Annotated in this window: 92 protein-coding genes, 2 tRNA genes and 1 riboswitch (1 of these 95 running past the window's edge); of the genes, 45 read left to right on the forward strand and 49 right to left on the reverse strand. The window is 65.2% G+C overall.

Annotated elements, in window-relative coordinates:
* The 7 genes from AC3WG5_RS03575 to AC3WG5_RS03605 all read left to right on the forward strand — a co-directional run.
* On the forward strand, positions 1–372 hold a 372-nt coding region (locus AC3WG5_RS03575; protein ID WP_492567815.1), incomplete at its 5' end, for an ATP-binding cassette domain-containing protein.
* Positions 373–403: 31 nt separating this feature from the next.
* Positions 404–1,375 carry a GlxA family transcriptional regulator gene (locus AC3WG5_RS03580; RefSeq protein ID WP_492567816.1) on the forward strand — a complete coding sequence of 324 codons (972 nt, stop codon included), beginning with the start codon at positions 404–406 and terminating at the stop codon, positions 1,373–1,375.
* A gap of 122 nt (positions 1,376–1,497) precedes the next feature.
* Positions 1,498–2,739, forward strand: a complete 1,242-nt coding sequence (locus tag AC3WG5_RS03585; RefSeq protein ID WP_492567817.1) for an aspartate aminotransferase family protein — start codon at positions 1,498–1,500, stop codon at positions 2,737–2,739.
* 115 nt (positions 2,740–2,854) lie between these two features.
* On the forward strand, positions 2,855–3,898 hold the full coding sequence (locus AC3WG5_RS03590) for an arginine N-succinyltransferase (protein WP_492567818.1): 1,044 nt from the start codon (positions 2,855–2,857) through the stop codon (positions 3,896–3,898).
* Positions 3,895–4,935 carry an arginine N-succinyltransferase gene (gene astA / locus AC3WG5_RS03595; protein WP_492567819.1) on the forward strand — a complete coding sequence of 347 codons (1,041 nt, stop codon included), beginning with the start codon at positions 3,895–3,897 and terminating at the stop codon, positions 4,933–4,935. Before AC3WG5_RS03590 ends, astA begins: the two co-directional genes overlap by 4 nt.
* 57 nt (positions 4,936–4,992) lie before the next feature.
* A complete protein-coding gene (astD, locus tag AC3WG5_RS03600) occupies positions 4,993–6,456 on the forward strand; it encodes a succinylglutamate-semialdehyde dehydrogenase (protein ID WP_492567820.1) in 1,464 nt (487 codons plus the stop codon).
* 374 nt (positions 6,457–6,830) lie between these two features.
* A complete protein-coding gene (locus AC3WG5_RS03605) occupies positions 6,831–7,178 on the forward strand; it encodes a hypothetical protein (protein ID WP_482581723.1) in 348 nt (115 codons plus the stop codon).
* 276 nt (positions 7,179–7,454) lie between these two features.
* On the opposite strand, the gene AC3WG5_RS03610 is transcribed toward AC3WG5_RS03605, so the two are convergent.
* The 3 genes from AC3WG5_RS03610 to AC3WG5_RS03620 all read right to left on the reverse strand — a co-directional run bounded on the left by AC3WG5_RS03610 (position 7,455) and on the right by AC3WG5_RS03620 (position 10,082).
* Positions 7,455–8,009: a PaaI family thioesterase gene (locus AC3WG5_RS03610; protein WP_492567821.1), complete on the reverse strand. Its 555-nt coding sequence runs from the start codon at positions 8,007–8,009 to the stop codon at positions 7,455–7,457.
* 17 nt (positions 8,010–8,026) lie between these two features.
* Complete coding sequence (locus tag AC3WG5_RS03615) at positions 8,027–8,341, reverse strand: hypothetical protein (RefSeq protein ID WP_492567822.1); 315 nt, start codon at positions 8,339–8,341, stop codon at positions 8,027–8,029.
* 250 nt (positions 8,342–8,591) lie between these two features.
* Positions 8,592–10,082: an efflux transporter outer membrane subunit gene (locus AC3WG5_RS03620; protein ID WP_492567823.1), complete on the reverse strand. Its 1,491-nt coding sequence runs from the start codon at positions 10,080–10,082 to the stop codon at positions 8,592–8,594.
* A 94-nt stretch (positions 10,083–10,176) separates the two neighbouring features.
* Between AC3WG5_RS03620 and AC3WG5_RS03625 the strand changes: the two genes are divergently transcribed.
* The 3 genes from AC3WG5_RS03625 to AC3WG5_RS03635 are packed head-to-tail and all read left to right on the forward strand — an operon-like array spanning position 10,177 to position 15,097.
* The gene (locus AC3WG5_RS03625) at positions 10,177–10,794 is read left to right on the forward strand and encodes a TetR/AcrR family transcriptional regulator (RefSeq protein WP_294867946.1); all 618 of its coding nucleotides are present in this window, start codon (positions 10,177–10,179) and stop codon (positions 10,792–10,794) included.
* Between the two features lie 53 nt (positions 10,795–10,847).
* Positions 10,848–11,999, forward strand: coding sequence for an efflux RND transporter periplasmic adaptor subunit (locus tag AC3WG5_RS03630; protein ID WP_492567824.1), 1,152 nt, complete (start codon positions 10,848–10,850; stop codon positions 11,997–11,999).
* On the forward strand, positions 11,996–15,097 hold the full coding sequence (locus AC3WG5_RS03635; RefSeq protein WP_492567825.1) for an efflux RND transporter permease subunit: 3,102 nt from the start codon (positions 11,996–11,998) through the stop codon (positions 15,095–15,097). The genes AC3WG5_RS03630 and AC3WG5_RS03635 overlap by 4 nt, the downstream gene beginning before the upstream one ends.
* Before the next feature lie 152 nt (positions 15,098–15,249).
* Here the strand turns inward: AC3WG5_RS03635 and gcvA are convergent, their stop codons facing one another.
* A complete protein-coding gene (gene gcvA / locus AC3WG5_RS03640) occupies positions 15,250–16,206 on the reverse strand; it encodes a transcriptional regulator GcvA (RefSeq protein WP_008954233.1) in 957 nt (318 codons plus the stop codon).
* Positions 16,207–16,357: 151 nt separating this feature from the next.
* Here gcvA and AC3WG5_RS03645 point away from each other — a divergent pair, with 151 nt between their 5' ends.
* On the forward strand, positions 16,358–17,410 hold the full coding sequence (locus AC3WG5_RS03645) for a DUF1338 domain-containing protein (RefSeq protein WP_482581712.1): 1,053 nt from the start codon (positions 16,358–16,360) through the stop codon (positions 17,408–17,410).
* A gap of 558 nt (positions 17,411–17,968) precedes the next feature.
* Here the strand turns inward: AC3WG5_RS03645 and AC3WG5_RS03650 are convergent.
* From AC3WG5_RS03650 to htpX, 3 genes are all read right to left on the reverse strand, one after another.
* On the reverse strand, positions 17,969–18,283 hold the full coding sequence (locus AC3WG5_RS03650; RefSeq protein WP_008954236.1) for a hypothetical protein: 315 nt from the start codon (positions 18,281–18,283) through the stop codon (positions 17,969–17,971).
* A gap of 136 nt (positions 18,284–18,419) precedes the next feature.
* Complete coding sequence (locus tag AC3WG5_RS03655) at positions 18,420–19,409, reverse strand: TerC family protein (protein WP_492567826.1); 990 nt, start codon at positions 19,407–19,409, stop codon at positions 18,420–18,422.
* 16 nt (positions 19,410–19,425) lie between these two features.
* Positions 19,426–20,313, reverse strand: coding sequence for a protease HtpX (htpX, locus tag AC3WG5_RS03660; RefSeq protein ID WP_008954238.1), 888 nt, complete (start codon positions 20,311–20,313; stop codon positions 19,426–19,428).
* A gap of 105 nt (positions 20,314–20,418) precedes the next feature.
* Between htpX and nhaR the strand changes: the two genes are divergently transcribed.
* Entirely contained in the window at positions 20,419–21,321 is a 903-nt protein-coding gene (nhaR, locus tag AC3WG5_RS03665; protein ID WP_492567827.1) for a transcriptional activator NhaR, read from the forward strand.
* A gap of 52 nt (positions 21,322–21,373) precedes the next feature.
* Here nhaR and AC3WG5_RS03670 read toward each other — a convergent pair whose 3' ends face one another.
* The 5 genes from AC3WG5_RS03670 to AC3WG5_RS03690 all read right to left on the reverse strand — a co-directional run bounded on the left by AC3WG5_RS03670 (position 21,374) and on the right by AC3WG5_RS03690 (position 29,136).
* Entirely contained in the window at positions 21,374–23,995 is a 2,622-nt protein-coding gene (locus tag AC3WG5_RS03670) for a DUF2339 domain-containing protein (RefSeq protein ID WP_492567828.1), read from the reverse strand.
* Positions 23,996–24,004: 9 nt separating this feature from the next.
* On the reverse strand, positions 24,005–25,885 hold the full coding sequence (locus AC3WG5_RS03675) for an MFS transporter (protein ID WP_492567829.1): 1,881 nt from the start codon (positions 25,883–25,885) through the stop codon (positions 24,005–24,007).
* Positions 25,885–26,151 (reverse strand): ArsR/SmtB family transcription factor, encoded by a 267-nt coding sequence (locus AC3WG5_RS03680; RefSeq protein WP_294867552.1) that lies wholly within the window; start codon positions 26,149–26,151, stop codon positions 25,885–25,887. Before AC3WG5_RS03680 ends, AC3WG5_RS03675 begins: the two co-directional genes overlap by 1 nt.
* Before the next feature lie 190 nt (positions 26,152–26,341).
* The gene (locus AC3WG5_RS03685) at positions 26,342–27,091 is read right to left on the reverse strand and encodes a response regulator transcription factor (protein ID WP_492567830.1); all 750 of its coding nucleotides are present in this window, start codon (positions 27,089–27,091) and stop codon (positions 26,342–26,344) included.
* Positions 27,088–29,136, reverse strand: a complete 2,049-nt coding sequence (locus AC3WG5_RS03690; protein WP_492567831.1) for a PAS-domain containing protein — start codon at positions 29,134–29,136, stop codon at positions 27,088–27,090. The genes AC3WG5_RS03685 and AC3WG5_RS03690 overlap by 4 nt, the downstream gene beginning before the upstream one ends.
* A gap of 275 nt (positions 29,137–29,411) precedes the next feature.
* Here AC3WG5_RS03690 and AC3WG5_RS03695 point away from each other — a divergent pair, with 275 nt between their 5' ends.
* The 8 genes from AC3WG5_RS03695 (at position 29,412) to AC3WG5_RS03730 (ending at position 38,861) form a co-directional block, all read left to right on the forward strand.
* Entirely contained in the window at positions 29,412–31,052 is a 1,641-nt protein-coding gene (locus tag AC3WG5_RS03695; protein WP_482581700.1) for an acyl-CoA synthetase, read from the forward strand.
* A 24-nt stretch (positions 31,053–31,076) separates the two neighbouring features.
* Positions 31,077–31,826, forward strand: a complete 750-nt coding sequence (locus AC3WG5_RS03700) for an electron transfer flavoprotein subunit beta/FixA family protein (protein WP_492567832.1) — start codon at positions 31,077–31,079, stop codon at positions 31,824–31,826.
* Positions 31,827–32,759 (forward strand): electron transfer flavoprotein subunit alpha/FixB family protein, encoded by a 933-nt coding sequence (locus tag AC3WG5_RS03705; protein ID WP_492567833.1) that lies wholly within the window; start codon positions 31,827–31,829, stop codon positions 32,757–32,759.
* Positions 32,760–32,855: 96 nt separating this feature from the next.
* On the forward strand, positions 32,856–34,640 hold the full coding sequence (locus AC3WG5_RS03710) for an acyl-CoA dehydrogenase (protein ID WP_492567834.1): 1,785 nt from the start codon (positions 32,856–32,858) through the stop codon (positions 34,638–34,640).
* Between the two features lie 10 nt (positions 34,641–34,650).
* Positions 34,651–36,288, forward strand: coding sequence for an electron transfer flavoprotein-ubiquinone oxidoreductase (locus AC3WG5_RS03715; RefSeq protein ID WP_492567835.1), 1,638 nt, complete (start codon positions 34,651–34,653; stop codon positions 36,286–36,288).
* Between the two features lie 101 nt (positions 36,289–36,389).
* Positions 36,390–37,250 (forward strand): 3-hydroxybutyryl-CoA dehydrogenase, encoded by an 861-nt coding sequence (locus AC3WG5_RS03720; protein WP_492567836.1) that lies wholly within the window; start codon positions 36,390–36,392, stop codon positions 37,248–37,250.
* Positions 37,251–37,327: 77 nt separating this feature from the next.
* A complete protein-coding gene (locus tag AC3WG5_RS03725) occupies positions 37,328–38,116 on the forward strand; it encodes an enoyl-CoA hydratase-related protein (protein ID WP_492567837.1) in 789 nt (262 codons plus the stop codon).
* 112 nt (positions 38,117–38,228) lie between these two features.
* Complete coding sequence (locus tag AC3WG5_RS03730) at positions 38,229–38,861, forward strand: acetate uptake transporter (protein WP_014087260.1); 633 nt, start codon at positions 38,229–38,231, stop codon at positions 38,859–38,861.
* A 142-nt stretch (positions 38,862–39,003) separates the two neighbouring features.
* Here the strand turns inward: AC3WG5_RS03730 and AC3WG5_RS03735 are convergent, their stop codons facing one another.
* The 11 genes from AC3WG5_RS03735 to AC3WG5_RS03785 all read right to left on the reverse strand — a co-directional run bounded on the left by AC3WG5_RS03735 (position 39,004) and on the right by AC3WG5_RS03785 (position 48,791).
* A complete protein-coding gene (locus AC3WG5_RS03735; RefSeq protein ID WP_492567838.1) occupies positions 39,004–39,720 on the reverse strand; it encodes an ABC transporter ATP-binding protein in 717 nt (238 codons plus the stop codon).
* A complete protein-coding gene (locus AC3WG5_RS03740) occupies positions 39,717–40,961 on the reverse strand; it encodes an ABC transporter permease (protein ID WP_014087262.1) in 1,245 nt (414 codons plus the stop codon). The genes AC3WG5_RS03735 and AC3WG5_RS03740 overlap by 4 nt, the downstream gene beginning before the upstream one ends.
* Positions 40,958–42,025 (reverse strand): efflux RND transporter periplasmic adaptor subunit, encoded by a 1,068-nt coding sequence (locus AC3WG5_RS03745; protein ID WP_492567839.1) that lies wholly within the window; start codon positions 42,023–42,025, stop codon positions 40,958–40,960. Before AC3WG5_RS03745 ends, AC3WG5_RS03740 begins: the two co-directional genes overlap by 4 nt.
* Positions 42,026–42,362: 337 nt before the next feature.
* Positions 42,363–42,683 carry a non-heme iron oxygenase ferredoxin subunit gene (locus AC3WG5_RS03750; RefSeq protein WP_492567840.1) on the reverse strand — a complete coding sequence of 107 codons (321 nt, stop codon included), beginning with the start codon at positions 42,681–42,683 and terminating at the stop codon, positions 42,363–42,365.
* Positions 42,683–43,042: an SUF system Fe-S cluster assembly protein gene (locus AC3WG5_RS03755; protein WP_008952585.1), complete on the reverse strand. Its 360-nt coding sequence runs from the start codon at positions 43,040–43,042 to the stop codon at positions 42,683–42,685. The genes AC3WG5_RS03750 and AC3WG5_RS03755 overlap by 1 nt, the downstream gene beginning before the upstream one ends.
* A gap of 5 nt (positions 43,043–43,047) precedes the next feature.
* Entirely contained in the window at positions 43,048–43,497 is a 450-nt protein-coding gene (sufU, locus tag AC3WG5_RS03760; protein WP_492567841.1) for a Fe-S cluster assembly sulfur transfer protein SufU, read from the reverse strand.
* On the reverse strand, positions 43,497–44,759 hold the full coding sequence (locus tag AC3WG5_RS03765; protein WP_492567842.1) for a SufS family cysteine desulfurase: 1,263 nt from the start codon (positions 44,757–44,759) through the stop codon (positions 43,497–43,499). The genes sufU and AC3WG5_RS03765 overlap by 1 nt, the downstream gene beginning before the upstream one ends.
* A complete protein-coding gene (gene sufD, locus AC3WG5_RS03770; protein WP_492567843.1) occupies positions 44,756–46,072 on the reverse strand; it encodes a Fe-S cluster assembly protein SufD in 1,317 nt (438 codons plus the stop codon). Before sufD ends, AC3WG5_RS03765 begins: the two co-directional genes overlap by 4 nt.
* The gene (gene sufC, locus AC3WG5_RS03775; protein ID WP_492567844.1) at positions 46,069–46,836 is read right to left on the reverse strand and encodes a Fe-S cluster assembly ATPase SufC; all 768 of its coding nucleotides are present in this window, start codon (positions 46,834–46,836) and stop codon (positions 46,069–46,071) included. The genes sufD and sufC overlap by 4 nt, the downstream gene beginning before the upstream one ends.
* Before the next feature lie 13 nt (positions 46,837–46,849).
* Entirely contained in the window at positions 46,850–48,298 is a 1,449-nt protein-coding gene (gene sufB / locus AC3WG5_RS03780; RefSeq protein WP_492567845.1) for a Fe-S cluster assembly protein SufB, read from the reverse strand.
* Positions 48,299–48,320: 22 nt separating this feature from the next.
* Complete coding sequence (locus AC3WG5_RS03785) at positions 48,321–48,791, reverse strand: SUF system Fe-S cluster assembly regulator (RefSeq protein WP_492567846.1); 471 nt, start codon at positions 48,789–48,791, stop codon at positions 48,321–48,323.
* A gap of 138 nt (positions 48,792–48,929) precedes the next feature.
* Between AC3WG5_RS03785 and AC3WG5_RS03790 the strand changes: the two genes are divergently transcribed.
* A complete protein-coding gene (locus tag AC3WG5_RS03790) occupies positions 48,930–49,250 on the forward strand; it encodes an antibiotic biosynthesis monooxygenase family protein (RefSeq protein WP_014087271.1) in 321 nt (106 codons plus the stop codon).
* Between the two features lie 107 nt (positions 49,251–49,357).
* On the opposite strand, the gene AC3WG5_RS03795 is transcribed toward AC3WG5_RS03790, so the two are convergent.
* Positions 49,358–50,299: a LysR family transcriptional regulator gene (locus tag AC3WG5_RS03795; protein ID WP_482581672.1), complete on the reverse strand. Its 942-nt coding sequence runs from the start codon at positions 50,297–50,299 to the stop codon at positions 49,358–49,360.
* Positions 50,300–50,464: 165 nt separating this feature from the next.
* Between AC3WG5_RS03795 and AC3WG5_RS03800 the strand changes: the two genes are divergently transcribed.
* From AC3WG5_RS03800 to qhpG, 9 genes are all read left to right on the forward strand, one after another.
* Positions 50,465–50,938: a VCBS domain-containing protein gene (locus AC3WG5_RS03800; RefSeq protein ID WP_492567847.1), complete on the forward strand. Its 474-nt coding sequence runs from the start codon at positions 50,465–50,467 to the stop codon at positions 50,936–50,938.
* 210 nt (positions 50,939–51,148) lie between these two features.
* Complete coding sequence (locus AC3WG5_RS03805; RefSeq protein WP_492567848.1) at positions 51,149–53,209, forward strand: FUSC family protein; 2,061 nt, start codon at positions 51,149–51,151, stop codon at positions 53,207–53,209.
* Entirely contained in the window at positions 53,206–53,415 is a 210-nt protein-coding gene (locus AC3WG5_RS03810) for a DUF1656 domain-containing protein (RefSeq protein WP_008952596.1), read from the forward strand. The genes AC3WG5_RS03805 and AC3WG5_RS03810 overlap by 4 nt, the downstream gene beginning before the upstream one ends.
* Positions 53,412–54,323 (forward strand): efflux RND transporter periplasmic adaptor subunit, encoded by a 912-nt coding sequence (locus tag AC3WG5_RS03815; RefSeq protein ID WP_482581667.1) that lies wholly within the window; start codon positions 53,412–53,414, stop codon positions 54,321–54,323. Before AC3WG5_RS03810 ends, AC3WG5_RS03815 begins: the two co-directional genes overlap by 4 nt.
* Positions 54,320–55,750, forward strand: a complete 1,431-nt coding sequence (locus tag AC3WG5_RS03820) for an efflux transporter outer membrane subunit (protein WP_492567849.1) — start codon at positions 54,320–54,322, stop codon at positions 55,748–55,750. The genes AC3WG5_RS03815 and AC3WG5_RS03820 overlap by 4 nt, the downstream gene beginning before the upstream one ends.
* Before the next feature lie 182 nt (positions 55,751–55,932).
* Positions 55,933–57,843, forward strand: coding sequence for a sigma-54-dependent Fis family transcriptional regulator (locus AC3WG5_RS03825; RefSeq protein ID WP_492567850.1), 1,911 nt, complete (start codon positions 55,933–55,935; stop codon positions 57,841–57,843).
* Positions 57,844–57,906: 63 nt separating this feature from the next.
* Complete coding sequence (locus AC3WG5_RS03830; RefSeq protein ID WP_492567851.1) at positions 57,907–59,640, forward strand: ABC transporter ATP-binding protein; 1,734 nt, start codon at positions 57,907–57,909, stop codon at positions 59,638–59,640.
* Positions 59,630–60,310: a subtilisin-like serine protease QhpE gene (qhpE, locus tag AC3WG5_RS03835; RefSeq protein ID WP_008952602.1), complete on the forward strand. Its 681-nt coding sequence runs from the start codon at positions 59,630–59,632 to the stop codon at positions 60,308–60,310. Before AC3WG5_RS03830 ends, qhpE begins: the two co-directional genes overlap by 11 nt.
* Positions 60,307–61,617 (forward strand): flavin-dependent monooxygenase QhpG, encoded by a 1,311-nt coding sequence (gene qhpG, locus AC3WG5_RS03840; RefSeq protein WP_492567852.1) that lies wholly within the window; start codon positions 60,307–60,309, stop codon positions 61,615–61,617. Before qhpE ends, qhpG begins: the two co-directional genes overlap by 4 nt.
* A gap of 37 nt (positions 61,618–61,654) precedes the next feature.
* Here qhpG and AC3WG5_RS03845 read toward each other — a convergent pair whose 3' ends face one another.
* Positions 61,655–63,148 carry an aldehyde dehydrogenase family protein gene (locus tag AC3WG5_RS03845; RefSeq protein ID WP_492567853.1) on the reverse strand — a complete coding sequence of 498 codons (1,494 nt, stop codon included), beginning with the start codon at positions 63,146–63,148 and terminating at the stop codon, positions 61,655–61,657.
* Between the two features lie 419 nt (positions 63,149–63,567).
* Between AC3WG5_RS03845 and peaA the strand changes: the two genes are divergently transcribed.
* From peaA to AC3WG5_RS03870, 5 genes are all read left to right on the forward strand, one after another.
* Entirely contained in the window at positions 63,568–65,151 is a 1,584-nt protein-coding gene (gene peaA / locus AC3WG5_RS03850; RefSeq protein ID WP_492567854.1) for a quinohemoprotein amine dehydrogenase subunit alpha, read from the forward strand.
* 72 nt (positions 65,152–65,223) lie between these two features.
* Positions 65,224–66,654 carry a quinohemoprotein amine dehydrogenase maturation protein gene (gene peaB, locus AC3WG5_RS03855; protein WP_014087283.1) on the forward strand — a complete coding sequence of 477 codons (1,431 nt, stop codon included), beginning with the start codon at positions 65,224–65,226 and terminating at the stop codon, positions 66,652–66,654.
* Between the two features lies 1 nt (position 66,655).
* Entirely contained in the window at positions 66,656–66,979 is a 324-nt protein-coding gene (gene qhpC / locus AC3WG5_RS03860) for a quinohemoprotein amine dehydrogenase subunit gamma (protein ID WP_014087284.1), read from the forward strand.
* Positions 66,940–68,130, forward strand: a complete 1,191-nt coding sequence (gene peaD, locus AC3WG5_RS03865; RefSeq protein WP_492567855.1) for a quinohemoprotein amine dehydrogenase subunit beta — start codon at positions 66,940–66,942, stop codon at positions 68,128–68,130. Before qhpC ends, peaD begins: the two co-directional genes overlap by 40 nt.
* Positions 68,131–68,394: 264 nt before the next feature.
* Entirely contained in the window at positions 68,395–70,050 is a 1,656-nt protein-coding gene (locus AC3WG5_RS03870) for an acyl-CoA synthetase (RefSeq protein WP_492567856.1), read from the forward strand.
* A gap of 69 nt (positions 70,051–70,119) precedes the next feature.
* Here AC3WG5_RS03870 and AC3WG5_RS03875 read toward each other — a convergent pair whose 3' ends face one another.
* Positions 70,120–71,025, reverse strand: coding sequence for a LysR family transcriptional regulator (locus AC3WG5_RS03875; protein WP_492567857.1), 906 nt, complete (start codon positions 71,023–71,025; stop codon positions 70,120–70,122).
* Between the two features lie 154 nt (positions 71,026–71,179).
* Here AC3WG5_RS03875 and speB point away from each other — a divergent pair, with 154 nt between their 5' ends.
* From speB to betA, 4 genes are all read left to right on the forward strand, one after another.
* Positions 71,180–72,160, forward strand: coding sequence for an agmatinase (gene speB, locus AC3WG5_RS03880; RefSeq protein ID WP_492567858.1), 981 nt, complete (start codon positions 71,180–71,182; stop codon positions 72,158–72,160).
* A gap of 68 nt (positions 72,161–72,228) precedes the next feature.
* Positions 72,229–73,737: an aldehyde dehydrogenase family protein gene (locus AC3WG5_RS03885; protein ID WP_492567859.1), complete on the forward strand. Its 1,509-nt coding sequence runs from the start codon at positions 72,229–72,231 to the stop codon at positions 73,735–73,737.
* Positions 73,738–73,900: 163 nt separating this feature from the next.
* Positions 73,901–75,406: a purine-cytosine permease family protein gene (locus tag AC3WG5_RS03890; RefSeq protein ID WP_294863225.1), complete on the forward strand. Its 1,506-nt coding sequence runs from the start codon at positions 73,901–73,903 to the stop codon at positions 75,404–75,406.
* Between the two features lie 36 nt (positions 75,407–75,442).
* Entirely contained in the window at positions 75,443–77,128 is a 1,686-nt protein-coding gene (gene betA, locus AC3WG5_RS03895; RefSeq protein ID WP_492567860.1) for a choline dehydrogenase, read from the forward strand.
* A 304-nt stretch (positions 77,129–77,432) separates the two neighbouring features.
* Here betA and AC3WG5_RS03900 read toward each other — a convergent pair.
* The 7 genes from AC3WG5_RS03900 to fdnG all read right to left on the reverse strand — a co-directional run bounded on the left by AC3WG5_RS03900 (position 77,433) and on the right by fdnG (position 86,523).
* A tRNA-Sec gene (locus AC3WG5_RS03900) sits at positions 77,433–77,524 on the reverse strand.
* Positions 77,525–77,618: 94 nt separating this feature from the next.
* Complete coding sequence (gene selB, locus AC3WG5_RS03905) at positions 77,619–79,514, reverse strand: selenocysteine-specific translation elongation factor (RefSeq protein ID WP_492567861.1); 1,896 nt, start codon at positions 79,512–79,514, stop codon at positions 77,619–77,621.
* Positions 79,511–80,935 carry an L-seryl-tRNA(Sec) selenium transferase gene (gene selA, locus AC3WG5_RS03910; protein ID WP_492567862.1) on the reverse strand — a complete coding sequence of 475 codons (1,425 nt, stop codon included), beginning with the start codon at positions 80,933–80,935 and terminating at the stop codon, positions 79,511–79,513. The genes selB and selA overlap by 4 nt, the downstream gene beginning before the upstream one ends.
* A gap of 94 nt (positions 80,936–81,029) precedes the next feature.
* Positions 81,030–81,953: a formate dehydrogenase accessory protein FdhE gene (gene fdhE, locus AC3WG5_RS03915; RefSeq protein ID WP_492567863.1), complete on the reverse strand. Its 924-nt coding sequence runs from the start codon at positions 81,951–81,953 to the stop codon at positions 81,030–81,032.
* Positions 81,950–82,588 carry a formate dehydrogenase subunit gamma gene (locus AC3WG5_RS03920; RefSeq protein WP_492567864.1) on the reverse strand — a complete coding sequence of 213 codons (639 nt, stop codon included), beginning with the start codon at positions 82,586–82,588 and terminating at the stop codon, positions 81,950–81,952. The genes fdhE and AC3WG5_RS03920 overlap by 4 nt, the downstream gene beginning before the upstream one ends.
* Positions 82,585–83,460 (reverse strand): formate dehydrogenase subunit beta, encoded by an 876-nt coding sequence (gene fdxH / locus AC3WG5_RS03925; protein ID WP_294863237.1) that lies wholly within the window; start codon positions 83,458–83,460, stop codon positions 82,585–82,587. Before fdxH ends, AC3WG5_RS03920 begins: the two co-directional genes overlap by 4 nt.
* A 9-nt stretch (positions 83,461–83,469) precedes the next feature.
* Positions 83,470–86,523 carry a formate dehydrogenase-N subunit alpha gene (gene fdnG / locus AC3WG5_RS03930; RefSeq protein WP_492567865.1) on the reverse strand — a complete coding sequence of 1,018 codons (3,054 nt, stop codon included), beginning with the start codon at positions 86,521–86,523 and terminating at the stop codon, positions 83,470–83,472.
* A gap of 341 nt (positions 86,524–86,864) precedes the next feature.
* Here fdnG and AC3WG5_RS03935 point away from each other — a divergent pair, with 341 nt between their 5' ends.
* Complete coding sequence (locus AC3WG5_RS03935; protein ID WP_482581631.1) at positions 86,865–87,359, forward strand: NUDIX hydrolase; 495 nt, start codon at positions 86,865–86,867, stop codon at positions 87,357–87,359.
* Positions 87,360–87,370: 11 nt separating this feature from the next.
* Here AC3WG5_RS03935 and AC3WG5_RS03940 read toward each other — a convergent pair whose 3' ends face one another.
* The 4 genes from AC3WG5_RS03940 to AC3WG5_RS03955 form a co-directional block, all read right to left on the reverse strand.
* A complete protein-coding gene (locus AC3WG5_RS03940) occupies positions 87,371–88,924 on the reverse strand; it encodes a DHA2 family efflux MFS transporter permease subunit (protein ID WP_492567866.1) in 1,554 nt (517 codons plus the stop codon).
* A gap of 247 nt (positions 88,925–89,171) precedes the next feature.
* A complete protein-coding gene (locus AC3WG5_RS03945) occupies positions 89,172–89,666 on the reverse strand; it encodes a MarR family transcriptional regulator (RefSeq protein ID WP_008952624.1) in 495 nt (164 codons plus the stop codon).
* A 308-nt stretch (positions 89,667–89,974) separates the two neighbouring features.
* Positions 89,975–90,745, reverse strand: a complete 771-nt coding sequence (locus tag AC3WG5_RS03950) for an ABC transporter substrate-binding protein (protein ID WP_492567867.1) — start codon at positions 90,743–90,745, stop codon at positions 89,975–89,977.
* A 104-nt stretch (positions 90,746–90,849) separates the two neighbouring features.
* On the reverse strand, positions 90,850–92,058 hold the full coding sequence (locus tag AC3WG5_RS03955) for a M20 aminoacylase family protein (protein WP_492567868.1): 1,209 nt from the start codon (positions 92,056–92,058) through the stop codon (positions 90,850–90,852).
* Positions 92,059–92,220: 162 nt separating this feature from the next.
* On the opposite strand from AC3WG5_RS03955, the gene AC3WG5_RS03960 reads away from it, so the two are divergent.
* The gene (locus tag AC3WG5_RS03960) at positions 92,221–93,126 is read left to right on the forward strand and encodes a LysR family transcriptional regulator (RefSeq protein WP_492567869.1); all 906 of its coding nucleotides are present in this window, start codon (positions 92,221–92,223) and stop codon (positions 93,124–93,126) included.
* Between the two features lie 202 nt (positions 93,127–93,328).
* On the opposite strand, the gene AC3WG5_RS03965 is transcribed toward AC3WG5_RS03960, so the two are convergent.
* From AC3WG5_RS03965 to gcvH, 7 genes are all read right to left on the reverse strand, one after another.
* Positions 93,329–96,766: a pyruvate carboxylase gene (locus AC3WG5_RS03965; protein ID WP_492567870.1), complete on the reverse strand. Its 3,438-nt coding sequence runs from the start codon at positions 96,764–96,766 to the stop codon at positions 93,329–93,331.
* An 81-nt stretch (positions 96,767–96,847) separates the two neighbouring features.
* Entirely contained in the window at positions 96,848–97,711 is an 864-nt protein-coding gene (locus AC3WG5_RS03970; RefSeq protein WP_008952629.1) for a methylenetetrahydrofolate reductase, read from the reverse strand.
* A gap of 100 nt (positions 97,712–97,811) precedes the next feature.
* Positions 97,812–98,786, reverse strand: coding sequence for a lipoyl synthase (gene lipA / locus AC3WG5_RS03975; protein WP_492567871.1), 975 nt, complete (start codon positions 98,784–98,786; stop codon positions 97,812–97,814).
* Between the two features lie 3 nt (positions 98,787–98,789).
* Complete coding sequence (gene gcvT / locus AC3WG5_RS03980; protein WP_492567872.1) at positions 98,790–99,914, reverse strand: glycine cleavage system aminomethyltransferase GcvT; 1,125 nt, start codon at positions 99,912–99,914, stop codon at positions 98,790–98,792.
* A 160-nt stretch (positions 99,915–100,074) separates the two neighbouring features.
* The gene (gene glyA / locus AC3WG5_RS03985) at positions 100,075–101,331 is read right to left on the reverse strand and encodes a serine hydroxymethyltransferase (RefSeq protein ID WP_492567873.1); all 1,257 of its coding nucleotides are present in this window, start codon (positions 101,329–101,331) and stop codon (positions 100,075–100,077) included.
* Positions 101,332–101,387: 56 nt separating this feature from the next.
* A complete protein-coding gene (gene gcvP, locus AC3WG5_RS03990; RefSeq protein WP_492567874.1) occupies positions 101,388–104,252 on the reverse strand; it encodes an aminomethyl-transferring glycine dehydrogenase in 2,865 nt (954 codons plus the stop codon).
* Positions 104,253–104,263: 11 nt separating this feature from the next.
* On the reverse strand, positions 104,264–104,638 hold the full coding sequence (gcvH, locus tag AC3WG5_RS03995) for a glycine cleavage system protein GcvH (RefSeq protein WP_492567875.1): 375 nt from the start codon (positions 104,636–104,638) through the stop codon (positions 104,264–104,266).
* 226 nt (positions 104,639–104,864) lie between these two features.
* Positions 104,865–104,951, reverse strand: a riboswitch (glycine riboswitch).
* A gap of 490 nt (positions 104,952–105,441) precedes the next feature.
* Here gcvH and AC3WG5_RS04000 point away from each other — a divergent pair.
* Entirely contained in the window at positions 105,442–105,660 is a 219-nt protein-coding gene (locus AC3WG5_RS04000; RefSeq protein ID WP_492567876.1) for a DUF7230 family protein, read from the forward strand.
* 104 nt (positions 105,661–105,764) lie between these two features.
* Here AC3WG5_RS04000 and AC3WG5_RS04005 read toward each other — a convergent pair whose 3' ends face one another.
* The 5 genes from AC3WG5_RS04005 to AC3WG5_RS04025 all read right to left on the reverse strand — a co-directional run bounded on the left by AC3WG5_RS04005 (position 105,765) and on the right by AC3WG5_RS04025 (position 111,628).
* Complete coding sequence (locus AC3WG5_RS04005) at positions 105,765–106,064, reverse strand: helix-turn-helix domain-containing protein (RefSeq protein WP_008952635.1); 300 nt, start codon at positions 106,062–106,064, stop codon at positions 105,765–105,767.
* 413 nt (positions 106,065–106,477) lie between these two features.
* A complete protein-coding gene (locus AC3WG5_RS04010) occupies positions 106,478–109,855 on the reverse strand; it encodes an EAL domain-containing protein (protein ID WP_492567877.1) in 3,378 nt (1,125 codons plus the stop codon).
* A gap of 331 nt (positions 109,856–110,186) precedes the next feature.
* Positions 110,187–110,858 (reverse strand): SOS response-associated peptidase, encoded by a 672-nt coding sequence (locus AC3WG5_RS04015; RefSeq protein ID WP_492567878.1) that lies wholly within the window; start codon positions 110,856–110,858, stop codon positions 110,187–110,189.
* A gap of 116 nt (positions 110,859–110,974) precedes the next feature.
* Positions 110,975–111,050: transfer RNA gene (locus tag AC3WG5_RS04020), tRNA-Thr, on the reverse strand.
* Positions 111,051–111,103: 53 nt separating this feature from the next.
* Positions 111,104–111,628, reverse strand: a complete 525-nt coding sequence (locus AC3WG5_RS04025; protein ID WP_492567879.1) for a hypothetical protein — start codon at positions 111,626–111,628, stop codon at positions 111,104–111,106.
* 134 nt (positions 111,629–111,762) lie between these two features.
* Here AC3WG5_RS04025 and AC3WG5_RS04030 point away from each other — a divergent pair, with 134 nt between their 5' ends.
* The 3 genes from AC3WG5_RS04030 to gyrA all read left to right on the forward strand — a co-directional run.
* The gene (locus AC3WG5_RS04030; protein WP_492567880.1) at positions 111,763–112,581 is read left to right on the forward strand and encodes a basic amino acid ABC transporter substrate-binding protein; all 819 of its coding nucleotides are present in this window, start codon (positions 111,763–111,765) and stop codon (positions 112,579–112,581) included.
* Between the two features lie 61 nt (positions 112,582–112,642).
* Positions 112,643–113,386, forward strand: coding sequence for an amino acid ABC transporter permease (locus AC3WG5_RS04035; RefSeq protein WP_008952716.1), 744 nt, complete (start codon positions 112,643–112,645; stop codon positions 113,384–113,386).
* 140 nt (positions 113,387–113,526) lie between these two features.
* A protein-coding gene (gyrA, locus tag AC3WG5_RS04040) for a DNA gyrase subunit A (RefSeq protein WP_008952717.1) crosses the window boundary here: on the forward strand, positions 113,527–115,343 show its 5' portion. 769 nt of this gene lie beyond the right edge of the window; 1,817 of the gene's 2,586 nt are visible here — the first part of the coding sequence; it begins with the start codon at positions 113,527–113,529; its stop codon lies beyond the right edge, outside the window.

Consider the following 115,343-nt stretch of genomic DNA (forward strand, 5'->3'; position numbering starts at 1 on the left):
TACCTGGCCAAGGTCGGGCTGCCGGAGAGCGTAGAGGGCAAGTACCCGTCGCACATGTCGGGCGGGCAGCAGCAGCGCGTGGCGATCGCGCGCGCGCTGGCGATGGAGCCGGAGGTGATGCTGTTCGACGAGCCGACCTCGGCGCTCGACCCGGAGCTGGTGGGCGAGGTGCTGAAGGTGATGCAGACGTTGGCCGAAGAGGGCCGCACCATGCTGGTGGTGACGCACGAGATGGGCTTCGCGCGCGAGGTGTCCAACCACGTGATCTTCCTGCACCAGGGCCGGGTGGAGGAGGAAGGGCACCCGCGCGAGGTGCTCAACCAGCCCAAGAGCGAGCGCCTCCAGCAGTTCCTCGCCGGCAGCCTGAAATGACCGCGGCGTCCCTGTTGCGGCAAGCCTGCTGATGGATACGCCACGCCAGTTGGCGGTGCTGCTGCTGCCGCCCTGTTCGATGTTCGGCATCGGCTGCCTGAACGAGCCGTTTGCCCAGGCCAACCGCCTGTCCGGCAAGAAGCTCTACCAGCTCAGTTTTTACACCTGGGACGGCGAGCCGTTGCCGCTCTCCGGCGGCATGGCGTTCCCGGTGGCGGGCGCGCTGCGCGAGGCGGCGCCGTTCGAGCAGCTGTTCGTGCTGAGCGAAGGCGTCGCCTCGTTCGCCGACTCGGGCCTCTTCACCAGCGAACTGGGGCGCCTGGCGCCGCGCCTGACGCTGTTAGGCGGCGTGCACGCCGGCGCCTGGTGGCTGGCCAGTGCCGGCGTGCTGGACGGTTACCGCGCCACCATCCACTGGCAGGACTACCCACGCTTCGCCGACCGCTTTCCCAAGGTAGTGGCGAGCCAGCGCGTGTTCGAACTCGATCGCGACCGCTTCAGCTGCGGCGGCGCGCTGGCCGTGCTGGATGGCGCACTGGCGCTGATCGGGCGCGATCATGGTGCCGAGCTGGTGGAATCCGTCGCCGCGGTGCTGTGCGCCGAACGCGTGCGCGGCAGCGAGGAGAAGCAGCGCGTGCCGCTGCTGGCGCGTGTCGGCGAGCGCCAGCCCAAACTCACCGAGGCGGTGATGCTGATGGAAGCCAATATCGAGGAGCCGCTCACCACCGACGAGATCGCCCAGTTCACCGGGCAATCGCGCCGCCAGCTCGAGCGGATGTTCAAGCAGCACCTCGACGTGCCGCCGTCGCGCTACTACCTGCAACTGCGCCTGGAGCGGGCGCGCGCCATGCTGCGCAACACCGGCAAGTCGGTGGTGCAGATCGGCCTGTTGTGCGGCTTCTCGTCCGGGCCGCACTTTTCCACCGTGTATCGTTCCCATTTCGGCATCGCCCCGCGCGAAGAACGCTTCGCCAATGAGTCGAAACCGGCCGATGCCGAATGAGCCGCCCGGCACGGCGTCCCGGGCTGGTGGAAACCGGAATGGACCTGTCGTTTTTCTGGAAGGTAAATAAAAAAAGCGTCATTAGAATGAATCCCATCTCAACGCCTGCCAAGGAGAACAGAATGACCGCTCAAGTCAACCGCCACACCTTCGATGAAGTCATGGTTCCCAACTACGCCCCGGCCGCCTTCATCCCGGTATCCGGCAAGGGCTCGCGCCTGTGGGACCAGGGCGGTAACGAATACATCGACTTCGCCAGCGGCATCGCCGTGACCAGCCTCGGCCACCTGCACCCGGAACTCACCGCCGTGCTGCACGAGCAGGTCGACCGCCTGTGGCACCTCTCCAATACCTTCACCAACGAGCCGGCGCTGCGCCTGGCGCGCCGCCTGACCGAAACCACCTTCGCCGAGAAGGTGTTCTTCAGCAACTCCGGCGCCGAGGCCAACGAAGCCGCGCTGAAACTGGCGCGCCGTTACGCCTTCGACCACTTCGGCGGCGACAAGACCGGCATCGTGTCGTGCAAGCAGGCCTTCCACGGCCGCACCCTGTTCACCGTGTCGGTCGGCGGCCAGCCCAAGTACACCGAAGGCTTCGCGCCGCTGCCGGGCAACCTGAACCACATCGAATTCAACAACCTGGCCGCCGCCGAAGCCGCGATCAACGACGGCACCTGCGCCGTGATCGTCGAGCCGGTACAGGGCGAGGGCGGCGTGCTGCCGGCCACCCCGGAATACCTGAAGAAGCTGCGCGAGCTGTGCGACAAGCACAACGCGCTGCTGATCTTCGACGAAGTGCAGATCGGCGTCGGCCGCTCCGGTTCGCTGTTCGCCTACCAGGCCTACGGCGTGACCCCGGACATCCTGACCAGCGCCAAGGCACTGGGCAACGGCATGCCGATCGGCGCCATGTTGACCACCAGCAAGATTGCCGCTTCCTTCGTGGTCGGCACCCATGGTTCGACTTACGGCGGCAACCCGCTGGCCTGCACCGTGGCCGACAAGGTGATCGAGATCATCAACACCCCGGAGGTGCTGGACGGCGTCAAGCGCCGCCATCAGCTGCTGGTGGACGGCCTCAAGCGCATCGGCGCCAAGCATCATGCGTTCAAGGATGTACGCGGCATGGGCCTGCTGGTCGGCGCCGAACTGGTCGACGAACTCGCCGGCAAGGCCAAGGACTTCCTCACCGCAGCGGCACGCCACGGCCTGGTACTGTTGGTAGCCGGCCCCAACATCGTGCGCATCGCACCGTCGCTGGTGATCCCGGAAGCGGACCTGGAAGAAGGCCTCAAGCGCCTGGAAGCCGTGACTGCCGAGATCATGGAGAAGGCGAAGGTAGTCAAAGAGGCCCAGCCTGCTTAAGCGCCACAACTCGTAGGATGGGTGAAGGCAAATATGCCGGAACCCATCAGCATCGACCGATGGGTTTCGCGTTGCGCCACCATCCTACGAACAGAAACCATTGGAAGGGACTGACATGCTGTTTGTTCGACCGAGCAAGCTTTCCGATCTGGACCAGATCGAGCGCATGGCGCGATCGGGCGGGCCGGTGCTGCACTCGCTGCCGCCCGACCGCCAGCGCCTGCAACAGCGCGTGAACGACTCGCTCAATTCGCTGCGCAGCGAGGTCGAGTGCCCCGGCGAAGAGAGCTACCTGTTCGTGCTGGAAGACTCCGTCAGCGGCCGGCTCTACGGCACCGCCGGCATCATGGCGATGGCCGGCTTTTCCGAGCCGTTCTACGCCTTCCGTAACGAAGTACTGGTGCACGCCTCGCGCGAGCTCAAGGTGAACCACCGCGTGCACGCGCTGATGATGTCGCACGAGCTGACCGGCCGCACCCGGCTCACCGGCTTCTACTTCGACGAAGCCACGCTCGGCAACGCGCTGCTGGCGCCGCAGCTGTTGTCACGCTCACGCATGCTGTTCATCGCCGAGCACCGCGAACGTTTCAGCAACGAGATATTCTCGGTGCTGCCAGGTGTGGCCGACGAAGAGGGCCGCTCGCCGTTCTGGGATGGCGTCGGCTACAAGTTCTTCCGCCGCGACTTCACCCAGATGGAACTGGCCTCCGGCGGCCGCAGCCGCACCTTCATCGCCGAAATGATGCAGGTCGACCCGCTCTATGTACCGCTGCTGTCGGAAGAGGCGCAGCGCGTGATGGGTGAGCCACACGTCGGCGCGCGCCTCAACTACCGCTGCCACTTGGCCGAAGGCCTGGAGCCGGACAAGTTCGTCGACCTGTTCGACGCCGGCCCGGTGCTGACCGCGCCGCTGGAGGTGTGCCAGTCGGTGCGCCACAGCCGGGTGCACTGCGCGCTGCGCGGCGAGGTGAGTGGCCCGACCGTGCCTTACCTGGTGAGCAATACCCAAACCGGCGATTTCCGCTGCACCGTCGCCGAGCTGCCGGCGCGGCTGGAGAGCGAGATCGTCCTGCCGCAAGAAGTGGCCGACGTGCTGGAGATCGCCGACGGCGACGAAGTGCGTTGCGCGCCGCTGCACGTTGAAGGAGCCCGCCCATGATCGTGATGAGACTGTGCCGACCGGACGATGTCGACGCCCTGGTGGAACTGGCGCACAAGGCCGGCCCCGGCATGACCACGCTGAAGCCCGACCACGCCGTGCAGGCGGCGCGCCTCGACCGCGTGCAGCGCACCGTCGACGGCACCGCGCCGCTGGCGGAGCAGGGCTATCTGTTCGTGCTGGAAGACAGCGACAGCGGCCAGGTGGTGGGCGTGTGCGGCCTCGAGGTCGCGGTCGGCCTCGACCAGCCGTTCTACACCTACCGCATGGACAGTTTCGTGCACGCCAGCCGCGAACTGGGGCTGTGGACCAAGATGGACAAGCTGCACATGTCGCACGGCCTGACGGGCTACTCCGAGCTGTGCACGCTGTTCCTCGACCCGGATTTCCGCGTCAACGGCAACGGCGCGCTGCTGTCCAAGGCGCGCTTCATGTTCCTGGCGCAGTTCCCGGAACGCTTCGCCGAACACATCTGCGCCGAAATGCGCGGCCACTTCGACGAGAACGGCGAATCGCCGTTCTGGAAGGCGCTCGGCACGCACTTCTACCGCATCGACTTCCACGAAGCCGACCACCTGGTGGCGCTCGGCAAGAAGTCCTTCCTCGCCGAACTGATGCCGCGCTACCCGGTATACATCGACTTCCTGCCGCCCGAGGCACAGGAGTGCATCGGCAAGGTCCACAAGGACACCGAGCCGGCGCGCCGCCTGCTGGAGGCCGAAGGCCTGCGCTTGGAGCACCACGTCGACATCTTCGAGGGTGGCCCAGTGCTGGAAGCCCGCGTCGACAGCCTGCGCGTGATGCGCGACAGTCAGCTGTACCGCGTCGAGATCGTGGCCGAACGCGCCGCCGCCGGCGAGCAGCGCTACCTGGTGGCCAACGGCGAACTGGCCGATTTTCGCGTGATTCTGGCTTCGGCCAACCCTGCGGACGGCGTGATCGCCCTGAGTGCCGAGCACGCCCAGGCCCTGCACGTGAAGAGCGGCGACACCGTACGCGCCATGACGCTCTATCCCGCTGCCAAGGCAGCTAGCTGATAACCGATTGCCGCCGGCAGCGCGCCGCTGCCGGCCCACCACATGGAAAGACACGACATGAGCCAACTGTTCATCGACGGTAACTGGACCGCCGGCCACGGCCCGGTCTTTGTTTCGCTCAACCCGGCCACCGGCCTGCCTGTATGGGAAGGCCGCGCCGCGGCAACGGACGACATCGACGCCGCCTTCATCGCCGCGCGCCGCGCCTTCGCCGGCTGGCGCCGCACCGCGCTGGCCGAGCGCCTGGCCTTGGTACGCCGCTTCGCCGAGGTGCTGGGCGAGCACAAGGAAGAGCTGGCCCGCACCATCGGCCTGGAAACCGGCAAGCCGCTGTGGGAATCGCGCCAGGAAGTGGCGGCGATGATCGGCAAGATCGAGATATCGATCCGTTCCTACAACGAGCGTACCGGCGAACACCGCGCCGACCTCGCCGGCGACAGCTCCGTGCTGCGCCATCGCCCGCATGGTGTGGTGGCGGTGTACGGTCCGTACAATTTTCCCGGCCACCTGCCGAACGGCCACATCGTGCCGGCGCTGATCGCCGGCAACACCGTGCTGTTCAAACCGTCCGAGCTGACCCCGCTGGTGGCCGAGCTCACCGTCAAACTGTGGGAAAAAGCCGGCGTGCCGGCCGGCGTGATCAACCTGCTGCAGGGAGAGCGCGACACCGGCATTGCGCTGGCGCAGCACGCCGACCTCGACGGATTGCTCTTCACCGGCAGCTCCGCCACCGGCGTGGCGCTGCACCGCCAGTTCGCCGGCCGTCCCGGCTTCATGCTGGCGCTGGAGATGGGCGGCAACAACCCGCTGCTGGTGGCCGAGTGCGCCGACCTCGACGCCGCCGTGCACCACGCCATCCAGTCCGCCTTCCTCTCCGCCGGCCAGCGCTGCACCTGCGCGCGCCGCATGCTGGTGCCGGTGGGCGAATTCGGTGACCGCTTCGTGGCGCGCCTGGCCGAGGTAGCCGGCAAGCTCACCATCGGCGCCTTCGACGCCGAGCCGCAGCCGTTCATGGGGGCGATGGTGTCGCTCAAGGCCGCGCAGGGCATGCTCGCCGCGCAAGAGCGCCTGATCGCGCTGGGCGCCAAGCCGATCCTGGAAATGCGCCAGCTGGAAGAGGGCAAAGCCTTCGTCACGCCGGCCATCCTCGACGTCACCGCCGTGACCGAGCTGCCGGACGAGGAATACTTCGGCCCGCTCACACAGATCATCCGCTACCGCGACTTCGATCTGGCGCTGGAGATCGCCAACGACACCGAATACGGCCTGTCGGCGGCGCTGCTGGCCGACGATGCCGCTCTGTGGGAACGCTTTAGCCAGGACATCCGCGCCGGCGTGGTGAACTGGAACAAGCCGACCAACGGTGCCTCGTCCGCCGCGCCGTTCGGCGGTGTCGGTAACTCCGGTAACCACCGTCCGGGGGCCTACTACGCCGCCGACTACTGCGCCTACCCGATGGCCTCGGTGGAAGCGCCGGCGCTGGCGCTGCCGAGCCAGCTCGCGCCGGGAATGTCGTTGTAAGCCTCTCGATCAGGCGGCTGCGCCTTGGCATCTTGAGTACTCGCAGGCTGGGCAAAGGCACACCGGCCGGAACCCATCAATAGCGGATGAGGGGTTCCGCATTGCTCCACCCATCCTGCGCCTGCGACGCGGCTCGGCCTGCCATGGCCCGCTCGCTTTCCGGAGGAGCTCCCGATTTTGTCTGTGGAAGTCGTCAGTGTTGGCAGTCCGGTGCACACCGGGCTGCTTTTTTTTGGGCACGTGCCATCCCGCGTACGGGTCGCCCCATGGCGCGCGCTGGCAGTGTCTATAGTGGATGAGGGCGGCCGCAGGGACATGCAGGCCGGGGTTCAAGGCGGCGTGCCGCTGTTTTTCGACAAGGGGGAGGGACTGTCATGCCCAACACGACGGAACCCGGATTACTCCACCTGCTGTATCTCTACTTCATTCCCTATTGGCTGTTCCGTGACGTCTCGCAGGGCGACCACATGCTGCGCGAGCAGAACTATCGCTTCAACCGCCAGCAACGCAAATACCTGCCGGGCTATCTGATCAAGTGGGCGATCCTGTGCGCGCTGTTGTTGGCCAGCCATCACCTGGCCAAGACTCTGGCTGAGGTGGTGCCCGACTGGTACGAGGTCTTCCGCGCCTGGGCGCTGTTTTCCGGCATCAGCTTTTCGGTCGGCTTTGCCCTGATGGCCAACATCGTGGTGCTGTGGGGTTATCTGACCTTTATGCACTGATGGTCTCATGCCGTAGCCGGCGGAGCCTGTGCTGCGGGATGACGCGCACTGGCACGCCAGGTTGCTGCAATGCTGATCAGTCCGTTGCACCCAATGCCACACTTGATTGCCACCGATGCAGATCGACCCTCAAGAGATATCCATGCTTCCGGCTGACGGCCGGCCCCTTCCTGTTGTAGAGGTGACATCCGCATTGCCCGATGCGCCAAGTCGGGAACCCTGATGCTCCGCGATGATCGAGGCCCGAGCCGGGCCGAAGCCTTTCGTGCCGATCTTCTATGAAGCCGGGTCAAAGACCAGGCAAGTAGTGCTCGCGTGGGCGTAGAGCTTGCCGTCAGGTCCGACCAGCCTGCCTTCCGCGGTCGCCACCTGGCGGCCGCCGTGGACCAGCCGGCCTTCCGCGCGAACCAGCGGCACCGCGTCGGTGAGTGCGCGGACGAGGTTGAGCTTCAGTTCCAGGGTGGTGTAGGCCTTGCCCGCCGGCAGCGTGGAATGCACGGCGCATCCCATGGCGGTGTCGAGTATGGTTGCAAACCAGCCGCCGTGCACGGTGCCCATCGGGTTGTAGTAGCTGAAGCCTGGCTCCCCTTGGAATACCGCAAATCCGGGCTCGATGCGAAGCAGGGCGAAGCCGAGCGTCGCAGCCATCGGCGGGGGCGGAATCTCCCCGGCGAGAAGCTCCTGAAATATCTGCAATCCGTTGCGCCCGGCGAGCTGGGCAGGGGAGGCCACGCCGGGAGTCGTCTGGAGGCGGGCGCGCACGGCCGCCTCCTCGGCCCGCCAGCGGGCAAGCGTTTCTTCGGGGTTCATCGCGTCGGTTGGCGCTGTCATGGGGTCGACTCCTCTCCCTAGCTTCCTAGAATCGAGCGGCGCGCGCGCTCGTGCGGGTCGATTTTCGGCGGGGACCCCACCTCGGATGCGGGTCGAGACGCGACGCTGGTCACGGGCGACGGGACGATTCGCTGACGCGCGAGTTCATGCGGATCCGTCGGCGCTTGCGTCTCGGTTGCCGTCGTGGTGGGGATGGCGGCCGAATGCGGTGTCACGTTCAGTATCGACTGCCGCGCCTGCTCGTGAGGGTCCTGCGGGTGGCCGGGATTCGCCAGCGCGGTGTGGGCGGAAATGACGAGGACAATGCCGGACAATGCCAAAAGCGATTTCATGATGAGTCTCCTGTTCGGGTGTAGCAGTAGGCGGGCGGAGCCGTTAGTGCCTGGCACCGCTCGGCCGAGAAATACGTGTGTATCCACATAAAGCGTGAAAAGCGCTGTTAACCATTCGCCATGGGGCATCTCCTGTTAAACAGTCGGCCGTAATTGCCCGTACCCGGCGCCAGCCCGGCCCCCAACCAGTGCCACCGCTCGATGCGCCCATGATGAGCACCCCTGGATTGTTCTGTTGTGGTCATTTTGCTTACCTGCGGGCGCTAGTGGAGAAGTCGCCGGAGAGGTGGTTGCTGCTTGCATGCCGCGCATCCCACCCGCCCCCCAAGGCCCGGAAGGAGGCAATAGCGGCGCGCGCCGCCTCCGTTTGGGCCTGTGCCTTCGCATCGCGCGCCTGCAGCAGCTTGCTGTCGGCATCGAGCACCTCGATCAGGCTGACGACGCCGCCCTGGTAGGCGGCAAGCGAGTTCTCGCGCGCACGGGCGAGCGAGGATTCGCCCCGCGTCAGGATGCCGACCTGGGCCTCGCGTTTGATGAGGGAGGAGAAGGCGTTCTCGACATCCTCGGCGGCCCGCAACACGGCCAGCCGGTAGGCCGCCAGGGCTTCGGCCTCCTGGCCGCGCGCGGCAGCGATCTGCGCGTCGACGCGGCCGAAGTCGAACAGGCGCCAGCGCAGTCCGAGGACGCCCTGGGCCTGGCTGGCGGCCCCGGTGAAGAGGTTGCCGCTCGCGATCGCAGTGGCGCTGCCCAGCAGGGCGGCAAGCGAAAACTTGGGGTAGTACTCCGAGACCGCCACGCCGATGCGCGAATTGGCCGCAGCCAGGCGCCGCTCGGCGGCGATGAGGTCCGGCCTGCGCCGAATCATCTCGGCCGGGGTGCCGGTCTCGGCCAGCCCTGGAACGACCGGGACCGGTGCCACCGGAGCCAGCTCCGTGCGGTAGGTTCCCGGCTGAGCTCCAAGCAGCACGTCCAGTGCGTTCATCGCCGAATCGAGGCCGGCTTCCAGGACGGGAATCTGTGCCTCGGCCTCGGTGAGCGAACCCTCGGCCTGGTTCATCTGGAGTTCGGCGGCAATCCCCTTCTCGTACTGAAGCCTGACCATGGCGAACAACTGACGACGGGTTTCCTCTTGCTGTCTGGCGATCGCGATGCGCGCCTGCAAGCCCCGGATCGTGACGTACACATCCGCCGTCTGCGCGGCCACGGCCAGCCGTGTCGCCACCGCGCCGGCTTCGGATGCCTCGTACGCCGCGCGTGCCTCCTCCCGCCCTCGCCGCAGACCGCCGAACATGTCGATCTCCCAACTCGCACCGAGGTTGGCCTCGTAGGAGCTGCCGCTGCGATCGAAGCCGGGCGTGGCGTTGAGCACCTGCCCCAGCGGGGTCTCGACCGACTGGTAGCCTCGCGCTGCGGTTATACTCACGTTGGCCGCCGGAAGCAGCGCCGCATTGGCGTAGCGCAATGACGCACGCGACTGGGCGACACGTGCCGCCGCTTGCGCGATGTCCAGGTTCTGGTCGAGGGCCAGCGCGACGAAGTGCGTCAGCAGCGGATCGTCGAAGGCGGCCCACCAGATCGTGAGGTCTGCCTTGTGCTGAACCTGCCGGTGATCGACGCCTTCCTGTCCGATGAAGGTGGGCGACAGGGCGATCTCGGGCCGTCTGTAGTCGGGGCCGACGGCGCAGCCCGTCAAGACGCCGACGCTCAGAAGAAGGGCGAGAGAACGGGGATGGGCGAGCATGGGAGTCCTTCGGGGGAGTTGAACTGTTTGTGTGACTATAGTCTAAATTGGTCACTGGTTGTCAAGCTTTAGCATACGAGGTATTGTTTTCCCCATGAATGAAATCGAGTCTTCCGCCCCGCAGACGCGTGGCCCCGCCGACCATAGCGTTCGAGAACAGATCGTGGAGGCGGCCGGAGAACACTTCAGCCACTACGGCTACGAGAAGACCACGGTCTCCGACCTGGCCAAGGCGATCGGCTTTTCCAAGGCCTATATCTACAAGTTCTTCGACTCCAAGCAGGCCATCGGCGAGGCCATCTGCTCCAAGACCTTGAGTGCCATCGTCGTGGCGGTCGAAGAGGCCGTGGCAGGCGCATCCACCCCGACGGAAAAATTCCGCAGAATGTTCAAGGTCTTGGTGGCGACCGGCGTGAGCCTGTTCTTCAACGACCGCAAGCTGTACGACATCGCGGCGTATTCCGCCGGCGAGGGGTGGCCGTCTGCCCGCGCCTACTGCGAGCGCATCCGGCAGATCCTGACGGAGATCGTCCGCGAAGGGCGGGAGAGCGGCGAGTTCGAACGCAAGACACCGCTGGACGAGACGGTGCATGCTATCTATCTCGTCATGCTGCCCTTCGCGAATCCGCTCCTGCTCCAGCACAACCTCGACCTCGTCGAGGACGCGCCTACACGACTTTCGAACCTGGTGCTGCGTAGCCTGGCGCCTTAGGGTACTCCATGAGCACAAAGTGACCATTGACAAATATGGTCACAAGTTAGAGCATGAAGACCTTCGTGTTTCCGGAGGTCATCATGCTTCAGCGCCGTACTATTCCCTTCCTCGCCGTCGTCGGTCTGTTGCCCTTAGCCCTGGCAGCGTGCAGCGACGCCACTTCTTCAATTGATCCGCGGACCCGAATTCCCGTCGTACGGGTGGGGGCGGTAGAGGCCGCCGTCCAGGCCGAGCGCTCATTCACCGGCATTGTTGCGGCGCGGGTGCAGAGCGACCTGGGTTTCCGCGTTCCCGGCAAGGTCCTGGAGCGCCTGGTCGATACCGGGCAGGCCGTCAAGCGTGGCCAGCCGCTGATGCGCATCGACCCCACCGACTTGAAGCTCGCCACGCGCGCCCACGACGAGGCGGTTGCCGCCGCCACGGCGCGCGCGCGCCAGACCGCGGAGGACGAGGCGAGGTACCGCGACCTCGTCTCGGCGGGTGCGGTGTCGGCCTCGGCCTACGACAAGATCAAGACCGCCGCCCAGTCGGCAAGGGCGGAGCTCAATGCGGCCCAGGCCCAGGCCGACGTGGCGCGCAACGAAACCAGCTACACGGTCCTGCTTGCCGACGCGGACGGCGTGGTGGTGGAGACCCTGGCGGAGCCGGGCCAGGTCGTCAGTGCCGGGCAGGTTGTCGTTCGTGTGGCGCATGCCGGGCGCCGCGAAGCAGTCATCGAGCTCCCCGAAGCCCTGCGTCCGGCGGTCGGATCCGTGGCGCGCGCGGCCTTGTATGGCAGCGGGCTCACGGGCGCGGCGAAACTGCGCCAGTTGTCGGATGCCGCCAACCGTGAGACGCGCACCTTCGAGGCGCGCTACGTGCTGGAGGACCGTCTGGCGGACGCGCCGCTGGGCTCGACCGTCTCCATTCGCATCCCGCACGACCGCTCCGCTCCGGCACTGCGGGTACCCATCGGCGCGATCGTCGATCCCGGCAAAGGCCCCGGCGTATGGCTGGTCGAAGGGAAGGCGCCTCGGGTCACCTGGCGCGCCGTGCAGGTAACCGGCCTCAGTGACGAAGCCACCGCGGTCGTCGGTGGCCTCGCGGCGGGCGATCGCGTCGTCGTGCTCGGAGCCCATCTGCTGCACGAAGGTGAGCAGGTACGACTGGCTGACGGCAAAGCCGCGCAAAGCGTGGCGGCGGCCAGCGGGGAGGGGAAATGAGCGCCTTCAACCTCTCTGCCCTCGCGGTACGCGAGCGCTCGGTCACCCTGTTCTTGATGCTGGCCATCTTCATCGCCGGGATCGTGGCCTTTCTGACGCTGGGCCGGGCGGAGGATCCCGCCTTTACCGTCAAGCAGATGACCGTGGTCACCGCCTGGCCCGGCGCTACGGCAAAGGAGATGGAAGAACTGGTCGCCGAGCCCCTGGAAAAGCGCATGCAGGAACTGCGCTGGTATGACCGGACCGAGACCTTTACGCGACCGGGCCTGGCCTTCACCACGGTGTTCCTGCTCGACAGCACGCCCCCCGCGGAGGTCCCCGAGCAGTTCTATCAGGGGCGCAAGAAACTCGGCGACGAGGCCGGCAAGCTGCCGCGTGGCGTCATCGGCCCGATGGTGAACGACGAATACGCCGACGTGACCTTTGCACTCTATGCCTTGAAAGCGAAGGGTGAGGCCCATCGGCACCTGGTGCGCGACGCGGAGACCCTGCGCCAGCGCCTGCTTCATGTGGCGGGCGTCAAGAAGGTGAACATCATCGGCGAGCAGGCCGAACGGATCTTCGTTGAGTTCTCCCATGACCGCCTCGCGACCCTGGGCGTCTCCCCACGCGACCTCTTCGCAGCGCTGAACGGGCGCAACGTCATGACGCCCGCCGGCTCGATCGAAGCCAAGGGCCCACAGGTCTTCATCCGGCTGGACGGCGCCATCGACGATCTGGAGGCGATCCGGAATACGCCCGTCGCGGCGCGGGGCCGTACGCTGAAGCTCGGCGACATCGCCGAGGTGAAGCGGGGCTACGAGGATCCGGCCACCTTCCTCATCCGCAACAACGGCGAACCGGCCTTGCTGCTCGGCGTGGTCATGCGCGAGGGTTGGAACGGCCTCGATCTCGGCCGCGCGCTGGAGACGGAAGCGGCGGCGATCAACGCCGAGATGCCGCTCGGCATGAGCCTCACCAAGGTCACGGACCAATCGATCAATATCCACTCAGCCGTCGACGAGTTCATGCTCAAGTTCTTCGTGGCCCTCGGCGTGGTGATGCTGGTGGGTTTCCTCAGCATGGGATGGCGCGCCGGCATCGTGGTCTCGGCAGCGGTTCCCCTGACCCTGGCCGCGGTCTTCGTCATCATGGCGGCCACCGGCAAGAACTTCGACCGGATCACGCTGGGCTCCCTGATCCTCGCCCTGGGGCTCCTGGTCGACGACGCGATCATCGCCATCGAGATGATGGTGGTGAAGATGGAGGAGGGCTACGACCGCATCCGCGCGGCGGCCTATGCGTGGAGCCATACCGCCGCGCCCATGCTTTCCGGAACCCTGGTGACGGCGATCGGCTTCATGCCGAACGGCTTCGCCAAGTCGACTGCCGGCGAGTACGCCGGCAACATGTTCTGGATCGTCGGCATTGCGCTGATCACGTCGTGGATCGTCGCCGTCGTGTTCACGCCCTACCTGGGGGTGAAGCTGCTCCCGAACTTCAAGCAACACGAGGGCGGGAACGCGGCGATCTACGCGACCCCGCACTACGAGCGCTTCCGCCGCCTTCTTGGATCGGTAATCCGGCGCAAATGGCTGGTTGCGGCGGGCGTGGTCGGTGCCTTGTTCGTCGCGGTCCTGGGCATGGACGTGGTCAACAAGCAATTCTTTCCGACTTCCGATCGGCCAGAGGTGCTGGTCGAAGTCCAGATGCCGTATGGCACCTCGATCCAGCAGACGAGTGCGGTGACCGCCAAGGTCGAGGCCTGGCTGGCCAGGCAGCCGGAAGCGAAGATCGTGACGGCCTACGTCGGACAGGGGGCGCCGCGCTTCTACCTCGCCATGGCGCCGGAGTTGCCCGATCCTTCGTTCGCGAAGATCGTCGTCCTGACGGACAACCAGGCGGCGCGTGAGGCGCTCAAGCTCAGGCTGCGGCAGGCGGTGGCCGACGGTCTGGCACCGGAGGCGCGCGTGCGGGTGGCCCAGTTGGTGTTTGGCCCGTACTCGCCGTTCCCCGTGGCCTTCCGCGTGATGGGGCCCGACCCCGACAAGCTGCGCGACATCGCGGCGCAGGTGCGTGCCGTGATGCAGGCCTCTTCCCAGATGCGGACGGTCAATACCGACTGGGGCGAGCGCGTGCCCACGCTGCGTTTCTCGCTCGATCAGGACCGGCTCCAGAGCCTTGGCCTGAGCTCCAGCGACGTGGCACAACAGCTTCAGTTCCTGTTGAGCGGCATCCCTATTACCGAGGTGCGCGAGGACATCCGCTCGGTACAGGTCGTGGCCCGTTCAGCCGGCAACACGCGGCTCGATCCGGGCAAGATCGCCGATTTCACCCTAGTCGGAGCGGCCGGCCAACGGATTCCGCTGTCGCAGATCGGAACGGTGAACGTCCACATGGAAGACCCGATCCTGCGCCGCCGCGACCGCACGCCAACGATCACCGTGCGCGGAGACATTGCCGAGGGCTTGCAGCCGCCGGACGTGTCCACCGCCGTATGGAAGGATCTTCAGCCCGTCATCGCCAAGCTCCCGGCCGGCTACCGGATCGAGCAGGGCGGTTCCATCGAGGAATCCGGCAAGGCGAATCGCGCCATGGCGCCGATCTTCCCCATCATGATCGCCCTGACGCTGATCACGATCATCTTCCAGGTCCGGTCGATCTCTGCGATGACGATGGTGTTCGCCACCGCGCCGCTGGGCCTGATCGGGGTCGTGCCCACCCTGCTGTTGTTCCGGCAGCCGTTCGGCATCAACGCCCTGGTCGGTCTGATTGCGCTGTCTGGAATCCTGATGCGCAACACGCTGATATTGATAGGACAGATTCGTGAAAACGAACAGGCCGGACTCGATCCATTCCGTGCGGTTATCGAAGCCACCGTGCAGCGCGCGCGCCCGGTCATCCTGACCGCACTCGCCGCCATCCTGGCGTTCATCCCGCTGACCCATTCGGTGTTCTGGGGGACGCTGGCCTACACCTTGATCGGCGGCACCTTCGCCGGGACGGTTCTGACCCTGGTGTTCTTGCCGGCCTTGTACTCGATCTGGTTCAAAATCAGGCCGACGGCGGCGGAGGGGCACGCCGCTCCTACGATACGAACGGAACCTGCTGCAGACTAGCTGAAGGAATCGGCGCGCCGGCCCCGCAGCGGTTGCCGGTGTGCCACCACTACATTTCACTTCATGAGCGCAGACGGAAGCCAGCTACGCGAGATCAATCACCTCATCGGCTTCTGGGGTTATCCGGCCGGTTGTCGGCCGGGCATTTCCACTCAAGCCGACGCCGCCACCGCGCCCGATTGGCTAGCCGCTGGCTCCATACCCTCCCGCCCAGCCTGCTCCAGCAGCCACTCGCGGAACACGCGTACCTTGTAGAGGTCGGCCTTGGTGGCCGGGTGCACCAGGTAGTAGGCGTGCTGGCTGCGCACCGGCTTGTCGAGCGCCAGCACCAGCCGTCCGCTCTGCAGCTCTTCCTCCACCAGGAAGTGCGGCAGCACCGCGATGCCGAGCCCCGCCACGGCGGCCTGGATCACCATGAAGAAGTGCTCGAAGCGCGGGCCACTCAACAACCCCGCCTCATTTCCCGTCAAGCCCTCGATGCCGGCCGCGTGCAGCCAGTCGTTCCACGCCTGCGGCCGCGTGGTGTGTTGCAGCAGCGTGTAGGCGAGGATCTCGCGCACGTCGTCGAGGTGCGGTCGCCCGCCGAGCAGGGCCGGCGCGCACACCGGCACGATGTCTTCGCCCATCAACCGGTGGCAGATCGCGCCCGGCCACAGCGCCGGGCCGAAGTGGATCGCCACGTCGGCCTCCACCTTGTCGAAATCGAACGGCCGCACCTGGGTGACCAGGTTGAGCTGGATGTCCGGGTAGCGCGCCGCGAAGTCGCCCAGCCGCGGCACCAGCCAGCGCGAGCCGAAGGTGGGCAACATGGCGATGGTAAGCATGCCGCCTTCGCCGCTATAGGCCATCAGTTGCAGCGTGGCGGCCTCGGCGCGGTCCAGCACGTCCTGCACCGCGGCGGCGTAGGCTTCGCCGGCCACGGTCAGCACCAGGCGCTGCTTGACGCGCTCGAACAGCGGCCGGCCGATGAAGTCTTCCAGCGCGCGGATCTGGCGGCTCACGGCGCTTTGCGTCAGGTTCAGCTCTTCGGCGGCGCGGGTAAAGCTCAGGTGACGGACGGCGGCCTCGAAACATTGCAGGGCCATCAGCGAGGGCAGGGTTCGACGCATGGTAGTTGATGAGTTTTCAGAATGAAGTCAGCAGAATACATCGCTTGAGCCAAGCCGTAAAAAAATCGAGACTTTGCTTATCGTGCGGCAGCGACAGCGGGGTGGGCCCGCTGCCTCGAACTGCCCGAAACAGAATAAGAGGCATTCCGTAATGGCACACGTCAACGCGAACGTAGAAACCAGCCAACTGTGGCAGCTGCTCGAAGCCGTCGCCGGCCAGGCCAGCACGCGCGGCCTGTTCAATATGATCGAGGTCGACGACACCCTGCTCACGGCCGCGGTGCGCCCCGCCACCGTGCCGCGCGTGGTGCTGGCCCAGGCCATGAACATGCTGCTGTTCGCCAAGAACCTGGAAGCCGTGCCGGAAGGCAAGACCTACGTCACCGCCAAGTTGGCCGAAGGCGGCAAGGTGGTGTTCGACCACGGCGCACTGCGCACCGTCACCGCCGCCGACACCGGCGCTCTGCCGATGGGCGAGCAGGCGTTCAAGCGCTTTCTCGAGCCGCTGGGCTTCGCCGTGGCCGGCGTCTACCCGCTGCCGCGCCTGAAGATGACCGGTCGCGCCTACTGCCACCAGGACGCGCCGGAAGTGGTGGCCCAGTTCTTCGTCTCCGAACTGCACGCCGACCAGTTCTCGCCGGCCTTCCAGGCGGCGGCGAACGAAGTACTGGGCAGTTCGCGCGACCCGCTCTCCGAGCGCGCCAAGGAACTGCTGACGAAGCTCGCCGTCACCTGCGCGCTGCCGTTTGCCGAGGCGGTCGAACTGCTGCCGGAGCTGGTGGGCTGTTTCGACGTGCAGCACGCCACCCCGCGCCTCGCCGCCTACCAGACACTGCTGGAAGAATCGGCCGAGATGGCGTGGATCGCCACCGAGGGCAATGCCTTCAATCACGCCACCGACCATGTCGAAGACGTGTTCGCCGTGGCTGACGCGCTGCGCGCACAGGGCCTGCCGATCAAGGACAAGGTCGAGGTTTCCGCCGCCGGTTCGGTGCGCCAGACCGCGTTCAAGGCCACCCGCGTCGAGCGCGAATTCATCGCCGCCGACGGCACGCGCGTGACGCGCGTGGTGCCGGGCTCGTTCTACGAATTCATCACGCGCGACCGCATCGTCGACCCGGCCAGCGGCGAGAGCAAGCTCGACCTGCGCTTCGACAGCTCCAACGCGCAGGGCATTTTCAAAATGACGGCCGCCGCCTGCTGAAAACCTGCTGCATCAGGCGGCGACGCCTTGGCATCTTGGGCACGTGCAGTGCTGGCGCCAGCTGTCCTGCACGCGCAAGGTGCCGCGAAGAACTTCCCTGGACCGGAAGTCCGTACGGCCCGCGCTTCGGTGCGGGCCCTTTTTTTCGGGCGGGTAAAAGAAATCGTCGCGAGAGGTCCTCAGCGGGGTAAAGAGCAGCGCAGGAACTGGAATGTACACAAAGCACAGAGGATTCCTGATCGTTGAGCGAATCTCCGCATGCCCATCTTTGATCGGCTCGGCGATAGATCCACACGCAGTACACATGAACCCCAATCAGGGGCGCGCAGCCGATTTATTCACACGCTCTCAGACGACCACCCACACCCAGAGCTACGCCATGCCCCCGTCTGACCGCCAGCACGTCCAGCACATCGCTGGCCACATCGGCGAATTCCGCGCGCTGCCGAACACCCTGGACTCGGCCCCCTGATCTCGTAACATGCTTGCCAAAGCAAAACGGAGGGAGCCTGATGGCGACCCTCCGTTATCGATTCAGAAAAACTGCGGAGACAGGCGTCAGCGCTGGGTAGCCGACTCCGTTTCGGTTTCGGTTTCCGTCTCGGTCTTGAGGTTGGTCTTCTCATTCTCCTGGCCATTGACGCTCATGCGTTGCTGAGCACGAACCAGGCCACGGGTGGACGTCGACATGAACTGGGCGTTGGAATTGCTCACGGCACTGTCACTCATGTGATCAGCGGAGACGCCGCCAGCATTATTGCCCGAGTGATCCCCGGAATGGCCGCCGGAGTGGCCATTTGCCGCCAAGGCTGCTTGGGCAGTCGAGAGCGTCAACGCTACGCACAGCGACATCAGAGTAGTCTTGGTATTCATACAAACCTCCTTATTCGGAATGGCTGGCATTGTGTTGCCAGGGTCTTTTGTGACCCGGGCATGTCTTCAAGGTTCCCCTGCGCTGCCACCCCCTTGACGGCTGACGGCCCCTTGCGAAGCCGTCAGCGGCACCAGCTTAGACGCTCGGGGTCGCGTCGTTGCGGGTTTTGTAGAGCGAGAACAGCACCCCGGAGAGCAACAGCCCGAACGTCACCAGCAGCGACAAGCCGGTCGGAATCTTCACGCTGGTCAGCCCGATATCGTGCAGATAGACCAGCCCCACCTTGCTGCCGATGAAGACCAGCACCAGCGACAGCGCGTACTTCAGGTAGTGGAAGCGATGCACCATCGCCGCCAGCGCGAAGTACAGGGCACGCAGACCCAGCACCGCGAAGATGTTCGAGGTATAGACGATGAACGGGTCCTGGGTGATGGCGAAGATCGCCGGGATGCTGTCCACCGCAAACACCACGTCGGCCGATTCCACCATGATCAACGCCAGCAGCAACGGCGTCGCCCACCAGCCGCGCGCCAGGCCGTGACGTTCGCCACGCACCCAGAAATGCTGTTCGTGCAACGTCGGGGTCAGGCGCATGTGGCCCTTCAGCCAGCGATACATGCGGTTCTTTTCCAAGGACGGATGCTCGTCATCGGCGAACAGCATCTTGACCCCGGTCGCCATAAGGAACAGGCCAAACAGCACCAGCATCCACTGGAACTCCGCCACCAGCGCCGCGCCCAGGCCAATCATCACCGCGCGCAGCACGATCACGCCCAAGATGCCCCAGAACAGCACGCGGTGCTGGTAGATGCGCGGCACGGCGAGGCTGGTGAAGATCAGCGACATCACGAAGATGTTGTCCATCGACAGCGATTTCTCGATCACATAGCCGGTGAAGTACTGCATGCCTGCATCCGCGCCCTTGTACCACCAGAGCCAGCCGCCGAAGGCCAGCCCCATGGCGATGTAGAAGGCCGACAGTTTCAGGCTCTCCTTCACGCCGATCTCGTGCTGGTCCTTGTGCAAGACACCCAGGTCGAAGACCAGTAGCGCCACCACCAGCGTCATGAACATCAGCCAGACCCACAGCGGGTAGCCGATGACGGAGATAAAAATCCAATCCATGAACATTCCTTGGTTGTTACGAACGGGCCTGCAGCGCGCTCACACGCTCTTCGATGCTGGGGTGGCTGGCGAACAGCGCCATCAGCCCACCCTTGCCGCCGGCGATACCCGACGCGGCCATGCCTTGCGGCAGGCCACCGGCATCCATGCCACCCAGGCGATACAAGGCCGCGATCATCGGCTGGCGCGAGCCCATCAGCTGGGACGCACCGGCGTCGGCGCGGAATTCGCGCTGGCGCGAGAAGTACATGACGATGGCCGAGGCCAGGATGCCAAATACGATCTCGCAGGCGATCACGGTCACCATATAGCCGATGCCGGGGCCGGACGACGCTTCCTCCTCGTCGTTGCGGCGCAGGAAGCTGTCGACCAGGTAGCCCACCACACGCGCCAGGAAGAACACGAAAGTGTTCACCACGCCCTGGATTAGCGTCAGGGTGACCATGTCACCGTTCTTGATGTGGGCGATTTCGTGCGCCAGCACCGCCTCGACTTCCTCCTCCCTCATCGAGGCAAGCAGCCCGGTCGACACCGCCACCAGCGAGTTCGACTTGCTGGCGCCGGTGGCGAAGGCATTGGGCTCGCCCTCGTACACGGCCACTTCCGGCATCGGCAGGCCGGCACGTGTGGCCAGCTTCTGCACGGTATCCACCAGCCAGCGCTCGGTGGGGTGGGACGGATTGTCGATGACGCGGGCGCCGGTGCTCCACTTGGCGATGGTCTTCGACATCAGGAGCGAAATAAAGGAGCCGCCAAAGCCCATCAGCGCGGAGAACGCCAGCAGCATGCCGAGGTTCAGCCCGTTGGCGGTAAGAAAGCGGTTAACGCCCAGAAGCTGTGCCGCGACGCTGAGCACCAGCATCACGGCAAGGTTGGTCACAATGAGCAGCAGAACTCGTTTCATGATGGTTATCCGGGGGTTGTTGAATTGTGCTGACAGCATAGCCCCTGACATTAAAAGATAAAATCGAATAAAATCACATAAACACTACGATTTATTCGAACAATCATGAAAGAAATCCTCAACTACAAGCACCTGCATTACTTCTGGGCCGTGGCGCGCGAGGGCGGGGTGAACCGGGCGGCGGAACGGCTCGGCATGAGCGCGCAAACCGTCAGCGGCCAGGTCTCGAAGCTGGAACACGCCCTCGGCAAGGCTCTGTTCACCCAGCAGGGGCGCAACCTAGTGCTGACCGAGGCGGGGCGCGTGGCGCTGCAATTCGCCGATCAGATCTTCATGCTGGGAGAGTCGCTGCAAGAAACACTGGAGGACGACACCTTGGGGTCGACGGTACGGCTGGCGGCCGGCATCACCGACGTGCTGCCCAAGACCGTGTCCTACCGCCTGCTTGAGCCGGTGCTGGGCGGCGAGCAGCGGGTACGGCTGGTCTGCACCGAAGGGGCGTTCGACGAATTGCTCGCCGAACTGGCACTGCATCGGCTGGACGTGGTGCTGGCCGATCGGCCGGTGCCCGCCGGCGGCCAGCAGCCCTTCGTATCCACCCTGATGGCGCGCTGCCCGGTGATGATCTTCGGCACTGCCCAGCTATGCAGCCAGTACCGCGAGGATTTTCCGCTCAGCCTGTCACGCGCGCCGATGCTGCTGCCGACGCGCGACAACGTGCTGCGCAGCCAGCTCGAACAATGGTTCGAAGAGCAAAACATCAAGGTCGACATCGTCGGCGAATTCGAGGACGGCGCCTTGCTGAAGACCTTCGGCCGGCAGGGTGTCGGACTGTTTCCTGCGCCGTCGTTCCAGGTCGACGACATCACGCGCCAGTTCGAGGTTGAGGTGGTGGGGGAGGTGACGGGTGTGTACGAGCACTACTACGCCATCGCCAATCGCCGCAAGCTGCAGCACAGCGCCGTCGAGACCCTGATGCGCTCGGCGACGGAACCCCACGAACGCTAATCGCCGCCAACCGGTACACCGGCCAGTCCGCCATGTGCACGGTAGCCGCTGCTCATCCTTCTTCCGGCGGGGGAACCGGGGCGAAGTAGCTGGCCGCCAAGACCAGCAGGGCCACGCCGATCAACGAACCGGTCCACAGCAAGGTGCCGGCGCCCGCCAAGTCGACGAACAGGAGCTTGGCCCCCACGACCGCCAGCAACGCAAAGCCCGCCTGCCACAGGCGCCGCACGCCGATGCCGGCCGCGCGGATCATGGCGGCGATGGCGGTCAGCGTCCACAGCAGGGTCAACATCGCCTGCAACAAGGTGGAGTGCCACAGGGCATCGGCCCGGAAGGGGACGCCGCCCCAATGATGGGCAATGCGCGCGGCCAGGCAGCTGATCCAGACAAACGCCAGCACCCCGACTCGGTTGGCCTGCGGCAACGGCGTGTCTGGCCAGGGGTCGTCTTCGAAACCGCGCAGCCAGCGGTAAAGCGTCGCCAGCACGGCCAACTGTACCAGATCGAAGGGGTTGAGGAGCGGCACGTAGGGCAGGCCGGAACCGCCGCCGTCATGCGCCCACCCCGCCCACAGCAGCCACGCCACCAGCCAGGCCGCGGGCAGCAGGGAGCCGGGACCACGATAGGTGAGCGGTGCGGCCGAGACCGGCGGCAAAGCACGGCGGGACCCCTCCACCGCCAGCCACAGCCCGCCCAGCGGCCCGACCGCCAGGGCCAGCACCGACCAGAGGGTGACACCGGGCGCCAGACGAAAGCCCAGCCAGGCCAGCTCGCCGGATATCAGCAGCATGCCCAGCCAGAAGCCGCCCACGTGGCGCACGGCCGGCCACAGCGCCATGCCGTCCGCCTGCTGCCTGGCCAGCAGCCAGTAATGCCCGGCCAGCGACAGCGGCAGGGCCAACACCATCAGGCCCGCCAGCATGTGCTGACTGTGCAGCCAGGCCGACCCCGCCGTCAGCCACAGCACCGGCAGCAACAGCAACGAGAGATGGCGGAGCGCGTTCCAGGCCAAGCGCCGCCCCAGGACTTCCAGCACGATCAGTGACAAGGCGATATAGGTCAGGGTTGCCGGAATGCTTTGCAGCAGCGGCAAGTGGCGCTCGCTCTCGCTCCAGCCGGCAAGCCCCCACCAAGCAAAGGCCCAGAGCAGCGCCGGTATCGCTACGCGCTCGTCGACGCGCCGCAGCAGCCGGGCACTGGCGAAACCGGCGCCGGCCAGCAGGACCATGCCGAGGAAGATGTCGTTGATCACCGGCAGGCCCGTCAGCATCTGCGGCAACCCATACAGGAAATACGCAGCGGCGGCCACTTGCAGTCCGGCGCCGCAGGCCATCGCCAGTTTCCGCCGCTGCACGACGCCGAACCACAGCACTGCCACGCCTTCCACCGCCCAGAACGCGGCCGTCACCTGGGCGCCAAACGCCAGCGGCGCCACCAGGGTGCCGAAGGCGACGCCCAGCCCCAGCTGGCAGCGCTCCAGCACGCGCAGGGCTTCGTCGCGGCGGCGAAAGAGCAGCACCCACAACGCCAGGTAATAGAGCGCGGCCGCCAGCGCGGCCCAGGCCAATTCGTAGCGGTCGGCAGCCAGTTGCGACTGCAGCGCGAAGCCGACCAGCGGCGTGCCGAAGACCAGCGTGCTGTCGCTCCATCCGGCCCAGCCCGGGGCGCGAAACAGCGCCATCAGCACGGGCGTGGCCGAGTAGAGCCCCCAGAAGAACAGCAGGAACGCCTGGCTCACACCATGATAGTCGGCGCGGTAATGCTCGACGGCCCAGGCCATGCCGACGCCGATCGTCATCAAAAAGCCGGTGACATTGAGCAGCCGCCAGTTCTTGAACCAGGAGACGCCGACGATGAAGGTGTTGAGCAAAACGAAATAGGCAAACAGCGGGGTCGGATCGCTGCTGCCGGTCGCGGCCAGGACCGGTGCAGCAAAGGCGCCGGCCAGCCCGAACGCCGCCAGCACCACGCCATCCTGAACCACCGCCAGCAGTACGCAGACGACCCCCTGCAAGGCGAACAGCAGGAAGGCGGGCGAGGCGCCGAACAGGGCGTAGCGCACGTGCATGAAATAGACGATCAGGTAGAGGATGGCAAAGCCGCCTCCCTGCAAGGCGATGCCGAAGTGGGTGCGCACGCCCTGGTGCACGCGGTTCCAGCCAAAGGCGACCATCGCGCCGCCGGCGACGGTGCCCAGCACGAGGCGTAACGGCACCGGCAGCAGGCCGTAATCGGCGGCCAGGCGCAAGGCCGAAGCGACGCCGAAAAACAGCAGCACGACGCCGATCTTGGCCAGCAGGTTGCCGGCCAGCAGGCGCTGCCAGAGCGGCACGGTCGTTTCCGCCGTCGCCTCGGTTTCGGCGGGAACGGCGGCTGGCGTGGCCGCGGCGGGTTCGATCACCGGCAGTGGAGGCGTCGCCGCTTCTTCATCATCGAGCGGTGGCGTGGTTTCCTCTGCCGCCTCCAGCAGCAGGGGGGATGCCCGGGGAGGCTCGGCGTCGACGCCCTGGCCTTTCAGTGCCGTCAGTTCCTGCCGCATCTGCTCGGTTTCGCGCTGCAGCCTGAGCACTTGCTCTTCGAGCGCTCGCAGGCGTTGCTCGACGCCGCTGCGGTTGCCGAGCCGGGACAGGAAGACGAGTGCGGCAAGAAACAGCAGAAGCCCGAGCCATCCCATGGTTGCCTCCTAGCGGCGCTCACCGCGCAATTGGCTAACCAGCGCTTGCAGGCGCTCCGGCGCGGCGTCTTGCGGCGCGACCGGCGGCGCCCCAACCAGAGCGATCTTCGAGAAGAAGCCCCGGCGGAACGGTGTTTTCATTGCCCGGCCGTCGATGCGGGAGAAGAAGCTTCCCCACAAGCCCTGCAGGGCCAGCGGAACCACCGGCACCGGGTTGGCCTCCAGAATACGGGTGATACCCGGACGAAAGGGGTAGAGATCGCCGGTATCGGTAATGCGGCCTTCCGGAAAGATGCCCACCAGGTCCCCGTCCGCCAGCGCCTTGGCGACCTCGGCAAAGGCCCGCTCCATCATGGCCGGATCTTCCTTGGCCGGTGCGATGGGGATGGCGCGCGAATGCCGGAAGATGTAGTTGAGCAGCGGTGTCTTGAAGATGCGGTGGTCCATGACGAAGCGGATCGGCCGCGGCGAGGCCCCCATGATGATGACCGGATCGATGAAGCTGACATGGTTGCAGACCAGCAGCGCGGGGCCTTCGGCGGGGATGTGCTCCAGCCCCTTCTTCTCGAGCCGGTAGGCGGCATGAATCAGCAGCCACGCCAGGAAGCGCAGCATGAACTCCGGCACCAGCCCGTAGATATAGATCGCCACCGCCGCATTGCACAGCGCCGCAATGCCAAACAGGGTAGGGATGGGCAGCCCGGCGCCCAGCAGGCCGGCGGCGGCCAGGGCGCCCGCCACCATGAACAGGGCATTGAGGATGTTGTTGGCGGCGATGATGCGTGCGCGGTGCTCTGGCGAGCTGCGCATTTGCACCAGGGCGTAGAGCGGCACGATGAAAAAGCCGCCGAACATCCCCAGCATCACGAGATCGAACAACACCCGCCACGCCCACGGCTGGCTCAGCAGCGCCCCGATGCCGAGCGGTGCCGCGCCGGCGAGCGCCGCAGGCGAAGCGAAGGCGAGATCGACCCCGAACAGGGTCAGGCCGATTGAGCCGAAAGGTACCAGACCAATCTCGATGCGTTTGCCGGACAGGCGTTCGCACAGCAGGGAGCCCGCGCCGATGCCGACAGTGAAGGTGGCCAAGAGCAACGTCACCACCGGCTCGTTGCCCCCCAGCACATTCTTGGCGTAGGCCGGAAACTGCGCGAGGTAGAGCGCGCCGTACAGCCAGAACCACGAAATGCCCAGGATGGACAGAAACACGGTGCGGTTCTGCCGGGCAAAGCCGATATTGCGCCAGGTTTCGGTCAGGGGGTTGGGGTTGACCTTCAGCTCGGGGCAGGGCGCCGGTGCCGTCGGGATCCGCCAACTGGTGAGATACCCCAGGAGTGCTACCAGTAGTCCGCCGACGGCAATCCAGGCCGGATGCGCGACGGACCCGGCCAGCAAGCCGCCGGCCAGGGTGCCGATCAGGATGGCGACAAAGGTGCCGGCCTCGACCAGCGCGTTGCCGCCGACCAGTTCGGTCTCGCCGAGATGTTGCGGCAGGATGGCGTATTTCACTGGGCCGAACAGCGTCGAGTGCAGGCCAAGGAGAAACAGCGCCGACAGCAACACCGCCAGGCTGTGCAGCCAGAACCCGGTGGCGGCCACCGCCATGATGACCATCTCCAGCACCTTGACCCACTGCGCCAGCCGCGCCTTGTCGTACTTGTCGGCCAGTTGCCCTGCAGTCGCGGAAAACAGGAAGAAGGGCAGGATGAAGATACCGGCCGCCAGATTGGCCAGTACCTCGGCCTTGAGCGTGGTCCACTGGCTGGTCTGGAAGGTCAGCAGCACGACCAGGGCGTTCTTGAACAGGTTGTCGTTGAAGGCCCCGAGAAACTGCGTGGCGAAGAAGGGCGCAAAACGACGCGCTTTGAGCAGACCGAACTGTGACGGCATCAAGTGGCCTCGCGCAGGTAGGTGAGGACGGCAGACAGGCTCTCCTCGAGAAAAGCCTTGTTGATCCAGCAATACACTTCCTTGCCCAGCTTTTCGGACTGGAGCACGCCCGCTTCGCGCAGGATCTTGAGGTGGTGGGACACGGTCGGCCGCGACAAGGTGGACGCGTCGGCGATCTGACCCACGGTCAAACGGTCGCCCGGTTCGAACAGCAACAGGATGCGTTGCCGGTGCTCATCGCCCAAGGCGACAAACACCTTGGACATGGCGCACCACTGGGGAGGGATTGCCTGGCTATAGTTTGACTTCATGTCGATAGATTTAGACATATCAACGGAAAGAGTCAAGAACGCAAACGCAGGTCACAGCGGCACGGCCGGGCCTGCCGTCTGCGGCGACGCATCCCGAGCCGGCGCCAGGCGCCGCTTGCTGGCCGTCAATCCAGCCGGCGGCGGGCTACTCCCAAGCGACGTTGGCCGAAAACAGGTAGCCCGCACCGTAGATGGTCTTGATCAGGGCAGGGCTCGCCGGGGCTTGCTCCAGTTTCTGGCGCAGCCGTGACACCCTTACGTCGATGCTGCGGTCGAGCGGGTCGAGATCGGAGCGGCCGGCGAGCTGTTCTCGCGTCAGGATGCGGTTGGGTCGTTGCAGCAGCGCCGTCAGCAGCCGGGCCTCGGAAACGCTCAGCTCGACCGATTGGCCGGCCGGCGAGGTGAGCTGGTTGCAATCCAGATCGAAGCACCAGCCGACAAACCGCGCCCGGCGCTGCGCCGCGACCGGCTCCGCCTCGGCCTGCCGGGCGTAGCGGCGCAGGATGACGCGGATGCGCGCGATCAGCTCGCGCGGCTCGAACGGTTTCACGATGTAGTCGTCGGCGCCGGTCTCCAGCCCCACCACGCGGTCGGCCACGTGGCTGCGCCCGGTCAGGATCAGCACAGGGCAGTCGTGGGTCTTCCAGAGACGGCTGACCAGCTCCATGCCGTCGATGTCCGGCAGGCCCAGGTCGACCAGACACAGGCTCGGCCGGGTGGACCGGAGGGCGCCGAGCAGGTCCTGCCCGGTGGCGAAGTGGCGGGCGTCGAAGCCGTAGTCCTGCAGGGTGCGGCAGATCAGCCGGGAAATCTCCGGCTCGTCCTCGACAACGAAAATGAGTTCGTGGCGGGCCTCCGCCATCGCTTCGTTCGGCGTATTGACTGGGTTCATCATGGGCCTGGATGGATCGCCAAAGCGAGTTGTTCTTTGGAGAACGGCTTGTACAAGGGGTCGATGCCGAGCTCGGCGGCCAGCCCGGCCGCGCTGTCCTGGGCATTGCCGCTGATCAGCACCACGTGCAGTCCGGGGCGCAGGCGGCGCGCCCGCTCGGCGAGCTGCCAGCCGCTGACGCCGCCCGGCATCACCACGTCGGAGACCACGCAGGCGATCTCCTCCACCTGTTCGATCATGGCGAGCGCTTCGACGCCGTTGTCGGCTTCCAGCACGGCGTAGCCCAGATCGACCAGCTGCATGCGGATGATCTTGCGCACCTCCGCCTCATCCTCCACCAGCAGCACCAGTTCGCCGCTGGCGCTGCTGATCGCGGGGCTGGCCAGCGAGCGCTCGCCTGCCGGCGCCGGGCTTCCCGCCGGCAGATAGAGGATCACCGCGGTGCCGGCGCCAATGGTGCTTTCGATGTGCACCATGCCGTGCGACTGCTCGACGAAACCATACACCATGCTGAGCCCCAGGCCGCTGCCGCCGTCGAAGCGCTTGGTGGTGAAAAACGGCTCGAAGGCCCGCGCCAGGGTGGCGCCGTCCATGCCGCAGCCGTTGTCGCGCACCGTGATCCGCACGTAGTCGCCCGGCGCCAGCGGGCGCTCGCCAACGCCGATGGCCAGAATCGATTCCGGGGCGATCTCGATACGCAGCCGCCCGCCCTCAGGCATGGCGTCGCGCGCGTTGAGGGCGAGGTTGAGCAGGGCGTTTTCCAGCTGATGCGGGTCGGCAAATGCAAAGAGCGGTTCTTCCGGCAGCTGGGTGGTGATGCTGATGGTGGAAGGCAGCGAGCTGCGCAGCAACCGGGTCAGGTTGAGCACCAGCCGGCCCACTTCGATGCTCTGCGGCTCCAGCGGCTGCTGGCGCGAGAAGGTCAGCAGCTGGCGGATCACCTCGACCCCGCGCCGTGCCGCCTGGATCGCCGGGTCGACGTACTCCATCAGCGCGGTGGCGTGCGCATGTTTTTCCTGCAGCGCCGCCAGGTTGCCCAGCACCACGGTGAGCAGGTTGTTGAAATCATGCGCCAGCCCGCCCGCCAGCTCGCCCACCGCTTCCATTTTCTGCGCCCGCAGCAGGGCGTTCTGCGCCAGCACCTGCTCGGTGATGTCGAGCGACAGCGAAAAGAAGCCCATCACCTGGCCGTCGGCGCCGATTTCGGGCACCAGGGTGCTGCGGGCGTAGACGGTGCGGCCGTCGGCTCGCACCCGCGAGTATTCGTAGCCGACCTGCTGTCCGGCCTGGGCCTTGCGCAGATGGGGCTGCAAGGTCTGGAACAGTTCGGCCCCCATGACGGTTTCCACGGTCTGGCCGATCACCGTGTCCTTGGTGCGCCCGGTCCAGTCGGCGTAGCCCTTGTTGGCGAAGCGGTACACCAGATGGCGGTCGATGTAGGCGATGAAGGCCGGTACGGTGTCGGTGATCAGGCGCAGCCGCGCCTCGCTCAGGCGCAGGTCGGCGGCGACCAGGTCGAGGTTGGCCTTGGCCTTGCGCAAGCCGGCGTTGGCGCCTTCGAGTTCGGCGGTGCGTTCGCGCACGCGGCGGTCGAGCTCGGCGTTCTCGTTCTCGATCAGGCGCTCGTAATTGCGCTGGGTGGTGATGTCGGTGTAGATCGTGATGAAGCCCTTGCCGGGCAGCGGCACGCCGTGGACCTTCAGGACCTGTCCGTCCGGCCGCACCCGTTCCATGGTGTGCGGCAGAAACTGGCGCGCCACCTCGACGCGCTCGGCGACCTGCTGCTCGATATCGCCCGGGCCGTATTCGCCACGTTCGGCGTTATGGCGGATGAAGGCCTCGAACGGGGTGCCGAGGCGGGCGAGATCGTCCGGGAACTCGAGCAGGTCGAGAAAGGCCTGGTTCCACGCCACCAGGCGCAGATTGGCGTCGAACACGGTCAGGCCCTGGTCGATCAGGTCGAGCCCGGCGTACAGCAGCTCGTGCCGCTCGAGCGCGGCGTTGAATCCTTCTTCGTCCGAGACAGGTGTCGGCTTCCCCGAATCCATGGCGATTCCATCCCATTCCAACAACGGCAGTAGGCCTATTGTGCCATGACCCGGAGCAGGACAGACCCGTCACCGGCCCTCGTTACAATTCAGTACATTTCACGAAAAGTTCATTAAACCTTCTCTTGCACCATAGGGATAACGCCTGCCGCAACAAGGCGAACGGCAGTTCCGACCGCCAAGACCTGCTCATGATCTGTCACGAATCCTGAACAGGTTCCAAGGGTCCGTTGCCGCGGCACCTTACAACATGTGCATTAGAGGAGGAGGTTGCAGTGAACTCTACCAATCCGTACGGCATTGGCCTCGACAAGGGTCCGGCCAATTATGTCCCGCTGTCCCCGCTGACCTTCCTGGAGCGCAGCGCCACGGTCTACCCCGAACGCATCGCCTCGATTCACGGCGACTGGCGCATGACCTGGCGCGAGGTCTACCAGCGCTGCCGCCGCCTGGCCTCGGCGCTGCAGCGTCGCGGCGTCGGCGCCGGCGATACCGTGGCGGTGATGCTGCCCAACATCCCGGCGATGTTCGAATGCCATTTCGGGGTGCCGATGTGCGGCGCCGTGCTCAACACACTCAACACCCGCCTCGACGCCGAATCGATCGCCTTTATGCTGCGCCACGGCGAAGCCAAGGTGCTGATCACCGACCGCGAATTCTGCGAGCCGGTCGCCAAAGCGCTGGCGTTGCTGGACACCAAGCCGCTGGTGATCGACGTGGACGATCATCTCTTCAGCGGCGGCGACCTGCTGGGTGAGACCGACTACGAGGCCTTGCTCCGCGAGGGCGACCCGGAATTCGCCTGGTCGCTGCCCGGCGACGAGTGGGATGCCATCAGCCTCAACTACACCTCGGGCACCACCGGCAACCCCAAGGGCGTGGTCTATCACCACCGCGGCGCCTACCTCAACGCCGTGTGCAACCTGTTCGAATGGGGCGTGCCGCGCCACGCGGTGTACCTGTGGACCTTGCCGATGTTCCACTGCAACGGCTGGTGCTTCCCCTGGGCGATGGCCGCCAACGCCGGCACCAACGTGTTCCTACGCCGCGTCGACCCGCGCCAGATCTTCGCCCAGATCAAGCAGCACCGGGTGACGCATTACTGCGCGGCGCCGATCGTGCACAACATGATGATCAACGTGGCCGACGAGTGCGGCAAGGACATCGAGCACGAGGTGAGCTGCCTCGTCGCCGGCGCGGCGCCGCCGGCCGCGGTGATCGAAGGCATGCAACGCCTGGGCTTCAACATCACCCACGTCTACGGCCTCACCGAAACCTACGGCCCGGCCGGGGTCTGCGCCAAGCAGCCGGAATGGGAGGGCATGACGCTGGCGGAGCGCACCGAGCGCAACGGTCGCCAGGGGGTGCGCTACTCGATGCAGGAAGGCATGACGGTGATGAACCCGGAAACCATGCAGCCGGTACCGGCCGACGGCGAAACCATGGGCGAGATCATGTTCCGCGGCAACCTGGTGATGAAGGGCTACCTGAAAAACCCGGACGCCAGCGCCGAAGCCTTTGCCGGCGGCTGGTTCCACACTGGGGACCTGGCCGTGCTGCAGCCGGACGGCTACGTCAAGATCAAGGACCGCTCCAAGGACATCATCATCTCGGGTGGCGAGAACATTTCCTCGCTCGAGGTGGAAGACGTGCTGTATCGCCACCCGGCGGTGATGAGCGCCGCCGTGGTGGCCAAGCCGGACACCAAGTGGGGCGAGGTGACCTGCGCCTTTGTCGAGCTGAAGGACGGCGCCACTGTCACCGAGCGCGAAATCATCGACTACTGCCGCGCCCATCTGGCGCACTTCAAGGCCCCCAAGCAGGTGGTGTTCGGGCCGATTCCGAAAACGTCCACCGGCAAGATCCAGAAATTCCTGCTGCGCCAGGAAATGAAATCGTCCTCGGCCATTGAATGACGGCCCACGCTGCGGAGTGAGGAAATGAAGATAGTGGTACCCGTGAAGCGGGTCATCGACGCCAACGTCAAGGTCCGCCTCAAGACCGACGGCAGCGCCGTCGACAGCGACAACGCGAAGATGTCGATGAACCCGTTCGACGAGATCGCGGTGGAGGAGGCGATCCGTCTGAAAGAGGCCGGCGCGGCCAGCGAGATCGTCGCGGTCTCGATCGGTTCGGACGCCTGCCAGGACGTGCTGCGCGCGGCGCTGGCGATGGGCACCGACCGTGCCCTGCTGATCCGCACCGAGGCGGTGCTGGAGCCGCTGGCGGTGGCCAAGCTGCTGCGCGAGGTGGTGGCGCGCGAACAGCCGCGGCTGGTGATCTGCGGCAAGCAGTCGACCGACGGCGACGCCAACCAGGCCGGGCAGATGCTGGCGGGCCTGTTGGGCTGGCCGCAGGCGACCTTCGCCTCCCGGCTCGACCTCGGCGCCGACGGAGCCACGGTGACGCGGGAAATCGACGGCGGCCTGGAAATCATCGCCGTCACGCTGCCGGCGGTGGTCACCACCGACCTGCGCCTCAACAGCCCGCGCTACACCACGCTGCCCAACATCATGAAAGCCAAGAAGAAGCCGCTCGACGTCGTCGCGCTGGACGAGTTCGGCGTCGACACCCGGCCGCGCCTGACCACGCTGGGCCTGGCCGAGCCGGCCGCGCGCAGCGCCGGGGTGAGGGTGGCCGACGTGGCCGAGCTGTTGGCGAAATTGAAGAACGAGGCAAAGGTGATCTGAATGACGGCCCTGATTATCGCTGAACACGACAACGGCTCGCTCAAGAGCGCGACCGCCAACACCATTGCCGCGGCGCGCCAGCTCGGCGTCGAGATCCACGTGCTGGTGGCCGGCAGCGCCTGCTCCGCCGCCGCCGAACAGGCAGCCCGTCTGCGCGGCGTGGGCAAGGTACTGATGGCGGATGCGCGGCATTACGAGGGAGGGTTGGCCGAAAACCTGGCGGCGCTGATCGTCTCGCTTGCCCCGTCCTACAGCCACGTGCTGGCGCCGGCGACCACCTTCGGCAAGAACGTGCTGCCGCGCGTGGCGGCGCAGCTCGACGTCGGCCAGGTGTCGGACATCGTCGAGGTGCTGGCGCCGGACACCTTCGTGCGGCCGATTTATGCCGGCAATGTACTCGCCAAGGTGCGCTGCGACGACCCGATCAAGGTGATCACGGTACGCGCCACCGCGTTCGAGGCCACCGGCCAGGGCGGCACCGCGCCGATCGAAACCATCGCCCCCGGCCCCGACCTGGGCATGTCGCGCCTGCTGGCACGCGAGCTGACCCATTCCTCCCGCCCGGAACTCACCGAAGCCAAGATCGTGGTGTCCGGCGGGCGCGGTCTGCAAAGCGGCGAGAACTTCAAGCTGCTGGAAACCCTGGCCGACCGGCTCGGTGCCGCGATCGGCGCTTCGCGCGCGGCGGTCGACTCGGGCTTCGTGCCCAACGACTACCAAGTGGGACAGACCGGCAAGATCGTCGCCCCGCAGCTCTACATCGCGGTCGGCATTTCCGGTGCCATCCAGCATCTGGCTGGCATGAAGGGCTCCAAGGTGATCGTGGCGATCAACAAGGACCCGGAGGCGCCGATTTTCCAGGTCGCCGATTACGGCCTGACCGCCGACCTTTTCCAGGCCGTGCCGGAGTTGATCTCCGCGCTTGGCCAGTGACCGTTCACCACCCGACCCCGCACGCAGGCCAGCGGCACGGCCTTGTCCGACGCCTTCGGCCAACGTGCGGGCCCGGGTTCGCAAGAGGATAGAGAAATGAGTCAGTACGTTGCCCCGGTGCGGGACATGTTGTTCGTGATGCAGGAACTGGCCGGCTTGGCCGACGTGGGTGCGTTGCCGGGCTGGGAGGAGGTGGGCGGCGAGCTCGCCGAGGCGGTGCTGGAAGAAGCCGGCCGCTTCGCCGGCGAGGTGATCGCGCCGCTCAACGTGGTGGGCGACCGCGAAGGCAGCCGTCTCGTCGACGGCAAGGTGGTGGTGCCCACTGGCTTTGCCGAGGCCTACCGCCAGTTCGTCGAGGCGGGCTGGGGCGGCATCTCGTCGCCGGAAGCGTTCGGTGGGCAGGGCTTGCCGCAGCTCTTGGCCAAGCCGGTGACCGAGATGTGGAAATCCGCCTGTCTGGCGTTCTCGCTGTGCCCGATGCTGACCCAGGGCGCGCTGGAGGCGCTGCTGCACCACGGCACCCCGGAACAGCAGAACGCCTACCTCGCCAAACTGGTGTCGGGCGAATGGACCGGCACCATGAACCTGACCGAGCCGCAGGCCGGTTCCGACCTCTCGGCGGTGCGCAGCCGCGCCATGCCGGAGGGCGATCACTATCGCATCTTCGGCAACAAGATCTTCATCACCTGGGGCGAGCACGATGTCACCGACAACATCGTGCACCTGGTGCTGGCGCGTCTGCCGGACGCCCCGGCCGGGGTGAAGGGCATCTCGCTGTTCGTGGTGCCGAAGTACCTGCTGAATGCCGACGGCTCGCTCGGCGAGCGCAACGACGTGCAGTGCGTGTCGCTGGAGCACAAGCTTGGCATCCATGGCAGCCCGACCGCGGTGCTGGCGTTCGGCGAGAGCGCCGGCGCGATCGGCTACCTGGTCGGCGAGCCCAACCGCGGCCTGGAATACATGTTCACCATGATGAACCACGCGCGGCTGGCGGTGGGGCTGGAAGGCGTGGCGATTTCCGAACGCGCCTACCAGCAGGCGCGCGACTATGCCCGCGAGCGGGTGCAGGGCAGGGCGCTGGGCCACGAGTCGGCCGGCGCCATCATCCGCCACCCCGACGTGCGCCGTATGCTGTTGACCATGAAATCGCAGACCGAGGCGATGCGGGCGCTGGCCTACGTCACTGCGGCCTACATGGACCAGGCTGCGCGCCACCCCGATCCGGCCGAGCGCGCGCGCTACCAGTCCCGCGTCGAACTGCTCACCCCGGTGGTGAAGGGCTGGTGCACCGAAACCGCGCAGGAAGTCACCTCGCTCGGCGTGCAGGTCCATGGCGGCATGGGCTTCATCGAAGAAACCGGCGCCGCCCAGCACCTGCGCGACGCCCGCATTACCACCATCTACGAAGGCACCACCGGCATCCAGGCCAACGACCTGCTCGGCCGCAAGACGCTGCGTGAACAGGGCAAGACGCTGCTGGCGCTGATCGAGGAGATGCGCGCCGACACCGTGCGCGTTGGCTCCCTGGACGGCGAGGCTTTCCGCCAGTTGGCCGCGGCGCAGCATGTGGCGATCAAGGAACTGGAAGGCGCCACGCGCCACCTGATCGAGGCGGCCGCCGTCGACCCACGGCTGGCCTTCGCCGGCGCCGTCCCTTACCTGATGCTGCTGGGCACCGTGTGCGGCGGCTGGCAGATGACGCGGGCGGCGGGAGTCGCCCAGGCCCGCATCGCCGCCGGCGAACCGGTGGCCTTCTACCGCGCCAAGATCGACACCGCGCTGTTCTACGCCGATCACATCCTGCCGCGCGCCATGACGCACGCCTACGTGGTGCGGCACGGTGCCCGCGCCACGCTGGCGCTCGACGAGTCCGCGTTCTGAGGAGGGGAGGATGAACGCGCGCGAAAGTATGGAATACGACGTGGTGATCGTCGGCGGCGGCCCTTCGGGGCTCTCCGCGGCGATTCGCCTCAAGCAGCTGGCGGCCGAGAAGGGCCAGGAGATCAGCGTCTGTCTGCTGGAGAAGGGCTCCGAGATCGGCGCCCACATCCTCTCCGGCGCAGTGCTTGAACCACGCACGCTGAACGAACTGATCCCCGACTGGAAAGACAAGGGCGCGCCGCTCAACACCCCGGCCCAGAAGGACCAGTTCCTGCTCCTGACCGAGACCGAGTCGATCCAGCTGCCCACCCCGCCGCAGATGCACAACGAGGGCAACTACATCATCAGCCTCGGCAACTTCTGCCGCTGGCTCGGCCAGCAGGCCGAAGAACTGGGAGTGGAAATCTACCCCGGCTTCGCCGCCGCCGAAGTGCTCTACCACCCGGACGGCTCGGTCAAGGGCGTGGCTACCGGCAACGTCGGCACCGGCAAGAACGGCGATCAGGACGGAGAGCCCGGCATCGAGCTGTGGGCCCGGCAGACCGTGTTCGCCGAGGGCTGTCGCGGCTCGCTCACCAAGACCCTGTTCGAGCGTTTTGACTTGAGAAAGGGATCCGACCCGCAAACCTACGGCATCGGCATCAAGGAACTGTGGGAGGTGAAACCCGAGCTGCACCAGCCGGGCAAGATCACCCACACCGCCGGCTGGCCGATGGACACCGCCACCTACGGCGGCTCCTTCCTCTACCACCTGGAGAACAACCAGGTGGTGGTCGGCTTCGTGGTGGGCCTGGACTACCAGAATCCCTACCTGTCGCCGTACGAGGAATTCCAGCGCTTCAAGACCCACCCGGCCATCAAGGACGTGTTCGAAGGCGGACGGCGCCTGTCCTACGGCGCGCGCGCCATCTCCGAAGGCGGCCTGCAGAGCATTCCCAAGCTCACCTTCCCGGGCGGGGTGCTGATCGGCGACACCGCCGGCTTCCTCAATGTGCCCAAGATCAAGGGCACCCACACCGCCATGAAGTCCGCCATGCTCGCCGCCGAGGCGATCGTCGAGGCGTTGGCCACGGCCCAGGAAGGCCAGCCGGTCGAGGCCACTGCGTACACCGCCACGTTCAAGCAGAGCTGGCTCTACGACGAACTCCACCGCGTGCGCAACATCCGCCCGGCGTTCCGCTGGGGGCTGTGGCCGGCGATGCTCTACTCGGCGCTCGACACCTACCTGTTCCGCGGCAAGGCGCCGTGGACGCTGCACCATAAGCACGCCGACCACGAATGCCTCAAGCCCAAGGACGAGTGCACCCCGATCGCCTACCCCAAGCCGGACGGTGTGCTGACCTTCGACCGGCTGTCGTCGGTGTTCATCTCCAACACCAACCACAGTGAAGACCAGCCGGCGCACCTCAAGCTGAAGGACCCGAGCGTCCCGATCAAGATCAATCTGGTGCAGTACGACGCGCCGGAGACGCGCTACTGCCCGGCCGGGGTGTACGAGATCGTCGGCCGCGAGGAGGGCGCGCCGCGCCTGCAGATCAACGCGCAGAACTGCGTGCACTGCAAGACCTGCGACATCAAGGACCCGACCCAGAACATCAACTGGGTGACGCCGGAAGGCGGCGGCGGGCCGAATTACCCGAACATGTAAACGGCCGTGCAGCCAGGTCTTGCCCGGAGCGCTTCGCCCTCCGGCAAGCGCCGGTCTGCGCCTGATAACAAGCACACCTTCACACAAGAGAGAGAACAGAGATGACAGACAATAATTTGACCATCGGCGTGGTTGGAGCAGGGCAAATGGGGCGCGGCATCGCCCAGGTCTGCGCCATGGCCGGCATGACGGTGCTGCTCAACGACGTTTCCGAGCAGGCCGTCGCGCGCGGCATCGACACCATCGCCGGACAGCTCGACCGGCTGGTGACCAAGGACAAGCTGAGCGCCGGCGCCCGCGACGAGGCGCTGCGTCACCTGAAGCCGGCCGCCAGCCTGGAGCAACTGGCCCAGTGCGATTGCGTGATCGAGGCTGCCACCGAGAACGAAGCGCTCAAGCTCGACATCTTCCGCCGCCTCGACGCCATCGTGCAGCCCAACGCCGTGCTCGCCAGCAACACCTCTTCGATCTCGATCACCCGCATCGCGGCGGCGACCCAGCGCCCCGACAAGGTCATCGGTATGCACTTCATGAACCCGGTGCCGGTGATGCCGCTGATCGAGGTCATCCGCGGCCTGCATACCTCGGACGCGGTGTGCCAGGCGGTCACGCTGCTGGCCAAGCAGATCGGCAAGGTGCCGGTGGAGGTGAAGGACGGTTTCGGCTTCGTCGCCAACCGCCTGCTGATTCCGATGATCAACGAGGCGATCTTCTGCCTGCACGAGGGGCTGGCCAGTGCGGAGGACATCGACACCGTGATGAAGCTCGGCGCCAACCACCCCATCGGCCCCCTGGCGCTGGCCGACCTGATCGGGCTCGACACCTGCCTCGCCATCATGGCGGTGCTGCACGAGGGCTTCGACGATTCGAAATACCGCCCATGCCCCTTGCTCAAGCAGATGGTCGACGCCGGCCTGCTCGGTCGCAAGACCGGCCAGGGCTTTTTCCGCTACAACACATAAGCCAACCCGATGGCCGTCACGGAGCTGGCGCGCGGCGCCGGCTTCGCCGATCACCCTGACAACAGGAGGCATCCGCCATGTCCAGCGAACCCAATGTGCTGCTCGAGATCGTCGAGCCTTCCATCTACCGTCTGACCATCCATCGCCCCAAGGCCCTGAACGCCCTGAACCGCGCCACCATCGCCGAGCTGGGCGCGGCGCTTACGACCGTCGCCGCCGATCGCTACGCGCGCGCGCTGCTGGTGACCGGCGCCGGGGACAAGGCTTTCGTGGCCGGCGCCGACATCCGTGCCATGCAGGACATGAGCCCGATCGAGGGGCAGAGCTTCGCCCGTGAAACGATGGCGGTGTTCCGCCAGCTGGAAACCCTGGCGATCCCGGTGATCGCCGTGGTCAACGGCTACGCGCTGGGCGGCGGTTGCGAGCTGGCGATGAGCTGCGACTGGATTCTGGCGGGTGAGAACGCCGTCTTCGGCCAACCCGAGGTCAACCTGGGGCTCACGCCCGGCTTCGGCGGCACGCAGCGCCTGACGCGGCTGGTGGGGCGCGCGCGCGCCCTGGAGCTCATCACCACCGGACGGCAGATCAAGGCGGACGAGGCGCTGCGCTGGGGCCTGGTCAACCATGTCTTCCCCGCCGGGCAACTGATGGACGAAGCGCTCACCATGGCGCGGCAGGTCGCCAGCAAGGCGCCGATCGCGGTGCGGCTCAGCAAGGAGGCGGTGCAGCGCGGCCAGGACCTCGACCTCGACAACGCCTGCCAGTTCGAGGCCCAGGTGTTCGGCCTGGCGTTCTCCACCGAGGACAAGCGCGAGGGCGTGGCAGCCTTCCTCGACAAGCGCACTCCCACCTTCAGCAACCGCTAGCCCCCCGTTTTACCGGAGAGAGGGCGCGCTCGCGCCGCCTCTCCGGCGTTGTACCCCCGCAGCACTGAACCACCCACCATAACAATCAAAACTTCCAAGGAGGAAAACTATCATGACTGCACCTCAGCAGGGTCTTCAGATCGTCGAAACCCGTACCACCATCGCCGACCCCACTGCCCTGGGCGTGTTCGGCCTGTCGCTGGTCACGTTCGTGGCGGCCTCGGCCAAGATGCACTGGACCGAGGGGGTAGGCTATCTGATCCCGTGGACGATGTTCCTGGGGTCGATCGCGCAGATCTGGGCCTCGTCGCTCGACTTCAAGAAAAACAACTACTTCGGCGCCATCGTGCTGGGGGTGTACGGTCTGTTCTGGATGGCGGTGTCGATGCACTGGGCGATCAGCCTGGGCTGGTTCGGTGCCATCAACCCAGCCCAGTTTGACCCCAAGCAGATTGCCTTTGCCTTCTTCGGCTACGGCATCTTCTCGCTGTTCATCATGGTGGTGGCGTTCGAGACCAACAAGGTGTTCGCCACCATCGTGGTGCTGATCAACGTCCTGCTGTTTTCGCTGGGTTTTGCCGCGCTGGGCGTGGCCAAGGCTCAGTTCAGCACCGCCGCGGCCTGGTCGGAACTGTTGATCTCGCTGCTGGGCTTCTACGCCTGCGGCGCGATCTTCTTCCGGAATTTCTTCGGCCGGGAAATCCTGCCCCTGGGCGCCCCGCTGGGTCTGATCAAACGTAGCTGATGCCCATCCCCGGGCGTGCCTGCGGGCGCGCCCGTTTCATTACTTCCGCCCACGTGTCTGGTCGAATCGACCGTTTTCCTGCCGGGGCGATGGAGTATCCCCCGCATAAAGAACCACAGTCGATCTGCCACTCCACACGCCGCTAGCGCCGCACGCTCACTTCGAACAGCGCGGCGGCACGCTCGGGCGGCTGCAGTTGCCCATCCACCAGAAAGATGCGGCGGTCGGCGGCCTGGGCGAAGGTGGGGTCGTGCGTGACGGCGACCACGGCGCGGTTCTGGTTGCGCGCCAGGTCGTGCAGGATGTCGCGCACGTTGGCGCTGGCGTGGGTGTCGAGCGAGCCGCTCGGTTCGTCCGCCAGGATCAGCTGCGGGTCGTTCGACAGCGCACGCGCCACGGCCACGCGCTGGCGCTGCCCGCCGGACATCTGGCTCGGGCGCTTGTGCATCTGTTCGGCCAGATCGAAGGTGCGCAGCAGCTCGCTCGCCTTGTCGCGCGCCTCGTCTTCTTGCAGGCGCGCCAGCTTGCGCATCGGCAGCATCACGTTGTCGAGCGCCGAGAATTCTTCCAGCAGAAAGTGGAACTGGAACACGAAACCGATGCGTTCCAGCCGGATATGGGCGAGGTGGTCTTCGCTCAGGCCGGTGGTCAGGGTGTCGTCCAGCCACACCTGGCCGGCGGTGGGCATGTCGAGCAGCCCCAGGAGATAGAGCAGCGACGACTTGCCCGAGCCGGACGGCCCCATGATGGCGACGAACTCGCCGCGCGCGATCTCCAGATCGATGTTCTCCACCAGCGTGGTGGGCACGTCGCCCGGCAGCACGCGCGTGAGCGCCTCCGTGCGCAGCACCGTGCTCATGCCGCGCCCCGCAGGATGTCCACCGGGCGCACGCGTCCGCCCTTGCGCGCCGGCAGGTAGGCCGCCACCAGCGCCGAACCCATGGCGAACGCGGCGGCCAGCGCCATCTGGTCCCAGCCCCAGTAGATCGGCAGAAAGGCTTGCGTGGTGATGAACGGGCTTTTCACTTCCACCCGCGCGAGGCCGGCCATCAGCGCCAGTCCGAGGCCGGTGCCGAGCACGCTGCCGACGAGGCCGAGCAGGGCGCCTTCGATCAGGAAGATCCGGCGGATGTCGCGCGCGTGAAAGCCGATCGACTTGAGGATGGCGATGTCGCGGGTTTTTTCCAGCACCACGGTGGATATCACGTTGTAGATGCCGAAGGCGGCCACGATCAGGGTGGCGGCCACCACGCTATACATGATGATGTTGCGGATCTTCACCAGGTTCATGATGTCTTCGCTGGCTTCCTGCCACGATTGCGTCTTGTAGCCGAGCGCACGTTCGATCTGGCCGGCGACGACCGGCGCACGCGCCGGATCGTCCAGTTTGAGGATGAAACGGTTGGCCACGTTAGGTCGGCCCAGCAGTGTTTGCGCGCGCTTGAGGATGATGAAGGTCTGTCCCTCGTCGTAGGCAGCGGTGCCGGTACGGAACAGGGCGACGATCTTCATCACGCGCACCAGGCCGGTGGGGGAGGTGACCGAAATCTTGTCGCCGAGCTTGGCGCGGAATTTGTCGGCGAGACCGGTGCCGATGATGATGCCATCCGGGTCGGAATGCAGCGAGGCGAGCGAGCCGGATATGAAATACTGGTCGATGGTGCTGACGTTCTTCATCAGGTCCGGCTCGATGCCGTTGATGGCGGCGCCCAGGTCCTTGCCGGCGAAGGTGAAGATAGCCTGCCCGAGCAGCACCGGCGCCACGCGCAGGCCCGGCAGACGGCTGACGAAATCCAGCTTCTGCTTGTACTGGCGGATGCCGCGCACCTCGGTTTCCGGTTTGACGCCGCGGATTTCCACCGCGCCGTGCGCCGCCGCCAGCTCGGCCGCCTGCGGCTTGGCCTGGCGGAATTCGTCGTACACGGTGATGTGGGCCGAGTTGTCCACCAGGCGGCGCATGAAATCCTGCTCCGAGCCACGCATCAGGGCCGACACGGCGAGAAAGAACGCCACGCCAAGACCGATGCCGGCGAGCGAAACCAGCGTCTGGCGCCGGCGCGACAGCAGGTGGCTGAGCGCGATCGAGGCCGCCAGCTTCATCGCGAGGTTCCTGCCGGCGCCGCGGCGGGCGGGATGCGCACCTTCTGACCGTCTTTCAGTTCGGCCGGCGGTTCGGTGATGAAGGTGTCGCCATCGGTCAGTCCGGCCCGCACCTCGCTGCGGTCCGCTCCCTTGGCGCCGAGCGTGAGGCGCTGCTTGTGGGCCCGGCCGTCGCGCACCAGCCAGATCGTGCTGCCGTTGAGCGCCGTGCTCGGCACCAGCAGCGCGTGTTCACGCCGGGCCAGGATGATGTTGACCTCGGTGGTCATGCCGATCATCAACGGGGTGCCGGGAAGCAGGGCGATGCGCACGCGGTAGTTGCGTGCCAGCGGGTCGCCCTTGGCGGTGATCTCGGCCACCTTGCCTTGGAATACCCGTCCGGGGAAACCGTCGGCGGTGATCTGGGCCGGCTGGCCCACTTTGACGCCGGCGATGTCTTCCTCGTCGACCACGGTGGTGATACGCGGCGGTGCGCCGGACTGGGCCAGGTAGAACACCGGCTGGTTGACCGGGATGAAGTCGCCCACCTCGCCGTCGCGGCGGATGATGCGCCCGGCGCCGGGCGCGCGCAGCGTCATGAATTTGATCTGCTCTTCGATGCGGCGCGTGGTGGCGCGGGCGGAATCGAACGTGGAGCGGGCCTGATCGAGCTGATCGATGGTGGCGAAGCCGGAGCTGAACAGCGCCTGTACGCGTTGCCAGCGCTGCTCGGCGTAACGCAGCCGGGCCTGTTCGTCGCCCAGGCTGGCACGCAGGTCGCTGTCGTCGAGCCGGCCCAGGATTTGCCCCGGCGTCACCTGGGCGCCTTCGTCCGCGCGCAATTCGACCAGCCGCCCGCCGACCTGCGGAGCGATAGTGACTGTCACGCTGGCTTCGACGTTGCCGGTGGCGTACACCGCCTGGATGGCCGGCCCGCGCGTGGGGTGGCCCACCTTGACCATGGGGGGCGCAAGCCAGTGCCAGAGCAGGACGGATAGCCCGGCGGCGAGCAGCAGGAAGAAAGCCCCTTTGCCTGCCCGATAGAGGGTGGTTTTTCGGTGGGAACGGCTATCGTTCGATGCCATATCGTGTCATTGGTCGCTTCATAAACAGGCGCTACGGCCAGCGAAATACGATTCCACCTGCGTGAGGTGGCGCTGCGCGAACCCTTCATCTGCCTTGCTATCGATGGTTCGGCCAACCCCGTCAAGCCGTCGAGCACGTTGCGTGGAACTATGTTGACGATAGATCGCGCCGCCGGCGAGTGCCATGCGTGGGGTCAAGATTTATACAGAATGGATGGGGCGGGGTCGGAGCAGACGGTGATCTACCCGTGCCGGCAAATCACATGCGACAACACGGTGGCGAGCCATGTCTACCGGCGATGACGGTACGCCAGGCACGGTGCAACGTGGGGAGGGTTCAATCGAAGCGGTCGTCGCGCACCTGCACCATGCCCTGTTCGACGCGCACCGGGAAGGTGGCCACCGGTTCGTAGGCGGGCGGGCCGAGCGCCGCGCCGGTGCGCAGCGAGAACTGCGCGCCGTGGCGTGGGCAGACGATGCAGTCACCCAGCACCTCGCCACCGGACAGGGTCTCGGCTTCGTGGCTGCACAGGTCTTCGATGGCGTAATAGCAGCCCTCGACGTTGAATACGGCAATCGCCACGCCGTCGGCGTCCACGGTACGGAAGGTTCCGGGCGGGAAGGCGTCGGCCGGGGCCACGTCGAGCCAGTCGCTCATCACAGCAAGCCCAGTTCCAGGCGTGCCGCCTCGCTCATCATGTCCTGCGACCAGGGCGGTTCCCACACCAGTTCGACCTCGGCCTCGTGCACGCCGTCGACGCGTTCCACCGCCTCGGCCACCAGGGCGGGAAAGGTCTGCGCCACCGGGCAGCCCGGCGCGGTCAGCGTCAGGTCGATACGGACCTTGCCCTCGGCGTCATCCACGTCGAGCGCGTAGACGAGGCCCAAGTCGTAGATGTTGACCGGAATTTCCGGGTCGTACACGGTGCGCAGCGCCTCGATCACGCGCTGCTGCAATTCGGAAACCGGGGGCGGGGTGGCGTCGTCGTTGCGGTGATGCCAGTGGAACAGGTCCATCGTCTTCACTCCGTCGATACCGGCTGGTCGCTCTGGTGCAGCGCGGCCAGCAGGGTATGCCAGGCCAGGGTGGCGCACTTCACCCGGGTCGGAAACTCTCGCACCCCGGCCAGCACGGCAAGCTTGCCGAGCGGCGCTTCGGCGGGAGTGGCGTCCTCGGCCGTCACCAGCGCATGGAAGACGGCGAACAGCGCTTCGGCCTCGGCCTCGGTCCTGCCCTTGAGCGCATCGGTCATCAGCGAGGCCGAGGCGGTGGAGATGGCGCAACCGGCGCCTTCGAAACAGGCGTCCTCGATCACGCCGTCCACCACCTTGAGCGACAGCGAAAGATGGTCGCCGCACAGCGGGTTGAAACCCTCGGCGTGGCGGTTCGCTCCCGCCAGCGGGCCGAAATTATGTGGCCGGCGGTAGTGGTCGACGATGAGTTCCTGGTAGAGTTCGCGCAAGTCGGACATCAGCCAAACACCTCCCGGGCCTTGCGGATGGCGTGCATCAGCACGTCCACCTCCTCGGCCGTGTTGTAGAGGGCGAACGAGGCGCGCACCGTGGCGGGCAGGCCGAAATGCGCCATCACCGGCATCGCGCAATGGTGTCCGGCACGCACCGCCACCCCTTCCAGGTCCAGGATCGTGCCGATGTCGTGCGGATGCACGCCCTCCAGGGTGAACGCCAGGATGCTCGCCTTGTCGCGCGCCGTGCCGATCAGGCGCAGGCCGGGTATCTGCATGGCCTGGGCGGTGGCTTCAGCGAGCAGGGCCTGCTCGTGGGCGGCCACAGCGGGTAAGCCCAGCGCGTTCAGGTAGTCGATGGCCGCCCCCAGGCCGATGGCGCCGGCGATATTCGGGGTGCCGGCCTCGAACTTGTAGGGCAGGTCGTTGTAGGTGGTGCCGGCGAAACTGACCTGGCGGATCATGTCGCCGCCGCCCTGGTAGGGCGGCATCGACTCCAGCAGCGCCGTCTTGCCGTAGAGCACGCCGATGCCGGTCGGCCCATAGAGCTTGTGGCCGGAAAAGGCGTAGAAATCGCAGTCGAGCGCCTGCACGTCGACCGGCCGGTGAGCGACGGCCTGGGCGCCGTCGACCAGCACCACCGCCCCGGCGGCGTGGGCCAGCTCGATCAACTGGCGCACCGGGTTGACGGTACCCAGCGCGTTGGACAGCTGCGTCACCGCCACGAGGCGGGTCGCCGGGCCCAACAGGCGGGCGAATTCGTCGAGCTTCAGCTCGCCCGCCTCGTCGATGGGGGCGACGCGCAGCAGCGCGCCGCTGCGCTCGCACAGCAGCTGCCACGGCACGATGTTGGAGTGGTGCTCCATCTCGGTGATCAGGATCTCGTCGCCGAGCCGCAAACGTTGGCCGAAGCTCGCCGCCACCAGGTTGATCGCCTCGGTGGTGCCGCGCACGAACACGATTTCCTCGCGCCGGGCCGCGTTGATGAAGCGCCGCACCGTGTCGCGCGCCGCCTCGAAGGCTTCGGTGGCACGCTGGCTCAGGGTGTGCACGCCACGGTGCACGTTGGCGTTGATCTCGCCGTAGTAACGCGTTTCGGTCTCGATCACGCTCTGCGGCTTCTGGCTGGTGGCGGCGTTGTCGAGGTAGACCAGCGGCTTGCCGTGCACGGTCTGGCTCAGGATGGGGAAATCCTGCCGCCAGCGCGCCACGTCGAACCCGGGCAACTCATCACGGCGGACGGCCTCTTGCTTCACCACGGCATTCATACCAGCTCCTTGACCCGCTCGGGCAAGCGCCCCAGCAGCAGTTTTTCCAGCCGCGCCCGCAACGGCGCCATGTCGATCCGGCCGACCATCTCCGCCGCAAAGGCGAAGGTGAGCAGGGCGCGCGCGTCGGCCTCGTCCACCCCGCGCGAGCGCAGGTAGAACACCTGCTCCGGGTCGAGCTGGCCGACGGTGGCGCCGTGGCTGCACTTCACGTCGTCGGCGTAGATTTCCAGTTGCGGCTTGGTGTCGATTTCGGCGTTGTCCGACAGCAGCAGGTTGCGGTTGGCCTGATAGGCGTCGCTGTGCTGGGCGTCGGCCTGCACGATGACTCGGCCGTTGAACACCGCGCGCGACGCGCCGGCCAGCACCCCCTTGTAGAACTCGCGGCTGGTGCCGTAGGGCCGGGCATGGTTGATGCGGGTGTGGTGGTCGCTGTGCTGCCGGCCGTCGGTCATGTAGAGCCCGTCGAGCGTGCAGGCGGCGTGCTCGGCGTTGAGCCCGACGCGGATGTCGACGCGCGCCAGGCCGCCGCCCAGCGCGAACGAGCGCGAAACGAAACGGCTGCCTTGCTGTTGGTCGACATCCAGCGCGGCCACGTGGAAGGCCTTGAGGGACTCCTGCTGCAGCTTGAGGTGTTCGACCTCGGCATCTTGCCCGACCACGAGGTCGGTGGCGGTGTTGCTCAGGTAGGCGCCGTCGCCCAGCGCCACATGGTGTTCGATCAGGCAGGCGCGGCTGCCGGCCTCGGCACGCACCACGTTGCGCGTGTGCAGCGCCAGCCCCGCTTCGGTGGTGACGAACAGCAGGTGGACCGGCGTCTCGAGCGCCACCCCGGCGGCCAGTTGCAGGTAGGCGCCGTCGCTGAAGAAGGCCTGGTTGAGCGCGGCGAAGCCCGACGGGTAGCCATCTGGCAACACGCCCAGCACGCCCTCCAGCCGTTCAGGATCGCGTTCCAGCACCTCGGCGAGGCTCGCCAGCGTGACCCCGGCCGGCAACGGGCCGATGTTCGACCAGCGCGGCTGGTAACGGCCATTCACGAACACCAGGCGCTGCGTTCCCGCCAGCCCCCAGGCGTCGATCAGCCCAGGAGCGACGCCGTTCGCCGTCGGAGGGGGCGGCATGAAGCGGCTTTTCTCGATGGCGGCGACACTGGTGTACTTCCAGTCCTCCTGGCGCAGCGTCGGGAAACCGGCCTCGGCGAAGAATGCCAGGCCCGCCTCGCGCCCGCGCCGCAGCCACGGCAGCTCGCTACCCGGCAAGGTCGTGGCGACGCGGGCGAAGGCGTCGCGGTAGAAGTCGGCGGCAGGATTCATGTGCCGCCTCCCGCCTGTCCCGCCGCTGCCTCGACCCAGCCGTAGCCACGGTTTTCCAGCTCCAGCGCCAGCTCGCGCCCGCCGGACAAGGCGATGCGGCCCTGTGCCAGCACGTGCACCTGGTCCGGCACGATATAGTTGAGCAAGCGCTGGTAGTGCGTCACCAGCACCATGGCGCGTTCCGGGCTGCGCATGGCGTTGACTCCGCCGGCGACGACCTTGAGCGCGTCGATGTCCAGGCCCGAGTCGGTTTCGTCGAGCAGCGCGAGGCGGGGCTCGAGCACCGCCATCTGCAAAATCTCGTTGCGCTTCTTCTCTCCGCCGGAAAAGCCTTCGTTCACCGAGCGGTACAGCAGGCCGGTGTCCATGCCCATCAGCCGGAGCTTGTCCTTCACCAGCGCGAGGAAGTCCACCGCGTCCAGCTCCGGCTCGCCACGGTGCAGGCGCAGCGCGTTCACCGCCGCCTTCAGGAGGTAGATGTTGGCGACGCCGGGAATCTCCACCGGATACTGGAACGCCAGAAAAATCCCCTCGCGGGCCCGCAGCTCGGGGGACAGCTCCAGCAGATTGCGCCCCAGGTAGCGCACTTCGCCGGCCGTCACCGTATAGCCCTCGCGCCCGGCCAGCACGTGGGCCAGCGTGCTCTTGCCCGAGCCGTTGGGGCCCATGATGGCGTGCACCTCTCCGGCACGCACCGTCAGATCGAGGCCGCGCAGGATGGGCTTGTCGTTGATCGAGACGTGCAGGTTGCGGATTTCGAGCATGGTCTGTTCCTTGTTAGCCGATGCTGCCCTCCAGGCTTACCCCCAGCAGCTTCTGGGCCTCCACCGCGAACTCCATCGGCAGTTCCTTGAATACTTCCTTGCAAAAGCCGCTGACGATCATCGACACCGCGTCTTCCGGCGCGATGCCGCGGCTCTGGCAGTAGAACAGCTGGTCCTCGCCGATGCGCGAGGTCGAGGCCTCGTGCTCGACACGGGCGGTCGGGTTCTTCACCTCGATGTAGGGGAAGGTGTGGGCGGCGCAGCGGTCGCCCAGCAGCAGCGAGTCGCATTGCGTGTAGTTGCGCGCGCCGACCGCGCTCTTCGCCACTTTCACCAGGCCGCGATAGGCGTTGCTGCCGTGCCCGGCCGAGATGCCCTTGGAGAGGATGGTGCTGCGCGTGTTCTTGCCCAGGTGGATCATCTTGGTGCCGGTATCCGCCTGCTGGTAGTGGTTGGTCAGCGCCACCGAGTAAAACTCGCCGACGGCGTTGTCTCCCTGCAGGATCACGCTGGGGTACTTCCAGGTGATGGCCGAACCGGTCTCCACCTGGGTCCAGGAAATCTTCGAGTTGTCCCCACGGCAATCGCCGCGCTTGGTGACGAAGTTGTAGATGCCGCCGTGGCCCTCCTTGTCGCCGGGGTACCAGTTCTGCACCGTGGCGTACTTGATCTGGGCGTCTTCCAGTGCGATCAACTCGACCACGGCGGCGTGCAGCTGGTTCTCGTCGCGCATCGGCGCGGTGCAGCCTTCCAGGTAGCTGACGTAGGCGCCCTTGTCGGCGATGATCAGCGTGCGTTCGAACTGGCCGGTGTTGCGGGCGTTGATGCGGAAGTAGGTCGACAACTCCATCGGGCAGCGCACTCCGGGCGGGATGTAGCAGAACGAGCCGTCGCTGAACACCGCCGAGTTGAGCGAGGCGAAGAAATTGTCGGTGTAGGGCACCACCGAGCCCAGGTACTGCCGCACCAGCTCCGGGTGCTCGCGCACCGCCTCGGAGAACGAGCAGAAAATGATGCCGAGCCCGGCCAGCTTGTCCTTGAAGGTAGTCGCCACCGACACGCTGTCGAACACCGCGTCCACCGCCACGCCGGCGAGCAGGGCACGCTCTTCCAGCGGCACACCCAGTTTCTCATAGGTGCGCAGCAACTCCGGGTCGACCTCGTCCAGGCTTTGCGGCCCGTCCTGGCGCGACTTCGGCGCGGAGTAATAAGCGATGTCCTGGTAATCGATGGGAGGGTGATGCACGGTGGACCAGTGCGGCTCGGCCATGGTGAGCCAGTGCCGGTACGCGCGCAGGCGCCATTCCAGCAGGAAGTCCGGCTCGCCCTTCTTGGCCGAAATCAGCCGGATCAGGTCTTCCGACAAGCCGCGCGGCACGGTGTCGGTCTCGACGCTGGTGAAAAAGCCGTGCCGGTATTCCTGGCTGATCAGCTCGTCGAGCTTGACTGTCGAACTGGCCATCTGCCTCTCCTGTCGATTTCGCTCAGCCATGACCGCCAGAACGGTGCCGCCGGTCATGCTGCGCCCGCCGCCGCTCCGGCATTCCCGCCGGCACCGGTTGCGTCATGTCCTCCAGCGTCAGGCCATCGAGGGTCTGGCGCAGCGCCCGGTCGATGCGCTGCCAGTGGCGGCGCAAGGCGCACGCGTTCTCCTGCGGGCACAGACCGGCCGCCACGCTGCATTCCGTGACGCCGAACGGGCCCTCCAGCGCGTCGATGACCTGGACGATCGAAATCTCCCGCGGTGGCCGCGCCAGCAGGTAGCCGCCGTGAGCGCCCCGCAACGAGTGCAGCAAGGCCTTGCGCGCCAGGGTCTTGAGGATTTTGCTCGCGGTGGGCAGGGCGACCCCCACCGCGCCGGCGAGCTCGGCGGCGCTGTAGACATGGCCCGGTTCACGCGCCATGTGGGCCATGATCACGGTGCCGTAATCGGTCAGCCTGCTCAGCCGCAACATCTCCAAGTCCCTGTTCTTTATATAGAATCAATTTAGTCCTATATGTTCCGCAGGGCCAGGTCGATGAGCCTCTGGCAGAGAAAAAAGAGGCGTCGGGCACCCGGCCCGGCTCACCCCGCCAGGGAAGGAGGCAACGGCATGAAATTCATTTTCGAAGTTCGCATGCGGCCCGGCTACACGGTCGAGGAATACGCCGAGGCCTGGATTCGCGCCAGCGAGATCATCCAGCGCACGCCCGGTGCCCGTGGCACCTACCTGCATCGCAAGATCGGCGCCCCCGACACCTTGCTCGCCATCGCCACCTGGGAGTCGAAGGCGCACCGAGACGCCAAGGACGACCGGCGCGACGAAACGGTCCGCGCCATTCTCGAAAAGCATGCGGCCAATTGCGACATCACCGTGATCGGCGAATTTGACGAACCCGAATGGTCCGTGCTGCCGCAAGGCGCAGGGCGATGAGCGGTACACCGCCCAGGGGAAAGGGACGGAGCCGCGCCGTGTCGCTCGCCCCACGGCCGCGCCTTGACTTGGCCTGACTCGCCGTCAAGTCAAAGCGGCGAGGGACCTTATCGGCCGCCCAGCGGGGCGCGGTTGGCCACGTATTCGGGCGAGCGGGATAGCTGCCCCAGTTGCTCGGACAGGAAGTCGATCAGCGTGCGCACCTTTTGCGGCAGGAAGCGGCGCGCCGGGTAGAGCGCATACAGCGCCGTGCTTGGCTTCTCCCAATCTGGCAGCAATTCAACCAGCCGCCCCGAGGCCAGGTCTTCGCTGACCAGTACGCTGGGCTGCAGCGCGATGCCGAGCCCGGCGCGGGCCGCATCGATCAGCACCGCGCCGTCGTTGGTGCTGAGCGAGCCGGACACACGCACGGTCACGGGCGACTGGGGCGGGCCGAAGCTCCAGGTGTTTGACTCCAGCGGGCGGCTGTAGCGCAGGCAGTTGTGATGGACAAGGTCGGCCGGTGTCTGCGGCGTGCCGTGCTTCTCCAGATAGCTCGGCGCCGCCAGCAGCGTGCTGTAGATCGGGCCCAGCAGCAGCCGGGCGATGAGGTTTTCCTCGCTGGCGTGCAGCGAGGTGCGCAGCGCGAGGTCGTAGCCTTCTTCGACCAGGTCGATGTGGCGGTTGGTGAGCATCAGGTCGACGCTGATTTCCGGATAGCGGCGGTGAAACTCGGTCAGCAGCGTGCCCAGCCGACGTTGGCCGAAGGCGACGCTGGCGGTGATGCGCAGCGTGCCCGCCGGGGTCTGACTCTGGCGGCTGGCCACCGCCGCGGCTTCATCCACCTGCGCCAGGATGGACGCCACGCGCTGGATGTAATCGGCGCCGACTTCGGTCAGGGACAGGCGCCGGGTCGAGCGATGCAACAAGCGCACGCCCAACTGCTGTTCGAGTGCCGCCACGTACTTGGTGACCATGGCGCGGGACAGGTCCATGCGCTCGGCGGCGCCGGCAAAACTGCCGGCTTCGGTCACGGTCTGGAAGACGCGCATGGCAGTCAAGGTATCCATAATTTCTTTTTAGTTAATTACCCATTTCATTTTCCCCGGTTTATTCCCAACGAAGCAACTGTTGAAATACCTCCATGACGCCCCGCACGACAACGCGGCGCCGCTTTTCCGGTAACCGAGGTCGTTTCGGCCCCGCGGACACCGCCCAACATGGAGATTTGCAGCATGAAAAAAATCAGCTTCGCCGCCGCCTTGCCCTGTACCGCCTTGATCGCCTTCGCATGTGCCGGTTCGGCTTACGCCGGCAACGACAACTATTACGTCGACAACCTGGGTGGCGCCACCGTCAAGACCGCCGCCACGGCACCGCAAGCGTCCTTCGGCACCCGCACCGCGGTGATCGATGCCGACACCCATCTGCGCCTGACGGTGGCGCAAGACGGTAGCGTGCAGCCTGGCTCGGTCGGCGTGCCGCGCGACGACAGCATGGCCTTTCACGTCGCCAACAACAGCGCCCAACCGGTGAACGTGGTGATCGAAGGCGAAGGAGCGGCCCCGGTCACCATCGGTCAGGTCGGCGCGCACAAGGAAGCCAACTTCGCCTGGCGCTTCGACAACTTCAAAGCCGTGCCGCGCGCACTCAAGGTCGGCCAGTCCGCCGTAAAACTGTACGTACTCAACCCGCGCAGCACCAACTGATCGCCACGCCACCCTGTCCGCCCGAGCCCCGGAACCCCGGGGCTTTTTAGACTTCCGGCCCGGCCGCTTTGCTATAACCAAAGCCAAGACCCAGGCATGGTCGGGAGCCCCCGCAGGTTTGAAACCCCATGCGTGCTGAGGGGTATGCGTCATTTTTTCCTCCCACAACCCATCGCCTGCGTCGGATGGGGCGGCTAACAACGACACCACATGATGACTCTCCCCAGCTGGCGCGATTGGCTGTTTTCGGCCAAGACCTTTCTCGCCGCGATACTGGCCCTGTACATCGGCATGGCCCTTGGGCTGCCACGCCCTTACTGGGCGATGTCCACGGTGTACATCGTGTCGCATCCGCTGATTGGCGCCACCCGCTCGAAAGGGCTTTACCGGGTCATCGGCACCCTGATCGGCGGTGCCGCTGCCATTCTCTTCGTGCCCCGCTTCGTCAACGAGCCGATCATGCTGAGCCTGGTCATTTCGCTCTGGACCGGCACGCTGCTGTGCCTATCGCTGCGCGACCGCACACCGCGCAACTACCTCTTCATGCTCTCGGCGTACACCTTGCCGATGATCGCGCTCCCCGCCGTGTCCCAGCCCGAGGCGGTGTTCGACATTGCACTGGCGCGCAGCGAGGAAATCGTGCTCGGCATCGTATGTGCCAGCGTGGTTGCCTCCATCGTGTTTCCCAGCAAGGTGGCGCCGGTGCTCGAAGCCCGCATCGGCGCCTGGTTCAAGGACGCCGGCGCCTGGGCGGCGGAAGCCCTGTCGCCGGCCTTCGCCAGCAGCCACCCGGCGACCCGCCATCGTCTGGCCGCCGACATCCTGTCCCTGGACCAGTACATCACCCACCTGGCCTACGATGCCGCCAACGCGGACATGGTGCACACCACGCGCGAACTGCAAAGCCGCATGAGCATGCTGCTGCCCATCCTGTCCTCGCTCACGGCGACGCTCGACGCCGCACGCAAGCTGGAGCAGGACGTTCCCGCCCCGTTGACCGGCCTGATGGAAGCCATCGCCCGCTGGATACTCTCGTCGCCCGGGGCCAGGGGCCGCGACGAGGCGGCACGTTTTCAGCGCCAGCTTGCCGATGCGCGCCGTAGCGGCCCGGACGCGGAATGGAACGATCTCTTGATCGCGCACGCCGTCACGCGCCTGCAATCGCTGATCCGGCTGTGGCAGGACTGCCTCGACCTGCGCGACATGATCGCCCGGGGCGAGGCCGATACCGCGTGGAAACCGGCGTACCGGCGCTGGGAACTCGGCGGCAAGGCGCGCCATTACGACCATGGCATGATCCTGTTCGCGGCGGCATCGGCCTCGCTGGCGATCTTCCTCTCCTGCCTGCTGTGGATCGGCATGGGCTGGAACGACGGCGCCAGCGCGGTGATCCTGGGCGCCGTCTCGAGCTGCTTCTTCGCCGCACAGGACGAGCCGGCGCCGCTGATCCGCACCTTCTTCACCTGGGCCGCGGTCAGTATCCCGCTCACCGCCGTGCTGCTATTCCTGATCATCCCGGCCGCGCACGAGTTCGAAACCCTGGCGCTGATGCTGGCCATCCCGTTCCTCGCCATCGGCACCCTGGCATCGCACCCGCGCTTCACCATGGCCGCCATGCTGCTGACGGTCAACACCGCTTCGTTCCTCGGCCTGCAAGGTGCCTACGATGCGGACTTCACCGCCTTCTTCAACAGCAGCGTGGCCGGGGTGTGCGGGGTGCTGTTCGCCTTGTGCTGGACCCTGCTGACGCGGCCGTTTGGCGCCGAGCTGGCGATGCGCCGCCTGCTGCGCGCCAGCTGGAAAGACCTGGCCGAGACCGCTGCAGGCAGCCACCGCGGCGATTACGCCAACCTCACGTCGCACATGCTGGACCGCCTGGGCCTGCTGGTGCCGCGCCTGGCCGCCAGCGACGATGACCACGGCGATGCCGGCTTCGGCGAGTTGCGGGTAGGGTTCAGCACCCTGGACCTGCAACGCGATGAACACCGCCTGCCAGAGACAGCGCACGTGGCGATCGACCGCGTGCTCCAGTCCGTCGCCGGGCACTACCGGGAATGCGTCGGCCACCATGGCCAGCGTCAGCCTCCCGCTTCGCTGCGCGAGGAAATCGACCGGGCCTTGAGCCTCACCAAGGCGGAGCTGGGCAGGGCGGCGCGGGAAGCCCAGAACGCCCTGGTGGAATTGCGCATCACGCTGTTTCCCGATGCCGCCCGCTTTGTCGCGCTGACCGGAGCCCCCGCCACGGCCCCCTCCGCAGGAGAAACCCCATGATTGGCGAAATCGATCTCTACGGCGTGTTCATCCCCAGCCTGCTGGTGCTGATGCTCGGCGCCCTGGCCGTCACCGGCTGCCTGCGCTTTGTTCTGATGCGGCTGGGCGTCTACAAGCTCGTCTGGCACCGCTCGCTGTTCAATTTTGCCCTTTACGTGATCGTGCTCGGCGGCACGGTTGCCTTGACTCGCGGATTGCACCCATGAAAAAAAACATTCGAAACGCAGGGTCGGTGATCCTGACCCTGACTGTCGTCGTCATCGCCGCCGTGGTCGGCTGGCACCTGTGGGATTACTACAGCAACGCGCCGTGGACCCGGGATGGCCATATCCGTGCCGACGTGGTCCAGATCGCCCCGGACGTCTCCGGGCTGATCACCACCGTATCGGTGCGCGATAACCAGCTGGTGAAGCGCGGCCAGGTGCTGTTCGTGATCGACCGCGCCCGCTACGAGCTGGCGCTGAAGCAGGCCATGGCGGCGGTGGCGGCGCAACGTGCCACGCTGGCGCAAGCCCGTCGCGAGACCGTCCGCAGCCGCGCCCTGGCCGACCTGGTGGCCAAGGAAAACCTGGAGGAAAGCGAGGCCAAGGTGCAGCAAGGCGAAGCCACCCTGGCCGCCGCCGAAGCCGCGCTCGACGTCGCCCGCATCAACCTGGAACGCACCGAGGTGAAAAGCCCGGTGGACGGCTACCTGAACGACCGCACGCCGCGCCTGGGCGATTACGTCACCACCGGACGCCCGGTGCTCTCCATCGTCGATGCCCATTCCTTCCACGTCGACGGCTACTTCGAGGAAACCAAGCTCAACAACGTGCACATCGGCCAGCCGGTCGACATCCAGATCATGGGCGATGCGCACACCCTGCGCGGCCACGTGCAAAGCATCGCCGCCGGCATCGAGGACCGCGACCGCAGCAATGGCGCCACCTTGCTGCCCAACGTGAACCCCACCTTCAACTGGGTGCGTCTGGCACAGCGGGTGCCGGTGCGCATCGCGCTGGACGAGGTGCCCGACGACTTCCGCCTGATTGCCGGACGCACCGCCACGGTATCGGTACAGACGGTCACCACGCTGGCCAAACCCGCCGCCAAGCACGGGGAGGCCCGCTCGTGAAACGCCTCTCCGTTCTCGTGTCGCTCGCCCTGCTGGGCGGGCTGACGGCCTGCACCACGGTCGGCCCGGATTATCGCGTGCCGGATAACGCCATGGTGCGCGCGCCCTCGGCCAACGGTGCCTTCATCGGCGGCAACGGCGTCGGGGTATCGCTCGACCCGGTCCCCGCCGGCTGGTGGCGGCTCTACCGCGACCCGGCGCTGGACAAGCTGGTGAGCGAGGCGCTCGAAGCCAATACCAGCATCCGCATCGCTTCGGCCAACCTGCGCCGGGCCATGGCGGTGGTGACCGAAGTCGACGCCGAGCGCGGCCCGCACGCCGGCGTGACGCTGGCCGCCAAGCGCGCACGGGAGGCCGGCGAAGCCTTCCTGGTCGAGGAAAAGCTGCCGGTGTTGAACGAGGGCGACGCGGGCATCCAGATCGCCTACCAGATCGACCTGTTCGGCAAGCTGGCGCGCGCCGAAGAGTCCGCCCACGCCAGCGCCGAGGCCAGCGAAGCGGCGCTCGACCTGGTGCGCGTCTCGGTGGCGGCGGAAACCGTGCGTTCCTATGTGCAGATGTGCTCGGCGGGGCACGAACTGGCGGTCGCGCAGCATGTGCTGGACCTGCAGAACCGCAGCGTCGACGTCGCCCGCCGCCTCGCCGACGCCGGGCGTGGCCGCATCACCGACGTGCTGCGCGCACGCTCCCAGGCCGATACGCTGCGCGCCACGCTGCCGCGCTTCCAGGCCGAGAAAGACGCCGCCCGCTACCGGCTGGCGGTGATGGTCGGCAAAACTCCGCAACAGCTGCAAGACGCCCGGATCGACTGCCAGACCGAGCCGCGCATTGAGCAACGCATCCCGGTCGGCGACGGTGCCGCGCTGCTCAAGCGCCGCCCCGACGTGCGCGAGGCCGAGCGCCAGCTCGCCGCCGCCACCGCCCGCATCGGGGTAGCCACCGCCGCGCTCTACCCCAGCATCATCATCGGCGCCTCGGCAGGGTATAGCGGCATCCTCGAACACCTCGGGGAAGGGCGCACCGAACGCTTCGGCCTCGGCCCGCTGATCAGCTGGACGATACCCGACAGCGGCGCGCGCGCCCGGGTCAAGATCGCCAAGACCGACGCCGAAGCCGCGCTGGCGCGCTTCGATGGCGTCGTGCTCAACGCCCTGCGCGAGACCGAAACCGCGCTGAGCTTCTACTCGCGCAACCTGCAGCGCCAGGCCGACCTGCAGACGGCACGCGACGAAGCCCGCGAAGCCGCCGAGCAGAACCGCCGCCTCTACCAGGCCGGGCGCGTGCCCTACCTGTCGAGCCTCGACGCCGAGCGCACCCTCGCCAACACCGAAGCCTCGCTGGCCAGCGCGGAGAGCCAGCTTGCCGTCGACCAGGTCAACCTGTTCCTGGCACTGGGTGGCGGCTGGGAGAGCGAGGCGACGAAGTAAACGGACCTCCCCGGAAAGCCGGCGCGCCGGGGCAGGGGGCAGGCTTCGGCCAACCCTGCGCTGCGCCGAACCCCGCCTGCTAATGTGTGGATTTTTGGTCGATAATGTGACAAGTTACTGACTTCCAGCTTGGGCCGAGCGCTGTCTGACAGCGGCGGCGCCAAGTCTTTGCCGGGAGGTCTATGAGCCACTTCTTTCCTTTGACACCAGCCACTCCGGATCCCTTGCAGGCCGCCCACCTGCTCAGGGAGAAGCTGCGTGTGGAGGGACAACTTCCCCAAGGCCTGTTGCGCCAGGAAATCGAAGCCTCCTGGCGCCGCAGCTTCAGCCACGGACTGGATTGCATCGACAGCAAACTGGTCAGCCTGCAGGTCGTCAACGATCTGGACATGCTGCTGGCGGCCAACCGCATGCTGCTCGACGCCGCCACCCCGGAAATGGAGTTCCTGGCCGAACGTTACGGCAACGAAGGCCTGGTCATCCTGGGCGATGCCAACGCCAACATGCTCGCGGTGGAAGGGCGCACCGATTACCTCCGTACCCTCGGCATCCAGGACATCACCCCCGGGGCCTGCTGGAGCGAATCGCTGCGCGGCACCAATGCCCTCGGTACGGCGCTGATCGAGAGCCGGCCGATCCTGATCAATAGCGGCGAGCATTACCTCGAATGCCTGAGCCGTTTCTCCTGTTCCTCGGTACCGATCAAGAACCCGCACGGCGACGCCATCGGCGTGCTCGACCTGACGCGCGAGGGCACCCTGGCCCAGCCGCAGGACAGCCTCGGCATGCTGATGATCGCCGCCAGCCAGATCGAAAGCCGCCTGTTCGGCGCCTTTTTCCCGGAGCATCTGGTGCTGGTATTTCATCCGCGCCAGCAATATCTCGGCTCGGCCTGGCACGGCGTGCTGGCGGTGAGCGTGGAAGGCGACATCCTGGCCGCCAACCAGCAAGCCTGCGACCTGCTGCAGCTGCCGCGCGACAAGATGGTCGGCCAGCGTTGCGAAGAGGCGCTGGGCGTGCGCGGCAACACGCTGATCTCGCGCATCGTGCATGACGGCACCGCCAAAGTCCCGCTGGCACATGGCGAGTTCTACTTCAAGGCCTTGCAGCTGCCGCGCACGCCGACCATCGTGTCGACGCCGACTACGACGGCCAAACCCCAGCCCAGACCCTGCACCCTGGACGAGTTGGCGGATGGCCAGAGCCGTTTCGGGCGAGCCCTGAGAATGGCGCGGCAAGGTTTGAACAACGATCTCCCCGTGCTGTTGCTCGGCGAAACCGGCACCGGCAAGGAGGTCGTCGCCCGCGCCCTGCACGAAGTCAGCGCTCGCGCCGGCAAACCGTTCATCGCGGTGAATTGCGCCTCCATTCCCGAAGGACTGATCGAATCGGAGCTGTTCGGCTACCGCGACGGCGCCTTTACCGGCGCACGCAAGGGCGGCGTGGTCGGGCGCCTGATGCAGGCCAACGGTGGCACGCTGTTCCTCGACGAAATCGGCGACATGCCGCTCCACCTGCAGGCGCGCCTGTTGCGCGTACTGCAAGAGCGCAAGGTGGTGCCGCTGGGGGCCGGCGAAGAGCAGAACATCGACGTCGCGGTAATCTGTGCCACCCACCGCGACCTCAAGGCCATGGTGCGCGACAAGATGTTTCGCGAAGACCTCTACTACCGCATCAACGGGGTGAGCGTCGGCTTGCCGTCGCTGCGCGAGCGCGAGGATCTCGGCCAACTGATCGACACACTGCTCGGCAAGCTGGGGGCAGGCCACGTCACGGTCAGCCACGAACTGGCCGAGCTTTTTGGCCATTACCCCTGGCCGGGCAATATCCGCCAGCTGGAAATGGTGCTGCGCGCGGCACTGGCGATGCGCGAAGGCAACGAAACCGAGTTGACCCCCGAACACCTGAGCGACCATTTCCTCGAGGAGTTGCACGCCAGCACGCGGCCTTCCGGCGGGCTGATCCGCGACCAGGAACTGGAGCTGATCCGCAGCACTCTCGATAGCCATCAGGGCAACGTTTCGGCTGCGGCCCACGCGCTGGGCATCAGCCGTGCCACCCTCTACCGCAAGCTGAAGCAGCTGCAGTGGTAACGTCCTCCGTGTTCCCTGCCACGCAGAGCACATCTTGACCCGGCAGCCGCCGCACGGACCCCTATGCTCAGGTTTTTCCTCAAGCTCGCCAAAACAAACAACCCGGCCCTGTTCGAGCAGTCTATGGACTGGCTGTACGGTTTCGTGCGACCGCATCGCCTGGCCATCGGCGGCCTGCTCGGGCTGTCGCTGGGGGCCTCGTTACTGGTGCTCGCCCAACCCTGGCTCACCAAGATGCTGATCGACAGGGGGCTGCTCGGCAAAGACTACCCGCTATTGCTCACCATCGCGCTCGCCATGATCGTGGTCGGCATTGCCAGCACCCTGCTCAGCGGCGTCAACCGCTACCTGCACACCCGTCTGTCCGGGCGCATCCTGTTTTCTCTGCGCGGCGCCCTGTACGGTCATCTGCAGCAACTCTCCCCGGCCTTCTACGGCCGGCGGCGCATCGGCGACCTGCTTTCCAGGCTCGATGGCGACGTGGCCGAAATTCAGCGCTTTGCACTGGACTCGCTGTTTTCCGCCGTCTCCAGCGTGATCGGCCTGATCGGAGCCATCGCCTTGCTGCTGGCGCTGTCGTGGAAACTGTCGCTGCTGGTGGTGGTGCTGATCCCGCTCGAAGTGCTGTGGCTGCGCTGGATGCGCCAAAAAGTGGAGCGCGATGCGCGCCAGCTGCGCGAAAGCTCGGCCGACATGTCGTCCTTTCTGGTCGAAACGCTACCCGCGATGAAGTTCATCCAGTCCGCCGGGCAGCAAACCGCCGAACTGCATCGCCTCGATCACCTCGGCGAGGGCTATATGCAGCGCCTGCTCAAACTACAGGTGACCGAATTCTTCACCCAAGCCGTCCCCGGCACGCTGACCTCGCTGTCGCGTGCCTGCGCCTTCCTCATCGGTGGTTACTGGGTCGTCAACGGCAGCTGGCAACTGGGCTCGCTGATCGCCTTTTCCACCTATCTCGGCATGGCGGTCGGGCCGGTGCAAAGCCTGCTGGGGCTCTACGTCGCACTGCAACGCATGACCGTGAGCCTGGGCCGGGTCATGGAGTTGCAGAACGAGCCGGTCAGCATCCATCAGCCAGAACATCCGCGAGAGCCGTCGAGCAGCGGCGGCGAACTGGTACTGGATAACGTCTGGTTCGCCCATGGCGAGCGCCAGCAGGGGGTACTGCGCGGCGTATCCGCGCGGATACCAGCAGGGCGTAAGGTAGCCATCAGCGGTGCATCCGGGGTCGGAAAATCGACCCTGATCGACCTACTGCAACGCTTCTACGACCCCCAGCAAGGGTGCATCCGCTTCGAAGGAGTCGATCTGCGCGAACTGGACCTGTTTACCCTGCGTCGCCGCATCGCCGTCGTGAGCCAGGACATCGTGCTGTTTCGTGGTAGCCTGGCCGACAACATCCGCTACAGCGCACCGCACGCCAGCCGCGAACAGATCGAAACCGTGGCACGGCAGGCTCGTCTCGACGGCCTGATCCAGTCCATGCCGAACGGTCTCGACAGCCACGTCGGCGAACGCGGGCAACAGCTCTCCGGCGGCCAGAAGCAGCGCATCGCCATTGCCCGCGCCTTGCTGCAGGACCCGTTGATCCTGGTGCTCGACGAAGCCACCTCGGCGGTGGACGAGGCCACCGAGCGCGAAGTCATCGCCGAGATCGACGAGCTGTTCAGCCAGCGCACCCGCATCCTGATCAGCCACCGCGCGTCGACGCTGGCGCAGGCTGATCTGCGCTTCGAGCTGATCGACGGACAACTGTTGCTACGCCAGGAGGCGTGCGTGAGCGATGGGCACTGAACTGCGCATCGGCATCGTCGACAGCGGCTGCCGCCACGAGCAGGCGAGCCGGGTGCTGGCGGCGCGCGGTTTTTGGCTCGAGCAAGAAGACCTGCGGCACGGGGAAGTCCAGCCCGACCGGCTGGGGCACGGCGGCGCCGTGCTCGACATGGCGGCACGGCAGGCCCCGGCGGCGCAGTTCTGCGTGGCTCAGGTCTTCCACGAGCGCTGGACCACCACCCCGCTGCAGATCGCGGCCGCCCTGCATTGGCTGATCGAGCAAGAGGTCAAGGTGATCAACCTCAGCCTGGGCATCCGACAGGACCGCCCCCTGCTGCGTGCCGCCTGCGAGCAGGCCCTCGCGGCCGGCATCGTGCTGTGTGCCTCAAGCCCGGCCCAGGGCGAACCGGTCTACCCGGCTAGCTACCCGGGCGTGTTGCGCATCACTGGCGATGCCCGCTGCCGTGCCGGGCAATGGTCCTGGCTCGCCAGTCCCCAGGCCGACTTCGGCACCGTGGTCGCGAACGGCGAGGGGGGGATGGCCGGGGCCAGCATCGCCACGGCGGCGATGAGCGGGCTGATCGCGGCCTATTTCTTGCTTCATCCCGATGCCACACGCCAACAACTGCTTGACCATTTGCAGCGCGAGGCCAGTTTCATCGGCATTGAACAACGCAGGCATCCATCATGACTTCAGCACATATCCTGGTACTTGGCGCCGGCCCAGCCGGTGCCGCTGTCGCCCTCGGGCTCAACCGGCTCGGTTATCGCGTCAGCGTGGTCAGCGAATGGCGCCGCTTCGAGGCGGTGGAGGGGATATCGCAACGGGTGCTGGACGGACTGCATCATGCCGGCCTGCGACGGGCGGCCGACAGCGCGGCGGCGCCGTCGGCGCGCGAGGTGTACTGGAACGGCACCCGGCAAACCCTCAACACCGAATTCCTGCTCGACCGCCGCGCGTTCGACCACGCCCTGAGGCTAGACCTGCAGGCAGCGGGCATCGCAGTGATCGAGGCCAAAGTGCGTACGCTGGTTTCCGACGCACAAGGCCATCATGTTCAATTGGACGGCCCCGACGGGGCCAGCGTAATCGCCGCCGATTTTCTGGTGGAAGCGCGTGGCCGGCTGGCACCGCTGTCCGGCAAAGGGCTGCGCGGCCCTGAAACCCTGGGTTTGCTCAACACTTGGCAAGGCGCCCCCGGGCCACATGGCTCGGCGGTGGAAAGCATGGAGGATGGCTGGGTCTGGATGGCGAGGCTGGCGGACGGTCGCTGCTACTGGCAGCTGACGCTGGACGTGGCCAGCACTGCGCTACCGGAGAAAGACCAGCTGGCCGGATTCTGCGCCGCCCGGCGTACCTCGGCGCTGGTCCTCGACTTCTTCGGGGAGCCGGCGCGGCAGGAGGCCGCCGTGCATGCCCGTACCAGCACGGCGACCCTGTGTCTGGAAACATCCGGGGACAACTGGCTCCGGGTCGGCGATGCTGCCATGGCGGTAGATCCGCTCTCCGGCAACGGCATCTTCCAGTCGCTGTCTTCCGCCTTGCAAGCGCCGGCGGTGATTCATACCCTGCTGACCCGGCCGGATCGCGCCCAGCTGGCACAACGCTTCCATCAACGCCGCATCGAGCATCTATTCCACCGCTTTGCCAGGATCGGCCGCGACTTCTACGCAATGGAACAGCGCTGGGCCGAGCGGCCGTTCTGGCAGGCACGCCGTGCCTGGCCCGACCAGCAGCCAATCCATGTGGCGTCAGGCTTCGAACAATTGCGGGTAGAAAAGGCGCCGGTGATCAACGGTGATGTGATCGATGAAGCCGACGTGGTGGTCAGCCCCGACCAGCCACTCGGCATCTGGCATCTGCAAGGGGTGGAGTTGGCGCCAATCGTGCAGGCGCTGCAGCAGGGCCCCGGCACCGACGTATTGACTGCCCTGGCGCCGGAGCAGCGCCACATGCTGCGAGGCTGGCTGTTGGCGCAGGGCTACAGGCCAGCCTGAAAAAAACTGGCGCCCTCGGGCGCCAGTATCGACTCACTTAGATATTCATCACCACCGACTTCACTTCGGTGTAGTGCTCGATGGCGGCGGCCCCCATCTCACGCCCGACTCCGGACAGCTTGTAACCGCCAAACGGCATGGCCGGGTCGAGTGCGCTGTGGCAGTTCACCCAGACCGAACCCGACTTGATGCGAGGAATCATGCGGTGCGCCGCCGACAGGTTGTTGGTCCAGATGCTGGCGCCCAGGCCATAGCGGCTGTCGTTGGCGAGGCGAATGACCTCGTCGATATCATCGAACGGCATCGCCACCAGCACCGGGCCGAAGATTTCCTCCTGCACCAGCGGGCCTTTCTGCGCCACGTCCACCAGCACCGTCGGTTTGACGAAATAGCCCGGACCGAATTGTTCGCCACCGCAGGCGATATGGGCACCGAGTTCGCGGCCGCGCTCGATGTAGCCGAATACGCGCTGCTGCTGCTTGGCCGAGATCAACGGCCCCATCTGCACGCTCGGGTCCAGACCATTGCCGAGCTTCATGCCGTTGGCGATGGAGGCAATTTCCCCGACCACATTATCGAAATGCTTGCGGTGCACGTAGAGGCGCGAACCAGCGCAGCACACCTGGCCGTGGTTGAAGAAGATCGCCGTGGCCGCGCCCGCTGCCGCCACATGCGGATCGGCGTCGTCCAGCACGATGGTCGGCGACTTGCCGCCCAGTTCGAGCGTGACGCGCGTCATCGACTCCATGGCCGCCTTGCCGATCAGCTTGCCGACCTCGGTCGAGCCGGTGAAGGTGAGCTTGTCCACCTCCGGGTGGTGCGACAGCGCCGCACCGGCGGTCACACCGGTACCGGTAACAACGTTGAACACACCCGCCGGGTAGCCCGCTTCCAGCACCAGCTCACCCAGCTTGAGTGCGGACAGCGGCGTTTCGTCAGCCGGCTTGAGCACCACGCTGCAGCCGGTGGCCAGTGCGGGACCCAGCTTCCAGCAGGCCAGCAGCAAGGGGAAGTTCCATGCCACGATGGCGCCGACCACGCCGACCGCCTCGCGCCGTACAAAGCTGTGGAAATGGCTGTCCGGCATCAGCGGAATCGAGACGTCGACCGTCGAGCCTTCGATCTTGGTCGCCCAGCCTGCCATATAGCGCAGAAAATCGATGCTCAGCTGGACGTCCATGATGCGGGCCACTTGCGCGCTCTTGCCATTATTTACGCATTCCAGCTCCGCCAGCATGTCGGCATCGCGTTCGAGCAAGTCGGCAAGGCGCCACAGCAGGTTCTGGCGCTCGCGCGGACGCATCCGGCTCCAGGCCGAATCGTCGAAGGCACGGCGCGCGGCGCTGACGGCCAGATCGACGTCAGGCTCTGCCGCCATGGGCACATCACACAGCACCTCTCCGTTGGCCGGGTTTCGTACCGGCATGGTGGCGCCGCTGGCGGCATCCAGCCAGCGATCGCCAATCAGCATCTTGGGCTTGCGCGCAAGAAACGTAACGGTTTGCGGCAGTAACGATAGTGAAGCTTGCATTGTTGGCATCCTCAGTTGTGGCGTGACGGGTGAGGGCCTCAAAGCAGTTTCCATACCAGAGCGATTTAAATAAGCTGAGCCGCAGTTTTTATTGGAGTTGAGCCTGTCAATGAAGTGCAATGAATAGCAAGAGTGTCTCGATTTGAGAAAGGGCGAGACATAAAATGAAAACGTTCCAGAAGCGGGAAACAAATGTTGCGCAGCAACAAATCTCAATTTGAAACAGTGTCGATCGCAAAACAAGACACTACGCCCGCCTTATCGAATCCAAAAGCCGATTTTAACTGCAGAGAAACGGGATCCGACCTGGCATTTAATGTTTGGCACGGAATGTGCTAAATCGCATTCCAGGCATGACGTATTCGTTCATCGAATAGCGTGTGCGATTACAAAATCAAATACTACAAAGGAGTCCGACCTTGTTAACCCACTTGTTCCGACGTTATAAGCCTTGGCACATCCTGGGTGTCGCCGCACCGTTGGCGCTTTGCGCCGCCCCGGCGGATGCTCGCGACGCCCAGACCATCATCGGCCAGAGCTGTGCCGCCTGCCATGCCGCCGAAGGAAAGAATTCCTGGAGCCGTATCAGTCATCAGCGCAAGACCCCAGAAGGCTGGCTGATGACCATCGCCCGCATGCAGACCATGCACGGTCTGGTCATCAGCGATGAAGACCGCCGAACCGTGGTCAAGTATCTGGCTGACAAGCAGGGGCTGGCGCCGAGTGAGACGGAAACCGCCCGCTACGCGCTGGAACGCAGCCTCAACACGGTCGAACACATCGGCTCCGAGCAGTACAACCAGATGTGCGCGCGCTGCCACTCCGCCGCACGTCCGGCGCTGCAGCGTCGCCCGGCGAAGGAATGGGAACACCTGGTCCATTTCCACCTGGGCCAATGGCCGTCGCTCGAGTACCAGGCGCAGGCACGCGACCGCGACTGGCTGCAGGTCGCACTCAAGGAGATGGTGCCGCTTTTGGCCAAGGAGTACCCGCTGGACAGCAAGGCCTGGTCCGACTGGCAACGGCACAAGCCGCAGCCGGCGGCCCTGGCGGGGCGCTGGAGCTTCAGCGGCCACATGCCCAGCAAGGGTGACGTGCTCGGCGTCATGACGGTCAGCCCGGCCGGCAAGGACACCTTCAAGGTGGCGGTGCAAGGCCGCTATGCCAACGGCCAGCCCTTCAGCGGCAACGGCTCTGCGCTGCTTTACAACGGCTACGAGTGGCGTGCCAGCGTCAAGGTCGGCGGCGTCGCCATGCGCCAGGTGCTGATGGCCAAGGACGGCGAGATGCAGGGACGCATGTTCGAAGAGGCCCATGACGAGCGCGGCCTCGACTTCCGTGCAGCCAAATCCGGCAGCGGCAAGCTGCTCGCAGTCCAGCCCGAATTCGTCAAAGCCGGCAGCGAGACGGAGCTCACCCTGGTCGGCGCCGGCCTTCAGGGCAAGGCCGATTTCGGCCCCGGCATCCAGGTCGTCTCCGTGCTGTCGCAGACCCCCGAGCAGGTGCGCGTCAAGGTCAAGGCCAGCGCCGATGCCGCCGTGGGCGTGCGCAGCATCGGCCTCGGCAGGCTGAAAGGCGGCAGCCTGGCGGTCTACCAGCAGGTCAAGGAAGTCAAGGTGCTGCCGGCCTTCTCGGTATCCCGTATCGGCGGCAACGGCGGGTCGACGCCGAAGGTGGAAGGGCGCTTCGACGCCGAGGCCTGGAGTCAGGACGCGTCCGGCAAGCCCTTCCGGGTCGGCGTGATGCCGGCCAAGTGGTCGGTGGCCCCGTTCGACGAGCGCGCCGAGGAAGATCAGGACGTGAAATACGCCGGCAAGATGCAAGCCGACAGCGGCATCTTCACCCCGGGCGACGCCGGCCCCAACCCGGCTCGCAAGATGTCGACCAACAACGCCGGCAACCTCAAGGTGATTGCCACCGTGGACGACAGCGGGCGCGCCCTGAAGGGCGAAGGCCACATGATCGTCGGGGTGCAGCGTTGGAACAACCCGCCCATCCCTTGAGCCATGCCAGGCGAAGCCAGCATGGGGCTGGCTTCGGAATCGATACATTCGGATTGGATTGAGGAGGATGCCATGGGCACCCTATTGAACCTGGTCGAACGCAACGTGCATGAAGTGCAGGTCGATGCCGAGCGGCTGCTGTTCCACATCCCGAGCAGCTCGCTGTTCGCCGCGGACCAGCTGACCGCCAGCATCGTCGATGCCTTGCGCGTTAGTAGTTGTACCACCGAAGAGCTGCTGCAGCGCCTGTCCGGTCGCTTTGCCAGCGAGGAGGTGAGCGAGACGCTGCGGGAATTGCTGGCACTCGAGGTGGTGAGCGACGGCTCGCCGCTGACGCCGGAGATCGCCCTGCAGCGGGTCGAACGCACCGCCTTGAATACAGTGGTGTTGAACGTCAATACCGGCTGCAACCTGAGTTGTTCCTACTGCTACAAGGAAGATCTCGACACGCCGTCGGCGGGCCGCCGCATGGACGTGGAAACCGCCAAGGCCTCGGTGGAGATGCTGTTGCAGGAATCGCCGGACGAGCCGCGCTATACCGTGGTGTTTTTCGGCGGCGAGCCGCTGAGCAACCGCAAGCTGATCGAAACCATGGTGGATTACTGTGAAACCCGCTTCGCCGAGTTGGGCAAGCAGGTGGAGTTCGTCATGACCACCAACGCCACCTTGCTCACCGAAGAGATCGTCGACTACCTCAACGCGCACCGCTTCGGTCTGTCGGTCAGCATCGACGGGCCGAAGAAAATTCATGATCGCAACCGTCTCACCGTGGGCGGAACCGGTACCTACGACGTGGTACGGCGCAAGGCGGAAATGCTGCTGTCGCGCTACACCAGCCGGCCGGTCGGCGCGCGCGTGACCCTCACCAGCGGCGTGACCGACGTCGAAGGCATCTGGGACCACCTGTTCAACGAGCTCGGCTTTGCCGAAGTGGGTTTCGCGCCGGTGACGTCCGGCACCATCAACACCTTCAACCTGAACCCCGACGAGTTGGCCGAAGTATTCGCCAACATGAAGGCGCTCGGTCGGCGCTACCTGGAGGCCGCACTCGAGCACCGCAATATCGGCTTTTCCAACCTGCACCAGCTGATTACCGACATTCATGAGGGGCACAAGAAGGCTTTGCCGTGCGGCGCCGGGCTCAAGATGCTGGCAGTGGATCACAAGGGCGAATTGAACCTGTGCCACCGCTTCACCGGATCGACCCTGCCCACCTTCGGCAACGTGCATACCGGGGTGGACCAGCCGCGCCTCAACGACTTTCTGTCGCAGCGACTGGACCGCAGCAACACCGGCTGCGAGAGCTGTCGCATCCGCAACCTGTGTTCCGGCGGTTGCTATCACGAAAGCTACGCCCGCTACGGCGACCCGACCCATCCGACCTACCACTACTGCGAACTGATGCGCGACTGGGTGGATTTCGGCATCGAAATCTACAGCCGCATCATGGCCGGCAATCCGGCCTTCATCAGCAGCTACATCACACCGCGGAAGGCACACTGAGATGAAACATTTGAAGCCGATCAATCACAAGGCACAACAACTGGAACAGGCTGCGGCGGAAGACCGCCTGGAAGAGGTGGTGGCGATGAGTTCGATCGCCGGCTGTACCGCCACCACCGACCCGGGCTGGGAAGTGGACGTGTTTGGCGGGGTGTCGTCGCTGTGCCAGCCGATGGAGTCCGACCTGTACGGCTGCTCCGATCCCTGCTGGTGGCCGGCACAAGTGCCGGACATGATGAGCACCTATCCCGACTGGAACAAGGCGGCAAACAATTCCAGCGAAGATTGGCGCCATCTGGGCACCGTATTCCCCAAAGACAAGTAACCGGCCACGTTGAACAAGAGGGATTTGCTATGTCCGTTAAAACGATTTTCAAGCTGGCCGGCTTGGCCATGGCGTTCGGCACCTGTGTGCAGCCGACCCTGGCCGCCAGTGACTTGGCGCTGCAAAAAGGCCACGAATATCTCGCCGTCACCAATTACCCGAACAACCTGCACATCATCGATGCGGAAAACGACAGCCTATATAAAAGCTGCCGCCTGCCGGATGCCTTTGGTCCGGGAACCATCCAGATCAGTCCCGACAAAACCCGCGCCTACGTGCTGAATAATCACTACGGCGACATCTACGGGGTGGAACTCGACAGCTGCAACGTGGTGTTCCATGCCACCCTGTCACAGCAGCCGACGGAGCGCGCCCGGGCGATCTTTTCCATCGGCCTGAGCCCGGATGGCAAGGAACTCTACAGCATCGTCAACCCTACCCGGATGAATCTCGACAATTACGTGGTGGAGACGCCACGCCTGCAGGTGTATTCGACCTCGGCTGGCCTGAACGCCAAGCCGGAGCGCAGCTTCCCGGCGCCGCGCCAGACCACCATGCTGCAGGCGGCCGACGACGGCTCGCTGTTCGTGGTGGGGGCCGACGTCTACAAGATGGACCCGCACAGCGGCAAGACCGAAGTGAACATCCCGCTGCGCAACTGGACCCGTCCGCTGTATAGCCCGCCGGATGTGCTGTACGTCTGGCCGCAGCAACGCCCTCAGCATACGTTCAATCTGCTGTACACGGCGGCGCGATTCAAGGACGAGAAAATGAATCCGGAGACGGCTGATAATGTTTACGGCTTTATCGACATCAATCTTGCCAATGGCAAATCCGAGCTGGTGGATTTCGCCCCGATTACCGAGGTGTATTTCACCGGGGCGCGCTCACCCAAGGACTCCAACCTGATGTACGGCGTGCTCAATCGCCTGGCGAAATATGACATCAAGGAAAAGAAACTACTGCAAAGCGCCTCACTCGATCATTCCTATTATTGCTTAACGATCAACAAGGCCGGCAACAAGCTTTATTTATCCGGGACCTTCAACGATGTCGCCATTTTCGACGCCGATTCGCTGAAGAAAATCGGCAACGTTAAACTGCCGGGCGGCGATATGGCGATTACCACGGCGCAGATATTTACCCGTTAATCTCCACAAGGCGAGAGCAGGGTGGCGCGCCATCCCTCTCACCCCGGAAAGAGATCGGGAGGTCCGCCACGGGCCCGGATAAAAAAGAGGAGACCGTAATGTTCTATCCGCCACGCCATTCTTCCGCATGATTCCCGGCTGATCAGCCGCCACTTTGGGTCGAGCCGTCCGGCTCGACCAATTTCCCCGCCATCGTCGTTGCCCAAGCTGCGATCACGTTCTCGACGTGAGCGTAGGGCACGCTTTTTTGCAAGGACACGGATCATGCAGGACTACTCTGCCGCAGTCAGTCAGTTTGACTATCAGGAAACCGTTCGACGGGTGTTGGCGGGCGATCTCGAGGCCATCAACGCCTGCATCGAGTGTTGTGACCGTTATGCCGGGACCGGGCGCATCGCTCTGTACTACGAAGGCAGCGACGGCAGCAGCGCCAGCTACACCTTTTCCCAGCTCAAGGAATACTCGGCCCGCTTTGCCAACTGGCTACAGGCACAGGGCGTACGGCCCGGCGATACCGTCGCCGGCCTGTTGCCGCGCACGGTGGAACTGCTGATCACCGTCCTCGGGAGCTGGCGGCTGGGCGCCGTCTACCAGCCGCTGTTTACCGCCTTCGGCCCGAAAGCCATCGAGCATCGCCTCGGCACCTCTAGCGCCCGCGTGGTGGTGACCAATGACGCCAACCGCGCCAAGCTCGATACGCTGGAGGACGGCCTCCTGGTATTGACGGTCGGCGCAGGTGAGCAAGGCGATAACGACTTCTGGAATGCATTGCTCAATCAATTGCCGGAGTTTGAACCGGTGCTGCGACGTGGCGACGACCCCTTTCTGCTGATGTTCACCTCCGGCACCACCGGTCTGGCCAAGCCGATCGAGGTGCCGCTCAAGGCCATCGTGGCTTTCGTGACCTACATGCGTGACGCCATCGGGCTGACGGGGCAGGACCGCTTCTGGAACTTGGCCGACCCGGGCTGGGCTTACGGGCTTTACTACGCCGTGACTGGCCCGCTGGCCATGGGCTTGCCGACCACGTTTTACGACGGCCCTTTCTCGGTCGAGAGCACTTGCCGCATTATCCGCAAACGGGGCATCACCAACCTGGCGGGATCGCCGACGGCTTACCGTCTGCTGATTGCAGGCGGAGAGGCCGCGGCCCGGCCATTGCGCGGCATCTTGCGGGTGGTGAGCAGCGCCGGGGAGCCGCTCAACCCGGAGGTGATCCGCTGGTTTGACGAGACCCTGGGCGTACCGATTCACGACCACTACGGCCAGACCGAACTCGGCATGGTAGTGGGCAACCACCATGCCTTGAGCCATCCGGTGCACCCGGGATCGGCAGGGTTCGCCATGCCTGGCTACCGCGTGGTGGTGCTGGACCAGGAGCAGCGCGAGCTGCCGGCGGGCCAGCCCGGCATCCTGGCGATCGATCGCGCGCAGTCGCCGCTGTACTGGTTTGGCGGTTATCGGGACATGCCAACATCGGCCTTCGTCGGCAACTACTACCTGAGCGGTGACACCGTCGAAGCCAACCCGGATGGCAGCATCAGTTTCGTCGGCCGGGCCGACGACGTGATCACCACCTCGGGCTACCGCGTCGGGCCTTTCGACGTGGAAAGCGCCCTGATCGAGCACCCGGCCGTGATCGAAGCGGCGGTGATCGGCAAGCCCGATGCCGAGCGCACCGAGTTGATCAAGGCGTTTGTGGTGCTGGGCGGCACCTGCGCGGCCACGCCCGAGCTTGCCACCGAATTGCAACTGCACGTTCGGCAACGGCTGGCCGCCCACGCCTACCCACGGGAAATCGAGTTCGTCGCCGAACTGCCGAAAACACCCAGCGGCAAGCTGCAGCGTTTCATCCTGCGCAATCAGGAAGTGGCCAAGGGCAACGCCGACAAGTCGCCGCAAAGCACCCGCGCAAGCTGAGCCGACGGCGCCGTCAGTGCAGGGCGGGACGGGAGGAGCGGGGAGGCATTACAGCCGCCCCCGTTCGGCCTAGCTCTTGCCGACGACGGCCGTCAGTTCGTCGATGAACACCCGCAGCACCGCTGGCTGCGAGGCGCCGCGCCGCGTGATGGCGGTAAAGGGCCACTGCGAGCTGAAGCGGACTGGGTCGATCTGGCGCATCGCGCCACTCTCGACCCAGCGAGCCGCGTAGTGGACCGGCAGAAACCCGACGTAGGCGCCGGACAGGATCAGGATGGCCTGGGCCTCGACGTTGTCGACGGTGGCGGTGGCCTTGCTGACCCGGAGCAGTTGCAGGTCGCGTTGCTGCAGATAGCCTCGGGCCACGATGTGGCTGTCCCCGATGCGCCGGAACAGCTCGTCCTCGCTGGGCGGCTGCTCGTAGAGCGGGCTGTAACGGCCGCAATACAGGCCATCGGGCTCATCGTAGAGCGGTGTGTAGGAGAGGCCGGGAACCCGCAGCGGAAAATGTCCGATGGCGATGTGCAGGCGCCCGTCGAGCACGCGCTCCTCCAGCTCGGCCGGGGTGCCGATGTAGACGTCGAGTTGTACGTCGTGACCGCGCGACACGAACTGCCGCAAGGTCTTGGGCAGGGGCGACTCGGCGTCGGAGATGGTGTTGTCGATGATGCCCAGGTAGAGCCGCCCGGAGATGCGCTGCTGCAGCGCATTGGTGTCCATGCAGAACGACTCCACCGCCAACAGCAGCCGCTGCGCGGCCTCGTAGGTGGCGACGCCGTGCTCCGTCAGGCGAAAGCCGCCGCGGCCACGTTCGCACAGCGTGACCCCAAGGCGGGTTTCGAGGCTGTTCATCTGTTCGCTGATGGTCGACTGGCTGCTGTTCAAGGCCGCCTGCGCGGCCGAAAAGCCGCCGCACTTGACGATTGTCATGAACACCCTGAGCAGTTTCAGGTCAACGTCCTGGAGCTGGTTCACCGCTTTTCTCCCCCCGAGAATTACTTCGTAAATTCCGATTTGAAGATCTGATCTTCCTTATTTTTTCGGCCCGTTTCTTTCTCCATAGTCACTCAAAAGGCAGGGCGTACTCAAGTCCGGCCTTCACTGTCACAGACCATGTGGAGAAGTTGAAATGCAGAATAACGGGTATGAAACGGGCCGCCTGAACTTGCCGTTCGTGGGCCATTGCACCTTCGCCAAATCGGCGGTTTGTCTCGACTGGGAGCGTATCGACGCCGACGTGGCGATCCTTGGCGCGCCCAACGACATGGGCACGCAGTGGCGCTCGGGCGCCCGCTTCGGTCCTCGCGGCATCCGCGAAGCGTCGACGCTGTTTTCGTTCGGCCACGCCGGCGCCTACGACCACGAAGACGACGTGATGTACCTCACCCGCGAGGACGTGCGCATGGTGGACGTGGGCGATGCCGACATCGTCCACACCGACATGGCCAGCAGCAACGCCAACATCGAGTTCGCGGTGCGCAAGATCCTCGAATCCGGCGCGATGCCGGTGGTGCTGGGCGGCGACCACTCGATCCACGCCCCGGTGATCAAGGCCTACGAAGGCCGCGGCCCGATCCACATCATCCATTTCGATGCCCACCTCGACTTCGTCGACGAACGCCACGGCGTGCGCTACGGCCACGGCAACCCGCTGCGCCGCGCCTCGGAGATGGATCACATCGCCGGCATGACCCAGCTGGGCATCCGCAACGTGTCGTCGTCGAACCGTGCCGACTACGACGCGGCACGCGACGCCGGCTCCAACATCCTGTCGGTACGCGACGTGCGTCGCCTCGGCACCGAGGGTGTGCTGGCGCAGATTCCGGAAGCGGCCCACTACTACATCACCATCGACATCGACGGCTTCGACCCGTCCATCGCGCCGGGCACCGGCACCCCGAGCCACGGCGGCTTCCAGTACTACGAGGTGCTGGAAATCATCCAGGCGCTCTCTAAGCGCAGCCAGGGCGGCATCGTCGGCATGGACCTGGTCGAGGTGGCGCCAGCCTACGATCCGGCCGGACTGACCTCGATCCTGGCGGCGCAACTGCTGCTGAACAGCATCGGCTTTATCTTCCACGAACGCGCCCAGGCCAAGGCGCGGCGCTAAGCCTCCACACACCCATTCAGACCAAGCCCGACACCACGATGCGGGCGGAGAAACACAGGAGAAACCTCATGGATAGCAGTGTTGCGCAGTACCTGGAACGATACGGCGTGTCGGAGGCGACGCGTCGCTTCCTCGCCAAACCGCAGAAGATGTTCATCGCCGGGCAGTGGGTGGACAGCAGCGACGGCCAGACCTTCGCCGTGACCGAGCCGTCGACCGAAGGCCTGATCACGCGCGTGCCGTCCGGCACCAGCGCCGACCTCGACCGCGCGGTGGCGGCGGCACGCCGCCAGTTCGACGGTGGCGAATGGCGCCGACTCAAGCCGCTCGAACGCGAACGGCTGCTGCATCGCCTGGCTGACCTGATCGAGGCCAACGCCACCGAGCTCGCCGAGCTGGAAGCGATCGACATGGGCAAGTCGGTGTCGCAGGCGCGCGACGTCGACATCCAGGGCACCATCGACACCTTCCGCTACTTCGCCGGCTGGGCCTCCAAGCTGCATGGCCGCACCGTCGAGCCGTCCTTGCCCGGCAACTACCTGGCCTACACCCGCAAGGAGCCGATCGGGGTGGTCGGCGCCATTGTGCCGTGGAACTTCCCGCTGCAAACCATGGCGTGGAAGCTCGCCGCCGCGCTCGCCGTGGGCTGCACCACCGTGGTCAAGCCGGCCGAGCTGACCTCGCTCTCCACGCTGCGTTTCGCCGAGCTGGTGCAGGAAGCCGGCATTCCGGACGGCGTGGTGAATATCGTGACCGGGCGCGGCAGCGTGGTCGGCGCGGCGATGGCGACGCACCCCGGCATCAACAAGCTGACCTTCACCGGCTCGACCCCGGTGGGTCGCAACGTTGGCCGAAGCGCGGTCGATCAGCTCAAGCGCGTCACGCTCGAACTGGGCGGCAAGTCGCCGGTGCTGGTGCTGGACGACGCCGACCTCGCGGCCGCGGCGCGCGCCGTGGCCAACGGCGTGTTCTTCAACTCGGGGCAGGTGTGCGATGCCGGCACCCGCGCCTACGTGCACTCGAGCGTCTACGAGCGCTTCCTGGAAGAACTGGTCGCCTACACCCGCACCCTGAAAATCGCCCCCGGCCTCGACCCGGACTGTTTCATCAGCCCGCTGGTATCGGCGCAGCAGAAGGATACGGTGATGTCCTACATCGCGGCCGGGCAGCGCGAAGGCGCCCGGCTGGTGCACGGCGGCAAGGCCCTGGAAGGGCCGGGTTATTTCGTCGAGCCGACCATCTTCGCGCACTGTCGCAGTGATATGAGCATCGTGCGCGAGGAAATCTTCGGCCCGGTGCTGGTCACCACGCCGTTCGACGACATCGAGGATGCCCTGGCGCAGGCGAACGACTCGCCGTTCGGGCTGGCGGCCGCGATCTACTCCAACGATCTGGGCCGCGTGCACAGCCTGATCCCGCGCCTCGCCGCCGGTTCGGTGTACGTCAACGCGCACAGCACCATCGACCCGGCGATGCCGTTCGGCGGCTTCAAGGAATCCGGCTTCGGCAAGGACCTCGGCCCGGAACAGCTGGATTACCTGATGGAGACCAAGGCCGTCTGGATCACGCTGCCCTGAGCACGATTTGATTTCAACAAGAGCGGCGCAATGACGCCGCCGGGAGAAGTGGATTTTCAGCGCTGATGCTGGCCGGGTTTGTCCGGTCAGCCAGACCATCGCCGACGGCTTGCCTCGTTGCAATCCGTAGCGGCGAGGATCATAAGAGAGATGAGGAGATACCATGAAATCAGATGCGCAAAAGACGCCCGCGTCTCAAGGGCAAAACGGGCTGGAAATCGAAGGGCATTCCATTGACTTCATTCCGGACCACGAACGCACCGACAAACTGTCCACCCAGGGGCCGTTCTGGTTTGTCGGCAACTTCACCTTCTTCACCATGACCATCGGCTTTGTCGGGCCGAGCGTCGGCCTGAGCTCGCTGTGGACCACCATCGCCGGCACGCTGGGCATCATGTTCGGCACCCTGTTCATGGCCTTCCACGGCTCGCAGGGTCCGCACCTGGGCCTGCCGCAGATGATCCAGTCGCGCGCCCAGTTCGGTTACCGCGGGGTGGTGCTGGTACTGCTGGCCACGCTGTTCGTGTTCGCGGGGTTCAACATCGTCAACCTGGTGCTGATGATGCAGGGCCTGAAGACGCTGTTCGCGTGGGGGCCGATGCAGGTCGCGCTGGCGGTGACGGTGCCGGCCACCATCCTCGCCATCCTCGGCCACGACTGGATGCACAAGACCTTCAAATGGTCGCTGTTCCTGTCGCTGCCGCTGTACGGCATCGTCACGCTCGCGGTGCTGATGGGCTGGATCCACGACGCGCCGCCGGTGGCCAACGCACCCGTCGCGGCACCGCTGGGCTTCACCTGGATCGGTTTCATCGCCCAGTTTGCCGCCGGCGCCAGCTACAACATCGCCTATGCCCCGTACGTGTCGGATTATTCGCGCTACCTGCCGAAGAACACGCCCAGCGGCAAGCTGATCGCGGCGGTGTTCCTGGGGGCGTCGCTGTCCGGTGCCTGGATGATTGCCGTGGGCGGCTGGCTGGGAGAACACCTGCACGCCACCGATATCCTGGTCGCACTCAACAGCGTCGGCGCCAGTGTGGCTCCGCAGCTGGGCACGGTGGTCGTGGCCATCACCATCCTGGCGTTCCTGCCGGTGATCGCGATGAACATCTACAGCGCCAAGCTGACGGCCATCACCGGGGTGGATTCCTTCAAGAAGGTCAACCCGACACCCACGGTGCGCATCTGGGCCATTCTGGGCGTGGTGTTCCTGCAGGTGGGCGTGGCCTTGGGAATCTATACCTCCGGCTCCGGCCTGTCGGTGCTGAACATCTACCTGGTGGTGATGCTGTACTTCCTGGTGCCGTGGACGGCGGTCAACCTGACCGACTACTTCTTCGTGCGCAAGGGCCGCTATGCCATCCCGCACTTTTTCCTGCCGCACGACAACATCTACGGCCACTGGGGCAGTCGCGGCCTGATCGCCTACCTGATCGGCTTCGTCGCCATGGTCCCGTTCTTCACCATCTTCAACGGCACGGAAGAAGTGTACGTCGGCCCGCTCGCCAAGATGATCGGCAGCGTCGACATGGCCTGGCTGGTCGGCCTGATCGTCTCCGGCGTGGCGTACTACCTCTTGTGCCTGACGCTCGATCTGGAGAAAGAAGAAAAAGTCATTCGCCACATCGAAAAGACCTCGCCCCATTTCACCGCAGGCAAAGGCTGGTAAGCCGCTCGGCGCATGCGAACTACTGTGAGAAGCATCATGGCAAACGAATTTGACTACATCATCATCGGCGCCGGCTCGGCCGGCTGCGTGCTGGCCAGCCGCCTGACCGAAGACGCCAACGTCTCCGTACTGGTGCTCGAATACGGCGGCAGCGACAAGAGCGTCATCATCCAGATGCCGAGCGCGTTCTCCCTGCCGATGAACACCAAGAAGTACAACTGGCACTACGAAACCGCTGCCGAACCCCACCTCGACGGCCGCCGCCTGCATTGCCCGCGCGGCAAGGTGCTGGGCGGCTCCTCGTCGATCAACGGCCTGGTCTACATTCGCGGCCATGCCTACGACTTCGACCAATGGGAAGAGTTGGGGGCCAAGGGCTGGGGCTATCGCAATTGCCTGCCTTACTTCAAGCGCGCGGAGAGCTTCAAGTTCGGCGGCGACGACTATCGCGGCGACAGCGGCCCCTTGGCCACCAACAACGGCAACAACATGCAGAACCCGCTGTACGGCGCCTGGGTGGAGGCCGGCGCCCAGGCCGGCTACATCAAGACCGAGGACTGCAACGGTTACATGCAGGAAGGCTTCGGCGCGATGCACATGACGGTCAAGAACGGCGTGCGCTGGTCCACCGCCAACGCCTACCTGCGCCCGTCGATGACGCGCCCGAACCTGACCGTCATCACCCACGCCATGACGCGGCAGATCCTGCTGGAAGGCAAGCGCGCGGTCGGCGTCACCTATGACCAGAACGGCGTCACCCATACCGTGCGCTGCCGCCGCGAGGTGCTGGTATCGTCCGGGCCGATCGGCTCGCCGCACCTGCTGCAGCGTTCCGGCATCGGTCCGGCCAAGGTGCTGAAGAGGGCGGGTATCGAGGTCAAGCACGATCTGCCGGGGGTAGGGGAGAACCTGCAGGATCACTCGGAAATCTACATCCAGTTCGCCTGCAAGGAGCCGGTCACACTCAACGGCAAGATGGGGCTGTTCGGCAAGGCGCTGATCGGCCTACGCTGGCTGCTGTTCAAGGACGGCCTGGGCGCCAGCAACCACTTCGAGGCGGGCGGCTTCATCCGCTCCGAAGCCGGTCTGCGCTGGCCCGACATCCAGTTCCACTTCCTGCCGGCGGCGATGCGCTACGACGGCGACAAGCCGTTCAAGGGGCACGGCTTCATGGTGCTGACCGGGCCCAACAAGCCCAAGAGCCGCGGCCACGTGCACGTGGTGTCGCCCGACCCCTACGTGCATCCGGAAATCCGCTTCAACTACCTGGAGAGCGAAGAGGACCGGGAGGGCTTCCGCCGCTGCGTGCGCCTGACGCGCGAGATCATCGGCCAGCCGGCCATGGACCGCTACCGCGGGGTCGAACTGGCGCCGGGGCCGGAGGTGCAGACCGACGACGAGATCGACGCCTTCGTGCGTGCCAACATGGAAAGCACCATGCACCCGTGCGGCTCCTGCCGCATGGGCGAGGACGACATGGCGGTGGTCGATTCCGAGCTGCGCGTACGCGGCATCGAAGGCCTGCGCGTGATCGACTCCTCGGTGTTCCCGACCGAGCCCAACGGCAACCTCAACGCGCCGACCATCATGTTGGCCGAACGCGCCGCCGACCTGGTGCGTGGCCGCCAGCCCCTGCTGCCGGCCGAGGTACCGGTGGGCCTCGCCGAGGGCTGGCAATCCCGCCAGCGCACCAAGGCCCCGATGCGCAAGGTCGCGGTTTGACCTGAGCGCCCCGCAGCGGCCCGGCACGGTTTTCCTTGTCGGGCCGCTGTCCTTTCAGGGCTGGCGAGCACAGCCACCTGGCACGCCATGGCCCAAGCGGCACCAGCGTTGCGTTTATCGATCCGGAGCGGTGGCGGCCACTTGGCAGCCGTTTACCGCGCCGGGAGCAAGCAGCCCGCGCGGCACCACGAATGCACAGAGAATCGAGCGCGTCGGACTGACGGCCGGCGAGCAGGGGAGGTGGGGTATCGGGAAGGGGGGCACCCAGGCGGTCAGCCGGTGCTGTCGGCGGCAGGGCGCTGGGCGGAAGAGTAAGGGAGTCGAACCCTCCCGGGACCGCTGGCGGCCCCATCTGAATTTGAAGTCCAGCCGCCCCACCGGGAGCGAGACTCTTCCAATACCGTGACAAACAGGTACAGCAGCAATGCACTGCTACCGGACGTCATTATAAGCACCCGCAATCGGCCGATAAAGCACCATATAGCCAGGCTCATTCCTCGAACAGGGTCGCGTCGCGCAGCCAATGGCGGTTGCCTAGCCGTCGGGTGAAGCCGCTACGGTCGAAAAACTCGAGAATCTGGATGGCGAGCTTGCGCCCCAGCCCCAGCGCGTCGCGCAGGCTGGATGCCTCGACGAAGCCGTGCTCCCCGGCCAGCCGCCGTACCGTGGCCGCGATCTGGCGCAGGCGATCCTGCACGTAATAGCGGTCGCTGACGACCGCGACCGCCAGCCCCTGGCGCGCGGCTTTCTTCAGCAAGGCACGCACCACGCTCTCATCTTCGTCCAGCTCCCGAGCCACGTCACGCACCCAGCCACCCTCGTCCCGCTGCAGCAACGCGGCCGCGCGCGACCACAGCGCCTCCTCCTCGGCGTCGAAGCTGACGCAGTGCTCCGGCAGGTGCAGCCAGCCGCGCGTGCTGAGAACGCGGCCGCTGTCGATCAACTCGCCTATCGCCAGGTCGGCGGCAGCGGCCGGCTCTTTCGGCAGCGCGATGCGGCGCAGGGCGCTGCGCGCCACGCCGATCTCGTCAGGGTGGCTGGCGTGGCGTTCGGCCAACGTGGCCAGCAGGGTGGCCTGCATGCCTTCCCAGCGCGCGGGGGTATAGAGCCAACCCTCGTTGCCGCCGACCCGCTTCAGGGGATTCGCCTCGAGCAGTTCGTCCACTTGGCCATCTTCCAGCTGGCGCGCCCAGGCGAAGGCAGGCAGAGAGACCGGCTGCCAACGGCTGACGGCACCGAGCACCGCCCGGTCGTCAGCAGCAACACGGGCCAGCTCGGCGAGATAAGCGAGCCGTGCCTGCGTGCGTTTGGCACGCGCCGGCGGGGTGATCTCCAGCACGCGTGCCGAGGCGAGGGTGGTCTGCGCCGAGGCATCGCGCACGATCAGCCGGTCGTTGTCGGCCAGGTACAAGACGCCATCAAACACCAGTTCGGCCAGGCCGTATTGGCCGGCATCCAGCCGTTGCGGCTCGAGCAGCGCCAGGCGACCGGTGATGTGGCTGGCGGCATGGTGCAGGTGCACCGCCTGCCAGTGAGCGAGGGGGCGCGTCAGCGCCAGATCGGCCTGCAGTTGCACCGTGACGCGCGAACTCGGTTCGGGCGGTGCGTGCGCCAGCAGCCAGTCGCCGCGCGCAACGTCATCAAGGGCGAGGTCGCCGCTCAGGTTGAGCGCCAGGCGCTGATGCGCCTCGCCATATTCGGCCGCCTGGTTCTGGGCGTGGATTCCGCGTACGCGCACGGGCTTGCCGACCCCGGTCAGCCAGAGCATGTCGCCCACCCGAACCTGACCGGCCAACGCCGTGCCGGTCACCACCAGACCCGCCCCCCGCACCGAGAAACGGCGGTCGATGGCGAGACGGAAGCGCCTGGCGCGCGCCCCGGAGCGGGGTGCGGCCAGTTGCCCCACGTGGCTGGCGAGCGCGTCCAGCCCGGCCCCGCTCTTGCTGGAGACCGCCAGCACCGGGCTGCCGGCAAAACGGGTCGGCGCCAGCAGGGCGGCAATGTCGCCGGCCAAGGCCTCGATGCGTTCAGGCGCCACCAGGTCGCACTTGGTCAGGACAATACTGACCGCCGGGATGTCCAGCAGGTGGAGGATGGCCAGATGCTCGACGGTTTGCGGCATGATGCCGTCGTCGGCGGCGATCACCAGCAGCGCGTGATCGATGCCGCCCACGCCGGCCAGCATGTTGGAGAGGAAGTGTTCGTGACCGGGAACGTCGATGAAACCGAGCCTCCGCCCGTCCGGCAACGCCAGGTAGGCGTAGCCGAGGTCGATGGTCATGCCGCGCCGCTTTTCTTCCGGCAGCCGGTCGGCGTTGGTGCCGGTCAGGCGGGCGATCAGCGAGGTCTTGCCGTGGTCGACGTGGCCGGCGGTGCCGATGATCATGGGCGCGTCTCCGCCCCGGCAAACGGCAGCTGGCCGAGGTTGGCCAACAGACCGGCTTCATCCTCCAGGCAACGCAGATCGAGCCACAGCCGGCCATCCTGCACCCGGCCGATCACCGGCCGCGGCAGTGCGCGCAGGGCACGGCACAGACTGTCGAGGGTGCTGCCGCGGCCATCGCGCGGGCTCAGCGTGATCGCCCAACTCGGCAACCGGTCCACCGGCAGCGAACCGCTGCCGATCTGCGACAGGCAGGGCTCGCTACTCACCACGAAGGCCTCGTCGAAAAGTGGGCGCAGCGCGGGACAGAGCCGTTCGGCCTGCTGCTGCATCGCCTGCTGCGGCCGCGTCAGCAGGCGCAGCGTCGGCAGCGCCTGGGTCAGGTTTTCCGGCTCGAGGTAGAGCCGCAAGGTGGCCTCAAGCGCGGCCAGCGTCATCTTGTCACAGCGCAGCGCCCGCTTGAGCGGGTGCTTCTGGATGCGGGCGATCCACGCCGCATCGCCGATGATCAGCCCGGCCTGCGGACCGCCGAGCAGCTTGTCGCCGGAGAAACTGACCAGATTCACGCCGGCGGCGATCATCTGCTGCGGCATCGGCTCGGCCGGCAAGCCCAGCCGCGCCATGTCGGCCAGCGCGCCGCTGCCAAGATCGGTGGCCAAAGGCACGCCGCGCTCGGCTGCGAGCCGGGCCAGCTCCGCCTCGCTCACGCTGTGGGTGAACCCTTCGATGGCGTAGTTGCTGGTATGGACCTTCATCAAGAGTGCGGTATCGGGGCCGATGGCCTCGGCGTAGTCGCGCAGGTGGGTGCGGTTGGTGGCGCCGACTTCCACCAGGCGGCATCCCGCCTGGCGCATCACGTCCGGCATGCGAAACGCGCCGCCGATTTCCACCAGCTCGCCCCGCGACACGATCACCTCGCGCCCGGCCGCCATGGTGCTCAGCATGATCAGCACCGCGGCCGCGTTGTTGTTGACGACACAGGCCGCCTCGGCGCCGGTCAGCTCGCGCAAGAGTTCGCTGACGACCTGGTCGCGATGCCCGCGGCCGGCCCCGTCCAGATCGTATTCGAGCGCCACCGGCGCGCGCATCGCCTGCATGACCGCCGCCACGGCGGCCTCGGCCAGCTGCGCACGCCCCAGGTTGGTGTGCAACACGGTGCCGGTGAGGTTGAAGACCGGGCGCATCTGCATTTGCTGCCGTTCGGCCAACTCTTGGCGCACTACGTTGAGCAGCGGGGCCTCTTCGCTGGCCCAGTCGGGCAGGCGGCCATGCTCGCGGATGTGCCGGCGCGCCAGGTCGAGCCGCTGGCGCAGTGCGCGCAGCACGGCTTCACGGCCGTGGCGCTGCAGCGCGTCGGCCAGATCGGGCCGCAGGAGCAGTTTGTCGATGGAGGGGAGTCGGCTGTACAGGGTCTGGCTGTCCATGATGTTCGTCGCAGCGTTTCCGGCCAGGGAGAGGGAGAGTTGATGATGACATAAAAAGGGCGGCCGGGCACAAGCCCGCCGCCCCTCGAGACGCTCACTGCACGAACAGGAAGGGGTTCTGCCCGGAACTGGCAAAACCCTGCTCTTCGACGTGCCAGTCCAGCGCCAGGCTGGCCAGGTCATCGGCTACCGGCTCGACGGCGACATCCTTGTCCTGGTACAGCACCTTCAGGTAGCTGTGGCAGTCGCCGCAGCTTTCCGCCTTCACCGCCGCCTCGACGCTGTCGAGCGACCAGTAGCCGAGATCACGGCTGGACGAGCAGCAGCTGCACTGCGCCCGCACCACGTGCCATTCGCTCTCGCACAGGCTGCAATGCAGATAGCGGTGGCCGGGTTCGGCGCCAAGACGGACGACGCTCGCCACCGGCGGCGCGGCGCAGACCGGACACACGCTGCGGTCGGCGCCAGGGTCGGCCTGCAGCCGGCCATCGATCGCCGCGGCAAGCTGGCTCCAGTTGAGCGACAGCGCCGCCCACAGGAAGGGCGCAACGGCCACGCCGCCAGCCGCGCTGTCGCCTGACAGCAGCACGCTCGCCCAGCCCTCGCGCTCGCTGCGACTGGCCTGGGCGAGCCGGTTCACGGCCGCCTGCAAGGCCTCCGCCAAGGGCTTGCTGGCGATGGTGGCCAGCAGCGCGTCGAGGTCATCCTGCCACGGCAGGCGGCCCCGCCACCCGGCCGGGGCCAGTGGCGGCATGCCGTGCTCGGCGCAGTGCTGCACCAGCCCGGCCAGTTCCTCGGGCGGCGTCAGCGGCCGCTCGGCCAGCCGCCGCGCCTGGGCCGCCACCAGATCGGCCACGAAGCCCAGGTAGTCGGCCATCGGGTGGTTGGCCGACAACGCCCGCAGCCTGGCCGCCCTGGCCGCGTACAGCGTGGCCGGGTGGGGCTGCAGCCAGCTTGGTGCCGGGTTGGGCTCGACACCGGCTTCCAGCCTGTCGATCGGTACGATACGAATATTCACCTAGGCTCCTTTGCGCCCGATTGGCCGGTCATTTCGCGGAACCAGCGCGGATGATGCTTCTTCGCCCAGCCGTAGGTCACTACCCCCTCGACCATGGCCCGGATCGTGCCCTTCACCCAGATCGCCGCGTAGATGTGGACGATGATGCCGGCGATAAGCAGCACCGCGGCCACCGCATGCGTCAGCAGCGCCACCCGGATCAGCGGGATCGGGAACGACGGCGAGAAGTACGGCCGCCAGATCACGATGCCCGACGCCAGCAGGGCCAGCAGGCACACGCACATCAGCCAGAACAGGCCTTTCTGCCCGCCGTTGTACTTGCCGGTGTCGCCCACCTCGTGACCCCGCAGCACGCTGCCCACCGATTTCATCCATTTGATGTCTTCGGCGTTGATCAGGTTATGGTGCCAGTAACGGAAAAACTGCCTCAAAAACCCCACGAACATCAGCACCCCGACGAACGGGTGGATGATGCGCGCCAGTTGCGGCGTGCCGAAGATACCGGTGAGCCAGAAGAAGGCGGGGTAGAACAAGGCCAGTCCCGACAACGCCAGCAGCACGAAGCACAGCGCCACGAGCCAGTGGTTGATCCGCTCCGCGGCGTTGTAGCGCACGATCAGCTTTTCGCGACTCATGCTTGATCCTCCCCATCGTCGTCATCCGGCCGGTTCGGCCCGACCCCGATGTAGTGCAGGAACCCGAACAGGCCGGCGGCGGCGAAACCGATTGTGGCCAGCGGCTTGAGCAGGCCTTTCCACAGCTTGACCACGGGGCTGATGGTGGGGTTCTTGCGCAGACCGGAGTAGAGGCCGGGCCTGTCGGCATGGTGCAGCACGTACATCACGTGCGTACCGCCCACGCCTGGCGGGTCGTACAGACCGGCGTTCGGGAAGCCGCGCGTCTTCAGGTCTTCGACGCGCTCGCCCGCGAAGGCGGTCATGTCTTCCTTGCTGCCGAAGCGGATCGCGCCGGTCGGGCACGTTTTCACGCAGGCGGGCTCCTGGCCCACCATGACGCGGTCGGAGCACAAGGTGCACTTGTAGACCTTGTTGTCTTTCTGGCTGAGGCGCGGCACGTCGAACGGGCAGCCGGAGATGCAATAGCCGCAGCCGATGCAGTGCTCCGACTGGAAGTCGACGATGCCGTTGGCGTACTGGATGATCGCACCCGGAGACGGGCACGCCTTCAGGCAGCCCGGATCGGCGCAGTGCATGCAGCCGTCCTTGCGAATCAGCCATTCGAGCTTGCCGTTTTCCTCCACCTCGTTGTAGCGCATCACGGTCCAGCTCTGCGCCGACAGGTCGGCCGGGTTGTCGTAGACGCCGACGTTGCTGCCGATCTCGTCGCGCAGGTCGTTCCATTCCGCGCACGCCACCTGGCAGGCCTTGCAGCCGATGCAGGTGGTGACGTCGATCAGCTTGGCGACCTCGATCTTGTGCTCCCTGGCCACCGGGGGCTGGGTAGGGGAAGCCGACCGGCGCAGGATATCTTGCGATTGCAGTGCCATGTCTGCTCCTTAAAGCTTTTCCACGTTGACAAGGAAGGACTTGAACTCCGGCGTCTGGGTATTGGCGTCCCCGACGAACGGCGTGAGGGTATTGGCGATGAAGCCTTTCTTCGCCACGCCCTCGTAGCCCCAGTGGATCGGAATCCCCACGTGGTGCACCGTCTTGCCGTCCACCGTGAGCGGCTTGATGCGCTTGGTCACCACCGCCTTGGCCTTGATGTAGCCGCGCTTGGACGACACTTTGACCATGTCGCCGTGGTTGATGCCTTTCTCCTTGGCCAGCGCCTCACCGATTTCCACGAACTGTTCCGGCTGCAAGATGGCATTGAGCCGCACGTTCTTGGTCCAGTAGTGGAAGTGTTCGGTCAGCCGGTAAGTAGTGGCGGCGTAGGGGAAGGCATCGGCCTTGCCCATGTCGGCCAGATCGCCCTTGAACACGCGCGCCGCCGGATTCGACACCACCTTCGGGTGCAGCGGATTGGTGCCGATCGGGCTCTCGAACGGTTCGTAGTGCTCGGGGAACGGCCCTTCCGCCATCTTGTCGAGCGCAAACAGCCGCCCCAGGCCTTCGGCCTGCATGATGAACGGCGCCATGGCACTGCCCGGCGGCTCGTCGAGCTTATAGTCCGGTACGTCGATGCCGACCCATTTCTCGCCGTTCCACTTGATGAGCTGCCGCGCGGGGTCCCACGGCGTGCCGTCCGGCCGGGCCGAGGCGCGGTTGTACAGGATGCGGCGGTTGGCCGGCCACGCCCAGGCCCAGGCCGGGGTATTGCCAAAGCCGGTATCGGTGTTGTCGCGCCGCGCCATCTGGTTGCCGGCCTGGGTCCAGCTGCCGGTGAAAATCCAGCAGGCGCTCGAAGTGGAGCCGTCCGCCTGCAGCAGGGCGAAGCCGGGCAGCAGCTCGCCCTTCCTGGCCAGGAACTTGCCGGGTTCCTTCGGGTCGGGGAGGTCGGCCAATGCCTTGCCGTTCATCTCCTTTGCCAGCTCTTCCGGCTTGGGCGCCATCGGGTTGGCGTAGGCCCACGCCAGCTTCATGATCGGCTCGGGGTAGGCGCCACCTTCCTTCGCGTACAGGGCTTTGAGCCTGGCGAAGATGCCGGCCAGTATCTCGACGTCGGCGATCGCCTCGCCGGGCGCATCGGCCCCTTTCCAGTGCCATTGCAGCCAGCGCCCGGAGTTGATGATGGCACCATCTTCCTCGGCAAAGCAGGTGGTGGGCAGGCGGAACACTTCGGTCTGAATCTGTTCCGTCTTCACGTCGTTCTGCTCGCCGTGGTTCTTCCAGAAGGTAGAGGTGTCGGTCACCAGAGGGTCGATGATCACCAGGAACTTGAGCCGCGACAGCGAGGCCACGATCTTGTTCTTGTTGGGGAACGAGGCCACCGGGTTGAAGCCCTGGCAGATGTAGCCGTTGACCTTGCCCTGGTTCATCATCTCGAAGTACTGCAGCACGTCGTAACCCTTGTCCCACTTGGGCAGCCAGTCGTAGCCCCAGTTGTTGCCGCTGCTGGCGTTGTCGCCCCAGAACGACTTCATCAAGCTAACGAAGAACTTGGGGTAGTTCTGCCAGTAGTTCATCTGCCCGTCGGCCAGCGGCTTGCTGGTGTACTTGGCCAGATGCGCCGCCAGGTCCGTCTCTTTTTCCGAAGGCAGCGTCAGGTAGCCGGGGAGGCTGGTCGAGAGCAGGCCGATATCGGTCAGGCCCTGGATATTGGAGTGACCACGCAGTGCATTGACGCCGCCACCGGCCATGCCCATGTTGCCGAGCAGCAGCTGCACCATCGCCATGGTGCGGATGTTCTGCGAGCCGATCGAATGCTGGGTCCAGCCCAGGGCGTAGAGGAACGACGTGGTGCGATCCGGCGCGGCGGTGCCGGCCAGGTGCTCGCACACCATCAGGAAGGTTTCCTTGGGCGTGCCGCAGATGCGCTCGACCATCTCCGGCGTGTAGCGCGCCACGTGCGCCTTCAGCAGGTTCAGCACACAGCGGGGGTCCTGCAGCGTGGCGTCACGCCGGGCAAAACCCTTCTCGTCGAGCTGATAGCTCCAGGTCGCCTTGTCGTACTTGCGCGTGGCCTCGTCGTAGCCGCTGAACAGCCCCTCAGAGAACTGGAAGTCCGGGTTCACCAGCAGCGCGGCATTGGTGTAGGCGAGGGTGTACTCCTTGTTGTACTTGCCGGTTTCCAGCAGGTAGCGGATCACGCCGGAGAGGAAGGTGATGTCCGTTCCGGTACGGATCGGCGCGTAGTGGTCGGCCACCGATGCCGTGCGGGTGAAGCGCGGATCGATGACGATCAGCTTCGCCTTGTTGCGGGTCTTGGCTTCGATCACCCAGCGGAAGCCGACCGGGTGGGCCTCGGCGGAATTGCCGCCCATCACTACGATGATATTGGCGTTCTTGATGTCGACCCAGTGATTGGTCATGGCACCGCGACCGAATGTTGGGGCAAGACTTGCCACCGTCGGTCCGTGTCAGACACGCGCCTGGTTGTCGACTGCCAGCATCCCCAGGCTGCGCACGAATTTCTGCGAGAGCCAGCCGGTTTCGTTACTCGAGGCCGAGGCACACAGCATGCCGGTGGTCAGCCAGCGGTTGACCGTGACGCCGTCGGCATTCTTCTCGACGAAGTGGGCATCGCGGTCCTGCTTCATATGGCGCGCAATGCGCTCGAACGCTTCTTCCCACGAAATCCGTTTCCATTCCTTGGCGCCGGGCTCGCGCACTTCCGGGTGCTTGAGGCGGTTTTCGCTATGCACGAAGTCGACCAGGCCCGCCCCCTTCGGGCAGAGCGCGCCGCGGTTGACCGGGTGGTCCGGGTCGCCTTCGATATGGAAGATGGTGGATTTGGCGTTCTTGGCGCCGTCGCCTAGGCTGTACATCAGGATGCCGCAGCCAACCGAGCAGTACGGGCAGGTATTGCGGGTTTCCGTGGCACGCAGCAGCTTGTAGCTTCGGACATCCGCCAGCGCGTTCTGCGGCAACATGCCGAGCATCGCGAGGGTCGAGGTGGCCAATCCTCCCGCGCTCAGCTTGAAGAATTGCCTTCTGGTGACTTGCATCAAAGTCTCCCTTAGTGCGTGTACGACAAGGTGGAATGGATGGCTGCCGTTGTCTTGACCATGCGATGTGACCAAGCGGCCGGCGAATCATCTTTGCCATCGGGTAATACCAAAACGAAGCGTGAGACCAAGCGGATTCGGTCTGTCGTTTGACTCTTTTTAGTACAAAATGGCCGATCTTGCCCTTGCCAACCCAGGCTTCGGCCAACCTTTCATCCGCAGGCGCCTCATCGTTCACTACCGTGTGCTGCTTATGCTCTTTGTAGTATGCAGAGACCATAAAGCCAGCCCCGCATGGCGCCAGTGAGGGGGAAGCGCCGTCGCCACGGAGAGCGAGACCCATGCCCAAGACCAGCGCCGGCATCCTGCCTTACCGCCAACGCGACCAGCACTACGAGGTGCTGCTGGTGCACCCCGGCGGCCCGTTCTGGGCCCACAAGGACCTCGGCAGTTGGTCCATCGCCAAGGGAGAGTACGAGAAAGGGGAAGACCCGCTGCAGGCGGCGCTGCGCGAGTGCGCCGAGGAAACCGGCTATCGGCCGACTGGCGCGCTGCTGCCGTTGACGCCACGCCGGCAGCCCAGCGGCAAGGTGATCGACGTCTGGGCCACGGAGGGCGATTGGGATGAGACAACGCTGGTGTCCAACACTTGCCGGCTGGAATGGCCGAGAGGGTCGGGCCGCTGGCTGGAGGTGCCGGAGGTCGACCGCGCGGCATGGTTCGGCTTCGACGAGGCGCTACAACGCATTTTGCCGGGGCAGTGCGGTTTCATCGAGGAACTGTTCGCCCTGCTGGCCGGGCAGGCGTCGGCTCGGCAGGGCAGCGATCCGGTCTGATCAAGTGGCGGTTATTCCAGCACCTGGGCGTCGATCTCGGCAGGGGGCGCATTACCATTCTTGCGCATCAGCAGCAGGAAGGGCAGGGCCAGCAAGGTGGCCACCATCATGATGCGAAAGTCAGTGAGATAGGCCAGGAAGCTGGCCTGGCGGGTCACTTCGTTGTTGAGCGCGGCAAGACCGGCCGGGCTGGCCGGGTCGAGCAGGGCCGGCAGACTGGCGCGGATCGCCGGGCTGGCGCTGGTGACGAGTTCGGCCAACCTGGCATGGTAGATGGCGCTATTGCGCGTGAGCAGGGTCTGCATCAGCGAAATGCCGATACTGCTGCCGATATTGCGGAACAGGCTGAAGATCGACGTGCCGTCCGAGCGATAGCGGCGCTCCAGGGTGGAGAACGTCACCGTGGTCAACGGCACCGACACGAAACCCACCCCCATGCCCTGGATGAAACCGGGCCAGACAATCCCGCCTTCGCTCATGTTGAGGGTGTAGCCCGACATCTGCCACAGCGACAGGGCGGTCAGGCTGAAGCCCAGCGCGATCAGCGCGCGCGGATCGACCTTGCTGGTCAGCCGGCCGGCCAGCAGCATCGCCAGCATGGTGCCGATGCCGCTCGGTCCGGTCACAAGGCCGGTGGTGACCACCGGATACCCCATCAAGGTCTGCAGCAAGGGCGGCAGCAAGGCGCGGGTAGCGTACAACAGCAAGCCCACCAGGAAGTAAAACCCCAGCCCGGTTACGAAGTTGCGGTCTTTCAGCAGGTTGACGTTGAAGAACGACGCCCCCTGCGCGGTTGCCGTGAGCACCACGAAAAAGGTCAGGCTGACCAAGGCGCCCACCGCTTCCAGCACGATTTCGGTGGAACTGAACCAGTCAAGCTGCTCGCCGCGGTCGAGCAGCATCTGGAACAGGCCGATGGCCAGGCTCAGCGTCAGGAAGCCGTAAAAATCGAAGCCGAGCTTACGGTCGGTCTCGGTTTCGCGGATATAGGCCTTGATGCCGTAGAACGAGAGCATTCCGACCGGCAGGTTGATGAAAAACACCCAGCGCCACGTCAGGTTGTCGGTCAGCCAGCCCCCGAGCGTCGGCCCCAGGATCGGCCCGATCATCACCCCCATGCCCCACACCGCCATCGCCTGGGCATGTTTTTCCGGTGGGTTGGAATCCAGCATCACCGCCTGCGACAGCGGCACCAGCGCCGCGCCGAACAAGCCTTGCAGCAGACGCGCCAGAACGATCTGCACCAGAGACTCAGACAGCCCGCACAACATCGACGCCACCGTGAAACCCACCACCGCGACCAGAAACACGCGCTTGCGGCCAAAGCGCCCGGTCAGCCAGCCGGTCAGCGGGGTGGCGATGGCGGCGGCAACGATATACGAGGTCAGTACCCACGAGATCTGGTCCTGCGAGGCCGACAGGTTGCCCGCCATGTGCGGCAGGGCCACGTTGGCGATGGTGCTGTCGAGCGTCTGCATGATGGTCGCCAGCATGATGGCGAGGGTGATGAAACCACGATGCGCCCCGGGATCGGACGCGGTGGGGTGGGGGCTGGCCTGAGACATGGGTGATTCCGGACTAACGGGCGGTCGGGGACGGATCGCCATGAATAACTTTAGTGATAATAACCTACGTCATTATAAGACCAAAACAGGGCCGGGAATAGTGCCGAGACGAACCAAGGCCCCCGTGCGAGGGCCCCACACCAGGCACCCGAATCCATGTGAAGCATGGCTCCAAGCCCATCGCTCCACCCGTCCATACGGCATGCCGCGCACACTGACGCCGGAGCATTCAGCCCCGTCGGATAGCTCAGCTTTTCAGCAGCACCAGCATCTTGCGCAGCAACGCGTCCAGCTGGTTTTGTTCTTCCGGAGAAAACGACGACCACAGCTGCCGGTACTGTTCGCGCCGTTGCGGCTGCAGCTGTTCGACGAAGGCGACGCCGGCAGCGGTCAGCTGCAAGTAGGTCTGGCGCCGGTCGGCCTCGCTCGCCACGCGCTCGACCCAGCCCTTGTCGACCAATTCGTCGGCAATGCGCGTGCAATGCGTGCGCGAGGTGTTGATGAACACGCTCAGCTCCGACGGCAGCAAGCGGTGCTGCGGGCTGCTGTAGAGCACCACCAGCGACGTCCAGGTGGTGTAGTTGAGCCCGTACTCCTTGAGCCGGGCGTCGAAGAAGTCGCTCAATTCACCACTGACATGCAAGAACAGCCGGGTCAGGATCGCCTCGCGCAGGGGCGCGCCCGGAATCTGGCTGGCAATGGCGGTAATGGCCGACTCGTACGGTTTGAAGCTATCGCTCATGACGCTGGAAAGAGTAGGTAAGTCAAACCGGGGATGATACCCGCGCCCGGCGCCGCGCGCAGCCATGGCTCGGGTGTGACGAGGGAAATAAGGTCTTACATACCAAGAGAGCACAGCGAGCGCCAGGGCGGTGCCGCTACGTGCCGGATGCGGGGCGGGCACAGCCTCTCCAGCGCCCGGCTGGCGAAGTGCGGTGAGCGCAGAGATGGAACGGCAAGCGGCCACTTGTCGTCCCCTTAGAGCCTGCTCAAGGTATTTTTCGACTCTTCTGACCGGGCCAAAGACCTTGAACAGGCTTTTGCAGCAGCTCAGTTGTTGTAGACGTCGAATGTGAAGTACTTCCGCTGGATCTTCTGGTACGTGCCATCCTGGCGAATAGCGGTGATCGCCTGGTTGATCCGCTGGCGCAGTTCCTGATCTTCCTTGCGCAAGCCGATCGCCGCCCCCACGCCCAGCGTTTTGGCATCGTGCAGCACCGGGCCGACAAAGGCGTAATCGCGCCCCCGCGGTGTTTTGAGCAAGCTCATGTCGGCTTGCACCGAATCCTGCAAGGCGGCATCGAGTCGGCCCGAAAGCAGGTCCTGATACACCAGATCCTGGTTCTGATACGGCACCACCGTCACCCCGTTCGGCTCCCAGTATTGCTTGGCGTAGGCTTCTTGCGTGGAGCCTTGCTCCACGCCGATGCGCTTGCCCTTGAGCGATTCGACACTGGCCAGGGCGGCATTCTTCCTGGCGACCAGCCGCGACGGCGTGTGGTAGACCTTGTCGGAGAAGGCGATCTGCTGCTGGCGCTTCTCGGTCACGCTCATCGACGACAGGATGGCGTCGAACTTCTTGGCCTTCAGGGCAGGAATAATGCCATCCCAGGCATTTTCCACCCACTCGCAGCGCACCCTCAGCTTGTCGCAAATGGCATTGCCGATATCGATGTCGAAACCGACCAGCTTGCCATCGGGAGCTTTGGATTCGAATGGGGCATACGACGGGTCCAGGCCAAAACGGATCACTGTCAATTCCTTGGCGTTGACGCTGCCAAGCGCCAGGCCAAGCGTCACGGCCAATACAAGCTTGTTCATGATTGTCTCCTGAGTGTACTGCTTGTTATCGAGGTGCGAAGTGGCCAGCCTGCCTTGTGGAGTAGCAGTCAAGTGCTGGCCAGGGGAAAGCAAGCACAGGGTGCTCAACAAGGAATCGGGGAGGGGAGCGCCAGGAAACGCTCCACCAGGCGCGCCCAATACGCGGCGCCAATCGGCAGGTTCCTGTCGTTGAAGTCATAGCCGGGGTTATGCACCATGCAGCCATCCTCGCCTTCGCCGTTGCCGATACGCAGGAAACAGCCAGGGCGGGCCTGCAGCATGTACGCAAAATCTTCGCTTCCCATCAGCTGCGCGGTGTGGGGAACAACGTTATCGGCACCCACCAGCTCCTGGGCCACCTGGATGGCAAACTCGGTTTCTCGGTCGGAGTTGATCACCACCGGGTAACCCATCAGGTATTCGATTTCCGCCGTGGCACCATAGCTGGCCGCCTGTTGCTGGACGAGAGTCGTGATGCGTTCCTTGAGCAGGGCGCGCACCTCCGGACAGAACGAGCGCACGCTCAGTTCGAGCCGCGCCTGATCCGGTATCACGTTGTTGGCGGAACCGGCCTGCAACACGCCAACCGTCACCACCGCCGGCTGCGCCGGCTCGACATTGCGCGACACCACCGTCTGCAAACCCATCACAATGCTGGACGCCACTACCACCGGGTCCACCGTCAGATGCGGCCGCGCGGCATGCCCACCCTTGCCATGGATCGTGATAAAGATATTGTCGCCCGCCGCCATGAAGGGTCCCTTGCGGAACAGGAACGTTCCGGCCGGCGCGCCAGGATGGTTGTGCACGCCAAATACCGCATCGCAGGGAAAGCGTTCGAAAAGGCCGTCCTTGATCATGCACTGCGCGCCGCTATCGATGCCCCGCTCTTCGGCTGGCTGGAAATAGAGGTGGACGGTGCCGGAGAAATGTCGTGTTTCCGCCAGGTATTTTGCGGCCCCCAGCAACATGCTGGTATGACCATCATGGCCGCAGGCATGCATTTTCCCATGGCGCTGGCTGGCGTAAGGCAAGCCGGTTTGCTCGAGGATGGGCAGTGCATCCATGTCGGCGCGGATGCCGATGCGACGTTGGCCGTCGCCCACCGTCAGCGTACCCACCACTCCCGTCCGGCCGACGCCCGTCGTCACCTCATAGCCCCATTGCTGCAGCTTGTGCGCGACGAGCGCCGCCGTTTCCAGCTCTTCATAGGCCAATTCGGGGTGCTGGTGCAGATGGTGGCGAATCGCACGCAGTTCCTCCGCCATTCCGGCGAAATCACCGACTTCACAGTAGCGCTTGGCAATATCCATGGTGTTGCACTTTCCAGAGAGGCTGCCCCCGGGAGGGGAAGCGGGTGGGTCAAGATGCCGCCAACCGTGGCAGCGGGTTGACGCCACATTACGGCTTGCTTAGCGCCCTGAAAAGATGTAATTTTTTTTAAAGTGATCAGATTTTTTTATCATAGGAAGCGCATGAAACTGCAACAGCTAGAGGTGTTTATTGCCGTCGCCGAGGAGAAAAGCCTGCGCGCCGCAGCACGGCGCCTGGATCTAACTCAACCCGCGGTCACCCGGACCGTGCAGGAACTGGAAAGCGACCTGGGTGTGGTTTTGATGACGCGGAGTGTGCAGGGCATTGAGCTCACCCCTTTTGGCGCCGCCCTGAGGATACGCGCCCAGCAATTGCTGGAAGATGCGCGCCGCGCACGCGAAGAGATGGACCAGCTCAAGGGGGATATGCGCGGCAAGGTCACCATCAGTGCCACATCGACGATTGCACTGACACTATTGCCGCAGGCCATCGATCGTTTTCAGGAAGCGGCACCGGAAGCCGAACTCACCTTTCTGGAGGTGAAGTTTCCGCAAGCGACCCAGCACTTGCGGGATGGATCGATCGACTTTCTCGTGTCGCACGTGCTGCCCGACATGCTTGATGACGACCTGACCAGTATTCCGCTATTTACGGTCGATTTCGTCGTGATGGCGCGGGAGCAGCACCCGCTCAGGAACGCCCGTCGCCTGGCCGAACTGGCGGAGGCGCAATGGTCCACCACGGTGACCTCAGGCGGAACTCAGCACAGCGTGATGGAGGCCCTGTTCCAACAAGAGGGGCTACCGCTACCGCGCCGCCTGATCCAGTGCTCGTCCTTTGCCATTGCACTCGGCCTCGTCTCAGGCACCGACACGCTGGTGTTGTTTTCACGCTTGCTGGCGCAACGCATCGCAGACCTTGGTCTACGGCAAATCCCACTAGAGCAGCCGCTGCCCGCCCTTGAGATGAGCATCGTGATGCGTAAGGACATCCTGCTCACGCCGGCCGCCCAGCATTTCGTCACCTGCCTGCGCTCCGCGGCAGAAGCGCTTGGCCAAGCCGTTTGAGCAGCAAGAACAGCTCGACGCATACTCCCTGCCACGCCGTTGCATGCACCGAACAGCCGACATGGATCACACGACGACCGATCACAAAATGGGCCAATGACTGGCCTGAGTGAAAAGCAGGCTATTTCCGTGCCACCCAAGAAAAAACCCCCGCCCCTCCGAAGAGAAGCGGGGTAAAGGGGCACACACTCCCACTTGGTCACTACGCAAACACAGCTAACAAATCCTTGTTGTCGATCCGCTTGCCGGAACTCACCAGCACCTCGCGGATCACCCCGTCGCGCTCGGCCTTCACCGCCACTTCCATCTTCATCGCTTCGAGCGTGAGCAGCGTATCGCCCTTGGCCACCGCCTGGCCCGGCTTGACTGCCACCGTGCTCACCATGCCCGGCATCGGCGCGCCGACGTGGTGCGGGTTGTCCGGGTCGGCCTGCGGGTGGCTGTGGGCCGCCTGCACGCCTTCCTGCGCCACCTTGATCAGGCGCGGCTGGCCGTTGAGCTCGAAGAACAGCTTGGTGTGGCCGTCGTCGGTATCGGCTCGGCCCAAGAGCTGGATCACCAGGGTCTTGCCACGCTCGAGTTCCACGCTGACTTCCTCCCCTTCGCGCAGACCGTAGAAGAACGCGGTGCTCGGTACGGCGGAGACGTCGCCGTAGTGCGCCTGGTGCTCGGCGAAGTCGCGGAACACCTTCGGGTACATCAGGTGCGAGGCGAGTTCGGCCTGGCTGATCGGGCGGCCAATCTGCTGTTCGACCCTGGCCTGCTCAGCCGTTAGGTCCACCGGGGCCATCGTCTCGCCAGGGCGGCCGGCCAGCGCCGGCTGGCCCTTGAGCACCTTGCGCTGCAGGGCCTCTGGGAAGCCGTGCGCCGGGGTGCCGAGCTCGCCCTTGAACAGGGACACCACCGACTCGGGGAAGTCGATCTCGCGCGCCGGGTCGAGTACGTCTTGTGGGGTGAGGCTGTTCGACACCATGAACAGCGCCATGTCGCCGACCACCTTGGAAGTCGGGGTCACCTTGACGATGTCGCCGAACAGCCGGTTCACTTGCGCATACGCCTCCGCCACCTCCGGCCAGCGCGCCTCGATACCGAGCGAGCGCGCCTGCTCGCGCAGGTTGGTGACCTGGCCGCCGGGCATTTCGTGACGGTAGACCGCCGAGGTGCCGGCGCGCATGTCGGCCTCGAACGGGGCGTAGACCCGGCGCACGCCTTCCCAGTAGGTGGAGAGCTGCTGCAGCTGGGCCCGGTCCAGCCCCGGGTCGCGCTCGCTGCCTGCCAAGGCCGCCACGATGGAGCCGAGGTTGGGCTGCGAGGTGAGGCCGCTCATCGCGTCCATCGCTGCGTCCACGGCATCGACGCCGGCTTCCACCGCGGCCAGCACGCTGGCGGCGGCGATGCCCGAGGTGTCGTGGGTGTGGAAGTGGAGCGGCAGGCCGGTTTCTTCCTTCAAGGCTTTCACCAGCGCGGTGACGGCGCGCGGCGTGCAGATGCCTGCCATGTCCTTGATCGCCAGGATGTGGGCGCCGGCTTTTTCCAGTTCCTTGGCCATCGCCACGTAGTACTTGAGGTCGTAGCGCCGGCTGGTATCAAACAGATCCCCGGTGTAGCAGATCGCCGCCTCGCACAGCCTGCCGGTGTCGCGCACCGCGTCGATCGCCACGCGCATGTTGTCCACGGCGTTAAGCGAATCGAACACGCGGAACAGGTCGATGCCGCCCTCGGCCGCCTGGGCGATGAAGTGGCGCACCACGTTGTCCGGGTAGTTGGTGTAGCCGACCGCGTTCGAGGCGCGCAGCAGCATCTGGAACAGCACGTTCGGGATGGCGGACCTCAGCTCGGCCAGACGCTGCCACGGGTCTTCCTTGAGGAAGCGCATCGACACGTCGAAGGTCGCGCCACCCCAGCATTCCATCGAGAACAGGCCGGAGGCGAGGCGCGCGTAGTGCGGCGCCACCGCCAGCATGTCGGCGGTCCTCATGCGCGTGGCGAACAGCGACTGGTGCGCGTCACGCATCGTGGTGTCGGTGATCAGCACCTGCTTCTGCTCGCGCATCCACTGCGCGAAACGCTCGGCGCCGAGGTCGTTCAGCCGATCCCGCGTGCCCTTCGGCGGCGCGTCGCCCAGGTGGCAGTCCGGCAGCCGTGCCGGCCCCGGCATCGGGCTCGGCGCGGCGCGCCCCTTCATCTCCGCGTTACCGTTGACGGTGACATCGCCGAGGAACTCCAGCAGCTTGGTGGCGCGGTCGCGGCGCGGGGTGAACTGGAACAGCTCGGGGGTGCTGTCGATGAAGCGCGTGGTGCACTTTCCCGAGGTGAACAGCGGGTGGGCAATGACGTTCTCGAGGAAGGCCAGGTTGCTCGACACCCCACGGATGCGGAACTCGCGCAAGGCGCGGTCCATGCGCGCGTTGGCCTCGCTGGGGGTATGGCCCCAGGCGGTGACCTTGACCAGCAGGGAGTCGTAATAGGGTGTGATCACCGCGCCGGTGTAGGCGGTGCCGCCGTCCAGACGCACGCCGAAGCCGGCGGCGCTGCGGTAGGCGGTGATGCGGCCGTAGTCCGGGGTGAAATTGTTCTCCGGGTCCTCGGTGGTGACGCGGCACTGCAGCGCGTGGCCGAGCAGGCGGATATCCGGCTGCGCCGGCACGAAGCTGTCCGCGTCGCCGATGCGGGCGCCTTCGGTAATGCGGATCTGCGCCTTGACGATGTCGACGCCGGTGATCGCCTCGGTGACGGTGTGCTCGACCTGGATGCGCGGGTTGACCTCGATGAAGTAGAACGCCCCGGTGTCGGCGTCCATCAGGAACTCGACCGTGCCGGCGTGGGTGTAGCCGACCGCACGCGCCAGCTTCAAGGCCGCCTCGCACAAGTCAGCGCGCTGGGATTCGTTCAGATACGGCGCCGGTGCCCGTTCAACGACTTTTTGATTACGTCGCTGCACCGAGCAGTCGCGCTCGAACAGGTGCACCAGGTTGCCGTGCGTGTCACCGAGAATCTGCACCTCGACGTGGTGGGCACGCCGCACCAGCTTCTCGAGGTAGACCTCGTCGTTGCCGAACGCCGACTTGGCCTCGCGCCGCGCCACCTCCATCGCCCCGGCCAGCTCGCTTTCATTCTCGACCACGCGCATGCCGCGCCCGCCGCCACCCCAGCTCGCCTTGAGCATCAGCGGGTAGCCGACCGCCGCGGCCATGCGCTGGGCTTCGGCCAACTCGTACGGCAACGCCCCGGTCGCCGGTACCACCGGCACCCCGGCTTGCTCAGCCAGTGCCCGCGCCGACACCTTGTTGCCGAGCTGGCGCATCACCTCGGGCTGCGGCCCGATGAAAGCAATGCCGGCCGTGGCGCAGGCCTCGGCGAACTCGGGGTTCTCGGACAAAAAACCGTAGCCGGGGTGGATGGCATCGACGCCGGCTTCCTTGGCGATGCGGATGATGTCGGGGATGTCGAGGTAGGCGGCGATGGGCTTCTGGCCGGCGCCGACGCGGTAGGCTTCGTCGGCCTTGAAGCGGTGCAGGGCAAGCTTGTCCTCGTCGGCGTAGATGGCGACGGTGCGGATGTTCATCTCGCTGGCGGCGCGCATGACGCGGATAGCGATCTCGCTGCGGTTGGCGATCAGGAGGCTACGGATGGGCTTCATGGTTCACACGGGTCCAAACAAGGCAGTCAATTGAAAGGGCCGGACAGCAAGGTATTGCGCACGCGCCGGCAGTTAAGGAATTCAATTCGGCGGCGCGGCGGTCGTCCCGGCCGAGCCGGCCAGACCCAGCCGGGCATGCAGGGCCTCGATGGCGTCGATCTGGTTGAGGCTGAAGAAGTGCAGGGCGGGCACACCCTCGGCGATCAGCCGCTCGCATTGCCGGGCGGTGACATCGAGCCCGAAGGCACGCACGGCGGCGGTGTCGTCGGCCAGGCTCTCCATCTTGCGGTAGATCCAGCGCGGCATCTCGATGCCGCGCGCCTCGGCCCGTTGCGCGGTGCTGCGGAAACGGGTCAGCGGCAGCACGCCGGGCACCAGCGGCAGGGTGATGCCGGCGGCGTGGCAGCTGTCGCGCAGATACAGGAAGGCATCGGTATTGAAAAAATACTGGGTGACCGCCGCGTTGGCGCCGGCCTCCTGCTTGACCCTGAGTGCGGCCAGGTCGGCAGCCGGGCTCTTGGCTTGCGGATGGACCTCGGGATAGGCCGCCACCTCGATACGGAAGTCGTCCCCGCTGTGTTCGCGGATGAAGCGCACCAGGTCGCTGGCGTAGGCGAAGTCGCCACGGCTGCCCATGCCGGACGGGGTATCGCCGCGCAGGGCGAACAGGCGCCGCACGCCGAGACGGCGGTAATGCGCGCACAGTTCCGCCACTTCGGCACGCTCCGCCCCCACGCCCGACAGGTGCGGCGCCACGGTGTGGCCGGCCTCGTGCAGCTGTCCGACCAAGTCCAGCGTCCGTTCTCGCGTGCAGCCGCCGGCCCCGTAGGTGACCGAGAAATACTCGGGGCCGAGCGCCGCCAGACGAGGCAGCGCCCGCTCCAGTTGCCGCGCGCTCTGCGGCGAGGTGGGCGGGTAGAGCTCGAGACTGAAGGGTATGGACATGCAACGCTCCTTATCAAAATACGGGGTGTCGTGACGGTGTGGATCGCCACGGCCGGCGAGGCGACGGCACCCGGCCCAGGCCGGGCGCCGGTTGACACAATCAAGCCACGATGTCGCCCCTGGCCTGCAGATCGGCATGGTAGGAAGAACGCACCATCGGCCCGGATGCCACCTGACCGAAGCCCAGCGCCAGCCCCAGCTCGCGCAGCTCGGCGAATTCGGCCGGCGTGACGAAGCGCTGGACCGGCAGATGGTGACGCGTCGGCTGCAGGTACTGGCCCAGCGTCAGCATCTCGACGTCGTGCGCACGCAGATCGCGCATCACCTGTTCCACTTCCTCCCGCGTCTCGCCCAGCCCCAGCATCAGCCCGGACTTGGTCGGCACGTCGGGAACCGCGTAGTGGAACTCCTGCAGCAGCTTGAGCGAATGCAGGTAGTCGGCGCCGGGGCGCGCCTCGCGGTAGAGCCGGGGCACCGTTTCCAGGTTGTGGTTGAACACGTCGGGCGGCGTCGCCTCCAGGGCGTCCAGCGCGATGCCCAGGCGGCCGCGGAAGTCCGGCACCAGCGTTTCGATCTTGAGCGCGGGGTTGAGCCGGCGTGCCTCGCGGATGCAGGCGGCGAAGTGCGCGGCGCCGCCGTCGCGCAGGTCGTCGCGGTCGACCGAGGTGATCACCACGTACTTGAGCCGCATCGCCGCGATGGTTTCGGCCAACCTTTGCGGTTCGGCGGCATCGAGCGGGTTGGGGCGGCCGTGGCCCACGTCGCAGAACGGGCAGCGGCGGGTGCAGATGTCCCCCATGATCATGAAGGTGGCGGTGCCGTGGCTGAAACATTCGCCGAGGTTGGGGCAGCTCGCTTCCTCGCACACGGTGTGCAGCTTCTGCTCGCGCAGCACCTTCTTCAGTTCGACCACCTCGCGCGAGCCGGGAAAGGCGGCGCGAATCCACGCCGGCTTGCGCTGCATCTGGCCCGGCTCGGTCGCCACGACCTTGACCGGAATGCGCGCCATTTTCTCCGCGGCGGAGAGTTTGGTCCCCGCCACCAGCGGGGCCTTGTTCGGGACGAGGGCGTTCACGGCTCAGCTCCGGTAGTAGCGTTGCGGCACGAACGGCGTCTTCGCCACTTCCACCGCCACCGGCTTGCCACGCACCATGGCGAATAGGGGCGTGCCCAGTGCGGCGTGCGCGCTGTCGACGTAGCCCATCGCCAGCGGGGCGCCCAGGGTCGGGCCGAAGCCGCCGCTGGTGACCTTGCCAACGGTGTGGCCGTCGGCGTCGACGAGCTCGGCGCCTTCGCGCACCGGCACCTTGTCCTTCACCAGCAGGCCAACGCGCTTGCGCTGGGTGCCCTCGGCGATGTGCCGCGCCACCACGGCGGCGCCGGGATAACCGCCGGCGCGTTCGCCGCCGGGACGGCGCGCCTTCGAAATCGCCCACAGCAGGCTACCCTCGATCGGCGTGGTGCCCGTGTCGATGTCGTGGCCGTACAGGCACAGGCCCGCCTCCAGCCGCAGCGAGTCGCGCGCGCCCAGGCCGATCGCCTGCACTTCCGGCTCGGCCAGCAGCAAGCGCGCCAGGGCTTCGGCGTGGTCGACCGGCACCGAGATCTCGTAGCCGTCTTCGCCGGTGTAGCCCGAACGGCTGACGTAGCATTCCACGCCGGCCAGTTCGACCCGGGTGCAGTGCATGAAGGTAAGCTCCGCCACCGCCGGCGCGTGGCGCGCCAGCACGGTGGCCGCGGCCGGGCCCTGCAGCGCCAGCAGGGCGCGGTCGGTCAATTCCACCACCTCGCAACGGTGGCCGATCTTGCTCTTCAGGTGGGCAATGTCCTGCGCCTTGCAGGCGGCGTTGACCACGACGTAGAGCTCACCGTCGCCGAAATTGGCCACCATCAGGTCGTCGAGAATCCCGCCGTCGTCGTTTGTGAACAGGGCGTAGCGCTGCAGGCCGACCGGCAGGTCGATCACGTCGATCGGCACCAGCGTTTCCAGCGCGGCGGCGGCTTCGGCGCCGATCAGCTTGACCTGGCCCATGTGCGAGACGTCGAACAGCCCGGCGGCGGCACGGGTGTGCTGATGTTCCTTCAGGATGCCGAGCGGATACTGCACCGGCATCTCGTAGCCGGCGAACGGCACCATCTTGGCGCCCAGCTCGACGTGCAACGCGTAGAGCGGGGTGCGGGAAAGCGTTTCAGTGTGGCTCATGCTGAGCTCCTTGATTCTCAAACACGCGGCGGCCTCGCCACCGCATGCGGATTTCTTCGTTGGGGCACCGGATGCCGCCAGCCTCGCCGGACGGCATGCTCAGCCAGCGGCGCACGGCGCCGACGTTGGCCGAAGCGGGGTCTCCGGACCCTCCGTTCCGTTACCGGCGGTACACCGGAAAGGCGGCGCACAACTGCGTCACCTGGGCGCGCACCGAGGCGATCACCTCCTCGTCGCCGAGGTGGTCGAGCACGTCGCAGATCAGCGTCGCGGTGCGTGCCGACTCGTATTCGGTGAAACCGCGCGTGGTGATCGCCGGCGAACCGATGCGGATGCCGCTGGTGACGAACGGGCTTTGCGGATCGTTCGGCACCGCGTTCTTATTCACCGTGATGTGCGCCCGGCCCAGCGCCGCGTCGGCGGCCTTGCCGGTGATGCCCTTGTGGATCAGCGACAGCAGGAACAGGTGATCGTCGGTGCCGCCGGACACCACTTCGTAGCCGCGCTCCTGGAATACCGTGACCATGGCGCGGGCGTTGGCGATGACCCGTCGCTGATAGTCTGCGAATTCCGGCAGCAGCGCCTCTCTAAAAGCGACAGCTTTTGCCGCAATTACGTGCATCAGCGGGCCGCCCTGGATGCCGGGGAACACCAGCGAGCTGAACTTCTTCTCCAGCTCTGGGTTGCTCTTGGCCAGAATCAGGCCGCCGCGCGGGCCGCGCAGGGTCTTGTGGGTGGTGGTGGTGACGACGTCGGCGGACGGCACCGGGTTCGGGTACAGCCCGGCGGCGACCAGGCCCGCGACGTGCGCCATGTCGACGAACAGGTAGGCTCCCACCGAGTCGGCGATTTCACGGAAACGGGCGAAATCCAGCACCCGGGCGTAGGCGGAGAAGCCGGCCACGATCATCTTCGGGCGGTGTTCTTCGGCCAACCTTTGCACTTCGTCGTAGTCGATCAGCCCGGTGTCCGGGTTGAGGCCGTACTGCACCGCGTTGTAGAGCTTGCCGGAGAAGTTGACCTTGGCGCCGTGGGTGAGGTGGCCGCCGTGCGCCAGGCTCATGCCGAGCACGGTGTCGTGCGGCTCCAAGAGCGCCATGTAGACGGCGGCGTTGGCCTGGCTGCCGGAGTGCGGTTGCACGTTGGCGTAGTCGGCGCCGAACAGCTGCTTGGCGCGATCGATGGAGAGCTGCTCGACCACGTCGACGTGTTCGCAGCCGCCGTAGTAGCGCTTGCCCGGATAGCCTTCGGCGTACTTGTTGGTGAGCACCGAGCCCTGCGCCTGCATCACGCGCGGACTGGTGTAGTTTTCGGAGGCGATGAGCTCGATGTGGTCTTCCTGGCGCTGGCGTTCCGCCTCCAGCGCGTTCCACAGTTCGTCGTCGAAGCCTTCGATGTGCATGTCTTGGGTATACATCTGCATTCTCCTCTGGCGCGGTTGCCGCCAAAGCGGCAACCCTCGGCCGGGCAGGGTCAGTTCGGGTAGTCCGACAGCGGGGGGCAGGAGCACACCAGGTTGCGGTCACCATGGACGTTGTCGACACGGCTCACCGGCGGCCAATACTTGCCGGGCGCCGAGCGCGCCACGCCGTGCGGATACACCGCCTGCTCGCGCGAATAGGCGTGATCCCATTCGCCCACCAGCTCGGCCGCCGTGTGCGGCGCGTGCTTGAGCGGGTTGTCGTGCGCATCCAGCGTGCCGGCCTCCACCGCGGCGATCTCGGCTCTGATGGCAATCATCGCGTCGATGAAGCGGTCCAGCTCGGCCTTCGACTCCGACTCGGTCGGCTCGATCATCAGCGTGCCCGCCACCGGGAAGCTCATGGTCGGTGCGTGGAAGCCGAAATCGATCAGGCGCTTGGCCACGTCGTCCACGCTGATGCCGCTGGCGTCCTTCAGGGGGCGCAGGTCGACGATGCACTCGTGTGCCACGCGCCCGTTCGGCCCGGTGTAGAGGATCGGGTAATACGGCGCCAAGCGGCTGGCGATGTAGTTGGCGTTGAGGATCGCCAGCTCGGTGGCGCGCTGCAGCCCTGCCGCCCCCATCAGCGTGATGTAGGTCCAGGTGATCGGCAGGATGCTGGCGCTGCCGAACGGTGCCGCCGACACCGCGCCGCCGCCGGCGAGCCCGCCCTGCCGATGGCCCGGCAGGAACGGCGCCAGATGCGCCTTGACGCCGATCGGGCCGACACCCGGACCGCCACCACCGTGCGGAATGCAGAAGGTCTTGTGCAGGTTGAGGTGCGACACGTCGCCGCCGAAGCTGCCCGGCTGCGCCAGGCCCACCAGCGCGTTCATGTTGGCGCCGTCGATGTAGACCTGGCCGCCGTGCGCGTGCACCACGTCGCAGATCTCGCGCACGCGCTCCTCGAACACGCCGTGGGTGGACGGGTAGGTGATCATGATCGCGGCCAGCTCATGGCTGTGCTGCGCCGCCTTCGCCTTCAGATCATCGACGTCGACGTTGCCGGCGTCGTCGCACTTGACCACCACCACCTGCATGCCGACCATCTGCGCCGAGGCCGGGTTGGTGCCGTGCGCCGAGGAGGGGATCAGGCACACGGTGCGCTGCCCCTCGCCACGGCTGGCGTGATAGGCGCGAATCGCCAACAGGCCCGCGTATTCGCCCTGCGAGCCGGCGTTCGGCTGCAGCGACACCGCGTCGTAGCCGGTCACCGCGCACAGCATCGCCTCCAGCTCCTGCGTCAGCGCACGGTAGCCCTCGGCCTGCTCGGCCGGCGCGAACGGGTGCAGCCTGGCGAACTCGGGCCAGGTGATCGGCAGCATCTCGCTGGTGGCGTTGAGCTTCATGGTGCAACTGCCCAGCGGGATCATGGTGCGATCCAGCGCCAGGTCCTTGTCGGCCAGCGCGCGCAGGTAGCGCAGCATCTGCGTTTCCGAGTGATGGCTGTTGAACACCGGGTGGGTGAGGAAGGCGCTGCCGCGCTTGAGTTGCCCCGGCAGCGCATCCGGCGTGGCCGCCTCCAGCGCGGCAAAATCCGGCACCGGCTTGCCCTGGGCAAAGATCGCCCACAGCGTCGTCACGTCCTCGGCCGTGGTGGTCTCGTCCAGCGCGATACCGAGGCGCTGCGCGTCGATGACACGCAGGTTGATCGAGTAGGAGCGGGCGCCGGCATGCAGCGCAGCGGTCTGCGCGCCGCCGTCGACGGTCAGCGTGTCGAAGCAGTACTCGGTCGGCACGCTGTAGCCGAGCTGGCGCAGGCCGGCCGCCAGGGTCACGGTCAGCCGGTGCACGCGCCGGGCGATGGTGCTCAGCCCCTGCGGGCCATGGTAAGCCGCGTACAGTCCGGCGATGTTGGCCAGCAGCACCTGCGCGGTGCAGATGTTGCTGGTCGCCTTCTCGCGGCGGATATGCTGTTCGCGCGTCTGCATCGCCAGCCGCAGGGCAGGGCGGCCGTGCGCGTCGATCGACACCCCGACCAGACGGCCCGGCATGCTGCGCTTGAAGGCGTCGCGGGTCGCCAGGTAGCCGGCGTGCGGGCCACCGAAGCCGAGCGGCACGCCAAAACGCTGCGTGGTGCCGATCGCCACGTCGGCGCCAAATTCGCCCGGCGGGGTCAGTAGCGTCAGCGCCAGCAAGTCGGCGGCCACCACCGCCAGCGCGCCCTTGGCATGCGCCGCGTCGATTACGCCCTGGTAGTCGTGGATGTCGCCGAACGTGCCCGGATACTGCAGCAGCACGCCAAAGCAGTCGACACCGGCCAGATCGCGGCGCGGGTCACCCACCACCACCTCGATGCCGATCGGCTCGGCGCGGGTGCGGATGATCTCGATCGTCTGCGGATGGCAGTCGGCCGCCACGAAAAACACCGGGCTCTTCGATTTGGCCAGGCGCTGGCAGAAGGTCATCGCCTCGGCCGCCGCCGTGCCTTCATCCAGCATCGAGGCGTTGGCGATCTCCATGCCGGTGAGGTCGGCGATCATGGTCTGGAAATTGAGCAGCGCCTCCAGACGGCCCTGCGAAATCTCCGGCTGGTACGGGGTGTAGGCGGTGTACCAGGCCGGGTTCTCCAGCACGTTGCGCTGGATCACCGGCGGGGTGTGGGTGTCGTGGTAGCCCATGCCGATGAACGACTTGAACACTTTGTTGCGGCTGGCGATGTCGGCCAGCTTGTGCAACGCCTCGGCTTCGGTGCAGCCCGCGGCGAGGGCCAGCGGCTCGTGACGGCGGATCGCCGCCGGCACCACTTGCCGGATGAACTCGTCCAGCGAGCCGACATTCAGTTCAGCCAACATCTCGGCCTGTTCACCGGCATCCGGGCCGATGTGGCGGCGCACGAACAGCTCGCGCTGCGTGAGGGAATCAAACGTAGCCATGACCCATCCCCCTATGCGCCGATGTAGGCGTGGTAGCCGGCGGCATCCATCAACCCGGCCAGTTGCTCCGGGTTGTCGATACGCATGCGGAAGAACCAGCCCGCGCTTTCCGCCGCCTCGTTCACCAGGCTCGGCTCGTCGGCCAGCGCGTCGTTGACGGACACGACGGTGCCATCCACCGGAATTTTGATCTCGCCGGCGGCCTTGACCGATTCGATGGTGGCCGCTTCCTCGCCCTGGGCGAAACGATCGCCCTCCCGGGGCAGCGCCACGTAAACCAGGTCGCCCAGCAAGTTCTGGGCGTAGTCGGTGACGCCAACGGTGGCGCTACCGTCCGCCTCCAGGCGCAGCCATTCGTGGGATTCGGTGTATTTGATGTCGCTCATTGCTCTCTCCTGACAGGGTTGCGTGAAGTGAAACGGGCCAACGCAAGCCTGGAGTACAACGGCGAAAGCAGGGGACGATCGGGGGATCGGCATCCGGACTTTAGCGGGGCATTCCAGGCGGCGTGAGCCTGATGCCCCCTCTGTCCATTTGCCTGAGAGATTACGGACCCGGACGGGAACGCTTTTCCTTCGGCGAGGCCTCGTGGGCCTACTCTCCAGAGAGCTAGTCGATGCGGCAGTCCTTTTGCCTGAGAGTTTCTGGGGCGATTCCCCTTCGGCGCCGCCACATGGCGGTCTCTCCTGTCACATCCCGATAGCTTGATGCCCAATCTAGAGGAGGGGTTCCGGGACTGTCAACAGCAAAACACCCGCGCCGCCGAGGCCAGATACGCGGCACCCGTCGCGCGCCGCCGCCAATAGCTGGCGCAAACCCAGACCAGACGGGCCTCTCGGCATCAAAGGCCCGGCCCGATACTTCGGTATTTGGCGAAGTACATATCTGAACATTGCTATTCAACACTCGCCCCGCAACAGCGGACATGGAGACGCGCGACCGTTCTCGAGGGGGGCGCAACTCCCTCGGGGGAGACTCACCGTCTGCCCAGGTAAAGACCATCGTGAAGACGAGCCGGGCATGAGGTTTCAGCGTTCCATGCATCACGTCAGGTGCGGACAATCCCGAACACCGGGACGGCCTCGTCGCCGTTCGAAAAATTGACACTCTCGGGGAACGGAAAACCGGTGGTGCAGTCTACTCATTCGTCTGTCGAGAGAGCACCCTCGACTCAACTGGAAGGAACCCGATGGCCAAACCACCACGCACCAACCCGGTAGCCAAATTCGCACAACGTCTGCAGCGCTGTGCCACCTTTACAGATCGAAAGAAGCGAGCCAGGCAAGGCTATGCCAAGCATAAGAAACAGGCGGGAAGTTTTACTCTCCCGCCTTTTTTATTGAGCTGGAATCTGGCGTCAGCCACGAGCCCAAAGTCCGATTCCACACGACTCCTGCCCAGCTTGTAATGCCTCGCCTTGCCAACATGGGCAAGGGGCGCTCCATCAAGCCAAGATTTCAGATGCCAGCTATCAGGTCAGGCTGTAGAGCGCCTGAAAACCAACGCGACAAATCACTGCTCTTCACGTGATGTCGCCGATACCGCCTTCTTCAAACTTTCGTACAAATCTGGAAATTGCGTCTTGAGAAGACCAATGACCTCCATGTCCTCACGGTTGATGATGGCAAGGTCAACTTGCTCGATATGCACCAGGCGGAACAGTTCCCGCACCGGGCGCGGCATGTTTCGGCCCGACTCGTAGCGCGACCCTCCAGATTGAGTGACGCCGATCAGGCTCCAGAATTGCACCTGGTTCAGCCCTCGCTTCAGACGAACTTCGCGAGGATGAGGTAGGGCTTTGTGCGATGTCATCATTGGGCTCCTGTTTGTGGGTGCCGCAATGATAAATGGGGAGTGGGTAGCCTCACCTCAGGCAAATTGCAAATATTTGTTAATAAATATGCCATTTATTTAATAACACTCGCCGCAAACACCGTTCCTCGATCGTCCACGCGATACCAAACAAACCGGCCGGCAGCGGCCTCAAGCAAGCTCGCTGGGTGTAACAACGCGGCCTCTACGACAGACCATCCTGGCAACAGGATGAATCAACAAGCGACAAGGCGACGTGTACGACATGGCGGCGGCAAATAGGGCAGAGTCGCCAGGAAAAACACCGGGAGAGCCGCTATCAGACAGCGCGGCCCGATACGGAGAGGGCACGGTTCCTGCCGGGTTTGGAGTGCGGGGCCGAACCCTTGGATGCCCCCCTTAGGCCGGGCCGTTCAATGAGCGGACTCAGTCGCTGGCACGGGTGGGATGAAATTCTCAACCCACTCCTGGAAGGCTTCGGCCGGCATCGGCTTGGCGATGAAGTAGCCCTGTGCATAGTCGCATCCCAGTCGGGACAGTTGCTCCCAGTGCTCCTGGGTTTCAATGCCTTCGGCCACGGTTTTGCGGCCCAAGTCACGCACGAGATCGATGGTGGAGCGCACGATCATCGCCGAGTCTTTGCTGCGGGACATGTTCGCCACGAATGACTGGTCGATCTTGATATAGTCCACCGGCAACTTCTGCAGATAGTTCAATGAAGAATAACCGGTGCCAAAATCGTCGATATAGAGCGGAATGCCCCCAGCGTGCAGGCTATGTAGAATACCAAGCGCCAATTCGGGATCTTCCATGACGGAACTCTCGGTGATTTCCACCTCCAGCCAGCCAGGTCCAATCCCACGGGCAGCCTGCCACAGGCGGATCTTGTCCAACAGACTCTCATCATGCAGACTGCGTGCCGACAGGTTGACGGCAATGGGAACGGCGCAGCCTCGGGCATGCCAGCTTTGCAACAAATCAAGCGTGGCACCAATGACCCACTCCGTCAGTGGGCGAATCAGGCCGGTATGCTCAGCCAAACCAATGAACATGGCGGGTGTCAGCAGGCCAAGCCGCGAATGGTGCCAGCGCACCAGCGCTTCAGCGCCACTCACCCGGCCCGTGGCAAACTCGACCTTGGGCTGCAGGTATACGCGCAGTTCTCCTCCTTCGATAGCCCGCCGCAACTCGCCCACCATGACCAGACGGTCAGCCTGAGCATGGGCCTCTCCAGGGTCGAATACCACATGGCTCAAACCACGCTTCTTGGCCTGATTGACGGCCTTGTCCATGCGGCGAAGCAGATCGTGTGTCGTTGTGCCATGTTCTGGAAACAGGGCAATGCCTGTCTTCGCGCTAACGTCCAAAGCGATGTCGGCCACAGGAAAAGCGCGCGCCAACTCAAGTTCCACGGCTTCGACGGCAGTCAATGCCGCCTGGGCGTCACTGCCGGGCAGGAGCACCGCGAATTCGTCGCCACGTATCCGTGCCACGAGGGCAGTGGCAGGCACGCAGCCCTGTAGTCGAAAACCGAAATCACACAGGATCTGGTCGCCGTAGACAAAGCCCAATGCATCATTGATCTCGCTGAGCCGCTCAATATTGAGTTGCAGCGTGGCAAGCGGTTGCGCCTCTTGCATGCTGGTTCTGAGGGCGGCGGAAAGCGCCTCCTCGAACTGCAGCGCATTGGGCAGCCCGGTCAGCGGATCGTGCCGCATCAAGTGATGCATGGCCGCCTGGGTGCGCTTCTGCTCAACATGGTTCCGTAAAGTGGCAATGCCAAACGCCAGATCTTCGCTCGACTCGGTGAGCAACGCGATTTCGTCAGCACCAAAGGAGTCTGCCTCGGCATCGTAGATGGTCAAGGCGCCGATCACCCGGTTTCCCACGCGCAGAGGGCAGGCCAGTCCTGCCGTCGTGCCGTTTAATAGATCGCCCGGCCACCGGCTATGTGGATCGCTCCCCATATCGCGCACCAATTGCACTTTACCTGTGCGCATCGCCATAGGAGACACGCTCTGGCCACGTTCATCGCCAGCTCCGCCGAGACGCAATTGCGCCAGTGCCTTGAGGCCGCCGGGGTAACCCGCTTCGGCCATCGGCCGCAACCGCGTGTGGTCCTCCTTGTCGCCATACCAGACCACCGCCATGTCATAGCCACCATCGACGACAATGGCGTGGCACATGGCATCGAGCAAGGTCCGCTCCTCATCGGCCCGCAGCATGGCGTGATTGCCCGCGCTGAGCGTCCGGAGGGCTCGCGTGACATGCTCAAGCTCGTGCACCCGTTGTTCCAACTCGACATTCAGCGTCCTGATTCTTTCTTCGGCCAACTTGCGCTCCGTGATGTCCGTTCCTAGCACGTAATAGCCGACAATCAGGCCGCCTGCATCGTACTTGGGCAGGTAGCGGATGGTCTGCCACACCCCGGGGAAAGGCTGCCAGTCGTAGCCCTGCGCCTCACCCTTGAGAACCTTGCCGATGAGGGGCTCGGCGATGGCATAGCGCGCTTCCCCGAGAATCGCTTTAACTTCACATCCGGTGATATCAGTCATCCCGGGAGCAAAGCGCTCCCGGTATTGGTCGTTGACATAGACATACCGCTGCTGTGCATCCACATAGGCGATCAGGGCAGGTACCGAGCTGATGACATTGCGCAAATGGTCCTGGCTGTCATGCCACTGAGCGGTACGTTCCCGCACATGCGACTCCAGCAGGGCATTTTGCGCTCGGATAATCTGCTCGGCATGGCGCTCGGCCGAGACGTCCCGGAAGACCAGAACAACGCCATGCAATGCCCCCTCCGCATTCCGGATAGGTGCCGCACTGTCGGCAATCGGACACTCGCTGCCATCTCGTGCGATCAGCGAGGTGTGCTTGGCCAGCGCCTGGGTTTTCCCCGTTGCCAGTACCGCGGCAACCGGATCCGCGGCTGGCTCACGGGTCTCTTCGTTGATGATGCGAAACACATCCTCCACCGGTCTGCCCACGGCGAGCGAGGCCGGCCAACCGGTCAGCTGCTCGGCCACCAGATTCATCCGGCTAATGCGGCCATCGATATCCGTGGCCAGGACGGCATCGCCGATCGAATCCAGCGTCGTCCTCAGGCTCTCCTCGCTGTCAGCCAGGGCACGCTGGCTCGTTGCCGTCGCATGCCATTGCCGGCGTATCAACACATAGGTGGAAGCAAGCAGGAAAACGAGCAACGCTCCAACCAGCGAGCTGGCCACCACCAGCGTTTGGCGCGCATGCGCATAAGCGGACTCTCGCTGCCTCAGCAATTGCCGCTCTTCCCGGTCCATGTCGTCAAGCAGGCGGTAGGTGAGCACCCGGGTTTGCCGTAACGGCGCTTTGGCCACGAAGGCGTCGGCGGCCGCCTTGCCTTGCGTCTTGAGCAGGAGCTCAACCTGCCTCGCAATGGCCAGCCGTTGATTGAGCACTTTCCGCAAGGCTACCCAGCGCTGCCTCTGACGCGGGTTGTCGGTGGTCAACCCCCGAATTTGCCCGAGCGCGTTTTCTCGGGCTGCGATGGCGTCGTCACGTTCGGCAAGATTCGCGACATCGCCATAGAGACGGAACGACTGCGTGGTTAATTCGATCTGCAGCGAATAACCCCGAGTGAGGGCAAGCTGCTTGAGCAACTCATGGGTGTGGGTGACCCATTGAACCGAGCGGGTGGCATCATCGGCGACCTTCCAAATAGTCAGAGACAGTGCGATCACGACCAATACGGCAGTGGAGAGTGCCGCGAGCAGCTTGGATTCAAAGCTGGACCGCAGAGATAGCGTCACGGAGCACCTCCTTTCTATGTGGAGTTTTCAACGCTGCTTGCGCCAGATGCCAATCCAATTCCAATTGGCACGCCATTACAGTGCAGTATGGTCGCCCACACGACGTGCACCCAAACGATTTGTCATGAGCGATTCACTCGCCATGAGAGCATTCAATAAAAACATGGCACCACAATGCATTATCTCTGGCCTGCCCAGACAGAAAACGGCGGCGAGTTCAGTTCATGCCATCAGCAAGCAAAAACCGCCGGTCTTGTCTCAACGCGTCGGCATACGGAACGTGTTCATTAGAACAACTTGGGTGAAAAGAAAGCAATAAAGAGAAGGAGGGTTATGCACCTGGCACAGGCTCGACCAGATCCGGGCCGTCGTGACGCGGGTTGCCGACGCGGGTCGAGACCGGCCACATGCGCAAGCGCTCGCTGGGACAGGGCGTGAGGAGGGTGTGGAGAAATGGTGTCGGCGCTTCGGGGTTCAGCCAGTCGCGGTAATGCTCGGGCGGCAGAATGCAGGCGAGGCGGTCATGGATGGGCTGAACCAGGACATTGGCCGGCCCAACGATGATGGTGCAGCTCTCGAGTGTCTCGCCGGAGGCCGGATCGGCCCAGCGCTCCCACAGCCCGGCAAACCCCAGCCCATCTCCCTCGGTGTCGATAATGAACCAGGGCTGCTTCTGTTTGCCGCCAAGATCCTGCCACTCGTACAGGCCGCTGGCCGGGATGATGCAACGCCGATGCTTGAAGGCGGCACGGAACGCCGGCTTCTCCGCCACGGTCTCGGCCTTGGCGTTGATGGTGCTGTAGCCGATTTTGCGATCCTTGGCCCAGAAGGGGACCAGCCCCCAGTGCGCCTCGGCCACCTCAAAGCCGCCATCCGCCGCCAGCCGCACGATCGGTATGTTCTGCGTGGGGGCGATGTTGTAGCGGGGAGGGAAATTGAAGTCCAGCCCGAGCTGCTGCCCGAGCCGGCGAAACGGGGTGTAGATAGCGAAGCGGCCGCACATGATTCAGCCTAGTACGAGACTGGAATTCGGTCGAATATTAGATGGCGCCATCTAATATTCCATCTAAAACCCACCAAAGCAAACGGGCCTCGCATCGCTGCAAGGCCCGTGGATATTGGTGCCGGAGAGAGGAGTCGAACCCCCGACCTTCTGATTACAAGTCAGCTGCTCTACCAACTGAGCTACACCGGCGAGCTGTGAATTTTGATGAAAATCGTCACTTTTGGCAAGCCCACCCCAACGTTTTATTTTCTACGTTTATGGGTAAGCGGCTTTTTCTTTACTGTTTTCAATGGCTTCTTGTGAATTGTCCGGGCTTTACTGTTTGACTTTGCCTTGCCATGCAAAGTGGCAGGGGCCTTCTTTACATGCATCGTGCGCAAAGGCTTACGCGCAACCAGACGCGCCTTCTTGCCTTTCTTTACATGGTGCTTTCCGGCCTGGCGGTAAGTCGTCGTATGGCGCTTGAGCACGTCCGTCTTATGCCGCCTCTTGAGCGACGCTCTTGGCTTGTGCAACGGCTTGCGATGGCGAGTGGCCTGTTTTTTGCTGGGAGCCTCTGCGTGCGCTACAGCCGGCGCAGCACTGCTCCGAGGCTTCTCCTGACGTGGCGATGGTGCAACCGGGGCCGGCGCCCTCGATTGTTTGGCCGGCTGGGCGGGTTGGAAATCCCCCGGCAACGGGGCATCCTCTAGCTCAGCCTGTGCGGGCAGGGAGGCCAGCAAAAAACTGCTTGCCAAAAACAGCAAAGCAAGATGTTTATATTTCATGCGCTCATTACTTTTATGCCGAATGCAAGTCCGCCACGCACTCACCGCGCGGATTGTGCAGTAAATAATAAATTTTTATATTACCATGCGGCTGCTTGTACAACGAGTGGCTTACACAAAAGGGAGCTATATCAATGAAACAAACCAGAAGAACCTTGCTGGCCGGCCTGCTTTTGTCGGCTTTTGCCCTGACCGCTTGTGGCAAGAAAGCCGAAGCCCCTGCTGAGCAAGCCGCCAGCAGTGCGCCGGCGCAAGCCACTGCGGCAGCAAAAGAGTACCTTGTCGGTAGCGATGCCAGCTACGCCCCGTTCGAATTCCTCAATGACAAGAAAGAAGTCCAAGGCTTCGACGTCGAGGTTCTGACCGCGGCGGCAGAGAAGGGCGGCTTTAAGGTCAAGTTCGTCAACACCCCGTGGGAAGGGATGTTCGCCACCCTCGATCAGGGTGATCGCGACCTGCTGGCTTCGGCCATCACCATCACCGACGAACGCAAGAAGAACATGGACTTCTCCGATCCGTACTTCGAAGCGCGTCAGCTGATTGCCGTCGGCAAGAATGTCACCGACGTCAAAACCTTCCAAGATCTGAAGAACAAGAAGGTGGCGGTGCAGACTGGCACCACCGGCGACGAAGTCGTGCAAAAACTGCTGGGCAAGACCAATCCCAACATCAAGCGCTTCGAGAGCATGCCGCTTGCCCTGAAAGAGCTGGAAAATGGTGGCGTGGACGCTGCCGTGGGCGATAACGGCGTAGTCAGCAACTACGTGATCAACAACCCGCAAAACGGCCTCGCCACCGTCGAAGACACCAAGAGCTTTGCACCGGAGTACTACGGCTTCGCCGCCAAGAAAGGCAACGCCGAGGTACTGGTCAAGGTTAACGCCGGCCTGAAAGCCATCAAGGCCGACGGCACCTACGATGCGATCTACAAAAAATATTTCGCCAAGAAATAACTAAGTTGGTGCAGCAATCCTGGCCGGCATCGCCGGCCAGGCGTTTTATAGGGGCATAAATATGAATTTCCGCTGGGAAATGATCACCGAATATCTTCCGCTGTTTATCGACGGCGCGAAGATGACCTTGCTGATCACGATCGTGGCCGTGATTTTCGGCACGTTGATTGGCTTGTTCATGGGCGTGGCCCGCCTGGCTGAAGGCAAGCACGGCATCAGCAAGATTGTCTTGCGTTACCTGGTCCGCCTACCGGCGACCGCCTATGTGACATTCTTCCGTGGCACACCGCTGTTCGTACAGATTCTGCTGGTGCACTTTGCCCTGATGCCGATGCTGATCCATCCGGTGGACGGCATCATCCTGAGCGGTGATATCGCGCGCGAAATCCGTCAGAACTATGGTGCGTTCATTTCCGGCCTGCTGGCCCTCACCCTGAACGCCGGCGCTTACATCACCGAAATTTTCCGCGCGGGCATCCAGTCCATCGACAAAGGGCAGATGGAAGCCGCACGCTCGCTGGGTCTCAGTTATGGGCAGGCGATGAAAGCCGTCATTGTGCCGCAGGCCTTCCGCCGCATGCTCCCTCCGCTGGGCAACGAGGCCATCATGCTGCTCAAGGATAGCTCGCTGGTTTCGGCCATCGGCCTGGCCGAGCTGGCGTTTGCCGCCCGCACAGTGGCTGGCGTCTACTCCCGCTACTGGGAGCCTTACCTGACCATCTCCTTCCTCTACCTTGCACTGACCATGCTGATGGCCTGGGGTATCGGCCGACTGGAAAAACGCTTCCAGATCGCCAGCCGTTGAGGCGCAAGACATAGACGAGCAATGGCCGGAATTTCCGGCCATTTTTGCATCTGGCGGCCTGCTCTCGGCGCCATGCGCCGAAGCCGCCCTCGTGGTAGAATCTGGAGCATTTGCCATCAGAAGAAGATAAGCATTTACCCATGACAGATCAGTTTTTCGCCAAGGAAACGATTCCGATCAGCCTTGAAGAGGAGATGCGCCGTTCCTATCTCGATTACGCGATGAGCGTCATCGTGGGACGGGCCCTTCCTGATGTGCGTGATGGTCTGAAGCCAGTACACCGCCGCGTGCTGTTCGCCATGCACGAGCTATCCAACGACTGGAACCGGGCCTACAAGAAATCGGCCCGTATCGTCGGCGACGTCATCGGTAAGTATCACCCCCACGGCGACTCGGCCGTGTACGACACCATCGTTCGCATGGCGCAGGATTTCAGCCTGCGCTACCCCCTGATCGACGGCCAGGGCAACTTCGGTTCGGTGGACGGCGACAACGCCGCTGCCATGCGATACACGGAAATTCGCATGGCGCGCATCGCGCACGAACTGCTGGCCGACATCGAGAAGGAAACCGTTGACTTTGGGCCGAACTACGACGGCTCCGAGCAAGAACCGCTGATCCTGCCGGCCAAGATCCCCAACCTGCTGATCAACGGCAGTTCGGGCATTGCCGTGGGCATGGCCACCAACATCCCGCCGCACAACCTCAACGAGGTGATCGACGGCTGCCTCGCGGTACTGGCCAGCAGCGACATCACCATCGACGAGCTGATCGATATCATTCCCGCGCCGGATTTCCCGACCGCCGGCATCATCTACGGCACCGCCGGGGTGAAGGAAGGCTACCGCACCGGCCGCGGCCGCGTAATCATGCGCGCGCGCACCCACTTCGAGGATATCGGCAAAGGCGACCGCCAGGCCATCATCGTCGACGAGCTGCCGTACCAGGTAAACAAGGCCCGCCTGCTGGAGCGCATCGGCGAACTGGTGCGCGACAAGCAGATCGAGGGCATTTCCGACCTGCGCGACGAGTCGGACAAGTCCGGCATGCGCGTGGTGATCGAGCTCAAGCGCGGCGAAATGCCAGAAGTAGTGCTCAATCACCTCTACAAGCTCACCCAGCTGCAGGACAGCTTCGGCATCAACATGGTGGCCCTGGTGGACGGCCAGCCACGCCTGTTGAACCTCAAGCAGATCCTCGAAGAATTCCTGCGCCACCGCCGCGAAGTGGTGACCCGCCGCACCATCTTCGAACTGCGCAAAGCGCGCGAGCGTGGCCACATCCTCGAAGGTCTGGCCGTCGCGCTATCCAACGTCGACGAGATCATCGCGCTGATCAAGGCGTCGGAAACCCCGCCGGTCGCCAAGATCGCCCTGATGGAGCGCGAATGGCGCTCGCCGCTGGTCGAGGAGATGCTGGCGCGTGTCGATCAGGACAAGGCACGTCCGGATGGGCTGCTGCCGGAGTTCGGCCTGAAGGAGCAGGGCTACAAGCTGTCGGAAGTCCAGGCCCAGGCCATTCTCGAACTGCGCCTGCAGCGCCTGACCGGGCTGGAGCAGGACAAGATCGTCGGCGAGTACCGCGAGATCATGGAGGTCATCCTCGACCTGATCGATATCCTGGCTCGCCCGGAGCGTATCAACCAGATCATTTCCGACGAACTGAACGCGATCAAGACCCAGTTCGGCGACGCCCGCCGCTCCGAGATCGAACCGTTCGGCGGCGACATCAACATCGAAGACCTGATCACCCCGCAGGACATGGTGGTGACCGTTTCGCACAGCGGCTACATCAAGACCCAGCCGGTCGATGACTACCGTTCGCAGCGCCGTGGCGGGCGCGGCAAGCAGGCCGCCGCCACCAAGGACGACGATTTCATCGAAACGCTGTTCGTCGCCAACACCCACGATTACGTGCTGTGCTTCTCGTCGTTTGGCCGTTGCTACTGGATCAAGGT

The sequence above is a fragment of the Pseudogulbenkiania sp. FW507-F1 genome, assembly GCF_058781125.1.

Coding starts and splice junctions, on each gene's coding strand:
- AC3WG5_RS03625 (WP_294867946.1), top strand. CDS start 10,177: ATGAATGAAATCGAGTCTTCCGCCCCGCAGACGCGTGGCCCCGCCGAC.
- AC3WG5_RS03735 (WP_492567838.1), bottom strand. CDS start 39,720: ATGAGCACGGTGCTGCGCACGGAGGCGCTCACGCGCGTGCTGCCGGGC.
- AC3WG5_RS03935 (WP_482581631.1), top strand. CDS start 86,865: ATGCCCAAGACCAGCGCCGGCATCCTGCCTTACCGCCAACGCGACCAG.
- qhpC (WP_014087284.1), top strand. CDS start 66,656: ATGAAACATTTGAAGCCGATCAATCACAAGGCACAACAACTGGAACAG.
- selA (WP_492567862.1), bottom strand. CDS start 80,935: ATGGACAGCCAGACCCTGTACAGCCGACTCCCCTCCATCGACAAACTG.
- AC3WG5_RS03800 (WP_492567847.1), top strand. CDS start 50,465: ATGAAAAAAATCAGCTTCGCCGCCGCCTTGCCCTGTACCGCCTTGATC.
- sufD (WP_492567843.1), bottom strand. CDS start 46,072: ATGAATCCTGCCGCCGACTTCTACCGCGACGCCTTCGCCCGCGTCGCC.
- selB (WP_492567861.1), bottom strand. CDS start 79,514: ATGATCATCGGCACCGCCGGCCACGTCGACCACGGCAAGACCTCGCTG.
- AC3WG5_RS03955 (WP_492567868.1), bottom strand. CDS start 92,058: ATGGATATTGCCAAGCGCTACTGTGAAGTCGGTGATTTCGCCGGAATG.
- AC3WG5_RS03825 (WP_492567850.1), top strand. CDS start 55,933: ATGAGCCACTTCTTTCCTTTGACACCAGCCACTCCGGATCCCTTGCAG.
- AC3WG5_RS03655 (WP_492567826.1), bottom strand. CDS start 19,409: ATGGATTGGATTTTTATCTCCGTCATCGGCTACCCGCTGTGGGTCTGG.
- AC3WG5_RS03730 (WP_014087260.1), top strand. CDS start 38,229: ATGACTGCACCTCAGCAGGGTCTTCAGATCGTCGAAACCCGTACCACC.
- fdxH (WP_294863237.1), bottom strand. CDS start 83,460: ATGGCACTGCAATCGCAAGATATCCTGCGCCGGTCGGCTTCCCCTACC.
- AC3WG5_RS03590 (WP_492567818.1), top strand. CDS start 2,855: ATGCTGTTTGTTCGACCGAGCAAGCTTTCCGATCTGGACCAGATCGAG.
- htpX (WP_008954238.1), bottom strand. CDS start 20,313: ATGAAACGAGTTCTGCTGCTCATTGTGACCAACCTTGCCGTGATGCTG.
- AC3WG5_RS03645 (WP_482581712.1), top strand. CDS start 16,358: ATGGCACACGTCAACGCGAACGTAGAAACCAGCCAACTGTGGCAGCTG.
- AC3WG5_RS04035 (WP_008952716.1), top strand. CDS start 112,643: ATGAATTTCCGCTGGGAAATGATCACCGAATATCTTCCGCTGTTTATC.
- AC3WG5_RS03745 (WP_492567839.1), bottom strand. CDS start 42,025: ATGGCATCGAACGATAGCCGTTCCCACCGAAAAACCACCCTCTATCGG.
- nhaR (WP_492567827.1), top strand. CDS start 20,419: ATGAAAGAAATCCTCAACTACAAGCACCTGCATTACTTCTGGGCCGTG.
- AC3WG5_RS03650 (WP_008954236.1), bottom strand. CDS start 18,283: ATGAATACCAAGACTACTCTGATGTCGCTGTGCGTAGCGTTGACGCTC.
- gcvP (WP_492567874.1), bottom strand. CDS start 104,252: ATGGCTACGTTTGATTCCCTCACGCAGCGCGAGCTGTTCGTGCGCCGC.
- gcvH (WP_492567875.1), bottom strand. CDS start 104,638: ATGAGCGACATCAAATACACCGAATCCCACGAATGGCTGCGCCTGGAG.
- AC3WG5_RS03720 (WP_492567836.1), top strand. CDS start 36,390: ATGACAGACAATAATTTGACCATCGGCGTGGTTGGAGCAGGGCAAATG.
- AC3WG5_RS03805 (WP_492567848.1), top strand. CDS start 51,149: ATGATGACTCTCCCCAGCTGGCGCGATTGGCTGTTTTCGGCCAAGACC.
- AC3WG5_RS03785 (WP_492567846.1), bottom strand. CDS start 48,791: ATGTTGCGGCTGAGCAGGCTGACCGATTACGGCACCGTGATCATGGCC.
- glyA (WP_492567873.1), bottom strand. CDS start 101,331: ATGTATACCCAAGACATGCACATCGAAGGCTTCGACGACGAACTGTGG.
- AC3WG5_RS03790 (WP_014087271.1), top strand. CDS start 48,930: ATGAAATTCATTTTCGAAGTTCGCATGCGGCCCGGCTACACGGTCGAG.
- AC3WG5_RS03755 (WP_008952585.1), bottom strand. CDS start 43,042: ATGGACCTGTTCCACTGGCATCACCGCAACGACGACGCCACCCCGCCC.
- AC3WG5_RS03960 (WP_492567869.1), top strand. CDS start 92,221: ATGAAACTGCAACAGCTAGAGGTGTTTATTGCCGTCGCCGAGGAGAAA.
- astD (WP_492567820.1), top strand. CDS start 4,993: ATGAGCCAACTGTTCATCGACGGTAACTGGACCGCCGGCCACGGCCCG.
- AC3WG5_RS03750 (WP_492567840.1), bottom strand. CDS start 42,683: ATGAGCGACTGGCTCGACGTGGCCCCGGCCGACGCCTTCCCGCCCGGA.
- AC3WG5_RS03680 (WP_294867552.1), bottom strand. CDS start 26,151: ATGTCCAAGGTGTTTGTCGCCTTGGGCGATGAGCACCGGCAACGCATC.
- AC3WG5_RS03620 (WP_492567823.1), bottom strand. CDS start 10,082: ATGCTCGCCCATCCCCGTTCTCTCGCCCTTCTTCTGAGCGTCGGCGTC.
- AC3WG5_RS03585 (WP_492567817.1), top strand. CDS start 1,498: ATGACCGCTCAAGTCAACCGCCACACCTTCGATGAAGTCATGGTTCCC.
- AC3WG5_RS03705 (WP_492567833.1), top strand. CDS start 31,827: ATGACGGCCCTGATTATCGCTGAACACGACAACGGCTCGCTCAAGAGC.
- AC3WG5_RS03580 (WP_492567816.1), top strand. CDS start 404: ATGGATACGCCACGCCAGTTGGCGGTGCTGCTGCTGCCGCCCTGTTCG.
- AC3WG5_RS03920 (WP_492567864.1), bottom strand. CDS start 82,588: ATGAGTCGCGAAAAGCTGATCGTGCGCTACAACGCCGCGGAGCGGATC.
- AC3WG5_RS03795 (WP_482581672.1), bottom strand. CDS start 50,299: ATGGATACCTTGACTGCCATGCGCGTCTTCCAGACCGTGACCGAAGCC.
- AC3WG5_RS03710 (WP_492567834.1), top strand. CDS start 32,856: ATGAGTCAGTACGTTGCCCCGGTGCGGGACATGTTGTTCGTGATGCAG.
- AC3WG5_RS03765 (WP_492567842.1), bottom strand. CDS start 44,759: ATGAATGCCGTGGTGAAGCAAGAGGCCGTCCGCCGTGATGAGTTGCCC.
- qhpE (WP_008952602.1), top strand. CDS start 59,630: ATGGGCACTGAACTGCGCATCGGCATCGTCGACAGCGGCTGCCGCCAC.
- AC3WG5_RS03635 (WP_492567825.1), top strand. CDS start 11,996: ATGAGCGCCTTCAACCTCTCTGCCCTCGCGGTACGCGAGCGCTCGGTC.
- AC3WG5_RS03940 (WP_492567866.1), bottom strand. CDS start 88,924: ATGTCTCAGGCCAGCCCCCACCCCACCGCGTCCGATCCCGGGGCGCAT.
- speB (WP_492567858.1), top strand. CDS start 71,180: ATGCAGAATAACGGGTATGAAACGGGCCGCCTGAACTTGCCGTTCGTG.
- AC3WG5_RS03690 (WP_492567831.1), bottom strand. CDS start 29,136: ATGGATTCGGGGAAGCCGACACCTGTCTCGGACGAAGAAGGATTCAAC.
- AC3WG5_RS03615 (WP_492567822.1), bottom strand. CDS start 8,341: ATGAAATCGCTTTTGGCATTGTCCGGCATTGTCCTCGTCATTTCCGCC.
- AC3WG5_RS03740 (WP_014087262.1), bottom strand. CDS start 40,961: ATGAAGCTGGCGGCCTCGATCGCGCTCAGCCACCTGCTGTCGCGCCGG.
- AC3WG5_RS03675 (WP_492567829.1), bottom strand. CDS start 25,885: ATGCCGTCACAGTTCGGTCTGCTCAAAGCGCGTCGTTTTGCGCCCTTC.
- sufU (WP_492567841.1), bottom strand. CDS start 43,497: ATGTCCGACTTGCGCGAACTCTACCAGGAACTCATCGTCGACCACTAC.
- AC3WG5_RS03670 (WP_492567828.1), bottom strand. CDS start 23,995: ATGGGATGGCTCGGGCTTCTGCTGTTTCTTGCCGCACTCGTCTTCCTG.
- AC3WG5_RS03830 (WP_492567851.1), top strand. CDS start 57,907: ATGCTCAGGTTTTTCCTCAAGCTCGCCAAAACAAACAACCCGGCCCTG.
- AC3WG5_RS03970 (WP_008952629.1), bottom strand. CDS start 97,711: ATGTCCATACCCTTCAGTCTCGAGCTCTACCCGCCCACCTCGCCGCAG.
- AC3WG5_RS04005 (WP_008952635.1), bottom strand. CDS start 106,064: ATGACATCGCACAAAGCCCTACCTCATCCTCGCGAAGTTCGTCTGAAG.
- AC3WG5_RS03870 (WP_492567856.1), top strand. CDS start 68,395: ATGCAGGACTACTCTGCCGCAGTCAGTCAGTTTGACTATCAGGAAACC.
- AC3WG5_RS03685 (WP_492567830.1), bottom strand. CDS start 27,091: ATGATGAACCCAGTCAATACGCCGAACGAAGCGATGGCGGAGGCCCGC.
- AC3WG5_RS04030 (WP_492567880.1), top strand. CDS start 111,763: ATGAAACAAACCAGAAGAACCTTGCTGGCCGGCCTGCTTTTGTCGGCT.
- sufB (WP_492567845.1), bottom strand. CDS start 48,298: ATGGCCAGTTCGACAGTCAAGCTCGACGAGCTGATCAGCCAGGAATAC.
- sufC (WP_492567844.1), bottom strand. CDS start 46,836: ATGCTCGAAATCCGCAACCTGCACGTCTCGATCAACGACAAGCCCATC.
- AC3WG5_RS03715 (WP_492567835.1), top strand. CDS start 34,651: ATGAACGCGCGCGAAAGTATGGAATACGACGTGGTGATCGTCGGCGGC.
- AC3WG5_RS03700 (WP_492567832.1), top strand. CDS start 31,077: ATGAAGATAGTGGTACCCGTGAAGCGGGTCATCGACGCCAACGTCAAG.
- peaB (WP_014087283.1), top strand. CDS start 65,224: ATGGGCACCCTATTGAACCTGGTCGAACGCAACGTGCATGAAGTGCAG.
- AC3WG5_RS03885 (WP_492567859.1), top strand. CDS start 72,229: ATGGATAGCAGTGTTGCGCAGTACCTGGAACGATACGGCGTGTCGGAG.
- qhpG (WP_492567852.1), top strand. CDS start 60,307: ATGACTTCAGCACATATCCTGGTACTTGGCGCCGGCCCAGCCGGTGCC.
- AC3WG5_RS03845 (WP_492567853.1), bottom strand. CDS start 63,148: ATGCAAGCTTCACTATCGTTACTGCCGCAAACCGTTACGTTTCTTGCG.
- astA (WP_492567819.1), top strand. CDS start 3,895: ATGATCGTGATGAGACTGTGCCGACCGGACGATGTCGACGCCCTGGTG.
- AC3WG5_RS04015 (WP_492567878.1), bottom strand. CDS start 110,858: ATGTGCGGCCGCTTCGCTATCTACACCCCGTTTCGCCGGCTCGGGCAG.
- AC3WG5_RS03725 (WP_492567837.1), top strand. CDS start 37,328: ATGTCCAGCGAACCCAATGTGCTGCTCGAGATCGTCGAGCCTTCCATC.
- AC3WG5_RS03605 (WP_482581723.1), top strand. CDS start 6,831: ATGCCCAACACGACGGAACCCGGATTACTCCACCTGCTGTATCTCTAC.
- AC3WG5_RS03810 (WP_008952596.1), top strand. CDS start 53,206: ATGATTGGCGAAATCGATCTCTACGGCGTGTTCATCCCCAGCCTGCTG.
- AC3WG5_RS03815 (WP_482581667.1), top strand. CDS start 53,412: ATGAAAAAAAACATTCGAAACGCAGGGTCGGTGATCCTGACCCTGACT.
- AC3WG5_RS04025 (WP_492567879.1), bottom strand. CDS start 111,628: ATGAAATATAAACATCTTGCTTTGCTGTTTTTGGCAAGCAGTTTTTTG.
- AC3WG5_RS03945 (WP_008952624.1), bottom strand. CDS start 89,666: ATGAGCGATAGCTTCAAACCGTACGAGTCGGCCATTACCGCCATTGCC.
- AC3WG5_RS03610 (WP_492567821.1), bottom strand. CDS start 8,009: ATGACAGCGCCAACCGACGCGATGAACCCCGAAGAAACGCTTGCCCGC.
- AC3WG5_RS04000 (WP_492567876.1), top strand. CDS start 105,442: ATGGCCAAACCACCACGCACCAACCCGGTAGCCAAATTCGCACAACGT.
- AC3WG5_RS03965 (WP_492567870.1), bottom strand. CDS start 96,766: ATGAAGCCCATCCGTAGCCTCCTGATCGCCAACCGCAGCGAGATCGCT.
- gcvT (WP_492567872.1), bottom strand. CDS start 99,914: ATGAGCCACACTGAAACGCTTTCCCGCACCCCGCTCTACGCGTTGCAC.
- AC3WG5_RS03890 (WP_294863225.1), top strand. CDS start 73,901: ATGAAATCAGATGCGCAAAAGACGCCCGCGTCTCAAGGGCAAAACGGG.
- AC3WG5_RS03630 (WP_492567824.1), top strand. CDS start 10,848: ATGAAGACCTTCGTGTTTCCGGAGGTCATCATGCTTCAGCGCCGTACT.
- betA (WP_492567860.1), top strand. CDS start 75,443: ATGGCAAACGAATTTGACTACATCATCATCGGCGCCGGCTCGGCCGGC.
- AC3WG5_RS03950 (WP_492567867.1), bottom strand. CDS start 90,745: ATGAACAAGCTTGTATTGGCCGTGACGCTTGGCCTGGCGCTTGGCAGC.
- gcvA (WP_008954233.1), bottom strand. CDS start 16,206: ATGCGTCGAACCCTGCCCTCGCTGATGGCCCTGCAATGTTTCGAGGCC.